The sequence below is a fragment of the Nocardioides sp. Soil777 genome (genome assembly GCF_001428425.1).
GTDB classification, from domain to species: Bacteria; Actinomycetota; Actinomycetes; order Propionibacteriales; family Nocardioidaceae; genus Nocardioides; species Nocardioides terrigena.
This window is the reverse complement of record NZ_LMSN01000021.1, coordinates 57,672-171,938: the sequence shown is the minus strand read 5'-3', so window position 1 is coordinate 171,938 and position 114,267 is coordinate 57,672. Positions and strand designations below refer to the sequence as shown.

The following is a 114,267-nucleotide window of genomic DNA, read 5'->3' as shown; positions in this document are numbered from 1 at the left end:
GCAGCCGGAAGCCGTGGTCGACGAGGTTGCGCTTGCGGGACATGTCGCCCTCGTACATCCCGCCGATCTGCGGCACGGCGACGTGCGACTCGTCGACGACGAGGACGTAGTCCTCCGCGAAGTAGTCGAGCAGGGTGTTGGGCGCCGAGCCCGGGGCGCGGCCGTCCATGTGCATCGAGTAGTTCTCGATGCCGGAGCAGGAGCCGACCTGCCGCATCATCTCGACGTCGTACGTCGTGCGCATCCGCAGCCTTTGCGCCTCGAGCAGCTTGCCCTGGCGCTCGAAGGTGGCGAGCTGGTCCTCGAGCTCGAGCTCGATGCCCTTGATCGCCCGCTCCATGCGCTCCGGGCCGGCGACGTAATGGGTCGCCGGGAAGACGTGGAGCTCCTGGTCCTCGGTGATGACCTCGCCGGTGACCGGGTGCAGCGTCATCAGCCGCTCGACCTCGTCGCCGAAGAACTCGATGCGCACCGCGAGCTCCTCGTAGACCGGGAAGATCTCGAGGGTGTCCCCGCGGACCCGGAAGGTGCCGCGGGTGAAGGACATGTCGTTGCGGGTGTACTGGATCTCGACGAGGCGTCGCAGGATCGAGTCACGGTCGTGCTCCTCGCCGACCCGCAGCCGCAGCATCCGGTCGACGTACTCCTGCGGGGTGCCGAGGCCGTAGATGCACGAGACGGTGCTGACCACGATGACGTCGCGCCGGGTCAGCAGGCTGTTGGTCGCGCTGTGCCGCAGCCGCTCGACCTCCTCGTTGATGGAGGAGTCCTTCTCGATGTAGGTGTCCGTCTGCGGGACGTAGGCCTCGGGCTGGTAGTAGTCGTAGTAGGAGACGAAGTACTCCACCGCGTTGTCGGGGAACAGCATCCGCAGCTCGTTGGCGAACTGTGCGGCGAGCGTCTTGTTGGGCTGGAGCACCAGCATCGGGCGCTGCAGCTGCTCGGCCACCCAGGCGACGGTGGCCGTCTTGCCGGTGCCCGTCGCGCCGAGCAGCACGATGTCCTGCTCACCACCCCGGATGCGCTCGGCGATCTCCTCGATGGCCGCCGGCTGGTCGCCCGACGGCGTGTAGTCGGAGACGACCTTGAAGGGGGCGACGCGGCGCTCGAGGTCTGTGACTGGACGCATGCGTCGAGCCTACGACCGACCACCGACAACGGCCTCGGCAGCGAGGGCCCTCCCTCACCCCTCCGGCGGGGTCCACAGCCAGGCGTCATGGAGCAGCGTCCCCTCCCGGGAACCGGACCACTCCTGCCCACCGAAGACGAAGAGGGAGGACCCCGCCGCCGTCGAGGCGTCGTCGTACACCTCCTCCCGGCCCGGTGGCGCCGGGACGGTCAGGTACTCACCCGAGGCGACGTCGTAGAGCCGCGCCCGCCCCTCGCTGCCCAGCGCCCCGACCGAGGGGAGCTCGTACGTCGAGTCGTTGCCGTCCACGACGCCGTAGAGGTCGACCCCGCCGTCGCCGTCCAGGACGGGCAGGTCGCTCCAGCGCCCCGTCGCAGGGTCGAGGAGCCACGCGGGCCGGTAGTGACCGTTGAGCAGGAGCCCGCCCCCCGCAGCCCACAGCTGGTAGCCGGGACCGGGCGCGTCCGTGAGCCGCGTCCACGTCCCCGTCGCCAGGTCGAGGCGGGCCAGCATCTTGGTGTCGGGCACCCCACCGTCGTCCAGGGCCGCCGCGGGTGATCCCGCGAGCACCAGGTCCTCCCCGACGGCCACGGCGAAGCGGTCGTAGACCTCGGGCAGCGGGTCGTCCGGCAGCCTCTCCCACGCCCCCGACCCGGGGTCGAAGACCAGGTCCGGCGACCGGCCCTGCTCGTCCGAGACACGGTGGACGACGATCCGGTCGCCGACGGGGACGAGCGCGAGGTACGACGTCCGCGTCCCGAGCACCCGACCGTGCTCGTGCCAGCGGTCGGCCGCCACGTCGTACTCGAGCAGCTCGGGTGGGCCGGCGCACCCCATGCCGGCGCGGCACCCGGACACGGTGAACAGGGAGCCGCCCAGGGCGACGGTCTGCCGGTGGTCCCCCACCAGGCCGAACGGCGCGGCGGCCATCGGCGACCACTCGTCGGTCCGGGTGTCGAGGACGGCACCGTCCGCGAGCATGGGCTCCTCGGGGAAGGGACAGTCCGCCATCGGAGGGCACAGCAGCTCCCACCCACCGACCACGACCACATTGCTCCCGACGCCCTCCACCACCGAACGGCTGCGGGGCGACAGCGGCGCATCGGGCAGACGCACCCATCCCTCACCGGCCGGGACCGAGCCGCCCGGCTCGGGCGCGTCGACGCGGTCGGTCCCGCAGGCGAGCAGGAGCGGGAGCAGCAACCCGAGGACGGAGACAGCGGGGCGACGGCGCACACCCGTCGGACGAGCGTGGTGGCCGCGGCGTTCCCCGGCGCCGGTCAGCGCACCCGGTCGAGCGTGACGACCCGGACTCCCCCGGCCAGGTCGACCTGGTCGACGGGGGTGAAGCGGGCGTGCGTCTCCGGGCCGGCGAGGAGCGGGATGCCCGCGCCGAGGACGGTCGGGTTGACCTTGAGCACGAGCCGGTCGATCTCGGGCAGGAGCGCGTGCGCCAGCGTGCCGCCGCCGACCAGCCAGATGTCGAGCCCCTCCTCCGCCTTGAGCTCTCGGACCCGGCCCACCGGATCCCCGGGGACGACCTCGACCGGGAGGTCGGTGCGACCGGCGAGCGAGCTCGACACGACCAGGTGGCGCAGGTGCGGGTACGCGTCGTCGAGACCGACAGCCAGACCGAGCTCGTACGACGCCCGTCCCTCCACCACCGTGTCGAAGTGCCGGCCCGGTCCCTCGATGCCCATCGCCGCGCGTGCGGGGCCGGGCAGGGTCTCGGGGTAGGTCGAGACGAGGTGCTCCACGAGGTCCGGCGTCACCGGGAAGGCGTCGCTCCCGCTGGGGTCACCACCCTCGGGGCCGGCGATGAAGCCGTCGAGCGTGACGGCGACGAGGTAGACGAGTCGGCGCATGGCGCCATGCTGCCAGCGCGGGTCGCGTCGACCGGACCGGCCCCCGCACACCGCTGGCCCGCCGTCGCTATCTTGTGCGTGTGACCGCCGCCCGTGTGCTGACCGTCGTCCGCCGGACGCTGCTGTCGGTCGTGGCCTTCCAGTTCCTCTTCGCCATCGCGCTCTCGCTCGTCGACTCCTACCGCCGCCGCGGCAAGAAGCCCAAGCCGTTCCCGGTCACCCCGCCGCAGAGCGTCGAGGTCGGCGACGGCACGCTCACGACGTACACCTTCGGTCAGGACCTGTACGACGACATGCTGGCCGCCATCGACGGCGCGCGGAAGCAGGTCCTCTTCGAGACCTACATCTGGAAGGGCGACGAGGTCGGCGAGCGCTTCAAGGCCGCGCTCATCGACGCCGCGGAGCGGGGGGTGGAGGTCTACTGCATCTACGACGGCTTCGCCAACCTCGTCGTCTCGCCGCGCTTCCTCAGCTTCCCGGCGTCGGTCAAGGTGCTGCGCTACCCGGTCTACTCGGCCGGCCTGAAGTTCTGGGACCTGCGCCGCTACGGCCGCGACCACCGCAAGATCCTGGTCGTGGACGAGGAGGTCGGCTTCGTCGGCGGCTACAACATCGGCACGGCCTACGCGACCGAGTGGCGCGACACCCACGTGCGGATCACCGGTCCCGGCGTGTGGGACCTCAAGCGCGCGTTCGCCGACTTCTGGAACCTCAACCGCCGCAAGCGCATCGGCCGCAGCGAGCGCCCCCTGCTCCTCGAGACGGCGTCGGTCTGGGAGCCGCGGATCCGCTTCGCGCGCAACGTGCCCCGGCTGTGGGTCTTCCCGATCCGGTCGATGTACCTCGACGCGATCAACCGGGCCACCCGCAACATCTGGATGACGCACGCCTACTTCATCCCCGACCAGGACTTCGTGGACGCCCTCAAGGACGCGTCGCGCCGCGGTGTCGACGTCCGGCTGCTGCTGCCGCTCAAGTCCAACCACATCGTGGCCGACTGGATCTCGCGCGGCTACTTCGGCCAGCTCCTGCACTCCGGCGTGCGGATCCTGCGCTTCCGCGACGCGATGGTGCACGCCAAGACCTCCACCATCGACGGCAACTGGTCCACCGTCGGCACCGCCAACGTCGACCGGCTCAGCCTCCAGGGCAACTACGAGATCAACGTCGAGGTGATCGACGAGGCGATGGCGGTGGTGCTCGAGGAGATCTTCCTGACCGACGAGTCCAACTCGCTGGAGCTGACGCTCGGCGAGTGGGAGGCGCGCGACCTGCACCGCAAGTTCACCGAGTTCGTCCTCGCGCCACTGCGTCCCCTGCTCTGAACCCCTGGCCCGTACGCCGCCCCGCGCGGCCGAGCAGCAGGATCCAGGCACCCGCCGCGCCGATCCCCCCGAGGACGAGGACGAAGACCACCGCGGGCCGACCCGACCAGTCCAGCGCGTCGCCGTACCGCAGCAGGGCGATCGCCTCGAGCACGACGAAGACGACACCCGTCTGCCCGAGCGGCTGCACCCGGTCCACGTCGTCGATGAGCCGGGCATGGGCGGCCGCCCAGCCGAGCCCGACGAGCCACGCCCCGACGGCACGGGCGGTCAGGTCGGTGAGCGGCCAGGGCCACCCCCCGGACGCCCACCCCGGCACGGCCAGCAGCGCCACGCCACCCAGGAGCAGGACGACGGCGAGCACGACCAGCAGCGCCCGCAGCCCGGCCGGGAGCGGCCGCAGCGCCGAGCGCGGCGCCGGGGTCCGTGAGGTCGCCTGGATGGCGAGCGCGACCAGCATCGCGACCGGCACGCCGGCGTAGATCGCCAGCCACCCCCAGGTGACGACCCGGGCGCTGACCGGGTGGCCGGGGCCGAGGTGGAACGCCTCGAGGTGGATCAGCGTCACCACCAGGGTCAGCGAGGTGAAGACCAGCACCGTCCACACGGTGAGGCGGGCCCGGCCCCAGCCGGGCGACCGGGCGCCGGCGACCTCCAGCACCGCGCTCGACCAGTAGGCCGCCCCGAGGAAGACGGCGGTCATCGGCACGTCGATCGTCCACGCGAACCAGTCGGCGGTGCGCAGCGGGAAGACGGTCAGCTGGAGGCCGGCGAGGAACACGAGTCCCGCTGCGACGACCAGGATCACCCGCATCGGGGTGACGACGGCGAGGTCGCGGCCGGTCATGCGGGGGTGCCTGCGACCGGGTGGGCAGCGAGGTAGCCGTGCAGCAGGGCGATCACGGTGGCGCCGTCCCCCACCGCGGTGGCGACCCGCTTGATGGACCCGGCGCGCACGTCACCGACGGCGAAGACTCCCGGCATGCTGGTCTCGAGCGGCAGCCGGGCCCGGCCCTGCGCCATCCCGGCCGCGTCCGCGGGGTCCGGACCGGTCCGCACGAAGCCGGCCTCGTCGCGCATCACCTCCGCGGGCAGCCACGCCGTGCGGGGCACCGAGCCGATCAGCACGAAGAGCCCGGCGGCGGGGACCTCCTCCGGCTCGCCGTCCCGGGGGTCGGCCCGGGTGTCGCCCACGGTCAGCCCCGCCAGGCAGCCGTCCGCCTCGCGCCCACCGACCACGGCCGCGTGGTAGCGGATCGCCACGTTGCGGGTGGCCTCGAGCTGGGCGATGAGGTAGTCGGACATGCTCGCCGCCAGCGACGGTCCCCGCACGAGCAGGGTCACCTGACGGGCGTAGCGCGCGAGGTGGAGCGCGGCCTGGCCGGCGGAGTTGCCGCCACCCACGACGTAGACCTCCTGCCCCGTCATCGAGGGGGCCTCGGCCACGGCCGCGCCGTAGAACACCCCGCGGCCGACGAGCGACTCGAGCTCGGGCACCTCGAGGCGGCGGTAGTCGACCCCGGTGGCGATGACCACGCTCCTGGCCCGCACCACGCTGCCGTCGGACATCGACACCGTGCGCACGTCCCCCTCGGCGCCCAGGCCCTGCACCTGGCGCATGAAGAAGTACTCCGTCCCGAAGGCCCACGCCTGCTGGAAGGAGCGGAAGGCGAGGTGGGCGCCGGACACCCCGCGCGAGAAGCCGGGATAGTTGCGGATCAGCGACGAGGTGCCGGCCTGGCCGCCGACCGCCTGCTGCTCGACCACGAGGGTCGAGAGCCCCTCCGACGAGGCGTAGACGGCCGCGGCGAGCCCGCTGGGACCGGCGCCCACGACCACGACGTCGTACACGTGGTCGGCCCGTGGCGGCCGCGTCAGGCCGAACGCGTCGGCGATCTCGAGGTCGGTGGGCGCCACCAGGGTCGTCGGCGGGGACGTGAAGGCGAGCACCACCACCGGCAGGGCCGGGTCCTCCAGCCCGAGGCTCTCCAGCATCCGTGCGGCCGCCTCCGTGCCGACCTGGTGGAAGCCCACCGGGATGTGGTTGCGGCCGAAGGTGTCGCGCAGCATGTGGGTGCGCTCGTCGCGCTCCTCGCCGATGAGGCGCACGGCCTCGAAGCCGATGCCCTGGGCCAGGTGCCAGTCGTCGAGGGCGTCCGTGAGTGCGCCGTGGAACTCCTCGTCGCGCGGCCGCTCGGGCCTGAGCACCAGGAGCTCGGCGTGTCCGTGGGCGATGGCCGCGAACACCGTCGAGGTGCTCTCGAAGTCACCCCACACCACGGCGATGACCCGCTTGGCGGACGGGTGCAGGCCGTAGGCACGCCGGAGGAAGTCGAGGCCGTCACGGTCCCCGGGCCCGTAGCAGCCGATGACCAGGGCGACCTGTCGTCCCCAGCGGCGCAGGCCCTCGAGGACGGCCCGGGCATGGGCGTAGTCGGCGCAGACGACCACCTCGTAGTCGGTGCCGTAGCGCCGGCGCAGCTCCGAGCCGATCACCGCGCGCGAGGCGGGGTCGGTGGTGGCCAGCAGCAGGACAGGCTCGACGTCGTCCACGGTGGCCCTCCCTCGGCGCCTCCAGTCGTGCGCTCGACGCTACTCGCGGGGCCGGGGCCGAGCGACCCCATTTCTGGTGGTCCGGGTGCACCCGGATCAGCGTGTGCGACGCCCGGTGCCGCGGGTCGGGAGATGGGTCGGCACGCTCATCCGCGGGCCCCTCCGTGGCCGTGTCCGGCCCCCGGCACACGCCAGGGCCGCGGCCCGCCCGCGCTGCGGCCGGTAGGGCTCGAGGGCCTCGGCCATCTCCTCGTCGGTGATGTCGTGGCCGAAGAGCGCCCAGCCGACGTGGTTGGCCAGGTGGTAGTCGCCGAAGCTGACGGCGTCGGGATCACCGAGGGCCCGCTGGCGCACCTCGGCGCTCGTCCACACGCCCAGCCCCGGCAGCGACCGCAGCCGGCGGTCGAATTCGTCGGTGCCCACGTCGACAAGCCGCTCCAGGGAGTCGGCGACCCGACAGGCGGTGACGAGGGCTCGGGACTGGAAGGGCTCCACCCCGAGCCGGAGCCACTCCCACGACGGGACCATCGCCAGGGTGGCGGGCGCGGGCTGGACGTGGAGCCGCAGCTCACCGACGACGTCCGCCGGCCCGGGCGCGGGATCACCGTGGTGGAGCACGAGCTGGCGGAAGGCCCCGAACGCCTGCTTGCCGGTGACCTTCTGCTCGAGGATCGAAGGGATCAGCGCCTCCATCACGCGCCGGCTGGCGCCGAGGCGCCAGTGCGGGCGCAGCCGCCAGCCCTCGGCGACCGCAGGGTGGCGGGGCTCGAAGCCGGTGGGGTCGTCGTCGGCGCCGAGCAGGGACGGCATCGTCTCCAGCACCCACGCCGCGCCCGGACCCCACGCGGTCCCGACCACGAGGCCGTCACCGGCGTCCTGCTCGACGCGGAGCGTCGCCGGCCCGTCCGGGGTGCGGGTGGCTCGCCAGACCCGGCCGCGGAGGTCGGTGCGCTGGGTCGGGTCGCCGGCCCCACGGCGCTGCTGGGCGAGCACCGCCGTCGCGGCGCACGGCCAGTCCGGCCGCCACTCCCGCGTCAGTGCCTCACCCACACCGCGACGGTAGACGACGGCACCGACTACGTTCCTGCCATGGGTGAATCCGACGCAGGCCGGACCGGGACCGGCGACGCTGCCAACCGGCGCGAGATCGAGCCGACCATCGAGCGCGACTTCAGCAGCCAGATGTCCTACGGCGACTACCTGCGCCTCGACCTGCTCCTCGCCGCCCAGCAACCGCAGAGCGACCCGCCGCAGCACGACGAGCTGCTCTTCATCGTCCAGCACCAGACCAGCGAGCTGTGGCTCAAGCTGATGGTCCACGAGCTGCGCTCGGCCCGCGACCTGCTCGGCACCGACGACCTCGCCCCGGCGCTCAAGCGGCTGGCGCGGGTCAAGCACATCCAGCGGGTGCTCACCGACCAGTGGGCGGTGCTCGCCACCCTGACACCCAGCGAGTACGCCGAGATCCGGCCCTTCCTGGCCACGTCGTCCGGCTTCCAGTCCGCGCAGTACCGCGAGGTCGAGTTCCTCCTCGGCAACAAGGACGCCGACATGGTGCGCGTCTTCGGCCACGACCGCGCGGCGTACGACGCCCTGTCGGCGCTGCTCGCCGAGCCGTCGCTGTACGACGAGTTCCTCCGCTACCTCGCCCGCCACGGGTACGCCGTCCCGGCCGACGTCCTCGACCGCGACGTCACCGTCGCGCACACCCTCTCCCCCGCGCTGGTGGACGTCTTCGCCACCGTGTACGCCGCGCCGGCCGAGCACTGGGGCGTCTACGAGACCTGCGAGGAGCTGGTCGACGTGGAGGACAACTTCCAGCAGTGGCGCTTCCGCCACCTCCAGGTCGTGCAGCGGACCATCGGCCACAAGGTCGGCACCGGGGGCTCGAGCGGCGTCGACTTCCTGCGCCGGGCGCTGGACCTGACGTTCTTCCCCGAGCTCTTCGCGGTCCGCACCCGCGTCGGGGAGTAGCTCAGCGGGTCCGCTCGATGGTGGTCACCACGGCGGTGACCGACGGCCGCCGCGGGGTCGAGGAGAAGCCGAAGCGGCACGGCGGGTCCACCGGCGCCAGCGCACCGAGGTCCTCGCCCCGCCACGTGCCCCGCAGCGACGTCACCGCACGCACCGACGTCGCGCCGTACCACTCGCGACGCTCCTGACCCGCCGTCCCGCGGGTGCGCACGCCGCGCAGGACGACCCGGGCGACGGGGTCGGTGAGCGTGCACCAGGCGGGCGAGGTGGCCACCCGACGGGGCACGAGACCCAGCAGCGTCCCCAGCAGGGTCGGCCCGCCGACCGTGAGGTCGAGGTCGAGCGGCCGGGAGGCGACGTGCCAGCCGTGTGCGGTGTCGGTGACCTCGACGGGCGCGAGGACGACCTCGTCGAAGGTGTACGTCGCGGCCACGAAGTCGCGCACCCGCTCGTCGGGGGCGACCAGCACCCGGTGACCGGTGGCGTCCTCGACCATCAGGTCGGCGAAGGCGCCCCACGGACCGTCGTCCCAGCGGCCGACCACGACGCGTACGCCGCTCGCGCTGCCGACGCCGGCGATCCGTCCGGCGAAGCGCTCGCGGACCCTCGACCGTCTGCCCCGCACCCCCGCATCGTGCCACCCGTCGGGTGAGGTGCGGTGTCGGTGGTGCGCGGCAGGATGGGCCCATGCTCCTCGCCGACCTCGTCGCCACCTCGCAGGCCGTCAGCGCCACGCGCTCCCGCAAGGCCAAGGCCGCGTCGCTGGCCGAGGCGCTGCGGCTGGCGGAGCCCGGCGAGCTCGAGACGGTGGTGTCCTACCTCGGCGGCACCCTGCGCCAGCGCCGCACCGGCCTGGGCTGGCGTGGGGTCAGCGACCTCCCAGCACCTGCCTCAGCGCCGACGCTGACGGTCAGCGAGGTCCACGAGGCGTTCGACGCGATCAGCGAGATCGCCGGCGCCGGCTCCCAGGCCGCCCGCAAGGCCGCCGTCGCCGACCTCTTCGGCCGGGCCACCGCCGACGAGCAGGCCTGGCTGCGCGGCCTCGTCACGGGCGAGGTGCGCCAGGGCGCCCTCGACGCCCAGGTCCAAGAGGCGGTCGCCGTCGTCGCCGAGGTCCCGCTGACGTCCGTACGCCGCGCCGCGATGCTCGCGGGCAGCACGCTCGCCGCCGCGGTCGCGGCCTTCGAGGGGGGTGAGGAGGCGCTGTCCGCCATCGGCCTCGAGGTCGGTCGCCCGGTGCTGCCGATGCTCGCCTCGAGCGCCCCCGACGTCACCGCCGCCCTCGACAAGATGGCCGGCGCCCCGGTCGCGATCGACGCCAAGCTCGACGGCATCCGGATCCAGGTGCACCGCGCCGGCGACGACGTCCTGGTGGTGACCCGCAGCCTGGACGACATCACCGGACGGCTCCCCGAGGTGGTCGAGATCGCCCGGTCGCTGCCCGCGCAGCACTTCGTGCTCGACGGCGAGGCGCTCCTGCTGGCCGACGACGGGCGCCCCCGCCCCTTCCAGGAGACGTCGTCACGCACCGCCCAGGCCGCGGGCGGCGGCGTGGTCGTGCCCTACTTCTTCGACGTCCTGCACGTCGACGGGCGCGACCTCCTCGACGAGCCCGGCCGCGAGCGGCTCGACGCCCTCGACGCCCTCGTCCCCGAGCAGCACCGCGTCGGCCGCCTGGTCACCGACGACCCCGCGGCCGCCCAGGAGTTCGTCGCCGCCACCCTCGCTGCCGGCCACGAGGGCGTCGTCGTCAAGGACCTCGACGCCCGCTACGAGGCCGGCCGGCGCGGCGCCGGGTGGATCAAGGTCAAGCCCGTGCACACCCTCGACCTGGTGGTGCTCGCCGTGGAGTGGGGCAGCGGCCGTCGCCAGGGCTGGCTGTCCAACATCCACCTCGGGGCCCGCGACCCCGAGGGCGGGTTCGTGATGCTCGGCAAGACCTTCAAGGGGATGACCGACGAGATGCTGGCCTGGCAGACCGAGCGCTTCACCGGGCTCGCCACGTCACCGACCGACCGCAGCGCGTACGTCGTCCACGTCCGCCCCGAGCAGGTGGTCGAGATCGCCTTCGACGGCCTCCTGCGCTCCACCCGCTATCCCGGTGGAGTCGCGCTGCGCTTCGCCCGGGTGCTGCGCTACCGCGACGACAAGCAGGCCCACGAGGCCGACACCATCGAGGACGTGCGGGCGCTCCTCTGACCCGGGGCACGCGGCGCCGTCACGCCCGGGCCGCCACCCACAGCTCCTCGGCCGGCCAGCGGGTCGCCCACTCCCGCGACACGATCTCGTAGAACGGGTGGTCGAGGCCGTCCGCCGGTGCGTACATCTCGTGCAGGGCCTCGATCACGAAGCCGGCGGCGCGCAGCTCGCGCACCCACTCCCCGTGCGAGGGATGGAACTCGAAGCCTCCTCCCGGCCACTGCACCCGGTGGGTCTCGCGCTGGCCGCGCAGCAGCCGGTCCCCCGCCACCCCGCCGTCCGCCGGGACGCACAGCGTCGAGAGGGTGCTGTTGGTCAGGAAGACCAGGCGCCCACCCGGCCGCAGGAGCCTCGCCGCCTCGGGCAGCCAGCGTGCGGGGTCGCACCAGGCGGCCGCCCCGTGCTCACTCACGACGAGGTCGAAGCGTCCGTCAGCCAGGGGCACTCGCTCGGCATCGCCCTGGACGAGGGGGAAGCCGGGACCGAGCCTCGTCTGGAGGCCACGCGCCGTGGCGAGCTGTTCGCCCGAGAGGTCCAGGGCGACCGGTCGCGCGCCCGCACGTGTCAGCCAGGCGGCGAAGTACGCCGTCCCGCACGCGAGGTCCAGGACGTCCAGGCCGCGCACGTCACCGAGGACCCGGAGCTCTCGTTCGGGTGCGGCGAACAGACCCCACACCACCTCCGGCCGGCGCCACATGCTCTCGGCCGCCCCGTCCGTGAAGCGCTCGTTCACGATCGCCCAGAGCTCACGGTTCCAGGCGATCTCGGCCGTGCGGTCCTCGGACACCTGCACAGTCTCCCCCGAAGGAGCGGCCACGGGCCCGGTGCCGCTCGAAGCATCGGCCCCGCGCCCCGCCGCGACGGCCGTCACAGCCGTGCAACTCCGGGTTGCACACGGCATACACTTCTCGCATGTCGACGAGTGAGCAGGCGCCTCGCGTGGACGGCCGGCGCTCGGCCGCCGCGGCCCGCCGCCGGCAGCGCGAGCGCGAGATCCTCGACGCCACCCGCCGGCTCTTCGACGAGCGCGGCGTGCGCGACGCCCAGATCGAGGACATCGCCCAGGCGGTCGGCATCAACCGGGCCATCGTCTACCGGCACTTCACCGGCAAGGAGGAGCTCTTCGCGCTCACCCTCACCGGTTACCTCGACGAGCTGCGCGACGCCCTCGCCGCCGGGGCCGACCAGCCCGGCGACCCGGCCACGCGCCTCACCGCCATCGTCACCGCGTTCGTCGACTACGGCCTGACCTACCCCGCGTTCGTCGACTGTGCGCAGACGCTGATGCGACGTACGGGCCCCGAGCTCCTCGACGAGATCAGCGAGAGCGCCCTCTTCCGCCTCGGGCGCAGCATCTCGGCCTGCCTGTCCGTGCTGTCCGGCGTCATCGACGACGGTGTCACCGCCGGCGACTTCGAGGTCGAGGACACCAACCTTCTCGCCAACCAGCTCTACGCCAGCGCGCTCGGCGGGCTCCAGCTCGCCCGCGTCGGCATCCTGGTCGGCGAGTCCGCCCCGGGCATGCCGACCGTCGGCGCGGTGTCGCCGGAGCAGGTGCGCGACTTCCTCGTCGCCACGGCCCTCTCGGTATCGACGCGCCGGTCCTGAACTTCCACGCACCAGCGTGGACATCCCGGCGGGATCGCCGATCCGGGCTGCACTTCCACGCACCTGCGTGAAAGTCCTCGCCGACGGTGAGCGCCGACCGCGGTCGTCAGAACAGGAAGTCGGCCGCGTGAAGCCCTGACGACTATGGATGGGCCGTCAACTCTTTCGGCGCAGCGGCGGTGCTCGGGACGGGCGCCAGCGCGGTTCTCGGGGCCGGGTCGGGTCCGAAGGGTGCTGTGAAGAGCCAGTCGAAACCTGTGCGACTGAGCACCCGCTCGATCCCGAGGCAGGTAGCGATGATGACGCAGGTGGCAGTGAGCGGATACACCGCCAGCGCCAGAACCGACACGACGCTCGTCCCCCCGAACCGCAGGGCCTCGATGAAGAAGGAATGCAGGACAGCCAGCACCGGGACGTGGAGGACGTAGATCGGCAGGGTGCGCCTCCCGAGGAACGAGCTGAGCCGAGCCACTGGGCGCCACTGAGCAAGCAGGCTGGAAAGCCTGACTGCGAGGGGTACGGCGAGCAGGCTGATGACGAACCTGCTCGGCCGACCGTCGGGCCCCAACACCATGGGAGCTGCCATCACCGCTGCCGCCGCACCCGCGACGAAAAGAGTCAGCCGCAAGCTGAGTCGGGACATGGCGCCGATCACCGACGGGAAGTGGGCGGCGAAGGCGAAGAAGAAGAAGTGCTGCAACAGCGACGCGGTGTTGACCGCGTCGATCCCCAGGCCCGGGGTCAGCAGGGTGAGGGCCGCCGCCAGGGCCACCACGACGCGGGGGTCGAGCCTCAACAGCAACCGCGCCACCAAGAAGTAGGCGACGAGGGCGTAGAGGTACCACAGCCCGGACGAGGCGACGACGAGGTTGGCGACGAGCTCTGCCCAGCCACGGGTCCGGTTCATCGGGAGCTCGTCGAAGACCAGGAAGGCGCCCATGTGGATGCCGAGCCAGAGCGCGTAGAGGTAGTAGATGTTCAGGACGCGCTTGCGCACCACCGCCCGCCAGGGTCGACGCAGTGCGGAGCCGGCGAAGAGGCCGGACACGACGAAGAACAGCGGCATCCGCACGGGCTTGAGCGCGTAGGTGAGCTCGAGCCAGACGGCTTCCATACCGAGCAACGGGGTCGGTGTGACGAAGCCGAGGTGCTTGACGACCGTGTGGTGCAGGACGACGAGGACGATGGACAGGGCCTTGGCCGTGTCCGCCCACGCAGATCGGTCACTGACGCCGGGCACGGGCGAGGTCGTGTGGTTCATGAGGTCTCCTGATCCGTGCTGGCCAGGAGCAGCAACGCGCAAGAACAAAGATATCTCGGGTGATGAGAGCTCTTCCGCGCTGCGAGTGAGACCTTCACTACTCCCGGACGTAGTCCGGGAGCGCGTATTCGGATGACCAGTGGATTCGTGCTCGGATCCGAGACTTCCTCGCGCAGATGGATCCGACGACTGGCTACATCGCTGACTGACAACTCCCGCATCTGCCGACATGAGCCGGCAGCTGACCCTGGCGCGCGTCGCCTGTCGTGCGTCCGCAGGGCTGCTTCCAGCAGTGCACGAGCCCATGGTGGCGGCGAGTCTCAGCTGAGCGCGTTGATGCGTGAGCCGATCGCGGCCCAAGACGGTGGCACGTCGAAGACCAGGAACTCCAGCGCTGGGTAGGGGTCATCCCCCCTGGGCGTCACCTCAACGCACAGTGCCACGCGGTCAGGATGCTCTCCTTCCTCCCGCTGCGCGTCAGAGCCCGAGGTCGTCCAGGGCGGTCATGACCGACCCGTGGTAGGTCGGGAAGGCGAAGTGCATCCGGCGTACGACGGACGGGGGCACCTTCGCGTGGATGGCCAGCGCGAGCATCGCGACCAGGTCTCCCCCGGTGCGGCCCATCGTGGTGGCCCCGACCAGCAGCCCGGTGCCGGCGTCGGCGACGAGCTTGATGTGGCCCTCGTTGCCCTCGCCGTCGAGCCAGCCGCGTGCCGACCCGCTGACGTCGGCGAAACCGGTGCGGACGTCGAGCCCCTGCTCGCGCGCCTGCTCCTCGGTCAGCCCGACGGAGCCGATCTCCGGGTCGGTGAAGGTCACCCGGCTCACCGCCCGGTAGTCGGCCACGGGGCCGTCCTCGCCGAGGATGTCGGCCTTGGCCACCTCGGCCTGGTAGGTGGAGACATGGGTGAAACGGCCGTGCCCGGTGATGTCGCCGATGGCCCACAGCTTGTCGCCGGCCCGCATCCGCTCGTCGGTCTCGACGGTCTTGGCGTCCGGGTCGAGGCCGACGTTCTCGAGGCCGACGTCGCGGATGTTGTTGCTGCGCCCGGCGGCGACGAGCAGCCGCTCGGCCTCGACCCGCAGGTCGCCGGCGGTGAGGACGAAGGTGCCGTCGTGCTCCACCCGGTCGACCTGGACGCCGGTGTGCACGGCGATGCCCTCCGCCTCGAAGAGCCGGGTGACGAGCTCGCTCGACTCGGGCTCCTCGACCGCGAGCAGCCGGTCGTCGGACTCGATCACGGTGACGGCGACCCCGAAGCGGGCGATCGCCTGTGCGAGCTCGCAGCCGATCGGGCCGCCGCCGAGGACGACCAGGCTGCGGGGCAGCTCGGTGACCTGCACGACGTCGCGGTTGGTCCAGTACGGCGTGTCCGCCAGGCCATCGATCGGCAGCACGAGGGGCTCGGTGCCGGTGTTGAGCACGACGCCCCGTGACGCCTCGTACTCCACCCCCTCGACCTCCACGACGCCCGGCGCGACGAGCCGGCCGTGGCCGCGGACGAGCCGGACCCCGGCCTCCTGGACGGCCTTGGCGTTGGCGTCGTCGGTCCACCCCTTGGTGGCCTCGTCGGTGATTCGTGCGGCCGGGCGCGACCAGTCGGGCTCCACCGTCGCCGGTCCGGCGAGGTGGTCGGCCCGGTGGACCATGGCGACGTGGTCGGCGGCCCGGATCATCAGCTTGCTGGGGGTGCACCCGTAGAACGGGCACTCGCCGCCCACCAGGTGCATCTCGACCCCGACGGTGTCGAGACCGGCCTCGGCCAGCTCGGTCGCGAGCTCCTGCCCGCCGGGACCGAGCCCGAGGACGACGACGTCACAGGCGATTCGCTCGCTCATCGGTCCGTCCCCGCTCAGCGCGACAGGTGCCGGGCGCGGGCGAAGCAGAACAGGCCGTAGCAGGCGATGCCGGCGGCGATCGCAAGGAGCAGGAACTGGCCGAACGGCTGCTCGAGGACCGTCTGCAGTGCCTGGTCGAGGCCGCCCGACTCCTTGGCCTTGTGCGTGATCGCGGCGTAGCAGAACAGGCCGCCGACGATCCCGATCGCGATGCCCTTGGCAATGTAGCCGACCTTGCCGAAGAGGACGATCGCCGATCCGTCGTTGCCGGACTGCCCTTGGGCAGTGAGGTGCTCGGTGAACTTCTCGGTCCACCCGCGGTAGACCAGCAGGCCACCGTAACCGGCGATCGCGAGCCCGACGGCCCCCACGATGAGCTGCCCGCCGGGCAGGTCCATCAGCTTGGCGGTGGTGGAGTCGGTGCCGCCGCTCGACCCGTCACCGACGGCGACCTTGACCGCCGTCCAGGCCAGCACGCCATACAGGATCGCCTTGCCGAGCGAGGTGAGGCGCTTGCGCCAGCGCTTCTTGTCGTCGGTCTCGTCCTGGTAGCCCATCGCGAACTCCAGGAGGCGCCAGACGACGAGCAGCATCATGCCGACGGCGATCATCCAGATCAGCACGCCGCCCATCGGCTGCTCGGCCAGCGCGTGCAGGGCGCCCGCGTTGGACGCGCTCTCGGACTTCTCCCCCAGTGCCAGCTGGGCGGCGAGCCAGCCCACCATCAGGTGGACGACGCCGTAGGCGACGAGCCCCGCCCGGATCGCCCAGTCCAGCCAATCGCTCTGATGTGCCTGCTGACCTGTGCGTTGTGCCTTGTCGGCGACCTCTCCCATGGACGCCACCCTAGGGCCCCACGGCGAGTCCCGCCTCACCCGCGTGAGGCAACAGATCCGACGCTCAGACCAGGTCGGCCTTGTCGCGCACGATGCTGCCGAGCAGGCCGTTGACGAAGCTCGGCGACTCGTCGGTCGACAGGTCGCGGACGAGGCTCATCGCCTCGGAGACCGCGACGCCGTCCGGGACGTCCTCGACGTACAGCAGCTCGTAGACGCCGAGGCGCAACACGTTGCGGTCGACCGCCGGCATCCGGGTCAGCGTCCAGCCCTGGGCGTAGGTGCCGAGGAGCTCGTCGATGCGGGCCTGGTGCTCGGCGACGCCGTGCACGAGGGTCGAGGTGTAGTCGTTGGTCGGGCCCTCGCCGGCGGCGATGATCCGCTCGAGGGCCTCGACGGGCTGCTCGCCGCGCATCTCGGCGGCGTACAGGACGTCCAGTGCGCGCTTGCGGGCCTTGCCGCGAGCCGACACGTCAGCCCTTCACACGGCCGAGGTAGGACGAGTCGCGGGTGTCGACCTTGACCTTCTCGCCGGCGGTGATGAAGAGCGGCACGTTGATCTGGTGGCCCGTCTCGAGCGTGGCGGGCTTGGTGCCACCGGTGGAGCGGTCGCCCTGGAGGCCCGGCTCGGTCTCGGCGATGAGGAGCTCGACGGAGGCGGGGAGCTCGATGAAGAGCACGCGGCCATCGTTGGTCGCCACGATGGCTTCCTGGTTCTCGAGCATGAAGTTCTTGGCGCTGCCGACGATCTCCGGCGCGACCTCGAGCTGGTCGTACGTCGAGGTGTCCATGAAGACGTACGACGTGCCGTCGTTGTAGAGGTACTGCATCGTCCGCTTGTCGACGTTGGCCGTCTCGACCTTGGTGCCGGCGTTGAAGGTCTTGTCGACCGTCTTGTTGGACTCGACGTTCTTGAGCTTGGTCCGCACGAAGGCCGGGCCCTTGCCGGGCTTGACGTGCTGGAACTCGATGACGGTCCAGAGCTGGCCCTCGATGTTGAGGACCATGCCGTTCTTGAGGTCGTTGGTGGTTGCCATGGCGCGCGGATCAGCCTCACTACAGTCGGTCGGGAGTCGCCCAACCCTAGCGTCCGACCCGTCGCACTCCGATTCGGTGTCGATGTAACACCAGCCACCGCCCGCGACGTGTACGAGGTGTCGGGCGGCCCCGGCCGCGACGCCACCGGACCCAGGAGTACTCGTGCGACCTCTCACCAGCAACACCAAGCTCGCGGCCATCGCCGTCGCCTCCCTGACCATCATCGGCGGCACGTACGCCGTCGGCGCGGCCGCCTCGGACGACGCGCCCCCGCCCGGCACCTCCCAGGTGCAGGACTCCTCCTCGGACGACGACGACGAGGAGACGTCCACCCCGACGCCCTCCCCGACGACCACATCGCCCACCGTGTCGCCCACCGCGACGGCGAGCCCGTCGGACGACGAGAGCGACGACGGCGACGACCGTGACGACCACGAGGCGGAGCACGACGACGACGCGTCCGGGACCCCGTCTCCCGTCCCGTCGACCACCACACCGTCGCCGACCTCTCCGACCGCGTCACCCACGGCCGACGACGACCGCGACGAGGACGAGGACGACGCTGCCGAGGACGCTGAGGAGGCGGCCGAGGAGGCCGCCGAGGAGGCGGAGGAAGCAGCCGAGGAGGCCGCCGAGGCGGCCGAGGAAGCAGCCGAGGAGGCCGCCGAGGCGGCCGAGGAAGCAGCCGAGGACGCTGAGGACGCCGCCGAGGACCGCGGGCACGACGACGCGGACGACGACTCCGACGACCACTCGGGCAGCCACGGCGGTGGCGACGACGACTCGGGCGACGACTCGGACGACCACGGCGACGACGACTGATCAGGCGTAGCGTCGGGACAGGGGCAGGACGACAGGGCGAGAAGCGCGTGATGGATGACGACCAGCAGGCAGGCGGCCTGCGTATCGAACCGGCACCGACCCCGGCGCCGGACGCCTTCATCGCGCTCCTCGCCGCCAACGCGGCCTCCTCACCGGTGCGCACGCCCACGCCGCGGTGGGCACCCTTCCTGGCGGCCGCCGCGTGCGCTGCCGTGATCGGGGCCGCCGCCGCGGTGGCAGGCAGCCAGGCCGACGACTCCGACGTCGGACCGACGCGGACGCCCGACGCCCCCACCACCGGGACCCCCGCGCCGCCCGACCCGGGGCCGAGCCGACCCCCGCAACGCGAGGACAGCACGGCGACCGACCCCCCGGCGACGTCGTCCGACGCGTCCCCAACCCCGCAGACGTCACCCGCATCGCCGGGCAGTCCGCAGGAGGAGGGAGCGGGTGCGTCGGGCTCACCCGTGCCCACCTCACCGGGACCCACGAGCCCGGCCCCGACCGCCTCCACCTCCGGCCCCGAGGACGATCCCGAGGACTCGGTGTCCGGCTCACCGAGCACCACCGCCACCACCTCGGGTTCCGACGACGAGTCCGACGAGCCCGACGAGTCGGAGGACTCAGGGGACTCAGGGGACTCAGGGGACTCAGGGGACTCAGGGGACTCGGAGGACGACAGCTCCGGACCCGGTGGGTCCTCGGCGACGTCCGAGCCGCGGGACGAGACCACCTCGGACCGGAGCCCGAGCACGGAGGACCCCGACGAGGTCGACGCGGACGAGGTCGAGGACGACGAGTAGGCCGTGACCACGACCGGACTCGTCGACCGCCTGCGGCACGGCGACCCCAGCGCCTGGCGCGAGGCCTACGAGGCCCATGCCGGGCGCCTGCTGGTGTGGTTGCGCACGCTGGCCCCCGCGGACGTGGCGGCCTCGGCCGAGGACCTCGCCTCGGAGACCTGGCTCACTGCGTCGACCAAGGTCGGTGAGTTCCGCGGCGGGGACGACGACTTCGCGGGCTGGCTGTTCGGCATCGGCCGGCTGCACGCGGTCAACGCCAGGCGGCGTACGACGCGGCGCAACACCCAACCGTCGGACGCCGTGCCCGACGTGCAGACACCGCCTGCCGACGAGATGGCCCTGCGTGTCGCCGCCGTGCGCCAGCTCATCGACCGGTTGCCGCCGCGGGAGCGCGAGGTCATCGGCTGCCTGGAGGTGGTGGGTCTCGACATCCGCACCACCGCGACTGCGCTCGGGCTGACCCACGCGGCCGTCCGGGTGGCGCGCCACCGCGGCCTGGCCCGTCTGCGGCGCGTGCCGAGCCTCACCGTCACCTCGTGAGGCGTGCCGGGCGCGGAGCCAGGAGTCGTCAGCGCAGGCCCCGGACGTAGGCCGACGCCCGCTGGAGCTCCCGGAGGCGCTGCTCCCAGGTGACGCCGACGACGGTGAGCAGCACCCCCACCAGGCCGATCAGCACCCACTGCGGGAGCACCTGGGCAAACGTGCCCTCGCGGAGGACGACGAGCGCCCCCGTCACGGCCCCGGCGGCCAGCGGGGCCGACCAGCGCTGGGACACGCCGACGGCGACCAGGACCAGGCAGGCCAGGCCCAGCAGGACGGCCCGGAGGTCGACCGGGTCGACGAGCACCAGGAGCAGGGTCGGGACCAGGCCGAGGGTGAGGCCGGGCCCGAGCGCCCGCACGCTGGAGTCGTCGCCCCGCCGCATGGACACGACGCCGACGACGAGCAGCACCAGCGCGAGCGGGAGCGTGTAGGCCTCCACGGTCCCCACCCCTACCTGCTGCAGCCGCACCCACTGCGCCAGCGTCAGGAGGCCCAGCCCGGCCCACGCGAGGCGTCGTCGGTCCGCATTGACCAGGGACGACACGGTCGCCACCACGCCCGCCACCGTGAGGTGGACGGCGAGCCACGTCTGGTCCACCGAGCCGGCCGGGCCCGCCGAGACCACCGGGGCGACCACGGCGCACACCGCGGCGACGGCGGAGGCCACCTCGCGCCCGACCCGGGGCACGAGCACGACCGCGACGCCCAGGACGAGCAGGACGAGCAGGGCACGGACCTCGACCGGGACACCAGCCAGGTGCCCGAGGGTCCAGAGCAGGCCGGCCCCGGTGAGCGGGGCCAGCGCGGCGCCGACGTCGCGCCAGGTGCGGGGCGGCACGACCTCGAGGGCCACCGCCGCCGCGGTCAGCACGGCGAGCGTCCCGGCGGTCACCCAGTCGCTCGCCAGCGCGGTGCCGAGGGCCAGCAGCAGCGTCACCGCGGCCAGGGCCAGCACCTCGACCCGCTCGAGGACCGCTCCCCCGACGGCGAGGGCACCTCCGACGAGGAGCAGGACGACCACGGCGACCAGGAGCGGGGCGGCGTACAGCGGGGGAACCAGCGCCAGGGCGACCAGCGCGAGCGCGGCCCCGGGGACCAGCGCTGACCCGGCAGGACGGCCGGCGCAGCGCAGGACGGTGGAGGCTGCCACCGCGATGCCCACGACACCGACGGGCAGCAGCAGCGGCCAGGACCACGGCACGTCGGGGGCGTCGAGACTGGTGAGGACGCCGACGCTCCACGGGTCGTGGAGGACCAGGACGGGCAGCGCCGCGCCCACCAGCAGCAGGACGCTCGCGGCGAGGCCGAGCGCCGCGACGACCGACGGGGCCGCGCAGACCCAGCGCCAGGCGCCGGTCAGACGGGCCGCGAGCACGGCGTACGCCGCGACGACGGCGAGCTCCACGAGTGCCACCCGGGTGGCCGACTCGTCGAACGCCACCACCGTGACGACCGTCGTGCCGAGCAGGGCCGCGACCGCCGCAGCCCCGACCCGCGCCTCGGTCGGCAGCCGTCGCGGCAGTGCCACGACGGCCGCCAGCGCGGTGGCGGCGAGGAGCGGCCAGACGGCCAGCTCTCCCCACACGCTGGCCACCGAGAGCTCGTCGAGGTGACCGACCCCGACGACCACCAGCGCCAACCACCAGCCGATCGCTCCGACGGCCGCCCCCAGCGCGAGGACGCGGAGCCCGAGGAGGTGCCCGAGCGCCGCGCCGGCGGCGCACACGAGCAACGCCCCCAGGACGCCGACCGCGTCCCCCCGCTCGATCGTCCCGGGCACGCCGAGCGAGGCGACCAGCGCGGCCACCACGCCGACCACCTGGGCGCTGACCAGCGCCCCCACCGGGGTGGTCACCGTCCAGCGCCCGACCGCTGCGGCGGCGCCGGCGACGACCAGTCCCGCCAGCACCACGAACGGCTCGTCACCGAGCGGACCCAGCCACCCGGCGCGCCACGCGCCGCCGAGATCGAGGGCCAGGAGGCCGAGCGCCACGCAGGCGAAGGCCTCGGACCCGGCGCGCAGGTCGCGAGCGGCTAGCCAGGCCATCAGCCCGGCGGCCACCGCGGTCAGGACCACCAGGACCGTGGTGCGACCGCCCACACCGAGCGCCGCCCACGCAACGGCGAGGAAGACCACCGCGGCCACCACCAGGCACAGCGCCCCCAGGCCGAGCAGGATCCGCGGCACCGACGCGGCACTGAGGCCGATCGGGGCGTACGACGGCGCGGACGCCGGGCGGGGTAGGACCGCCGCGTCGGTGGCCGCGTCGGTCGCCGCGTCGGGAGCATCAGGAGCTGCGGCCGGGGTCGGGACCTGGGCGTACATCGCGGCGACGAGGCCGTCGACGTGCAGGAGCGCCTCGTAGACCCGGCCGGGCGCCGGACCGGTCAGCGACAGCCCGCACGACCGGCACGACAGGGCGGGGAGGGTCAGCGGGGCACGGCATCCCGGGCAGGCACGCGGGTCGGCGTAGGTGAACATGCCTGATGGTCCACCCGGGAGGTCGTCGCGCCCATCACCCACGCTGCTCAGTCGCGCTGAGTACGAGGGCTCAGCGGTCCCCGCCGATGGCGACGAAGGCCGCGCGCAGGTGCTCCTCGGACGGGCCGGCGAGCACGCGGGGCACCGCAAGGTCGTCCAGCACGACGAAGCGCAGCTGGTTGCCGCGGGACTTCTTGTCGACCTTCATCGCCTCGTGCAGCTCCTCGAACGACGCCCCGGCATAGCCCGTGGGCAGGCCCACCCGGCCGAAGACGGCACGGTGCCGGTCCACGAGCGCCGGATCGAGGGAGCCGGCCAGCGCGGCCAGCTCGGCGACGTACACGGACCCGATGGCGACGGCCTCGCCGTGGCGGACGGCGTACCCGCTCGCGCGCTCGATCGCGTGCGCCAGCGTGTGGCCGTAGTTGAGGACCTCGCGGCCGGGGTGGCCCTCGCGGCCGCCGGTCTCGCGCAGGTCGTCGACGACGACGTCGATCTTGACCCGGATGGCGCGCTCGACGAGCTCGCGCAGCTCGGCGGAGCCCGCGGTGAGGTCGGCGGGATCGGTGCCCTCGACCAGCTCGAGGATCGCCGGGTCGGCGATGAAGCCGCACTTGACGACCTCACCGAGGCCGGACACGAGCTCCTCGCGCGGCAGCGACCGCAGCAGGGCGAGGTCGCACAGCACCCCGGCCGGCTCGTGGAAGGAGCCGACGAGGTTCTTGCCGGCACCAGTGTTGATGCCGGTCTTGCCCCCGACGGCCGCGTCGACCATCCCGAGGACGGTGGTGGGCACGTGCACCACCCGTACGCCGCGCAGCCAGGTCGCGGCCACGAAGCCGCCCAGGTCGGTGGTCGCGCCGCCGCCGAAGGTCACGACGGCGTCCGAGCGCGTGAAGCCCGCCTCCCCCAGCGCCTCCCAGCAGTCGGCGGCGACGGCAGCGGTCTTGGCGGCCTCGCCCTCGGGCAGGCCCAGCGCCAGCACGTCGTAGCGGTCGACGAGGGCGTCGACGACGGGCTGGACGAGCTCGCCCAGCGAGCCGGCGTACAGCACCGCGACCCGCTGCACGGACTCACCGAGGATGCCCGGGAGCCGGTCGGCCAGGTCGTGGCCGACGACGACGTCGTAGGGCGACGCGCCGCCGACGTGCAGGACGGTGTCGGTCACGTGAGCTGCTCCTGGATCTGGGTGGCGACCTCGGCAGGGGTGCGCTCGTCGGTGTCGACCACGAGCGTCGCCAGGCCCTCGTAGACGGGGGTGCGCTCGTCGAGCATGGTCTTGATGCGGGAGCGGACGTTGCCCAGCAGCAGCGGACGGCCGACGCCGAGGCCGACCCGCTTGACCGCCTCGGCGAGCCCGACGCGCAGGAACACCACCCGGTGGCCGGCGAGCAGGTCGCGGGTGCCGGGGTCGAGCACCGCTCCCCCGCCCAGCGCCAGGACGCCGTCGTGGGTGGCCAGCGCGTCGGCGACCGCGGTCGCCTCGAGCGCCCGGAAGTGCTCCTCGCCGGAGTCCACGAAGATGTCGGCGATGGTGCGGCCCTGGGAGGCCACGATGTCGGTGTCGGTGTCGCGGACCGGGAGGCCCCACGCCTCACCGAGGAGAGCAGCCACCGTGGACTTGCCGGCCCCCATCGGGCCGACGAGCACGACCCGGGGACCGGAGGATCGCTGGTTCATCGGGGTCCCCGCGGAAGCGCGAGTGCAGCGAGCGGTTTCGTGGGGTGACTCATCGGAACCTCAGGGTGTCCAGGTAGCTCTCGGCGTTGCGGCGCGTCTCGCGCACGGAGTCGCCGCCGAACTTCTCGATCACGGCGTCGGCGAGCACCAGGGCGACCATCGCCTCGGCGACGATCCCGGCGGCCGGGACGGCACACACGTCGGAGCGCTGGTGGTGGGCCACCGCCTCCTCGCCGGTCGCGACGTCGATGGTGCGCAGGGCGCGCGGCACGGTGGCGATGGGCTTCATCGCGGCGCGCACGCGCAGCACCTCGCCGGTGGTCATGCCTCCCTCGGTGCCTCCGGAGCGGCCGGTCGTGCGGCGCAGCCCGTCGGGCGTGGAGACGATCTCGTCGTGCGCCTCCGACCCCGGCGTGGCGGCCAGGCCGAAGCCGTCGCCGACCTCCACGCCCTTGATGGCCTGGATGCCCATGAGGGCGCCGGCCAGCCGGGCGTCGAGGCGACGGTCCCAGTGCACGTGCGAGCCCAGGCCCGGCGGCAGTCCGTGAACCACGACCTCGACGACACCGCCGAGCGTGTCGCCGTCCTTGTGGGCCTGGTCGATGCGGGCGACCATCGCGGCGCTGGCCTCTGGGTCGAGGCAGCGGACCGGGTCGGCGTCGAGGCGCCCCTGGTCGTCGGGGTCGGGGACGGACCCCGCCGGCGCGGCGACACCGCCGAGCTCGACGACGTGGCTCACGACCTCGGCACCGACCGCCTGGAAGAGGAAGTGCGTGGCGACCCGGCCCAGGGCGACCCGGGCGGCGGTCTCGCGGGCGGACGCTCGCTCGAGGATCGGGCGGGCCTCGTCGAAGTCGTACTTCTGCATGCCGACGAGGTCGGCGTGCCCGGGGCGCGGGCGGGTGAGCGCGGCGTTGCGGGCCAGCGCGTCGAGCTCCGCCGGGTCCACGGGGTCGGCCGACATGACCTTCTCCCACTTGGGCCACTCGGTGTTGCCGATCTGGATGGCGACGGGGCCGCCCTGGGTCTCGCCGTGGCGGACGCCCCCGATGACGGTCACCTCGTCGGCCTCGAACTTCATCCGGGCGCCGCGGCCGTAGCCGAGGCGACGCCGGGCGAGGGCGTCGGAGATGTCGTCGGAGGTGACACGGACGTGGGCGGGCAGGCCCTCGAGGATGGCGACCAGGGAGGGGCCGTGGGACTCGCCCGCAGTGAGCCAACGCAGCATGCCCGCAGTCTTTCACGCGCGCCCGCGGCACCGACGCCCGTCCTCGGGCGGCGAGATCAGCCCCAGAGGGCGCGGGACAGCGCGGGACCCCACACGAGCCCGACCAGGGCCCCCAGGGCCATGAAGGGACCGAACGGGAACGCCTGCTTGAGCAGCGAGCGGTCGCGGCGTACGACGGCCAGCAGCAGCCCCGGGACCGCGAAGGCCACGAACCCGACCCAGACCCCGATCGCCACGGTCCCCCAGCCGACCCAGCCCAGGACGAGACCCACCAGCGCCGCGAGCCGCACGTCGCCGAAGCCCATGCCGGCGGACCGGACGAACCACAACAGCCAGAAGAACGAGCGGACCGCCACCATCGCCACCAGCGCCCGCACCAGCGCGTCCCGCTCGTCGGTGGCGAACCCCACCGCGACGACCGCGACGGCCGCGAGGAGGGTGGCCGGCAGGACGACGAGGCGGGGCAGCAGGCGGGTGTGCCAGTCGATGTAGGACAGCGCCACGAGGACCGGGACCAGCGGCACCAGCCACACGAGCGGCCAGTCCCACCCGGTCGCTGCGCCGACGAGTGCCCCGGACACCAGCGAGACGAGGGCGGCGAGCGCCCCGAGACGCGGGCGGGCGGCGAGGTCGGCGTAGAGCGGCTTGGGCTCCTCGGCCGGACCAGCGACCTCGACGGAGGCGTGCTCGAGGGTGCCGTCCGCGGGTGGCTCCACCGGATCGTCCTTCGGCGCCGGCTCCGGCACGGCCGCGAGCAGCCGGGGCACGAGCAGGCCGAGCAGTCCGCACAGCACGCCGGCGACCACGGCAGCCAGCAGGGTGTCGCTCATGGGCGGGGGTCCCCTGCCGCCGAGCGGGCGGCCAGTGCCTGCTCACCCGCAGCGCGCATGGCGGCGAGCGGGGCCCGGTGGCCGGTGAAGAGCTCGAACTGGACGGCTGCCTGGTGCAGGAGCAGGTCCAGCCCGCTCACCAGCACGCGGTCGCCCGCCGACGCGGCCAGCGGCGTGGGCCACGGGTGGTAGAGCACCTCGAAGACCACCTCCGCGGCGCGGCACCGGGCGACCAGCCGGTGGTCCTGGGCCTCGGCCGGGATGGTGGAGGCGACGAGGTCGACCTCGAGCGGGGCGGGGTCGTCGAGGATGCCGACGACCACGTCCGGTCGCCCGGGATGCCCGTTGAGGGCCTCGCGGGTCTCGGCGGCCCGGGCCGGCTCGCGGACGACCAGCGCCAGCGACCGCACCCCCAGGTCGGCCAGGGCCAGCCCGACGGAGGTCGCGGTCGCTCCCCCGCCCAGGATCGCGGCGCTGGTGAGGTGGGCGCCGGTGCGCTCGCGGATGGCGGCGATCGCCCCCGGGACGTCGGTGTTGTCCCCGACCCGGCGGTCACCCTCGAGCAGGACGGTGTTGGCCGCCCCGGCGAGCCGGGCCCGCTCGGTGAGGTCGTCGACGACCCCGACCGCCTCCCGCTTGAGCGGCATGGTCAGCGACAACCCGCGCCACTCAGCACCGAGGCCGTCGAGGAAGTCCCGCAGCCCGCCGGGCCCGACCCGGTGGGCGTCGTACTCCCAGTCCAGGCCGAGCGCCGCGTAGCCCGCGCGGTGCAGGGTCGGCGACAACGAGTGGGCGATCGGGTCGCCGAGCACGCCGCAGCGACGACCCGTCGCCTCCGGACCGCCCGCCTCCGGACCACCCATCAGCAGGCGTCGGACGTCGTGCAGTACTCGGTGTACTCGTCCTTGTAGGTCAGGAACTCGTCGTACGTCTCGGCGAACTTGGTCTCGCCCGTCGCCAGGTCGACCGTCACGTAGTAGTACCAGTCGCCCTCCTCCGGGTTGGCCGCGGCGGCGATCGCCGCGTCACCGGGAGCCTCGATCGGCGTCGGGGGCAGGCCGGGCCGCGTGTAGGTGTTGTACGGCGTGTCCTGCTGGAGCTGCTCGGTGGTCAGCGCGACCCCCAGCTCCTGGTCGAGGCCGTAGTTGACGCTGGCGTCGATCTGCAGCAGGCCGTTGGTGCCGGCCTTGTCGCCGGGACCGTCGAGACGGTTGAAGATGACGCGCGAGATCTTGGGCATGTCGTCGCCGCGGCCCTCCGCCTCGACCAGCGAGGCGATGATCATCAGCTCGGCCGGGGTCTTGCCCAGCTCGGCCGCGGCCTCCTCCAGGCCGGCGTCCTCGGCCGCCTGGCGCCACCGGTCGACCATCGCGGTCAGCACGTCGCGGGGCTTGTCCTTCGGACCGATCTCGTACGTCGCGGGGAACAGGTAGCCCTCCGGGTTGCCCTCGGCGTAGTCGGGAAGCCCGATGTCCTGGCCCAGCGCCTTGCGCCACTTGGCGGCCCCGAAGTCGGTCTGCTCACCGAGCAGGGTGACTACGTCCTCCACCCGCATGCCCTCGGGCACGGTGACGACGCTCTTGACCTGGTTGGCGGGGTCGAGGAGCACCTCCAGCGCGTCGTCGGCCGCCATCTCCTTCTGCATCTCGTAGAAGCCCACCTGGATGCCGGCCGAGTCGGGCTCGGCGGCAGCGGCGTCGAGGAACGCCTGCACGGACGCGACGACGCCCTCCGCCTTGAGGTTGCGGCCCATCTGCGCGGTGGTGTCGCCCTCGCTCACCTCGAAGGTCACCGATCCCCGACCGGGACCGGAGAAGTCCTCGGCGGTGGTGAACTGGCTGGAGACCCACTCCACGCCCCGGGTGACGCCGAAGTAGAAGCCACCGACGAGGACCGCGAGCGCGACCAGCACCGCGAGGCACCCCGAGAAGCCCCGCTTCTTGCGGCGCCGCCCACCCTCGACGTACGCGTCCTCCTCGAAGTCGACGGCGTCGTCGGCCCTGTCGGTGGAGTCGTACTGCTGCTCGTCACTCATCGTTGACCTCGACGATCTCTCCTGGCGCGCTACCGCTCGCGCGCTCGGTGTCCAACGCGTGCTGGAGGATCAGGACGGCAGCCGCCTGGTCCACCACGGCACGCCGTGCTGCTCCCTTGCGACCCCGGTCGCGGAGCATGGACTCCGCGGACACCGTGGTCAAGCGCTCATCACACAGCCTGACGGGCACGGGGGCAATTTGGCGCGCCAGCCGCCCGGCGAAGTCCCGCACCTTGACGGCCGAGGGTCCCTCGCCGCCGGAGAGCGAGCGGGGCAGTCCGACGACCACCTCGACCGCCTCCGTCTCGGCGACGATCCGCCGCAGCCGGGCCACGTCGCCCTTGCCGCGGCGTACGGTCTCGACGGGCGTGGCCAGGAAGCCGGAGGGGTCGCTGCGCGCGACCCCGATCCGGGCGTCCCCGGGGTCGATGCCGACCCTCGTTCCGGTGCGCACGTCCGTCTCCCCGCGTCAGCCCTGGCCGGCCATCCGGGCGACCTCGCCCGGGACCAGGCCGAGGGCCTCGTCCAGGCGGGAGGCGTCCGAGCCGCCGCCCTGGGCGACGTCGGCCTTGCCACCGCCCCGGCCACCGATGAGGCCACCGACGGTGCGGACCAGCTCGTTGGCGCTCACGCCCCGCTCACGGCCGGCGTCGTTGACGGCGGCCACCAGCGCGACCTTGCCGTCCGCGACCCCCGCGACGACGACGGCGCCCGCGCGGTCGAGCTTGCTGCGCACGTCGAGGGCCAGCGTGCGGACGTCCCCGCCGCCGATCCCCTCGGCACGGTGCACGACCACGGCCACCCCGTCGACGTCGACGGCCTGGGCCGCCAGCTGCCCACCCCCGGCGAGCAGCTGGGAGGTGCGGGCGCGCTCCAGCTCCTTCTCGGCGGCGCGCAAGCGCTCGGTGAGGTCCTGGACGCGCCCGACGAGGTCGTCGGGCTGGGTCTTGAGCAGGCCGGTCAGCTGGGCCACCACGTCACGCTCGCGGGCGAGGTAGGCGAAGCCCTCGACGCCGGTCAGCGCCTCGATCCGGCGGTTGCCGGACCCGACGCTGGCCTCGCCCGTCACCACGACGGTGCCGATCTGCGACGAGTGGTCGACGTGGGTGCCACCGCAGAGCTCGCGCGACCAGGGGCCGCCGATCTCGACGACGCGCACCTGGGTGTTGTCGTAGGTCTCGCCGAAGAGCGCGATCGCGCCCCACTCCTTGGCCTGCTCGAGCGTCATGTACTGCCAGCCCACCGGCAGGTCGGCGCGCAGCGCCTGCTGCGAGACCTGCTCGATGTCGCGGACCTGCTCCGGGCTCAGCGCCTGGGTCCAGCCGAAGTCGAGGCGCAGGTAGCCGGGGCGGTTGTAGGAGCCGGACTGCAGCGCGGTGGGGCCGAGCACCTCGCGCAGCGCGGCGTGCACCACGTGCGTGCCGGAGTGCGCCTGGCGGGCGCCCGTGCGCCACTCCGGGTCGACGCGGGCGTGCAGCTGCGCGTCGGGGCGCAGCTCGCCCTCGAGGACACGCACCTGGTGGACGACCAGGCCCTTGATCGGACGCTGGACGTCGATGACCTCGAGGCGTCCCCCGTCGAAGTCGATGGTCCCGGCGTCGGCCACCTGGCCGCCGGACTCGGCGTAGAAGGGCGTGCGGTCGAGGACCAGCTCGCCGACCTCGCCCTGCGCCAGCGCCGGCACGGCGCCGGCGCCGCTGAGCACGGACAGGGCGCGGGACTCGGTCTCGAGGGTCTCGTAGGCCAGCCACTCGGTGGGACCGTGCGCGTCGAGGATCCCGCGGTAGAGCACCGTGTCGGTGTGCCCGCCCTTCTTGGCGCGGGCGTCGGCCTTGGCACGCTCGCGCTGCTCGGCCATCAGGCCGCGGAAGCCCGGCTCGTCGACGACCAGGCCCTGCTCGGCGGCCATCTCGAGGGTCAGGTCGATCGGGAAGCCGTAGGTGTCGTGGAGCGCGAAGGCGCGCTCGCCCGACAGGGTGCTGCCGCCCGCCTTCTTCACCTCCCCGGCCGAGAGGTCGAAGATCTGGGTGCCGGCCTGGAGCGTCTTGCGGAACGTCTCCTCCTCGCCGTACGCCACCCGCGCGATGCGGTCCCAGTCGCGGGTGAGGTCGGTGTAGGTCTCGGCCATCTTGTCGCGGCTGACCGGCATCAGCTCGGGCAGCGCCGGGTCGTCGTACCCCAGCAGGCGCATCGAGCGGACCGCGCGGCGCAGCAGGCGACGCAGGACGTAGCCACGACCCTCGTTGCCGGGGGTGACGCCGTCCCCGATGAGCATCATCGAGGAGCGGACGTGGTCGGCGACGACGCGGAACCGCACGTCGTCCTCGTGGTCGGCTCCGTAGCGTCGGCCGCTGAGCTCCATGGCGCGCTGGATGACCGGGAACATCACGTCGATCTCGTACATGTTCTCGACGCCCTGGGTCATGAAGGCGACGCGCTCCAGCCCCATGCCGGTGTCGATGTTCTTCTTGGGCAGCGAGCCCGCGATGTCGAAGTCGACCTTGCTCCGCACGGCCGAGAGCTCGTCCTGCATGAAGACGAGGTTCCAGAACTCCAGGTAGCGGTCCTCGGCACCGAAGTCACCGTCGGCGCCGTACGCCGGGCCACGGTCGATGAGGATCTCCGAGCACGGCCCCCCGGGGCCGGGCACGCCCATCGACCAGTAGTTCTCCGCCTTGCCCAGGCGCGCGATGCGGTCGTCGGGCAGGCCGGTGATCTTCTTCCACAGCTCGACGGCCTCGGGGTCGTCGACGTAGACGCTCGGGTAGAGCTTGTCCTCGGGGAACCCCCAGCCGCCGTCGGCCTGGGACTTGGTGCACAGCTCCCAGGCCAGCTCGATGGCGCGCTCCTTGAAGTAGTCGCCGAACGAGAAGTTGCCGCACATCTCGAAGAACGTGCCGTGCCTCGTCGTCTTGCCGACGTCCTCGATGTCGGGCGTCCGCACGCACTTCTGCACGCTGACGGCGCGGTCGTAGGGCGGCGTCTCCTGGCCCAGGAAGTAGGGCTTGAAGGGCACCATCCCCGCGTTGACGAACAGCAGGTTGGGGTCGTCCACCAGCAGGCTCGCCGACGGCACTGCCGTGTGACCGGCCGCCTCGAAGTGCGAGACGAAGCGGCGGCGGATCTCGGACGTGTCCATCAGGTGTCTTCCTCGGTGTCGGTGGTGCGGGTGCTGGTGGAGCGGGGCTGGGAGCCCAGCTCGGGGATGCCAGTGGGGACCATGCCGAGGCGCTCGCGCAACTCGGTTTCCTTCTCGGCCTGACCGGCGGCCACCTCGTCGCGGAACATCCGCGCGCCGACCGCGAGGCCGCTGAGGCGGTCGCGCAGGCCGTCGGCGGTGAGCGACTCGGCCACCCTGCGGGCGCGGGTCAGGGCGTAGGCACCTGCTCCCGCTCCGGCGACGAACCAGAACGTCCTGGCCATCAGGCAGCGTCCCCCTCGTCGCGCCGGTCGGCCATCTGCGCCCTCTCCCGGGCCTGCATGTCGCGCAGCGCCTCCTTGAGGTCGGCCCGTCGCTGCTTGCGGGAGCGCTTGACCTCCCGCTTCATCTCGAAGCGGATGCGGTTGCGCGCCTCGGGGGCCAGCGCCCGCCGCAGGCCGTGGGCGATGCCCGCGGCCCTGATCGCGCTCTCGCGGGCGACGATGTCTGCGAAGAGCGCACCGTCGATGCGACCCTGCACGGCGACCGACGGCTCGTCGTCCTCGACCCGGTCGATGCCGGTGATGACGTACGACGCGGGCTCGGCCGCGGCGGCGGGCTGCGGCGCCGTTACGTCGGCACGGGCCTCGACGGCCTGCACGAGTGCGGCCTCGAGGGTCGAGACGCGCGCGCCCAAGCGGCGTACGACGCGCGCGAGGGCAAGCACGCCGAGCAACAGGAGCAGCGCCAGGGCGCCTCCTGCTGCCAGCCAGATCTGCTCGGAGCTCACCGCACGACCCTATCGCCCGCGCACGAGGCGACGGATGCGCTCCCACCGCTCCTTGACCGCGGCCTCCGCGCCGAGGGCGGTCGGGCGGTAGTAGGTCGCGTTCTCGATGACGTCGGGGGCGTACTGCTGCTCGGCGACACCGAACGGCTCGTCGTGGGGGTAGACGTAGGTCTTGCCGTGGCCGATCTTCTTGGCGCCGGCGTAGTGGGCGTCGCGCAGGTGCGGGGGCACCTGGCCGATCTTGCCGGCGCGTACGTCGGCGCTGGCCGCGTCCACGGCGAGCGTGACGGCATTGGACTTGGGGGCCACGGCGAGCGCGATCGTCGCCTGGGCGAGGTTGAGCCTGGCCTCGGGCATCCCGATGAGCTGGACGGCCTGGGCGGCCGCCACCGCCGTCGTGAGCGCCGTCGGGTCGGCGAGCCCGATGTCCTCGCTCGCCGAGATGACCAGGCGTCGGGCGATGAAGCGCGGGTCCTCCCCGGCCTCCATCATCCGGGCGAGGTAGTGCAGGGCGGCGTCCGCGTCGGAGCCGCGGATCGACTTGATGAAGGCACTGATCACGTCGTAGTGCTGGTCACCCTGGCGGTCGTAGCGCACCGCCGCCTGGTCGACCGCGGTCTCGGCCGTCGACAGGTCGATGTGCGTGTCCGACGCGGCACCGGCGGCCGCCTCGAGGTAGGTGAGCACCCGGCGGGCGTCTCCCCCGGCGAGCCGGACGAGGTGCGCCCGGGCGTCGTCGTCGAGCGTGTAGGCGCCGTCCAGGCCGCGCTCGTCGGCCAGAGCGTGGTCGACCACCGCGGAGACGTCGTCGTCGGTGAGCGACTCGAGGCGCAGCAGCAGGCTGCGCGAGAGGAGCGGGGAGATGACGGAGAAGAAGGGGTTCTCGGTGGTCGCGGCAACCAGCGTCACCCAGCGGTTCTCCACCCCGGGCAGGAGCGCGTCCTGCTGGGCCTTGGTGAAGCGGTGCACCTCGTCGACGAAGAGCACCGTCTCCTGGCCGCCCCGGGCCAGCTCGGACCGGGCGGCGTCGATCGCGGCGCGGACCTCCTTGACGCCGGCCGCCACCGCGGAGACCTCGACGAAGCGCCGTTGCGTCTGCTGGCTGACGATGGAGGCGATGGTGGTCTTGCCGGTGCCGGGTGGGCCCCACAGCAGCAGCGACATCGACCGGTCGCCCTCGATGAGCTGGCGCAGCGGCGAGCCGGGGGCCCGCAGCTGCGACTGCCCGACGAGCTCGTCGAGGGTGCGCGGACGCATCCGCACCGCGAGCGGTGCGGACGAGTGCGTGTTGGCCGAGAGAGATCCCGTCCCCGGGGCCGGCCCGGCACCGGGCACGTCGAAGAGTCCGTCCACAGCGCGACCCTAATCCGCGTGGCGGACCACCCGCCCCGTCGACCCCCGACCCGGACGTACCCGATCGGGAGGAGGCACCGGACGTCACAAGGGGAATCCGGTCACGATTCGTTCACGACTTGGTCGTCGTTTCGGTGTCGGTCGGGTGCGGCGCGGCCTCTCGGCGGCTTAATGGAGGAGCAGCTACGACGCCTTCTCGGGAGACGCCCCACACCCTCTTCCAGGCCTTCTGTCGTAGGACCGCTCATGAATCGATCAATGCGCTGGCTCGCGCCCATCCCGCTCACCCTGGCCCTCGTCGTGGCCGGCTGCTCCTCCGGGGACGGTGACGATCCGCCGGACGACGGGCCGGCGGCCCAGTCCGCCGGTGGCGCCTTCAGCGCCTCGAGTGGCGAGCCCGAGGCGTTCGCCCCCACCAGCGACTGCTACTCCTCCGAGTGCGCCCAGATCATCAACCTGGTGTGGACGGGCCTGTTGAAGGTCGACCCGGAGACCTCCGAGCAGGAGCTGCAGGTGGCGGAGTCGATCGAGTCCGAGGACGGCCAGAACTGGACCATCAAGCTCAAGGACGGTTTCACCTTCCACAACGGCGAGCCGGTCGACGCCGCGTCCTTCGTCCGCTCGTGGAACTACACGGCCTACGGCCCCAATGCCACCCAGGTCGGCTTCTTCCTCGCCAACGTCGAGGGCTACGACGACCTCCAGGGCGAGAAGCCGAAGGCCACGGAGCTGTCCGGTTTGTCGGCCCCCGACGACAGCACCATCAAGATTGCGCTGACGAAGCCCTTCTCACAGCTGCCCCTCGTCCTCAGCTACACCCCACTGGCGGCACCGATGGCCCAGGCCTGCCTCGACGACATCAAGGCCTGCAACGAGGAGCCGATCGGCAACGGTCCCTACCAGTTCGCCGAGCCGTGGGCGCACAACGACTCGATCACGCTGACGAAGTTCGCCGACTACAGCGACGACGCGTCCGCCGGCCTCGCTGACGACATCACCTTCAAGATCTACGCCGACCTCAAGACCGCCTACCGCGACTTCCAGGCCGGCACCATCGACATCGTCACGCCGGACCCGTCGCAGACCCCGCAGGCCCGCACGGCCTACCCCGAGCAGATCCTCGAGGTCGACAGCGGCTCGTACGCCTACTTCGGCTTTCCTTTGTACGAGGAGGCGTTCCAGGACGTGCGCATCCGCCAGGCACTGTCGATGGCGATCGACCGTGAGGCGATCATCGCCCGGGTCCTCGACAACCGCTACACCCCGGCCATGGACGTGATCTCCCCCTTCGTCCCGGGCAGCCGCGACGACGCGTGCGACACCTGCGTCTACGACCCCGAGGAGGCCAAGCGGCTGTACGACGAGGCGGGGGGCATCCCGGGTGACAAGATCAACATCTGGTTCAACAACGACGGCGGCCACGAGGACTGGGTGCAGGCGATGGCCCAGGGCTGGCAGAACGACCTCGGGCTGGACTACGAGTTCAAGTCGCAGCCGTTCACGCCGTACCTCGGGGCTCTCGACACCCGGAGCACCGTGGACGGGCCGTATCGACTCAGCTGGGGCCCCGACTACCCCTCCCCGCAGAACTACCTCGACCCGGTCTACGGTTCCGGCAGCACCAACTACGGGGACTGGAGCGGTCCCGAGCACGACCAGTTCCTCGACCTGGTCGCCGAGGGCGATGCCGCGCCCACGGTCGAGGAGGGTCTCCCGTCCTACCAGGCGGCCGCGGACGTGGTGCTCGACAACCAGGTCGTCATCCCGCTGTGGTTCGGCAAGACGTTCATCGTCTTCAGCGAGAGGATCGAGAACCTCAAGTACAGCCCCACCGACGCGATGCTGCTCACCGAGGTGAGCGTCGCCGACTGATCGAGACGCCGGGTGCGGCCGGGTGGTCCCGTCCGCACCCGCGTCGCCCCGTGTCGGTCAGGTGCAGAGGAGGGATGACCATGGGTCCGTACGCCGTACGACGATTGCTCCAGTTCATCCCGGTGCTCATCGGCACCCTGTTCCTGCTCCACTACATGACCGTCCTCTCGTTCCAGATCAACGGCAACCCGATCCGGGCGATCTTCGGCGACCGGCAGCCACCGCCCGAGACGATCGAGGCCCTGACCCGGGCCTTCGGCCTGGACGACCCCTGCCTCGAGCAGCCGGGCAACCCGTGCATCGGGATGTTCGTCGACCGCATGGGCAACTACTTCCGCGGCGACTTCGGGGTCGACTTCAACCAGCAATCCGTCATCGACCTGGTCAAACGAGCCGCGCCCATCACCCTGCGGCTCGCGTTGATGGCAATCGTCTTCGAAGCCGTCGTCGGCATCCTCGCCGGGGTCCTCGCCGGCCTCCGCAAGGACCGCTTCGCCGACAACTTCGTCCGTGTCGCCAGCGTGCTGGCCATCTCGGTCCCGATCTTCGTCGTCGGCGTGCTGACCCAGATCACCTTCGGCCTCTACGTCGGCAACTGGGTGAGGGACCGCGGGGCACCCGACTGGGTGCAAGCGATCTTCTCCGTCTCCTACCAGTCCGACCATCCGTGGGCGAGCCTCGTCTTCCCCGCCATGGTCCTCGCCGCCACCACGCTCGGGATCGTGGCCCGGATGACCCGCACCGGGCTCATCGAGTCACTGCGGTCGGACTACGTCCGCAGCGCCAAGGCCAAGGGCCTCAAGCCCCGTCGCGTCGTCGGCATCCACGCCTTGCGCAACTGCCTGATCCCGGTCGTCACCCTGATCGGCATCGACATCGGCGGCCTGATGGGTGGCGCCCTCATCACCGAGGGCATCTACAACATCCCCGGCGTCGGTGGCCTGGTCTTCCAGTCCGTTCGCAACGGCGAGACCGCCATCATCGTGGCGGTGGTCCCCCTGCTCGTGCTGGTCTACCTGATGGCGTCCCTCATGGTCGACCTGCTGTACGCCGTCCTCGACCCCAGGATCCGCTATGAGTAGCACCAGACCCGTGAGCGATGCGCCGGGCGCCGTCCCACCCGCCTCGCCCGCGACCGGGCGGCCACCCTCGGGGAGCATCTGGAAGGACGCAGCCCGGGAGCTCGTGCGGAGCCCTGTCTTCATCACCTGCGCGCTGGTCGTGCTGGTCGTCGTGTCCTGGGCACTCTTCCCGACACTGTGGACCGACAAGGGCAAGCTCGAGTGCGACATCAACATCAACCGGACACCCCCCTCGTGGTTCCCCGGCACCCCGCCCCCGGGCTACGACGTGGACCTGGAGGGGTACCCGCTCGGCACGACGACGCTGGGGTGCGACATGTACTCCCAGCTCATCTGGGGTGCCCGCCCCTCCATCGTGGTCGGGGTCGTGGTGACGGCGCTGACGGCCCTGATCGGCACGGTCCTGGGACTAGCGGCCGGTTACTACGGCGGCCGGACGGACACGATCATCTCGCGGATCACCGACGTGTTCCTGGGGTTGCCGTTCCTGCTGGGTGCCGTCATCTTCCTGGCCTTGCTGAGGTCGCAGAGCATCTGGGCGGTGATCCTGGTGCTGGTCGTGCTGGGCTGGACCCAGATGACCCGCATCGTGCGCGGATCCGCGCTCGCCCTGCGCGACCAGGACTTCGTGGAGGCGGCAAGGGCGATGGGGGCGACGAACAGCCGCATCATCCGGCGACACGTCCTGCCCAACGCGCTGGCCCCGATCATCGTCCTGTGCACCATCTACGTCGGCGCCTACATCGCGGCCGAGGCCACCCTCACCTTCCTCGGGGTCGGGCTCAAGCCACCGGAGGTGTCCTGGGGCATCACCATCGCCCAGGGCCAGGACTTCGCCGTCGCCGGCTTCCCGCACCTCCTGGTCTTCCCGTGCATCGTGCTGACCGTGACGGTGCTCAGCTTCATCCTGATGGGCGACAAGCTGCGCGACGCCCTCGACCCGAAGGGGCGCTGATGTCCGGCTCCGACATCCTGCAGTCCGGTGACCGGGCGGGCGACCCGTCACCGGGCGGGACCATCACGTCGCTGCACTTCGACCCGACCGCTCCCCTCCTCGACGTCCAGGAGCTGCGCGTCGACTTCCACACCCACGAGGGAGTGGCGCACGCGGTCAACGGGGTGAGCTTCTCCCTCGAGGCCGGTCGGACCCTGGGGATCCTGGGCGAGTCGGGCTGCGGCAAGTCCGTGACCGCGCAGGCCATCATGGGCATCCTGGACACCCCTCCGGCCAAGGTCGTGGGCGGCAAGGTGCTCCTGTCGGGGGTCGACCTGCTGACCCTCAACGAGGACGACCGGCGCCGGGTCCGCGCCAACCGGATCGGCATGGTCTTCCAGGACGCACTGAGTGCGCTCAACCCCGTCTTCACGGTCGGCTGGCAGCTCGGCGAGCAGTTTCGCCAGCACCGGGGCCTCAAGCGCGCCGAGGCCCGGGTCGAGGCGATCCGCCTCCTGGACATGGTCGGCATCCCCGCCGCGGCGGAACGGGTCGACGACTTCCCGCACCAGTTCTCGGGCGGCATGCGGCAGCGGGTGATGATCGCCATGGCCCTCGCCCTCGACCCCGACGTGGTGATCGCCGACGAGCCCACGACGGCGCTCGACGTCACGGTCCAGGCGCAGATCATGAAGCTGCTGGCCGACCTGCAGGCGGAGCGCAACATGGGGCTGATCCTGATCACGCACGACATCGGGGTGGTCGCCGACGTCGCCGACGACATCTGCGTCATGTACGCCGGCCGCGAGGTGGAGAAGGCGGACGTGTACTCGATCTACGAGAGTCCGGCCCATCCGTACACGAAGGCGCTGCTGGAGTCGATCCCCCGGATCGACATGAAGGGCAAGCAGCTCGCGTCCATCCAAGGTCTGCCACCCAACCTGACCCGGATCCCTCCCGGTTGCGCCTTCCACCCCCGGTGCGGCTTCGCCCGGGGCCGGTGCCGTGAGGAGACGCCGCCGCTCTACACCGTGGCACCCGGACGGCTCAGCGCCTGCCACTTCTTCGAGGAGGTGCTCGACGCATGAGCGAGGTGGTCCTGGCCGCGACCGACATCCGCAAGTACTTCCCGATCACGGCCGGTGTGCTCAGGCGCACGGTGGGGCAGGTCCAGGCGGTCGACGGGGTGTCCCTGGAGCTCGTCCGGGGAGAGACGCTGGGGATCGTGGGCGAGTCGGGCTGCGGCAAGTCCACCCTGGCGCGGGTGCTGATGGGGCTGATCCCGGCGACCTCGGGCTCGGTCATGCTCGAGGGCGAGGAGCTGGTCGGAATGAAGCCGAAGCGGCTCCGCCAGGTCCGCCGCGACGTGCAGATCATCTTCCAGGACCCCTACAGCTCTCTGGACCCGCGCATGACCGTCGGCAACATCATCGGCGAGCCGTTCGAGATCCACTCCGAGGTCGCCCCCAAGGGTGACCGACGGCGCCAGGTCGAGGAGCTGCTCGAGGTCGTCGGGCTCAGCCCCGAGCACATCAACAGGTACCCGCACCAGTTCTCCGGGGGCCAGCGCCAACGGATCGGAATCGCGCGGGCCCTGGCCCTGCGCCCGAAGGTGATCATCTGCGACGAGCCCGTCTCCGCCCTGGACATCTCCGTCCAGGCCCAGGTGGTCAACCTGCTCGAGAGCCTGCAGGACGAGTTCGGGCTGTCCTACATCTTCGTCGCCCACGACCTCTCGGTGGTCAGGCACATCTCCGACCGGGTGGCGGTGATGTACCTCGGCAAGATGGTGGAGCTCGGCACCGAGGACCAGATCTACGAGCGACCCACGCACCCCTACACGCAGGCGCTGCTGTCCGCCGTACCCGTGCCGGATCCGAGGCTGCGCGGCCGCCGCGAGCAGATCGTGCTGACCGGCGACCTGCCCTCGGCCGCTGACCCGCCGTCCGGGTGCCGCTTCCGCACCCGTTGCTGGAAGGCCCAGGACATCTGCGCGGAGGAGGAACCGCCGCTCGAGATCCGCGCCGGCGGGGACCATCCCTCCGCCTGCCACTTCGCCGAGGTCAGGGTCGTCACGCACGCCACGCACTGACAACCCCGTCCGACCAGCGTCAGACCGCGCCGGCTCCCGAGGTCATCCGACGCGCCTTCACGTCGAACCACTCCTTGGCGTAGCCGGGACCGGTCGACACCTCCGTCGCCGCCGGACCGCTGGACGAGGGGCTGCCCTGGTCGTCGACGCCGAGCAGGCCCGCGGTGACCGGCGTGGCCGGGTGCTGGCCGAGCTCACCGGCGAAGTGGCAGGCCACCTTGTGGCGCGGACCGACCTGGAGCAGCGGCGGCTCGACCTTGGCGCAGATCTCCTGGGCCAGCGGGCACCGTGTGCGGAACCGGCAGCCGGAGGGCGGGTTGATCGGGCTGGGCACGTCGCCCTCGAGCCGGATGCGCTCGCGACGGCCACCGATGGCGGCCTGCTTGACGTCCGGGACCGCCGACAGCAGGGCCTGCGTGTAGGGGTGGTACGGCGCGGCGTAAAGCGTCTCGCGGTCGGCGATCTCGACGATCTTGCCGAGGTACATCACCGCCACCTCGGGGCAGAAGTGGCGAACCACCGCGAGGTCGTGGGCGATGAAGAGGAACGCGATGTCGAACTCCCGCTGCAGGTCCTGCAGGAGGTTGATGACCTGCGCCTGGATGGAGACGTCGAGCGCCGAGACCGGCTCGTCCGCCACGAGGAGCTTGGGGTTGAGCGTCAGCGCCCGGGCGATGCCGATGCGCTGGCGCTGTCCGCCGGAGAACTCGTTGGGGTAGCGGTTGTAGTGCTCGGGGTTGAGCCCGACGACCTCGAGGAGCTCCTGGACCCGGGGCAGGATCTTGTTCTTCGGCACGATGTTGTGGACCGCGAGCGGGGCCCCCACGATCGCGCCGACCGTGTGCCGCGGGTTGAGCGAGGTGTAGGGGTCCTGGAAGATCATCTGCACGTCGCGGCGCAGCGGCTTCATCGCCCGGTTGGAGAGCTTGGCGAGGTCCTGGCCCTCGAACATCATCGACCCCGCGGTCGGCGTGTAGAGGCGGGTGATGAGGCGGCCGGTCGTGGACTTGCCACACCCGGACTCCCCCACGAGGCCGAGCGAACCGCCCTTGGGCACCTGGAACGAGACGCCGTCGACCGCCTGCACGTGACCGATGGTGCGACGGACCAGGCCCGAGGACTTCACCGGGAAGTACATCTTCAGGTCCTCGACCTCGAGCACCGCGGGGGCGTCGGGGTCGAGCCTGCTGGCCACGTGACCCTCGAGAGCCCCCGGCACCGACACCTCGTGGTCGCCGTAGGCGTCGTGCGGCTCGGTGACCAGGTCGCGCTCGCCGGTCTCGGCGGCGTTGGCACCCACCTCGGTGGGCTCGATCTGGGATCGGACGTTGGGGTCCTGGGTCATCGGATCTCCTCGACCAGGTCGGGGGCGATCTCCGGGAGGATCTCGGTCCGGTAGATCAGCTCGGGGTTGGCGAGGTGGCAGCGCTTGACGTGGTCGACGCCGCTCGCCGGGGTCAGCTCGGGCAGCTGCGAGGAGCAGAGACCGCCGGGCACCTTGTCCGTGTGCGTGCAGCGCGGGTGGAAGGAGCAGCCGGACGGAGGGCTCAGCAGGCTCGGCGGGTTGCCCGGGATCGGGATCAGCCGGGCGTCGGTGCTGGCCGCCACGTCCGGGATGCTGGACAGCAAGCCCCACGTGTAGGGCATCTCCGGGCGGGTCAGGATCTGCTTGACCGTGCCGTACTCGACGGCGCGACCGGCGTACATCACCAGCACGTCGTCGGCGGTCTCGGCGATGACCCCGAGGTCGTGGGTGATGATGATGACCGCGGAGTTGAACTCGCGCTGCAGGTCCTGGAGCAGGTCGAGGATCTGCGCCTGCACGGTGACGTCGAGCGCCGTGGTGGGCTCGTCGGCGATGAGCAGGGACGGGTCGTTGACGAGGCCCATCGCGATCATCGCGCGCTGACGCATGCCGCCGGAGAACTGGTGCGGGAAGTCGTCCACGCGCCGGTCCGGCTGCGGGATACCGACGCGGTCGAGCATCTCGATCGCCTTGCGGCGCGCGTCGCGCTTGGAGGCGGTCCGGTGGTGCACCAGGTAGGCCTCCTCGAGCTGGCCACCGATCTTGTAGAACGGGTGCAGCGCCGCGAGGGCATCCTGGAAGATCATCGAGACGGTGTTGCCGCGCAAGCGCCGCATGCGGGACTCCGAGAGGCCCACCACCTCGGTGCCCGCCACCCGGATCGACCCGGTGATCTTGCTCGACTTGGCGTCGTGCAGGCCGAGGACCGCGAGGCTGGACACGGACTTGCCGGAGCCGGACTCGCCCACGATGCCGAGGGTCTTGCCCATCTCGACCGTGTAGCTCAGGTTCTTGACCGCGGTCACCGGCCCGTCCTGGGTCGGGAAGGTCACCGACAGGTCCTCGACCGCGAGGATCGGTCCGTCGGACTGGGGGCGCTTGGCCTGCCCAGCGTGGGTCTCGGAAGGGGTCGTGGTCACGAAAGCCTCACCCTCGGGTCGAGGACGCTGTAGATCACGTCGACGATCAGGTTGGAAACGATCAGGAGGACGGCGCTGAAGAGGGCGGTGGCGGCCACTACGGGCAGGTCCTTCTGCTGGACCGCCTGGAGGCTCCAGTAGCCGATGCCGTCGATGTCGAAGATACGTTCGGTGAAGATGGTGCCGGCCAGCAGGGTGCCGAAGTCGATGCCGAAGATCGTCACGACCGGCACCAGCGCCGCCCGGAGGCCGTGCTTGTAGACGACGGTCCGCGGAGGCAGGCCCTTGGCCTTGGCCGTGCGGATGTAGTCCTCGCTGAGCGCCTCGACCATGGCGCCTCGGGTGTAGCGGGTGTACTGCGTGCACCCGAAGATGCCCAGGGCCACCCAGGCCAGGAACATCCCTGCGAACCACTTGGCCGGATTGTCCGTGATCGGGAAGTAGCCGGTGTCGCTGACGTACGGCGCCTCCCACAGCACGGTGAGGTAGAGCCAGGTCAGCAGCGCGAAGAGGTAGTACGGGATGGAGCTGAGGAACAGGAAGCTCGAGACGAGGGCCTTGTCGGCGACGGTCCCGCGTCTGCGGGCTGCCGCGACGCCGATGGGAATGCCGAACAGGAGGTAGAGGAAGGCGCCGCCGACGGCCACCGACACGGTGGCGGGCAGGCGCGAGACGAGCTCCTCGGAGACCGGCTGCTTGGTCAGGTAGGAGACACCGAGGCACGGCGCGTCACACTCGTAGACCGTGGACGCGATCTGGATGTCACGGCCGACGAAGACACCCTTGGCCCACTTGAGGTACTCCTCGTGGACGGGGTTGTCGAAGCCGAGGGTCCGCTCGTAGATCTCGATGCGGTCACCGCAGCGGTTGCTGGTCTCGCGGTCGCAGATCGTCTGCGCCGGGCTCGACGGGCCGAACCAGAACAGCATGAAGATGGCGATCGACACCAGGGTGATGACGAGGGCACCTGAGATCAACCGCTTGACGAGATAGGCGAACATCTCAGCCTCTCCGGGGGTGGTGGAAGTGTGCGGGCTGACGAGTGGGGGCCCCAGGTCTGGGACCCCCACCCGTCAGTTGCTGCTATTGCTGAACGGTGCTGCTAGAACACAGGGTTCATCCGATGCTGCAGGAGCACAAGGCTCACTGCGTCACGTAGACGTCCTTGTAGTTCGGGGCGCCGAGGGCGCCGTCACCGGTCGGGTTGCCGATCTTGGTACCGAAGACGAACAGGTCGTTGCGGAACGCGGTGGGGATGATCGGGAAGTAGTCCGTCATGATCTCCTCGTCCAGCGCACCCCAGGCGTCGGCCTGGTCCTCGAGAGGCATGGTGGCGATGTCGTCCATCTTCTGGTCGATCTCGGGCTCCGAGAAGCCGGCGGTGTTGTAGACAGCGTCGGTCTTGAGGAGCGGCGGGATCATGGTCGAGCCGGCGGGCCAGTCCGAGCACCAGTTGACGCCACGCAGGTTGAGCTGCTTGTTCGTCTTGTTGTCGGGGTCGAGCCAGATGTCGTACGGCGAGACCTGGACCGGGATCGCCTTGACCTGGAAGCCGGCCTCCTCGAAGCCCTTGGTGAGCTGCTTCTGACCGGCGACGGCCAGCGGGTCGACCTCGTAGTAGACCATCGTGATCTGGTAGCCCTCTTCGCCTGCCTCGGCGAGGAGCTCCTTGGCCTTCTCCGGGTTGTAGGTGATCTGCTCACCGTCGACCTGGAAGTCCTTCTTGCCAGCCATGCCGGGGGGCATGACGGAGTTGGCCGGGATGCGGGTGACGCCGGGAACCTCGCCCGTCGCGAACCACATGTCCTCGTAGGGGTAGGCGTAGGCGAGGGCCTTGCGCACGTTGATGTCGGTGATCTTCGAGTAGTCAGGCGTCAGCGTGGAGACACACTGCGACGTCTGCTGCACGAGACGCTCGCCCAGGGCCTCGTTGGCCTCGGTGTACTTGTCCGAGCCGAGAGCGGTCGAGATCGCGGTCTGCGAGTCGGTGTTGTCCGACAGCATGATCTGGTCGACCTGCGCCTGGTCCTGGTTGAACTTGAAGACCCACTTGTCGACGTACTGGTGACGACCCGGGTCGGAGTTGGGGTCCCACTGCTCGTTCTTGACGAGGGTGAGCTCCTGGTTGGGCTGGAAGTCCTCGATCATGTAGGGACCGTTGGACAGCGGGTCCTGGCCGTAGTTCGGCGGCTTGGAGGCGTTGCCGAGCGGAGCCGGGCCCATCGCCATGAAGGCGCCCCAGTAGTCCATGTCCGGGAACGGGGTCTCCATCTTGATGGTGACGTCCTGGCCGGAGACGGTGATGGCGTCGTACTCCTCGCCCTTGGCGGTGTACGGGCCCTCGTAGTCAGCGCCACCGAGGAAGTAGTTCTTGGAGTACTCGGTGCCGGGACCCGACGGGAAGGTGTCGGAGTCGAGCGAGCGCTGGATGCCCCAGGCGACCTCCTCGGCGGTGACGGGCTTGCCGTCCTCCCACTTCGCGTCCTCGCGGATCGTGAAGGTCCACTCGGTGAAGTCGTCGTTGGGCGTGCCCAGGTCGGTCGCGAGGTCGGGGACCAGGACCGGCTGACCCTCCTCGTCACGCACGTACTGCGTGAGCGAGCGGTGGGTCAGCGCCTGCTGGATCGAGTTGCCGGTGACGGACCAGCCGTCGGTCGGGTCAAGCGAGTTGGGTCCGGGGTCGCCGGGCAGGTAGACCGTGACGGTCCCACCAGCGGTGGCACCCTCGATCTCCGCGGCGGGGCCCTGACGCTCAGCGTCCTTGCTCCCACCCTCCTGGGCACCGAACTCTCGGTCACTGCCCGAGCCAGAGGAGCTGCTGTCGTCGCCCCCGCCGCCACAGGCAGCAAGGGTGAGGAGCGCAGCGCCGGCAACGAGCGCGAGCGGCTTGTTCCGCTTCATGCTGTCCAGCCTTTCTTATCTGTGTTCGTGCCGGCGGCAGGTGCTGTCGGCAGCGTCTGCATCGGTGACCGGGTGGTCAGCGACGAGTCTTGGGGTCCAGGGCGTCGCGGATCGCGTCGCCGAGGAGGTTGAGCGAGAGCACGAGCAGCACGACGCCGATCAGGGGCTCCCAGAGGTAGAGGGGGTAGGCCTCGAAGTAGGTGATCGCGAAGCTGATCGTCAGCCCCCACGACGCACCGCTGGTCACGCCGATGCCGAGGAAGGCCAGGCCGGCCTCTGCGGCCACGAAGGCCGGGAGCATGAGGGAGACGCTGATGATGATCGGCGCGGCCAGGTTGGGCATGAGCTCCTTGAACAGGATGCGCCGGGTCGGCATGCCGAGCACCCGCGCCGCCTGCACGAACTCACGCTCGCGCAGCGACAGCACCTCGCCGCGGATCAGGCGGGCCATGCCCATCCAGCCGAACATCGCCAGCACGACCACGAGGCTGACCTTCTGGATGGTCGGGTAGTTGTCGCTGGAGTTGAACCGCTCGTTGAGGATCGGCGCGATGGTCAGCGCGGCGAGCAGGAACGGGACCGTGAGGAAGGTGTCGACGAAGAAGGACAGGACCCGGTCGACGACGCCGCCCAGGAAGCCGGCGAGCAGGCCGACGACGACACCGACGATGGAGGCGAAGAGCGTGGCGCCGAAGGCGATCATCAGCGAGGTCCGGGCGCCGTAGAGCCAGTAGGCCAGGTTGTCGTCGGCCGTGCGGGGCGCGATGCCGAACGGGTGGTCCATGGTGAAGCCACCGTTGGGCGGGCCGTACTCCGGCTTGGGCATGCCGCCGTTGAGCACGTCGAGGAACTGGCTGGGCGACTGGGTGTCCGTGTTGACCCCGAACAGGTCGCTGATCACACCGGCGAAGACGCCGATGAAGACGAAGAACAGGATGACGAAGGCGCAGGCCATCGCGATCTTGTCCTTCACGAGCCGGCCCAGGGCGATCCGCATCGGCGACTTGCCGGCGATCTCCTTCGAGGCCTTGCTGTTCGGGTCGAGCGTGGTCTCGTCGGTCAACGAGCCCAATGTCTCGGGTGCAGTCGGCTGCGACATGCTCTCCCTATCTGGCGGGGATGCTGGTCCGGGGGGATCAGTGCTTCGGGGTGGCGACCCGACTAGTCCATTCGGGCTGCGCCGAGACGGGACTCTATGTGACGCGTGCCGCACAGACGATCACTGACGCGTAACGATCCGGACACGACCACCGGGTCCGGACCGCCGCAGGATCGCCCCTCGATCAGCCCTGGGGCGACACATCCTCCGCAGGAGCGGCGTCCACACCGGCCTCCTTGCGCTGTGCGGGCGAGATCGGCGCAGGCGCCGCCGTGAGCGGGTCGTAGCCCCCTCCGGACTTGGGGAACGCGATGACGTCGCGGATCGAGTCGGTGCCGGCGAGCAGCGCGACGATGCGGTCCATGCCCACGGCGATACCACCGTGCGGCGGGGCGCCGAACTTGAAGGCGTCGAGCAGGAAGCCGAACTTCTCCTGCGCCTCGTCGGAGCTGAGGCCCATCACGGAGAAGACACGCTTCTGGATGTCACCGCGGTGGATACGGATGGATCCACCACCGAGCTCGTTGCCGTTGCAGACGATGTCGTAGGCATACGCCAGCGCGCTGCCGGGGTCGGTGTCGAACGTGTCGACGAACTCGGGCTTGGGGCTGGTGAAGGCGTGGTGCACGGCCGTCCAGGCGCCCGCACCGACGGCGACGTCACCGCTGGCCACCGCGTCCGAGCTCGGCTCGAAGAGCGGCGCGTCGACGACCCAGGTGAAGGCGAACACGGAGTCGTCGAGCATGTCGCCGCGACGCCCGATCTCGAGGCGGGCGGCCCCGAGCAGCGCACGGCTGCTCTTGACCGGGCCGGCCGCGAAGAAGATGCAGTCACCCGGCTGGGCGCCGACGTGGGCCGCCAGGCCCTCGCGCTCGGCGTCGGTGAGGTTCTTGGCGACCGGGCCGCCCAGCTCGCCGTCCTCGGAGATCGTGACGTAGGCCAGGCCCTTGGCCCCGCGCTGCTTGGCCCAGTCCTGCCACGCGTCGAACTGGCGTCGCGGCTGGCTCCCGCCGCCGGGCATCACGACGGCGCCGACGTAGTCAGCCTGGAAGACCCGGAAGGTGGTGTCGGCGAAGTACTCCGTGCACTCGACGAGCTCGAGGCCCATCCGGAGGTCGGGCTTGTCGGAGCCGAAGCGCGCCATGGCCTCGGCGTAGGTCATCCGCGGCAGCGGCCGCTCGATGGTGTGGCCGGCCTGCGCCCACATGGCCTCGAGGACGTCCTCCATCAGCGTGATGACGTCCTCCTGGTCCACGAAGCTCATCTCGATGTCGAGCTGGGTGAACTCGGGCTGGCGGTCGGCGCGGAAGTCCTCGTCGCGGTAGCACCGCGCGATCTGGTAGTAGCGCTCCATGCCGCCGACCATGAGCAGCTGCTTGAACAGCTGCGGGCTCTGCGGGAGGGCGTACCAGCTGCCGGGCGCCAGCCGCGCGGGGACCAGGAAGTCCCGGGCGCCCTCGGGCGTCGATCGCGTGAGGGTGGGTGTCTCGACCTCGACGAAGTCGCGGGCGTCCAGGACGTCGCGGGCCGCCTTGTTGACCTTGGAGCGCAGGCGCAGGGCCGCGTTGGGGCCGGAGCGGCGCAGGTCGAGGTAGCGGTGCTTGAGGCGGGCCTCCTCACCGACCTCACCGCCCTTGTGGCCGGACGCGTCGTCGATCGGGAAAGGCAGCGGGTCGGAGGCGGAGAGCACCTCGATGCCCTCGGCGCCGGGCAGGGCGACGACCTCGATCTCGCCGGTCGCGAGGTTGGGGTTCTCGTTGCCGGCCTTGCGGGCCACGACCTCGCCGGTGACCTTGAGGCAGTACTCGCTGCGCAGGCTGTGCGCGACCGCCTCGTCCCGCACCACGACCTGCACGACGCCGCTGGCCTCGCGGAGGTCCAGGAAGGCCACTCCCCCGTGGTCGCGACGCCGGGCCACCCACCCGGCAAGGGTGACGGTCTGGCCGACGTGCTCGGCGCGCAGGGCGCCGGCGTCATGGGTGCGGATCACGGGGTCTCCTCGGAGTTGTTGTCGGTGGTTGAGGTGCGAGCGGAGCGAGCCTCGAAACCCGGGGTGCTGATGCTCGGCCGGAGGTCTGCCTCCGGCGGGGCCCAGGTGGCGGGGTCGGCGTCGACCTGCTCCCCGGACCGGATGTCCTTGACCTGGTGGGTGCCGTCCGGCTGGACGAACCAGACGAACGGGATGCCGCGGCGCTCGGCGTACCGGATCTGCTTGCCGAACTTCGCGGCGTCGGGCGCGACCTCGCAGGGGACGTCGCGGCGGCGCAGGTCGGCGGCGACGGCGCTGCTGGTGGCGCGCGAGTCCTCGTCGACCACGGCGACCAGCACGGCGCTGGGCACGGACCGGGAGGCGGTCAGGCCGGTGCGGGCCACCAGGGGTACGACGACGCGGCTCACGCCCAGCGAGATGCCGACGCCCGGGTACGTCGTACGGCCGTCGCTGGCGAGCGCGTCGTAGCGTCCGCCCGAGCAGATCGAGCCCATCGACTCGTAGCCGTCCAGGCGCGTCTCGAAGACGGTGCCGGTGTAGTAGTCGAGGCCACGGGCGATGGACAGGTCGGCCGTCACGCGCACCCGGTCGGAGACCAGGTCGGCGCAGCCCCGGACCAGGGCGGCCAGCTCCTCCAGTCCCTCGTCCAGCAGCTCGTGCTCGACGCCGAGGGCGCGCACGGCGGCGACGAAGCCGTCGTCGTCGGAGCGGATGGTGGCCAGCTCGAGCACCCGGTCGGCGTTCTCCACCGACAGGCCGGCGTCCTGGAGCAGCAGGTCCCGGACCTTGTCGACGGGCAGCTTGTCGAGCTTGTCCACGAGACGCATCACCTCGTCGGTGCTGCCGTCGTCGGTGCGGATGCCGAGGCCGGCGTAGAAGCCCTGGATGAGCTTGCGGTTGTTGACCTGGAGGCGGAAGGCCGGGAGGAAGTCGAGGCGGGTCAGGGCGTCGACCATGACGCGGGTCACCTCGATGTCGTGGTGGAAGGCCAGCGTGTCGCGGCCCACGATGTCGATGTCGGCCTGGGTGAACTCCCGGAAGCGACCCTCCTGGGGCCGCTCACCGCGCCACGCCCGCTGGATCTGCCAGCGCCGGAACGGGAAGTCGAGCTTGCCGGCGTTCTCCAGGACGTAGCGCGCGAACGGGACCGTGAGGTCGAAGTGCAGGCCGAGCCCGGCGTGCCCCTCCGCCGACTCCTCGTGGAGACGGCGCAGGAGGTAGACCTCCTTGGAGGTGTCGCCCTTGCGGAGCAGCTGGTCGAGGGGCTCGACCGCGCGGGTCTCGATGCCCGCGAACCCGTGCAGCTCGAAGGTGTGGCGCAGCGTGTCGATGACCTGCTGCTCGACGACCCGCTGGGCAGGCAGCAGCTCGGGGAACCCGCTGAGGGGCGTGGGCTTGCTCATGATCTCTCTCGGCCTCGGGTGCTCTATTGGAACGAAGGACCTGTCTCGTCCCCGTGCTGGAGCTCGAGCAGGTAGGGGTTGGTCGCGCGCTCGCGACCGATGGACGTCTGCTCACCGTGACCGGGCAGCACCACGATGTCGTCGGCGAGCGGGAGCACCTTGTCGGTGAGGCTGCGCAGCATCGTGGCGTGGTCGCCGCCGGGCAGGTCGGTGCGGCCGATGGACCCCGCGAAGAGGAGGTCCCCGGAGAACATCAGGTCGCTGATGTCCTGCTCGCCGTACGGCGTCCGGAAGGTGACCGAGCCTTCGGTGTGGCCCGGGGTGTGGTCGACGACGAAGCGCAGGCCGGCGAGCTCGATCTCCTGGAGGTCGGAGAGCTCCCGGACGTCGTCCGGCTCGGCCCACTCGTAGCTGCCGCCGAGGAGCATCGCCGTCGTCTCGCGGCTCATCCCCGCCATCGGGTCGGAGAGCAGGTGCCGGTCGCGCGGGTGGATGTACGCCGTCGCGTCGTACGTGCCCGCCACGGGCGCCACGCACCACATGTGGTCGACGTGGCCGTGGGTCACCAGGACGGACACCGGCTTGAGCCGGTGCTCGCGGACGACCTCGTCGACACCGGCGGCGGCGTCCTTGCCGGGGTCGATCACGACGCACTCGTTGCCCGCTCCGGTGGCGACGACGTAACAGTTGGTGCCCCAGGGTCCAGCGGGGAAGCCGGCGATGAACACGGGGCAACAGTCCTCAGCAGTGGGCGGGTCGGGCACGACGAGGAGTCAGCCTACCGAGGCCCCTCGGGCACGTGACTACGATGGGCGACCATGAGCGCCGACAAGCAGTCCTCGCCGCCCGATTCCCCCTGGGGCCGGGTCACCGAGGACGGCACCGTATTCGTCCGGACCACCGATGGTGAACGCTCCGTGGGGCAGTACCCCGAGGGCTCCCCGGAGGAGGCGCTGAAGTTCTTCACCGACCGCTACGACGCGCTCGCCTTCGAGGTGCACCTGCTCGAGCAGCGCATCGGCGCCGGCAAGCTGAGCCCGGAGGAGGCCACCTCCACGGTCAAGGCGCTCCGCGAGCAGGTCGTCGAGGCCAACGCCGTCGGCGACCTGACCGCGCTGGCCGCCCGGCTCGACGCCACGGCACCCCTCATCGCCATCCAGCGCGACGCCCGCCGGGCCGAGAAGGCCCAGCGCAGCGCCGAGTCGCGGGCCGAGAAGGACAAGATCGTCGCCGAGGCCGAGAAGCTCGCCGAGGGCAACGACTGGCGCAACGGCGCCAACCGGCTGCGCGACCTGCTCGACCAGTGGAAGGCGCTCCCCCGCCTCGACCGGTCGACCGACGACACGCTGTGGCGGCGCTTCTCGTCGGCGCGGACGACGTACACCCGGCGCCGCAAGGCGCACTTCGCCGAGGAGCACGAGCGCCGCGACGGCGCCCGGGTCATCAAGGAGCGCCTGGCCACCGAGGCCGAGGCCCTCGCCACCTCGACCGAGTGGGGCCCGACCGCAGGTCGCTACCGCGACCTGATGCGCGAGTGGAAGGCCGCCGGCCCCGCCCCGCGCGACGTCGACGACCAGCTGTGGCAGCGGTTCCGCGGCGCACAGGACACCTTCTTCGGCAACCGCGACGCGGCCAACGCCGAGCTCGACAAGGAGTTCGCCGTCAACGCCGAGGTCAAGGAGGCCCTGCTCGTCGAGGCCGAGGCCCTCCTGCCCGTGACCGACCTCGAGGCCGCCAAGCGTGCCTTCCGCGACATCGCCGACAAGTGGGACGCCGCCGGCAAGGTCCCCCGCGACCGGATGAAGGACCTCGAGGGCCGCATCCGCAAGGTCGAGCAGGCCATCCGCTCGGTCGAGGACGACCAGTGGCGCAAGTCCGACCCGGAGAAGTCCGCCCGCGCCGACGACATGGTGTCCAAGCTCGAGGCCGGCATCGCCGACGCCCAGGCCAAGCTCGACAAGGCGCAGGCCTCCGGCGACGCCCGGCGCATCAAGGACCTCGAGGCGGACCTGGCCAACAAGCAGGCCTTCCTCGACATGGCGCGTCGCGCGTCCGCCGAGTTCGGCGGCTGACCCAGACGGTCCCCGAGGGTCGCACTCGGTGGTTGAGGTGCGAGCGCAGCGAGCCTCGAAACCACCTGGTCGTGAGGGTTCCGAGAGCCCTCGGTGGTTGAGGTGCGAGCGCAGCGAGCCTCGAAACCGCCGTCATCCACAGGCCGGAGTCCCTCGGCATGCTCTCCGGAGGCCGCGGGTAGGCGGCATGCCATGCCTTGGGTCTACATGCTCCGCTGCGCCGACGGCTCCTACTACGTGGGCAGCACCCGTGACCTTGAGCTTCGGGTCCACCAGCACAACACACCGGATCTTGGCGCCGCCTTCACGCGTGCGCGCCGTCCGGTCGAGCTCGTCTGGAGTGCGGAGACCGAGCACGTCGGTGAGGCATTCACCCTCGAGAAGCAGATCCAGGGCTGGAGCAGGCGCAAGCGACAGGCGCTGATCGCCGGGGAGTACGACGAGCTGGTTGCCGCCTCCCGTCGGCGGGGTGGGCGAGCGAGGGGAGGCTGATCGGGGGTTTCGAGGCTCGCTCCGCTCGCACCTCAACCACCGATCCGAGGCTCGCTCCGCTCGCACCTCAACCACCGATCCGAGGGCGGCCACGACGTCGGCCGACCCGGCACTGTCCGAGAGTCAGCTGGTGACCCGGTAGGCGTCGAAGACGCCGGGGACCGAGCGGACCGAGCGGAGCACGCTGTCGAGGTGCGAGGCGTCGGCCATCTCGAAGCTGAAGCGGCTCTTGGCCACCCGGTCGCGGGTGGTGGAGAGGGTCGCGCTGAGGATGTTCACGTGGGCGTCCGAGAGCACCATGGTGATGTCGGACAGCAGCCGGGCGCGGTCGAGGGCCTCCACCTGGATGTTGACCAGGAAGGTCGACTGCGACGTCGGCGCCCACTCCACCTCGAGGAGTCGCTCGGGCTGGGTCTCGAGGTTGCCGGCGTTGGTGCAGTCCTTGCGGTGCACGGACACGCCGCCGCCCTTGGTGACGAACCCGAGGACCGGGTCCGGGGGCACCGGGGTGCAGCACTTCGCGAGCTTGACCCACAGGTCCTCGACGCCCTTGACGATGACGCCCGCGTCGCTCGAGGTGGGCTTGGCCCGACCGCGGCGCCCGGTGATGGTGACGCCCTCGGCGAGGTCCTCCGCGGCCCCGTCATCACCGCCGTGCAGGTCGATGACCTTGCGTACGACGGCCTGGGCACTGAGGTTGCCCTCCCCCACCGCGGCGTACAGCGCGGACACGTCGGCGTGGTTGAAGTGCGACGCCACGAGCATGAGGGACTCGTGCGTCATGAGGCGCTTGAGGGGTAGGCCCTCCTTGCGCATCATCCGGCCGATCTGCTCCTTGCCGCGCTCGATCGCCTCCTCGCGCCGCTCCTTGGTGAACCACTGGCGGATCTTGGAGCGGGCCCGCGGTGACTTGACGAAGTTGAGCCAGTCGCGCGACGGTCCGGCGCCCGGCGACTTGGAGGTGAAGACCTCGACGACGTCACCGTTGTCGAGGGAGGACTCGAGGGGCACGAGACGACCATTGACCCGGGCGCCGATCGTGTGGTGGCCGACCTCGGTGTGGACGGCGTAGGCGAAGTCGACCGGGGTGGACCCGACGGGCAGCGGCATGACGTCGCCGCGCGGGGTGAAGACGTAGACCTGGGCGCGGTTCATCTCGAAGCGCAGCGACTCCAGGAACTCCCCCGGGTCCTCGACCTCGCTCTGCCAGTCCATGAGCTGGCGCAGCCACGACATGTCGTCGAGGTCGCCGGGCCGGTCGGTGTCGACCCCGGCCTTGCCGTCCTCCTTGTACTTCCAGTGCGCCGCGACGCCGTACTCCGCGCGACGGTGCATCGCGAAGGTGCGGATCTGGAGCTCGACCGGCTTGCCCTGCGGCCCGATGACCGTCGTGTGCAACGACTGGTACATGTTGAACTTCGGCATCGCGACGTAGTCCTTGAAGCGCCCCAGGACGGGGTTCCAGCGCGAGTGCAGCACGCCGAGGACGGAGTAGCAGTCGCGGTCGTCCTCGACGAGGATGCGGATGCCGACGAGGTCGTAGATGTCGGAGAACTCGCGACCGCCGACGATCATCTTCTGGTAGATCGAGTAGTAGTGCTTGGGCCGCCCGGTGACCTTGGCCTTGATCTTGGCGTCGCGCAGGTCCGCCTCGACCTTCTCGATCACCTCGGCGAGGAACTGGTCGCGCGACGGCGCACGCTCGGCGACGAGCCGCACGATCTCGTCGTACATCTTGGGGTGCAGCGTGGCGAAGGCGAGGTCCTCGAGCTCCCACTTGAGAGTGTTCATGCCGAGGCGGTGCGCGAGCGGTGCGTAGATGTCGAGGGTCTCGCGGGCCTTGCGCTCCTGCGTCTCGGCCTTGAGGTAGCGCAGCGTGCGCATGTTGTGGAGCCGGTCGGCGAGCTTGATGACGAGCACCCGGATGTCGCGCGACATCGCCACGATCATCTTGCGGATCGTCTCGGCCTGGGCCGAGTCGCCGTACTGGACCTTGTCGAGCTTGGTCACGCCGTCGACGAGGACCGCGACCTCGTCACCGAAGTCGGCGCGCAGCTGGTCGAGGGTGTACGGCGTGTCCTCGACCGTGTCGTGCAGCAGCGACGCCACCAGGGTCGGCTCGGTCATGCCGATGTCCGCGAGGATCGTCGTCACCGCGAGCGGGTGGGTGATGTAGGGGTCACCGCTCTTGCGCATCTGGGTGCCGTGCATCTGCTCGGCGATGCCGTAGGCACGCTCCAGCAGGGCCAGGTCGGCCTTGGGGTGGTTGGCGCGCACCGCGCGGAAGAGCGGCTCGAGGACCGGGTTGCCGGTGGGCGCCTTGGCCCCGATCCGGGCCAGCCGGGCACGCATGCTGCGGGCGGAGACGGGCACGTCGGCGGACCGCTCCCGCGGCACCGGTGTCGTGGTCTCCTCAGCCATTCACCCAGTCTAGTGACGACCCCGAGCGTCGGTGGGGCGGACTCCCGAGGTCAGCGCGAGGTCAGACCGTCATCAGGGCGCGCAGCGGCAGCCCGTCGACCGCGGCGCGGCCCGGGAGGAAGCTCAGCTCCATCAGGACGGCCACGCCGACGCACGTGCCGCCGCACCTCTCGACGAGCTCGCGGGTGGCCGCCACGGTGCCACCGGTGGCCAGCACGTCGTCGACGAGGAGGACCCGGTCACCGGGCGAGATGCCGTCACGGTGCACCTCGAGCGTCGCCTCGCCGTACTCCAGCGAGTAGGAGATCGAGTGCGTCGCACGCGGGAGCTTGCCGGCCTTGCGGACGGGGACGAAACCCGCACCGAGCTCGAGCGCGACCGGGGCGGCCAGGATGAAGCCGCGCGCCTCCATGCCCAGGACCTTGTCCACGACCGTGGCGCCCGAGGCGTCCCTGCCGGCCTGCGCCAGTGCACCCACGACCGACCCGAAGGCCACGTGGTCGGCCAGCAGCGGCGTGATGTCCTTGAAGACGACCCCCGCCTCCGGATAGTCGGGCACGTCGATGATCAGGCGGTCCAGGTGGGCCCTGGCCAGGTCCCCGGTGGGATCGCTGACGACCGGCCCGGACCGGGGCCGAGGGGCCACCTCAGGCCTCCGGGTCGGAGTGCGTCCCGGGCGTGCTCCCGGGCTCCTCCTCCTCGACGGGTACGACGGAGCCGATGGCCGGGCGGACGACCTCGACCACGACGCCCGGAGCGATCTCGACCTTGACGCGGTCGTCGACCACCGAGGTGATGGTGCCGAACATGCCGGAGGACAGCATCACGCGCTGGCCGGGCTCCAGGGAGGACTGGAGGCGGGCGAGCTCCTTCTGGCGGCGGGAGGCGGGTCGCACCACCATCAGCCAGAAGAGCAGGGCAATGGCCACCAGGGGCAGGAAGGAGACGAGCTCCGTCACGGTCGAGTACCTCGCGAGTCAGGGAGTGAGACGACGGTCCCCACGAGCCTCAGACGCGCTCGGGAGGGACCAACGGTGGAGTGTACGTGGCCGGCGCGAGCCGGGTCACACGTCGTCGAACAGCGAACCCTCGATGCCGGCCCCGGCGGGCATCGAGAGGCCGAGGTGGTGCCACGCGGCGCGGGTCGCGACCCGCCCACGGGGGGTGCGGGCGAGCAGCCCCGACCGCACGAGGAAGGGCTCGGCGACCTCCTCGACGGTCTCGCGCTCCTCCCCCACGGCGACGGCCAGGGTGGCGACCCCCACGGGCCCACCGCCGAAGCGGCGGCACAGCACGTCGAGGACCGCTCGGTCGAGGCGGTCGAGGCCGGACTCGTCCACCTCGTAGAGCTCGAGCGCGGAGCGGGACACGGGCAGCGTCACGATGCCGTCGGCGCGCACCTGGGCGAAGTCGCGGACGCGGCGAAGCAGCCGGTTGGCGATGCGGGGGGTGCCGCGCGACCGGGAGGCGATCTCGGAGGACCCCTCGGCTGTCAGCTCGACCCCGAGCAGGCCGGCGGAGCGGTGGACGATGAGGTCGAGCTCGTGCGGCTCGTAGAACTCGAGGTGGGCCGTGAAGCCGAAGCGGTCGCGCAGCGGACCGGGCAGCAGGCCGGCCCGGGTGGTGGCCCCGACCAGGGTGAAGGGCGGGATCTCCAGCGGGATCGCGGTGGCCCCGGGCCCCTTGCCGATGACGACGTCGACCCGGAAGTCCTCCATCGCCATGTAGAGCATCTCCTCGGCGGGACGCGACATCCGGTGGATCTCGTCGACGAAGAGGACGTCGCCCTCGTTGAGCCCGGACAGGATCGCGGCCAGGTCCCCGGCGTGGGTGATCGCCGGACCACTGGTGAGGCGCAGCGGGGAGGACATCTCCCCCGCGATGATCATCGCCAGCGTCGTCTTGCCCAGGCCGGGCGGACCGGACAGCAGCACGTGGTCGGGGGCCTTGCCACGCCGACGCGCGGCCTCGAGCACCAGGCCGAGCTGGTCGCGGACGCGGGTCTGGCCGACCACCTCGTCCAGGCTGCGGGGACGCAGGGCGGCCTCGACGGCACGCTCGTCGCCGTCGGCCTCCGCGTCGGTCAGCCTGCGGAAGTGCGCGGCCTCGGCCGGGGTCAGCTCGGCTCCGGCGAGGTCCAGGTCGCCGTCGTCCAGCCCCGTGTCGTCCCAGTCGATCGGCATCGGACGCGTCCCCTCAGGCCTTGCTCAGCGTGCGGAGCGCGGCGCGCAGCAGGGCGGGCACGTCCGGGGTCGGTCCGGCGTCGCCGGAGACGGCCTCGATGGCCTTGTCGGCCTCCTTGGCCGACCAGCCCAGGCCCACGAGCCCTTGCTGGACCTGGTCGCGCCACGGCGCCGCCGCGGCCGCGGGCGACGTACGGCTGCCGGAGCCGACCGGGGAGCCGATGCGGTCGCGGAGCTCGAGGATGATGCGCTGGGCGCCCTTCTGCCCGATGCCGGGCACCCGGGTGAGGGTCTTGACGTCCTCGGCCGCGACCGCGACCCGCAGGTCGTCGGGCGAGAGCACGGCGAGCATCGCCTGGGCGAGCTTGGGACCCACGCCCGATGCGGTCTGGACGAGCTCGAAGGCCTGCTTCTCGTCCTCGTCGAGGAAGCCGAACACGGTCAGCGAGTCCTCGCGGACCACCATGCTGGTGGGCAGCATCGCCTCGCGGCCGACGCGCAGGGTCGCGAGCGTGCCGGGCGTGCACATGAGCTCGAGCCCGACCCCGCCGACCTCGAGGACGGCGCTGGTGAGCGTGACGGCGGCGACCTCGCCCCGGACGAATGCGATCACTGCTTCCTCCCGGCCGCGGCCAGCGCGGCGTCGATGCGTGCCTGGGCGCTGCCGCGCCAGATGTGGGTGATGGCCAGGGCGAGGGCGTCGGCGGCGTCGGCCGGCCTGGGCGGCGCGTCGAGCCGCAGGATGCGCGTCACCATGGCGGTCACCTGGGCCTTGTCGGCGCGTCCGCTGCCGGACACGGCGGCCTTGACCTCGCTCGGGGTGTGCATGGCGACGGGGAGCCCGCGGCGGGCGGCGACCACGAGGGCGATGCCGCTGGCCTGGGCCGTGCCCATGATGGTGCTGGAGTCGGAGCGGGCGAAGATCCGCTCCACCGCCACGGCGTCCGGCTGGAACTCGTCGAGCCAGGCGTCGAGGCCCTTCTCGATCGTCACCAGACGCTCGGCGACCGGGATGCCGGCGCTGGTGCGGAGCACGTTGACGTCGACGAGGGTCAGCGGGCGTCCGAGCGAGCCCTCGACCACGCCGACGCCGCAGCGGGTGAGGCCGGGGTCGATGCCGAGCACGCGCATGGCACCACCCACCTCCTCACCGTCGTCAGGTCCGTCGTCCGAACATCTGTTCGCACGAGCACGCTAACAAGCGGCGCGGCGGAGTCGGCGTACGACACGCGCGGCGGACGGGTCCGTCAAGCGTCCTCGAGCTGGGCGAGCACCTCGTCGGGGACGTCGACGTTGGTGAAGACGTTCTGCACGTCGTCGAGGTCCTCGAGCGCGTCGACGAGGCGGAAGACCTTGCCGGCCGAGTCGCTGTCGGCGACCGGGATCTCCATGCTCGCCACGAACTCGACGTCGGCGGAGTCGTAGTCGATGCCGGCGGCCTGCAGGGCCGTGCGGACCTCGACGACGTCGGTGGCCTCGGACTGCACCTGGAACACCTCGTCGAGGTCGTTGACCTCCTCGGCGCCCGCGTCGAGCGTCGCCTCGAGGACGTCGTCCTCGGAGACCTCCCGGGTCTCCTGCGTCTTGGGCACCACGACGACGCCCTTGCGCGTGAAGAGCCTCGACACCGAGCCCGGGTCGGCCAGCGTGCCGCCGTTGCGGGTCACCGCGGTGCGGACCTCCATGGCCGCGCGGTTGCGGTTGTCGGTGAGGCACTCGACGAGCAGCGCGACGCCCTGCGGGCCGTAGACCTCGTACATGATCGTCTGGTAGTCGGCAGCGCCGGCCTCGGCCCCCGAGCCGCGCTTGACGGCGCGGTCGATGTTGTCGTTGGGGACCGAGCTCTTCTTCGCCTTCTGGATCGCGTCGAAGAGCGTCGGGTTGCCGGAGGGGTCACCGCCGCCCTGCTTGGCCGCCACCTCGATGTTCTTGATGAGCTTGGCGAACAGCTTGCCGCGCTTGGCGTCGATCGCGGCCTTCTTGTGCTTCGTGGTCGCCCACTTGGAGTGGCCAGACATGGGTCCCTCTTCTTCTCCGGTGCAGTACGGCGTGGTCCGCTCGGTCAGCCCCTGCGCACGAGGTCCACGAACATCTGGTGGATCCGGGTGTCCCCGCCGACCTCCGGATGGAAGGAGGTCGCCATCAGGTGACCCTGGCGAACGCCGACGATCCTACCGGCGGCCGGTCCTGCCGCGACGCGCGCCAGTGTCTCGACGCCCGGACCGACCTCCTCGACCCACGGGGCGCGGATGAAGACGGCGTGCACGGGGTCGTCGAGTCCCTCGACGTGGAGGTCCTCCTCGAAGGAGTCGACCTGTCGCCCGAAGGCGTTGCGTCGCACGGTGATGTCGAGGCCGCCGACCGTCTCCTGGCCGGGCGCACCGTCCTCGACCCGGTCGGCGAGCAGGATCATCCCGGCACAGGTACCGAAGGCCGGCAGCCCGTCCTTCACCCGCTCCCGCAGCGGCTCGAGCAGGTCGAAGATCCGGGCCAGCTTGACCATCGTGGTCGACTCACCGCCCGGCAGGACCAGGCCGTCGACGGCGGCGAGCTCGGCAGGGCGGCGTACGGCGATCGCGTCCACGCCGCAGGAGGCGAGGGCGCGCAGGTGCTCGCGCACGTCGCCCTGCAGCGCGAGGACGCCGATGGTCTGGGTCACGAGCGAGGATCCTACGGACTGCTCCGGCCGTATCCTCGGGCCCCATGAGGTCCCTCCGCACCGCGGCGCTCGCCACCCCGTTGCTGTCCGCGCTGCTCGTCCTCGGCGCGACGCCGGCCGGCACGGTGCCTGCCCCCGCGCCGCCCCCGCGGGCGACGATCGACGGCTGGCCCACCGCCAGCCCCGCGGCCCTCGGGCTGCGGCCCGCCCGTCTCGAGGCCCTGGCCGCCGAGGCGAAGCAGGCGGACTCGACCTGCTACGCCGTCGTCCGCAAGGGCCGCCTCGCCCGCGACTGGAACTGGGGCACGAGACGGACCACGCCGCGCGAGGTCTTCTCCGTCACCAAGTCCGTCACAAGCGCGCTCGTCGGCATCGCGGTCCGGGACGGGTCGCTGCGCCTCGGCGACCGCGTGTCGCGCTACGTCCCGCAGTGGCGCGGGACCCCCTCGGCCACCGTCACGGTGCGTCACCTGCTGTCCAACGACAGCGGTCGCTTCTGGTCCTTCGACTCCGACTACGGCGCCCTGGTGCAGGCCCGCAACCGCACGGCGTACGCCGTCGGGCTGACCCAACAGCACGCCCCGGGCAGCGCGTGGGCCTACAACAACGCGGCCATCCAGGTGCTCGACGCGGTGCTCCGACGGGCGACGGGCACGCCCGTCGACCGGTTCGCCGCGCGACGGCTGTTCGCGCCGCTGGGCATGACCCACACCCGGATGGTCCGCGACGCGAGCGGACGGTCGACCACCGTCTTCTTCGGCCTCCAGACCACCTGCCTGGACCTGGCCAGGTTCGGCACGCTCTACCTCGATCGAGGCATCGTGGACGGGAAGCGGATCGTCACCCGCGACTGGGTGCGGAAGTCGGTCGGCGCATCCTCGACCGTGCACAACGCGGCGTACGGCTTCCTGTGGTGGCTCAACCGTCCCGGCCCGCTCCGCGGCGCAACGGACGCGGTGGACGCGAACGGCCAGCCGCTCACCCCGGTCAGCGGCCAGCTCGCGCCGGGGGCACCGTCGTCGACGTACGCCGCGATCGGTCTCGGCGGCCAGGTGCTGCTGGTCGACCCGCGGTCCCGGACCGTGGTGGTGCGGCTGGGGCGGCCGGACCTGTCGGGCGGTGCGGGCTACGGCTTCGCGGACGCGGCCGAGGTGGTCACGACCGCGCTCCGCTGACGGAGGGGGTCAACCCACCGGGACGCAGGTTGCGCCGCTGCCGTTGCCGCTGAAGCGGTAGTGGGCGGACTCCGACTCGAGCCCGTTCGACAGCGCGACCACCCACACCTCCCCGACCGAGTTGTTGAAGTTGGCGTTCTGCGTGGTGGCCGCGCGCAAGGTCCCGGCGACCGTGGGCTCGGCCGTGGGGTTTGTGTGCCTGATCTGGAAGCTCTGAGGACTCGACGTCGACGTCCACGTGAGCCTGATCGAGTTACCCGTACGGGTGCACGAGGTGGGCACGGGCTTCTCGGGCACGGCTGGAGCCGCCACGGTGATCCTGCTGGTGCCCGCCACGCTGTCGGTCCAGAAGGCCGAGGTGCCCTCCGGCACGCGGGCCAGCCCGACTCCCACGCCCAGGACCACGACCAGCGCGCCGAGCACCGCGACCCGTTCCACCTTCTCCGGACGAGTCCCGGCGCGCAGCGACAGCACCACCAGCAGCACGGCCAGCACCAGGCCCGCGGCCAGTCCGCGGCCCGCGGGGCCCGTCAGTGCCGACAGGACCGCTCCCGCACGAGGCACCGAGACGAACACCCTGTCCACCGTGTCGACGCGGTAGGTCTCCGCGTCCGCGCTGAGGTTGGCGTCGCCCTTGAGCGTGAGCGCCCCGTCGTCGGCGATGCTGGCGACGCGGTGGGTGACCCGGGTCCCTGCGGCGTCCCGGACGGAGACGACGTCGCCCACCGTGAGGTCCTCCGCGTCCACGGTCCGGGCGAGCGCCAGGGAGCCGGTGGAGATCGCGGGGCTCATCGAGCCCGACTGGAACACCAGCGGTGTCACGCCCGTGACGGCGAAGAGCAGCGCCACCGCGAGCGACAGCGCACCGGCGACGGCGGCGACCGTCAGGGCGAGGCCGCCGAGCCGGCGGGGGTACGACGTCGTGGGCGTGGTGGGGAGCTCGATGGGAAGGCCGTACGTGGTCGCGGGGTCGACGGTGGAGGACGTGTCGGTCATGGCGTCTGGGGGTCCTTCTGAACCGCACGGAAGGTGACCGTGATCGTGGACGAGCCGCTCGCGGGAGCGGACGGGGCGAGGGTGGCCTGGATGCAGATCTTCTGGCTCGCCCCGGGGACGAGGGTGCGGGGCGTGCCGACGAGCACCCCGTTGAACGACGTGCCCGTCTGGATCCCGGTGCCGGCGCACGTGAGGCCGCCGCCCGTGGTGGTGGTCGCGCTGTCGGTCGTGACCTTGGCGGTCAGGGCGGCAGTGGAGCCGGACGGGGAGCCGTCCACGGCGGTCGCAGCGATCGTGTAGAGCATGGTCGCGTGGTCGGCGACGCTGGCGTTGCTGACCGTGAAGACGGCCGCCGTGCTGCTGCCGGGGACCATCGCGTCGACGCGGAGGCCGGCCTCGACCAGGGCGTCGCCGCCGTTGACCTTGAGGTCGAACGAGCCGGCGACGACGGGGCCGGGGGTGATCACGGCCCTCGACGACCAGTAGGCCATGGTGTTGACCCCGAGCGGCGCGACGAGGACGCCCAGTGCCAGGACGGCACGGAATCGCACCGACCGGATCGCACCGGGAACGTGCCGGGGACGGCTGGACTCAGGCAGTCGCATGACAGGTCCCTTCCTCGTCGTCCTCGCGGCGTCGCCCGGCGAGGACGAGTGCCAGGCCGGCGCCGACCAGCACGGCGGCTCCCAGCAGGGATGCCCGGACCTCGGGTGCTCCCGTCGCAGGCAGCACCCCGTCCGGCGTCGTCGACCCGCCGCCGGTCGTCGCGCCGCCGGTGGTGCCGCCGTCCTGGCGCACGGTGGCGTCGGTGAGGCGCAGCCGGAAGTCGAGCGGCAGGAGCAGGTGCTGCGTCTCGTTGCCGGCGTCGGCGAGCTCGAGCCGCACCTCGACGCGGGCGCTCCCGTCGACGGGCAGGCCCTCGGTCGAGAGGCGGTAGTCCGTGTCGAGGTCATGCACGGAGGTCCACGCCTGACCGTCGAGCCGCGCGTGGACGGTGACCAGGCCGCGATCGAACAGTCCGTCCGGGTCGTCGCTCAGGGTCGCCAGGGAGAAGTCTGCGGACGTCTCGCCGCCGTTGCGGACGTGGAACGCCACCACCCTGGTGTCCCCCGGCACCCAACGGACGCCGGTGTCGAGGACGCCTCCGCCGAGCGTGTGGGACCAGGAGCGGCCGTCGCGGCTCAGCTCGAGCTGCTGGTCGGAGGCCGCGGCCGGAGGAGACGTCGCCAGCAGGCCCAGCAGGCCGAGAAGCGTCGCCACGACGAGGCGCCTCACGCGGCACTCTCCGCGAGGGCTTGCTGCCGCCGTCGACGCGGCCGGGTGGAGGCGCTGACGAACTGGTAGCCGGCGTAGCCGAGGAGCAGGGCCGCCGCGACGTACACCGCGACCTGCCGCTCCTGCCCGCTCATGAGGAGGTTGACCCGACCCAGGTGGGGCACGGCGTACCAGCGCGCGCCCCGGACCTGGACCGGCCGGACCGTCTGGGCGTCCGGAGCGCTGTTGGCGTCGCCCTGGGTGGTGTAGCGGAGCTCGCCGCGGGCGTCGACCCCGATGCCGGTCACCCGGTGGGTGACCACGGTCGGCCTCCCCGACTCGAGCTGGTAGGTGATCACCGTCCCGACCGCGACGTCGGCGGGGTCGATCGGCCTGACGACGACCAGGGTGCCCGGAGGCATCCCGGGCTGCATCGAGCCGGTGAGGACCGTGTACGGCGTCGCACCACCGAGCCGTGGGATGACCACGGCGACGGCGAGGAGCGACACCATGGCCAGGATGACCAGCCAGGCGAACACCTGGCCGGCCCATCCCAGCACGGACCTCATCGGCTCGATCCCCCTCGGCCCGACCTCAGGCGTTCGGGTTGATCTGGACGAGGGAGACGGCGATGTCGTCGAGCGCCGCAGTGGATCCCTGCATGTTGTTGATGTTCTCCGCGGGCGAACCGGTCTCGGCGGTCCCGAACGGGAACGTCACCGTGATCTTCGCCGTGACCGTCTTGCCGTTGTCGGCCGCGGTCACGACCGCGGGGGACGTCATGTCGGCAGCGCCGAGCTTGTAGGCGACGGTGACGTCGGCCTCCACGTTGGCCCCGACGGCGGCGGTCTGCGGAGCGGTCAGGGTGGCCTTCAGGTTGTCACCCGCACCACGGACCACGAACGTGCAGCTCTTGGTGACGACGTCGCCGGGGACGAAGCGCACCACCGTGCCGGTGTTCGCGACGCTGCCCGCGTAGGTCCAGTCCGCGTCGCACGACGGGGTGTCGAGCGACAGGCTGCCGGCGGTGACGTCGCCGCCCTTGATGGTCTCGCTGTCGCTCCAGTAGGCCAGCGAGCCGGCGCCGCCGAGCAGGAGGACAGCAGCAGCGGAGGCCGCGAACGCGCCCTTGGTCGTCTTGTTCATGGAAGTTCCTTCGACTCGGATGAGGTCCAAGGGCCGAGAAGCGTGCCCCCGTCGGAGCCCCAGGTCCGGGCTCCCGACCGGAAGCCTGTGGTCCGCGGCCGAGCGCGTTGGCGCGGCTGTCATCCGGTGCACGGCTCGTGGAGCGCCTGTTCCCGGGCTGTGGTTCTCTCCCGCGAAGTGGTCTGGACCATGTGTCCGTCACGGGCATCTGCAAGGGGCGTCGCGGAGCTCCGCGTCGAGCGGGCACGGGTACGACGAAGCCCCGACGCCGAGGGGCGTCGGGGCTTCGTGGTGGATCGCGTCAGCCGGACGTCACCAACCGCGCTCGGAGAGCCGGTGCGGCTGGGGGATCTCGTCGACGTTGATGCCGACCATCGCCTCGCCGAGCCCGCGGCTCACCTTGGCGACCACGTCGGGGTCGTCGAAGAAGGTCGTGGCCTTGACGATCGCCTCGGCGCGCTGCGCCGGGTTGCCGGACTTGAAGATGCCCGAGCCGACGAAGACGCCCTCGGCACCGAGCTGCATCATCATCGCGGCGTCGGCCGGCGTGGCGATGCCACCGGCGGTGAAGAGCACGACGGGCAGCTTGCCGGCCCGGGCGACCTCCTTGACCAGGTCGTAGGGCGCCTGGAGCTCCTTGGCCGCGACGTACAGCTCGTCCTCGGACAGACCGTGCAGGCGACGCAGCTCGCCGCCGATGGTGCGCATGTGCATCACCGCGTTGGAGACGTCTCCGGTGCCGGCCTCGCCCTTGGAGCGGATCATCGCCGCACCCTCGGTGATGCGACGCAGCGCCTCGCCCAGGTTGGTGGCCCCGCACACGAAGGGGACGGTGAACTGCCACTTGTCGATGTGGTTGGTGTAGTCGGCCGGCGTCAGCACCTCGGACTCGTCGATGTAGTCGACGCCCAGCGACTGGAGGACCTGGGCCTCGGCGAAGTGGCCGATGCGGGCCTTGGCCATGACCGGGATGGAGACGGCCTCGATGATCGAGTCGATCATGTCGGGGTCGCTCATCCGGGACACGCCGCCCTGGGCGCGGATGTCGGCGGGGACCCGCTCGAGGGCCATCACGGCGACCGCGCCGGCGTCCTCGGCGATCGTGGCCTGCTCGGCGGTGACGACGTCCATGATGACGCCGCCCTTCAGCATCTCGGCCATCCCGCGCTTGACGCGCGAGGTGCCGGTGGTGGGGGTCTGCGGGGAGTCGGACATGGCCGAATCGTACGTCCGCGGCGGTCGTGTCCGTACGCCGGGACCGGGCCGTGGATGGGGCCGGGATCAGCCCCGCGAGGCCGCCCGGGCGAGGGCCTGGCGGCGGACGGTCCAGATGCGCTGGGCGACGGTCACCGTGGCCGCCACGGCCAGGATCCACAGGGCGGCCTCGAGCAGCCAGGGCAGGTCGAGGACGTCGGCGAAGAAGGCCGGGACGAGGAAGCCGACGAGCCGGTCCGGGCGCTCGGCGATGCCGACCTTGGCGTCGTAGCCGAGGTGGTCGGCCTTGGCCCGGGCGTACGACGTGACCGCGCCCATCACCAGCACCACCAGGCACAGGGCGACGTAGAGGCGGTCCTCCACCACCCAGGCGAAGTAGAGCGCGGCGCCGACGAAGAGCGCCCCGTCGGCGACCCGGTCCAGGGTGGAGTCGAGGAAGGCACCGAAGTCGTCGGTGCGGCCGGCCTTGCGGGCCATCGCACCGTCGATCAGGTCGCTGAAGACGAAGGCGGTGATGAAGAGGACGCCCTGCCAGACCATGCCCTGTGGGAAGAACCAGAGCGCCCCGAAGGCCAGGCCGGCAGTGCCGACCAGGGTCACCACGTCGGGGCTGATGCCGAGACGGATGAAGAGGTTGACGAAGGGCGCGAGCATGACGCCCTGCCAGAACTGCTTGAACCTGTCGAGCACGGCCGCAGGCTACTCCTGCTCGAGCCGGTCGCAGACCTCGGCCACCGCGCTCGGGACCCCGAGGACGTGCCACGACCGGCCTCCCGCCTCCACCACGCGGGACTCACCGCCCACCCCGCGGACGATCGCAGCGCCCGGGAGCCGGTCCCAGTCGGGGACCGAGTGCTGGAAGAGCACGTCGCACCGTCCCTCGGCGATCGCCATCGCGTCCAGCGTGCCGGATCCCATCATCCGCAGGGTCGCGACACCGGCGACGGCTCGGGCGAACGCGGCACCCACCTCGCCGTCGTAGAACGGCGGGTGGAGGTAGGTCGTGGCGCAGCACTCCGCGAGCGGACGGTCCTCGAGCGGCGCCATCGGCACCGCGTCGCGGGTGGGCGGCAGCCCCGGCCCCCCGACGTACGTCGCGTCCTGCTGCGGGTGGTGCACGGCACCGAGGACGACGTCGTCGCCGTCGACCAGCGCCAGCGCCGAGCACCACCAGTCGAGACCGCGGTGGAAGTTGTAGGTGCCGTCGACCGGGTCGATGACCCAGGTGCGGCCGCTCGTCCCGGTGTGGTCGGCGCCCTCCTCCCCCACGATCGCGTCGTCGGGACGCGCCTCCCGCAGTCGCTCGACGACCAGGCGCTCGGCCGCCCGGTCGGCGGCCGTCACGATGTCGGAGACGTGGGTCTTGGTCTCGGCGTCGAGGCCGTCGCGGCGCATCGCGGCGGCCAGCGACCCGGCCTCCCGGACGAGCTCGGCGGCCAGCTGGGCGTCATCCACGTCACGCACGCTACCGGGGCGGCGTACTGTGGCCGCACGGAGCCATCCAGGCTTCCAACCAGGGAGTCCCGATGGCCGACAAGTCGCCACGGCAGGGCATGTCCAAGAAGTCCGGCAAGTCCATCAAGGAGAAGCGGGCCGAGAAGCACGCCAAGGCATCGGGGGCCACCACGGCCGTCGAGGGTCTCACTCCCCACAAGAAGAAGTGAGCCTCCTGCACCTCGGCGTGGTCGGCACCTCCTCCAAGGAGAACGAGCACCGCCTCCCGCTGCACCCCGAGCACCTCTCCCGCCTCGACCCCGGCCTCGCTCGGCAGATCACCCTCGAGCACGGGTACGGCGCGCGCTTCGGCCGCACCGACGAGGAGCTCGGCGAGCACGTGGCCGGTTTCGCGACCCGCGAGGAGATCATCACCGGCTCCGACGTGGTGGTGCTGCCCAAGCCCCAGCACGAGGACGTGGCCGCGATGCACGCCGGCCAGGTCCTCTGGGGCTGGCCGCACTGCGTCCAGGACCCGGAGCTGACCCAGCTGGCCATCGACCGGGAGCTGACGCTGATCGCCTTCGAGGCGATGAACCACTGGACGGTGGACGGTCACGTCGGCCTGCACGTCTTCCACAAGAACAACGAGCTGGCCGGCTACTGCTCGGTGCTGCAGGCGATGGAGCTCGTCGGCGTCACCGGCGACTACGGTCGCCGGCTCAGCGCCGTGGTGATCGGCTTCGGCGCCACCGCCCGCGGGGCGGTGACGGCGCTGAACGCCCACGGTGTCAGCGAGGTCGCCGTGCTGACCAACCGGGGGGTCGCGGCCGTCGGGTCGCCCATCCACTCGGTGCGGATCCGCCAGTTCGACCACGACCCGGACGACTCGTCGGTGAGCCACGTGATCACCGACCGCGGTCGCGAGCCCCTGGCCGCCTACCTCGCCGAGAACGACATCGTCGTCAACTGCACGCTGCAGGACACCGCAGCACCGCTGACCTACCTGCGGACCGAGGACCTCGGCGCGTTCCGGCAGGGCAGCCTGATCGTGGACGTGTCCTGCGACGAGGGCATGGGCTTCTCGTGGGCCACCCCCACGACCTTCGACGAGCCGATGTTCACCGTGGCCGACCGCGTGCACTACTACGCCGTCGACCACAGCCCGTCGTACCTGTGGAACTCGGCGACGTGGGAGAACAGCGAGGCCCTGCTGCCCTTCCTGGAGACGGTGCTCTCGGGGCCCGACGCCTGGGACGGCAACGAGACCATCAGCCGGGCCATCGAGATCCGCGCCGGGCGGATCCAGAACCCCGCCATCCTGGCCTTCCAGGGGCGCGCGCCGGAGCACCCCCACCCCGTCGGCTAGACGCGGGGACCGGCGCCCACCCCTGCGACCTCAGACCAGCTCGGGCACCCGCAGGTGCGCGATGACCAGCTCGCACTCCGCGATGTCGGTGAAGGTGGTCGCCGACGTGGCGCTGCGCTCGTCGCGCATCCGCCTCGCCATCTCCCGGGAGCCCTCGAGGGCCTCTCGTGTCGCGAACCGCGCCGTGCCGCAGCACCGGCCGGAGGCCCGGTCCACGAAGAAGCTGGCACTGCAGAAGTCGTCGTCGGCCTCGAGCCGCACCAGGACCGTGTCCTTGAAGAAGTCGATCATCGACTCGAGGTCCGAGGGCTCGCACTGCATCCAGGTGACCCGGCACCAGGAACCCTCCTCGGTCTCGTGCTCGCGGTGCATGACCGCGATCTCCCACTGGTCGACGACCGCCTCCCCACCCATCATCCGACTCGCGCGGTCACGCAGCGGGACCACCTGTCCCTCGGTGGCCCGCATCTCGTCCTCCCCCGCCCAGGACGTCGTGGCTATGCAGCGTCCGGCGTCACGGTCGACGAGCAGGGAGATCCCCATGCACCCGCCCATCACCGTGATCGTGGGCATGACTTCCTCGCGCAGGAACGCGACACAGGCGTCGATCTGAGCGGCATCGCCGGTGATCGACGTCGAGCGTGCATACATCACTGTGCACCTCCGCACCCGGGGTGGCACCCCGGTGGCGCCACCGGTCCGTCCAGATTCCTCCTGTCCGCAGCCCGGGGCAAGGGGTGGCGGGCGGTCAGTCCTCGGACAGGTCGTGCCAGGCGTTCGCGAGCAGGTCGCGGGTGTCCTCCAGCAGCTGCGGCAGCGTCTTGGTCGCCCCGATCACCGTGATGAAGTTGGCGTCCCCCGACCAGCGCGGTACGACGTGCTGGTGCAGGTGGTCGGCCAGCGACCCGCCGGCCGGGCCACCGAGGTTGATCCCCACGTTGAACGCGTGCGGGGCGCTGACGCCGCGGATGGTGCGGATCGCCTGCTGGGTCATGGCCATCAGCTCCGCCGACTCCTCGGGCGTCAGGTCCTCGAGGTCGGCGACGTGCCGGTAGGGCAGCACCATCAGGTGCCCCGGGTTGTAGGGGTGCAGGTTGAGGACGGCGTACGTCGTCGCACCGCGCGCGACGACGAGGTTGTCCTCGTCGACACCCTGCGGGATGCGGCAGAAGGGACAGCCGTCTGCGGTCGTGTCCGACCGCACATAGGCCATCCGGTAGGGCGTCCACAGCCGCTCGAGCCCGTCCGGGGGCACCTCGACGGACGCCCCCTCACCGTTGTCGCCCATGCCGCGATCCTAGGGGGCCGGTAGGGTCCGGCCGTGACCCCGGTCCTTCGTCCCGCCACCGCAGATGATGCCGCCCGGGTCGCGGAGCTGTTCCACCGTGGCTGGCACGACGGCCACCGGGGCCACGTCCCCGACGGCCTGACCCGGCGGCGTACTCCCGAGGCCTTCCGCGAGCGCGTCGAGCTCCGGATCGCCGGCACCGACGACACGACCGTCGCCGAGGTCGACGGCGTCGTCGCCGGCTTCATCATGGTCGCGGGCGACGAGGTCGAGCAGGTCTACGTCGACAGGGCCTTCCGCGGATCCGGGGTGGCGGACCTCCTGCTCGCCGAGGCCGAGCGGCAGGTCGCCGGCGCGGGCCATCCGTCGGCCTGGCTCGCCGTCGTGGTGGGCAACGCCCGGGCGCGGGCGTTCTACGCCCGTCACGGCTGGCGCGACGAGGGCGACCTCGCCTATGACGTGGTCGCCCTCGGTGAGCACTTCACCTCGCCGTGCCGGCGCTACGTCAAGGACGTCGCACCCGGCTGACGCGTCTGGTCTCAGACCTGCTCGCGGGACGCCACGGCGGACGCGACCCGCTGGATGGCCTCCTCGAGGGGCACCCCGTTGTCCTGGCGCCCGTCGCGGTAGCGGAAGGAGACCGCGCCCTTCTCCACGTCGTCGTCACCGGCGATCATCATGAACGGCACCTTCTGCAGCTGCGCGTTGCGGATCTTCTTCTGCATCCGGTCGTCGGAGTCGTCGACCTCGACCCGCAGCCCGGCCACCTTCATCCGCCGCGCGACGTCGTACAGGTAGTCGTTGTGGCGCTCGGCGATCGGGATCGCCTGGACCTGGACGGGCGCGAGCCAGGGCGGGAAGGCGCCGGCGTAGTGCTCGACGAGGACGCCGATGAACCGCTCGATCGAGCCGAACTTGGCGGAGTGGATCATCACCGGCTGCTTGCGGGTGCCGTCGTTGGCGACGTACTCGAGGTTGAAGCGGTCAACCGCCGGCTGGTTGAAGTCGTACTGGATGGTCGACATCTGCCAGGTGCGACCGATCGCGTCCTTGGCCTGGACCGAGATCTTGGGGCCGTAGAACGCGGCACCGCCCGGGTCGGGGACCAGGTCCACGCCGAACTTGAGCGCGGCGGTCTCCAGGACGTCGGTGGCGGTCTGCCACTGCTCGTCGGAGCCGATGAACTTGTCGGGCTTGGAGTCGTCGCGGGTGGACAGCTCGAAGTAGTAGTCGTCGAGCCCGAAGTCCTTGAGCAGACCGGTCACGAAGGTGAGCAGGTGCTCGACCTCGGCCGGCGCCTGCTCGGGGGTGACGTAGGAGTGCGAGTCGTCCTGGGTCATCGCGCGGACCCGGGTCAGGCCGTGGACCACGCCGGACTTCTCGTAGCGGTAGACCGACCCGAACTCGAAGAACCGCAGCGGCAGCTCACGGTAGGAGCGCTGGCGCGAGCGGTAGATCAGGTTGTGCATCGGGCAGTTCATCGCCTTGAGGCGGTACTCCGCGTGCTCCATCTCCATCGGCGGGAACATGGTGTCCGCGTAGTAGGGCAGGTGCCCGGAGGTGTGGAACAGGCCGTCCTTGCTGATGTGCGGGGTGCCGACGTAGTCGAAGCCCTCCTCGAGGTGCCGACGGCGGACGTAGTCCTCCATCTCCCGCTTGATGACGCCACCGCGCGGGTGGAAGACCGCCATGCCGGAGCCGATCTCGTCCGGGAAGGAGTAGAGGTCGAGCTCGCGACCGAGCTTGCGGTGGTCTCGCCGCTCGGCCTCCTCGATCCGGTGGAGGTGCTCGTCGAGCGCCTCCTTGGACTCCCACGCGGTGCCGTAGATGCGCTGCAGCTGCTTGTTCTTCTCGTCGCCGCGCCAGTAGGCCGCCGCGCTGCGCATCAGCTTGAACGCCGGGATGCGCTTGGTGGTCGGCAGGTGGGGGCCCCGGCACAGGTCGGACCAGGCAGCCTGGCCGTCACGTCCGATGTTGTCGTAGATGGTGAGCTCGCCGGCCCCGACCTCGACGCTGGCGCCCTCGGTGTCGGCGGCCCCGGCACCACCCTTGAGCCCGATGAGCTCGATCTTGTAGGGCTCGTCCTGGAGCTCGGTCAGCGCATCGGCATCGGTGGTGACCCGGCGCTCGAAGCGCTGGTTGGCCTTGATGATCTTGCGCATCGCGGTCTCGATCTTGGCGAGGTCCTCCGGCACGAAGGGGGTCTCGACGTCGAAGTCGTAGTAGAAGCCGTTCTCCACCGGCGGGCCGATGCCGAGGCGGGCCTCGGGCCAGATCTGCTGCACGGCCTGGGCCAGGACGTGGGCGGTGGAGTGGCGCAGGATGTCGCGGCCGTCCTTGCTGGCCATCTCGACGCCCTCGACCTCGTCGCCGTCGCGCAGCTCGTGGGCCAGGTCGCGGAGCTCGCCCCCGACGCGGGCGGCGATGACGTCGGCGTCGTCCCGGAAGAGCTCCCAGGCCTTGGTGCCCGTCGTCAGGGTCTGCTCCTCACGCTGGCCAGCGTGGGTGCGGACGACCTTGATCTCGGACACGGGGTGCTCCTTCTGCATGCAGGTGGTGCGGACAGGGCGATGCTATCGGCCGGTCCGGGACCGGCTCGACCGCATTAAGGAGACGACGACCTGCTCCCCCGTCTGGACCCGCCAGAGGGCGGCGTACGCGCCGTCGCGCGCCACCAGCTCGTCGTGGGTGCCGGCCTCGATGACCCGCCCGGCGTCGAGCACCCAGATGCGGTGCGCATGCCGGACGGTGGAGAGTCGGTGAGCGACGACCAGTGCGGTGCAGCCGGCGGTCGCCTGCCGCAGGGACCGCTGGATGGCAGCCTCGGTCTCGTTGTCGACGGCGCTGGTGGCCTCGTCCAGCACGAGCACGGAGGGGTCACGCAGCAGCGCCCGCGCCAGGGCGAGCCGCTGGCGCTGGCCGCCGGAGAGGGTGACGCCCCGCTCCCCGACCCACGTGTCCAGGCCGTCGGGCAGCCGCTCGACGAAGTCGAGCGCGGCGGCCGCGTCGGCGGCGGCCCGGACCTGCTCCCGGGTCGCCTCCGGACGGCCGTAGGAGATGTTGTCGGCGATGGAGCCGGCGAACATGAAGACGTCCTGGGCGACGTAGCCCATCGAGCCGCGCAGCGAGTCCCAGTCGAGGTCGCGGACGTCCTGCCCGTCGAGCAGCACGCGCCCCGAGCGCGGGTCGTCGAAGCGGAGCACCAGGCGCAGCAGGGACGACTTGCCCGACCCGGTGGCGCCGACGATCGCGTGGGTCTCCCCCGCCGGGACGACCAGGTCGATGCCGTGGAGCACGTCGGGCCCCTCGCCGTACCCGGCCCGGACGCCCTGCAGCTCGATCCGGCCCGCCACCGGCCGCGCCAGCGCGGTGACCCCGGCCTTGACCGAGACCGGCTCCTCGAGCAGGCCGAGGATGCGCGCCGTCGACGCCCGCCCGCGCTGGTAGAGGTCCAGCACCTCGGCGACGTCGGTCAGCGGCCAGAGCAACCGCTGGGTCATGAAGACGAGCACGGAGTAGAGACCCACCTCGAGGTCGCCGCGCAGGGTGGCCCAGCCGCCGAGCAGCAGGGTGCAGGTGAAGCCGGCGAGGATCGCCATCCGCACGAGCGGCACGAAGGCGGCCGAGGAGCGGATCGCGGTCGTGTTGGCGTCGCGGTAGGCCTGGGACACGGCACGCACCCGGTCGCGCTCGCGGTCCTCGGCGGTGAACGCCTTGATCGTCGCGATGCCGGCCAGGTTGGCGCTGAGCGTGCCGGACAGGTCCGCCACGGCGCTGCGGACGTGGACGTAGAGGGGCTCGAGGCGGCGCTGGAAGACCAGCGACCCGGCGACGATGAGCGGGATCGGGAGGAAGGCCAGCACCAGCAGCTGGCCCGACGCGGCCGCGAAGACCCCACCGACGAGCAGCACGTTGAGCGTCGTCTGCAGGATCGCCGGGGCGCCGATGTCGAGGAACCGCTCGAGCTGGTTGACGTCGTCGTTGAGGGTGGCCAGCGTGGCGCCGGCGGGACGCGACTCGTGCCACCCGAGGTCGAGGTGCTGCACGTGGTCGTAGGCCTCGACCCGCAGGTCGTGCTCGACGCCCTGGGCGAGGCCTCGCCACAGCACGCTCGCGATGTAGTCGGAGACGGACTCGATGATCCACACCACGACATTGACGGCCGCGATCCAGCCCAGCTGGGCGTAACGGGACTCGACGCCGAGCAGCTCGCCCACGAACGACGCGTCACCGCGGACGACGACGTCGACGGCGGCCCCGATCAGCAGCTCGGGCATCACGTCGGCGACCTTGTTGACGGTCGACGCCACGACCGCTCCCACGAAGCGCCCCCGGTAGGCGCCGTACCGCTTCCACAGCGCGCGGAGGGGTCGGTCCGCGTCGTGGCTGGCTGCTGGGGACACGATTGCTCCGTTGCTGGGTCGTCAGGTCGAACGCTCGTAGGTTAGGTGCCCCTAACCCGACGCCGGGCATCGGCGCCGGTGCGGGGCTCGTCACCTCCCGGGGGCACCGCTAACCTGCGCCCATGTCCCGCATGGTGGTCCGTCCCCGTCTCGCCCGCACCGCCCTGCGACTCGTGCGCTGGCGCACCGAGGGGACGCTGCCGTCGCACGGCATCGTGGTGGGTGCCCCGCACACCTCCAACTGGGACTGGGTCTTCTCGCTGCTCCTGGCGTGGAGCCAGTGCCGGCACCCCCGGATCATGGTGAAGCAGGAGTTCTTCAAGGGGCCGCTCGCGCCGGTCATGCGGGCCACGGGAGCGGTCTCGATCGACCGCGCCAACCCGGCCGCGGACATCCGCGCACTGATCGACCGCATCGGGGAGTCCGACGAGTTCCTCCTCGCGATCGCCGCCGAGGGGACCCGCAGCAGGTCCGACCACTGGAAGTCCGGCTTCTACCGCCTCTCGCAGCAGACCGGGCTGCCGATCACGCTGGCGTTCATGGACGGCCCGACCCGCACGGTGGGCGTGGGACCGACCTTCACCCCGACCGGTGACCTGTCCGCCGACATGGACCTGGTGCGGGCGTTCTACGCCGACAAGCACGGCCTGCACCCGGAGAAGCGCACCGAGCCGCGGCTGCGCAACGAGGGCTGACGCGGCTCATGCCCCGCCGATGATGCGCTCCATCTCGGCGATGGAACGCTCCGTCTCCTCGTGGAGCACGGCGTGCCACCCGGCGGCTCGGGCCGCCTCGACGTTGACCTCGACGTCGTCGAGGAAGAGCACCTCGGCCGGTCGTACGCCGAGCCGCGCGGCCGCGAGCGCGTAGACCGCCGCGTCGGGCTTGGCCAGGCCGACCTCGTGGGAGTAGACGAGGTCGTCGACCATCCCCTCGAAGCCGTGGTGGCGCTCCCGCTCGCGCGCGCCCGGTCCCGAGTTGGACAGGATCGCGGTCAGCCGGGCCGGCCGCTGCCCCGCGAACCAGGCAACGAGCGGCTCGTCGGGCGTGCCGACGTACCAGCGCCAGAAGTCCTCGCCGAGGGCGTGCGCGCTGTCCTCGTCGAGCCCGAGGCGCACGCGCCAGTGCCCGAGGACCTCGGACCAGGTGACCTCACCGACCACCGGGTCGCCGTCGAGGCCCTCGAGCCGCTCGGCGAACCCCGCGTCGGTCAGCCCCAGTCGCGCCGGCCAGGGACCGGGGAACACCGAGTCGTCGATGACCTCGAGGACTCCCCCGATGTCGCACACCACTGCCTTGATGGTCATGCGTGCACCCTGACCCGGTCGAGGCGAGGGCAAACGTCGAGGCGGTTGCTCGTGGGCCGGGTGGGACGCCACCCCTTGTGTCATGCTGGGCGGAAAGGGCAGCACGCCGGGGGGCACTCTCCTCCGCGACCGCCCGGATCCGATCGCAGACCTGAGGGGACCCGGCATGGACTTCAACTCCGCCAACAAGTCGTGCTCCTTCTGCGGGTTCCAGGGGACGTCCGAGACGCGGTTCGCGGGCGGTCTCGGCGCCATGATGTGCGTCGACTGCCTCGAGTTCTACCACCACAAGTTCAGCTCGCCGGAGCGGCTGGAGACGATCTCGCGGCCCCCCTGGGACGAGATGTCCGACACCGAGATCCTCGCCAAGCTCCCCCTGATCGCCGACACCGCGACGCAGGTCAACGGCTTCCTCGGCGAGTGGGTGCAGATGGCGCGTGAGCGGCACCTCTCCTGGGCGGAGATCGGTCAGGCGCTCGGGGTGTCGCGCCAAGCCGCCTGGGAGCGCTTCGCCGGGAGCAAGACCCGCAAGAGCAACGCCTCCGCCTGACACACGGGCCGTCCGGCCGTCCGAGACGTGGGCTGTGGGTTGGGCTCACCCCCGTGCAGCCCAACCCACAGCTCGGCGGGGTAGTCCTTCACCCGCCTCGTCAAGACTACCCTGACGCACCGTCCGTGTCCCACAGGACGCGCACATCGTGCCCCTGGCCTCCCGGTCCAAGGGAAGCCCAAGCGGCCGCGAGTAGCGTCCCGAGAGTCCGGCGGCCGGTCTCGGAGCTCCAAGGCCCGGACCATCCGGGGCGCCTTCGTCCGGCCCCGTCTCGGCGTCCCGTGAGGTCGAGGAGGCATCGTGAGCCCGGAGGAACCGACTGCCCAGGTGTCTCGCCGACTCTTCCTGAGGACCGGGGCGCTGGGGACGGCCGGCCTCCTCGGAGTCTCCTCCCACGCCGCCTGGAGTCCCCTTCTGGCGCAGCGTGGACTCCTGACCCCCGACGGCGTCTTCTCCGCCGTCGGCACCGCACTGGCCGACGCAGTGTTCTACACCGAGCACTTCCCCATCAGTCCGCTGATCCTGCACCCGTTCCAGGACCAGCTGCCCGTGCCCCGCGCACTAACCCCGGTGGCCCTGTCGGACGTCAGGGGCTGGAGCCTCCCCCCGGGCCCGGGACTCGGTGAGCAGAGCTCGCTGCGCAACGAACGGCACCAGAAGTGGCCCTCCCAGGTGGGCTACCCGGACCCGATCGTCTACCACATCGAGCTGCTGGTGCGCCCGCACTCCTGGACCACGTCGAAGGTCCTCCCCATCGACGGCGAGGGCAGACCGACCGAGTCCTTCGACCGCGAGGGCCGCGTCTTCGCCCCCGGCACGGAGCGGACTCTCCCGCCGAGCACGATCTACGGGTTCAACGGCACCTTCCCGGGGCCGATGATCAACGCGGAGTACGGCAGGCCGGTCCTGGTCCGCTTCGTCAACCGGCTCGACGAGAACCCCTACGACCTCGACCGCCAGGACTTCGGGGCACCGGACTGGTCGTTCCTCACCCACCTGCACAACGGGCACACCGCGCCCGAGAGCGACGGCAACCCGCACTACGCGATGACGATGGGTCCCCGGAGGATGGGCTACCTGCCCGGCAGCTGGGTCGACAACCTCTACCTGAACTGGCCCGCCGGTGGGGACGAGCGGGAGAAGCAGAGCTTCTTCTGGTTCCACGACCACCGGATGGACCACACCGGGTCCAACGTCTACAAGGGCATGGTCGGGCTCTACCCGATCTACGACCCGTCCAACGGGACGGACATGGGCGACGAGCGGCGCGGGCTCCGGTTGCCCGGGGTCCGGACGGACCGTCCGGACGGGGCCTTCGACGTGGCCTACGACATCCCCCTGGCCCTGCACGACCTGCGCCTCGACGACGGCGTGACCCCGCACCACGACATCCACGACACCCAGGGCGACTTCCCGGGGACGGGCAACCCCGCCGAGCACCCGGAGTGGTGGGGCACGACGTTCTTCAAGCACTTCCCGAACCACGGGTTCGTCGGGGACGTCTTCGGCGTCAACGGTGTGGCCTACCCGGTGCTGCAGGTGAAGCGGCGCAAGTACCGCTTCCGGTTCCTGGACGCGTCCGTCGCCCGGATCTACGAGCTGGCCCTGATGAGCTCCACCCAGGGTCCACGCTCGGCGGCCTCCCTGGGGTACGTCGACGACGAGCTCCAGGGGCAGTACCGGATCCCTGACGGCCAGCAGTGCATGCGTTTCACGCAGATCGCCTCGGACGGCGGGCTGCTCCCCTTCCCGCTGGTGCGGGACAGCTTCGAGCTGTGGCCCGCCAAGCGTCGCGAGGTGGTCGTGGACTTCACGCGATATCTCGACGGGTCTCCCACCACGAAGGGGGACGTCGTCTACCTGACCAACGTGATGAAGATGCCCGACGGCCGGATGTGGGAGAGCTCCTCCCGCTCGTCACCCGACGCGGCGTACAAGGTCCCGATCCTGAAGTTCGTCATCGGCGACACGGCGCCGGACGACAGCCAGGTCCCGCGCGTGCTGCGTCCCCTGCCCCCGCTGCCCCCGCGCTGGAAGGACCTGATGCCGAACCGGCTGATCTTCGAGGTCAAGCGCGGCGCGCTGGGGGGAGAGACCGAGTGGCTGATCAACGGCGAGCCGTTCGAGCCGGACAGCGTCGCGCGGAGCCTGAGGAACCCGGCCGGCCGGAGGCCCCTCGCCGAGCAGCGCATGGGCAGCTTCAACCTCTGGGAGATCCGCAACGGGGGCGGCGGCTGGGTGCACCCGTTCCACCTGCACATGGAGGAGCACCGCACGGTGATGCGCAACGGCCGCGACGTGACCACCACCCCGCAGAGCGGTCACCCCGACGACGTCTCCCGCGAGGACCTCGCCTCCCTGGACCCGAACGGATCGGTCGTCGTGTACCGCGGGTTCCGCGACTTCGTGGGGCCCTACGTCGCCCACTGCCACAACCTGGCGCACGAGGACCACTCCATGATGTTCGGCTGGTCGATCACGCCATGACCTCCGTCGGCCGCCCGTCGCCGGCGGTGGTGCGGCCCGAGGTCGTGCAGCCGAGGGTGTACGACGGGACGCGAGATGTCGCGTGGCTCACCGTCCTCGGGCTGGCGGCCTCGATGGCGTTCGCGGACATGTTCTGGGTGGTGTCGCTGCGTCAGGTCGCCGGTGCCATCGAGCGCACCTCCGATCCGTTCACCGACTGGGTCCGCGAATCGACGCTGCTGCTCCCCACCTACGTCGCCGCGGTGCTCTGCGTCCGCGTCGTACGCCGTCGACGCGTCCCGACCGCTGCGGCCGACGGCCGGCCACGGGTCGCCACGGCACTCGTGCTCGTGGGCGTCGGCACTCTGGTCGGCGTGCTCGCGCTGGCCGCCAGCTCCCTCTACGACTACCGGCTGGAGCTGACGCTGCTGGGGCACACGTCTCACGGGAGCTGCGTCGTGGACTGCCTGGACTCGCAGCGCACGAGCACGGCCGTCCTGCAGCTGAAGTCGCTGGGTCTCGGCAGCGCGCTCATCCTGGCCACGAACCTGGTGGTCGTCGGCTGGGTCACCGCGCTCCTCGGCGGCCGACTTCGCCTCGACCGGTCCGGGCACCCACGACCTGGTCACCGCCTCAGCGGGGTCCACCGCCGGGACGGGGGGACGGCCGTGCTCGCCTCGGCACTCGTCGGGGCGGCGGTCCTGCATGCCGCGGTCGTTCCGGACCATGCGTCGGAGTGGCCGGTGGCGGGCGCGTTCTTCGTGGCGCTGGCGTGTGTCCAGGCGGGCACCGCGGCCGCCGTCGTGCACCACGGCGGCCCTGTCTCGTGGACGACGGCAGCGCTGGTGAGCGCCGTCCCCCTGGCGATCTGGCTGTGGTCCCGCACGGTCGGGATCCCCTCGGGACCGGACGCAGGCGCCGTCGAGTCCCTGGGTGTGGCCGACCTCGCGGCCGGGAGCCTCGAGCTCGCGACGCTGGTGCTCGTCGGGTCGTGGGCCTGGCACCGCCGCCACCCCCTCGCGGGCCGTCCCGTGCTCACGCTCGACGTCACCCTCATCGCCCTCGTCGCGCTCCTCGCCGTCACCGCGCTCGGCCTGGGCGGCAGCGGCCTCGACTGGCTCGACCTCACCAGCGGCACCGGCCACGTCCCCGGGTGAGGGCGTCACGCAGGAGCGGGCTCGTCACCCTGCGTCGTGGGCAGTCGCACGGTGAACGTGCTCCCCTGCCCCGGGCGCGAGTCGACCGTGACGCTGCCGTGGTGCCGCTCGGCGATGGCCCTGACGATCGAGAGCCCGAGGCCGGTCCCCGGCACGGCCTCCCGGACGGCTGACGGCGCCCGGTAGAAGCGGTCGAACAGGCGATCCACGTCCTTGGGAGCGATGCCGACGCCCGTGTCGCTGACGCTCACCGACACGGTCGCCCCCTCGTCCCGGACCCGGATGTCCACGCGACCTCCGGCGGGGGTGAACTTGAGGGCGTTCGACACGAGGTTCATCACCGCACGCTCCACCTGCTCGGCGTCGGCGTCGAGCTCGACCTGCTCACCCGGCGCATGGATCTCGACCTCGACGCCCGACCTGCCTCGGGCGACGTCCAGGGTGTGCAGCGCCTGCTCCACGACCTCGACCAGGTCCGTACGACGCACCCGCAGGTCGAAGGTGCCGTCCTCCACGCGCGAGAGGAGGAGCAGCTCCTCGAGCATCATGAGCAGCCGGCGGGCGTTGCGATCGGTGCGTTGCAGCGCGAGTCGCTGCGCGGGCGACGTGGCTCCGAGCGAGTCGTCCAGGAGCATCTCGAGGTTGCCGATGACACTCGTCATCGGGGTCCGGAGCTCATGGCTCACGGATGCGATGAAGTCGGTCTTGGCCCGGTCGAGCTCGACGAGGCGCTGCCCCGCGTCCCGCTCGCGGTCCAGGGCCGACCGCAGGACCTGCTCGGCCCGCCGGTTGCGGGTGACGTCCTCCGCGATGCCGAGCCACCCGATGCGCCGCCCCTCGGCGTCGTGGCGCGGGGACACGCGCAGCGAGACGATGAGCTCCTCCCCCGTGCGCGTCCGCCAGACCCAGTCACGACGGTCCGAAGCCGAGTCACCCTCGAGCGGCGCCACCAGCACGCGGAGGCCCGGCGCCATGCCGGCCTCCGACGCCCTGCGGTCGAGCTGGTCGGCGTCGTGCCACCAGGCCGGGGTCGCGTGGCCGACGACGTCCGCGGCCGTCCAGCCCAGCAGGTTCTCCGCGCCGGCGTTGAACGAGGTGACGTTGCCGACCGGGTCCGTGGTGATGATCGCGGTCTGGGTCGCGGCCTCCATGACCCCCTCGAGGGTCTCGGCGCTCGTGCGGGCTCGCGTGAGGGACGCGGCCAGCTCGTCGGTCAGCAGGGCGACAGGCAGGGAGACGAGCGCCGAGGCCACCAGCGCGGCCTGCAGCAGCGTCCCGACCGTCTCGGGCGGGTAGTCCAGGCTCGCCACGGCGTAGGGGAACGGACCCCGGCCGGCCGTGGTGAGCAGGGACATCGCGATCCCCGAGAGCAGGAGCTGCGCGGCCGCGATGCGGACCCCGAAGCGGGCGGCTCCCCACACCAGGACCGGCATGGGCGCGAAGGCCAGTGGCAGCTCACCCTTGGTGCCGAAGACGGCTCCGACCACGAGTGCCAGCACGACCGACTGGACCACGAGCTCCTGGCGAGACGCGTGCCCACGCGTGGGGAGGTGGGCCATGGTCATCGGGACGATGATCAAGATGGCGGCCGCGTGCGACGCGAAGACGGCCCGCATCGTCACGGAGGCCGACGGGTCGAGCCCGGCCACGGTCACGCCTGCCACGACAGCGGCGGCGCCGGCGCCGCAGGCGGCCGCCAGCACGAGTCGGCCGAGGTCGGGGAGGCGGGAGAAGCCCGGCGGAGTCGAGGCACCCCGGTAGAACGAGGCGACCACCACCACCTCGCACGCGTTGGCCACGCCGAAGCCCACCGCGGTCTCCCAGGGCCTGCCGCCCCAGATGTTGGCCAGGGTGGTCACCACCGCGATCCCGAGCACGGTCAGCGGCAGCCGGTCGCGACGCGTCCACAGCGCCAGCGCCACCGCGACGCCCGAGGCCGGCCACCACGCGGCGACGCTGCTCTGAGGAGGCGCGAGCCAGACCGACGCGGACGCCAGGAAGAAGACGACGACCAGGGCGGCCGCCCACCAGAGCACCCAGGCGTGGGGGGCGGTCGACCAGCCCCTCGCCCCGCCCTCCCGCAGCCGTCCCGGCGAGCTCACCGCGACGCCGCCGACCGGCCGGTCGGGGTGGGTGGCCTCATGGCGGCATCCTCGCAGAACGGGGCCCGGTCCGCGTCCGAGGACCGGGCCCCGTCCCCGGGGACAGCACGGCCGCCTCGAGAGGACCTACCGCCACCGCTCGCCCGCGGTCGGGGCCGATGGATACCGTGGCACCAGCGACCCGGCCGTCGAGCACGCCGGGCCGGTGGTCGCGAAGGAGATGTGCGATGACAGGTCACCAGGACGCCGGGGCGACGGGGGCACGCGTTCGTCACTACTACGACGCGAACACCTGGAAGTTCCTGGTCAGCGGAAACCAGCGCGCGATCCACCGTGAGCTCTGGGGGCCCGGCGTCACCTCGGCCGACGAGGCGGTGCACCACGCGCACACCCTGGTCCTCGACGAGCTGGGACCGGCGGACTCACGGGTGCTGGACCTCGGCTGCGGGGTGGGCACGACGGCCCTCCACCTGGCGCAACGCCGACCGGTCGAGGTCGTCGGTGTGTCCATCAGCCCCGCACAGGTCCGGCTGGCCCAGCGGTTCGCAGCACGCAACGAGCGGCTTCAGGGAAGCGTCCGGTTCCGGACCGCCGACTTCACCGACCTGCCGCACGAGCTCACGGGCTTCGACCTGGCCGTCGCCATCGAGTCGTTCGTCCACGCCGATCCGGCCGCAGCGTTCTTCCGCGAGGCCGCTCGGGCACTTCGACCGGGGGGAGCCCTCGTCGTCATCGACGACTTCCGCCTCTGTGCCCCCTCCGACCCACGACTCAGCGACGTCCGTGACGGCTGGCACATGGCGACGCTGCTCTCCGAGCCCGAGGCCGCCCGACTCGCCGCCGCAGCAGGGCTGGACCTGCAAGTGTCTCGGGACCTCTCGTCGCTGCAACGCCTGGGCCGGCCGCGCGACCGGCTCGTCCGTGCTGCCCAGCCGGTGCTCCGCCGGCTCAGGAGCCGTTCGGTGTGGGCACAGTCGATGGTGGGTGGGGACGCCCTTCAGCGGTGCCACCGGCAAGGACTCCTCGCCTACCGCCTGCTCCGGTTCGTCCGCGGGTCGTGACGATGAGCGGAAGTGCACGACTGGGGACTGCGGCGCGGCAGGCACTCCTTCGTGCGGTGATCCCCCTTCGGGCTGCGCCCGCCCAGGTGAGGACTCGCGCGGCGGTCGCCGCTCTCCCGCTCGCGCTCCTCGTGGGCGCGTGCGGGGGTGACGACCCCGCCGCGTCCCCGCGGTCGACGACGGTCGAGCGGACGGCGGCCACCGCGACGCCCCGACCCACGGTCAGCACGACTTCCGGGAAGGATGAGACCGTGCGCGACCCCACCCCCGACGCCGAGCAGCAGGCCGCCCTGGACGAGCGGCTGCGGGATGCCGCCTGGGACAACGACGTTGCCCTGGCCAGGCGACTCGTCGCGCAAGGTGCCGACGTCAACGCCAAGGACGACACCGAGCAGTCGGCCTACCTCATCGCGACCAGCGAGGGACACCTCGACCTGCTCCGCCTGACGCTGCAGAACGGCGCGAAGGTCGACGACAAGGACAGCTGGAACGGCACCGGCCTCATCCGCGCCGCCGAACGCGGACACGGGCTGGTCGTCGGCGAGCTGCTCCGGGCCGGCATCGACCGCGACCACGTCAACCGGATCGGCTACCAGGCCATCCACGAGGCGGTCTGGCTCGGCGAGGACACGCCGTCCTACGCCACCACCGTGCGGGTGCTGGCGGCGGCCGGCGTACAGCTCGACCTCACCTCGCCGTCCGCGGGACTGACCCCCCTGGAGATGGCCGTCGCACGGAGCCACCGCGGTCTGGAGCGCATCCTGCGGACGGTGACGACCGCCGATCGTCCCGACGCCCCGGACGCCGGGCTGCTGCGGGCGGCGGAGGCGGGTGACGCCGACGCCGTCGCCGTCGCGCTGCGGGCCGGCGCCGACATCGAGGCGCGCGACGAGCGCGATCGCACCGCCCTCCTCCTCGCCTCGACCTTCGACCGGGTGGCGGTGGCCGAGCTCCTCGTCGCGATGGGCGCAGATCCCGACGCGTTGGACGAGCGCCACCACACCCCCTGGCTCGTCACGGGCGTGACGGGGAGCGTGGCGATGCTCGAGGCACTCCTGCCGGCCGGCCCCGACCTGACGATCCGCAACCGCTTCGGCGGCCTGTCCCCGATCCCCGCCAGCGAACGCGGCCACGTCGACTACGTACGACGCGTGGTGAAGACCTCCGTGGACCTCGACCACGTGAACGATCTCGGCTGGACCGCCATGCTCGAAGCAGTCATCCTCGGCGACGGGGGACGCAGGCACCAGCAGATCGTGCGCATCCTCCTCGACGCCGGAGCCGACCCCACGATCTCCGACCGCGACGGCGTGACCCCCTTGCAGCACGCCCAGCGCCGCGACCATGACCGGCTCGCCTCCATCCTGCGCCGCCGCTCAGGCTGAGCCTGGCGTCGAGCTCGCCGACACCTCCCGACATCCAGCTCGGTCGGAGCGCCCGTCGCACCCGCCCCACAGCAAAAAACCGCCTCGACCTGCTGATCAGCAGGTCAGAGGCGGTTCATGGTTGGTGGGCGATACTGGGTTCGAACCAGTAATCTAGCTCTTTTCGGACATTGCCCCTGAGCAGCCAATTAGCCCTCTGACCTGCGGTTATCGCGTCCAGTGACGCGCGTTCTTGCTGGACCTCTTTGGACACGAATACCCTTCTGGTGGACACGTAGTGGACACGAGAAGGGGCACCGTCGCTGTGGCAAAGGCAGCAGAGCGCCGCAACTTCGGGCAGATCATCAAGCTGCCCAGCGGCCGGTATCGAGCGCGGTACGCGGACCCCGACGGGCATCGGACCGAGGCGGGCCACATCGTTCGTCACAATGCTCCGCACACCTTCACGAGCCGAGCCGACGCAGAGGCCTGGCTCGTGGACGAACGGCGACTGATCACGAGCGGCGACTGGATCTCCCCCGCCGCTCGTCTCAATCATCGCCGCGAGAAGGCTCCGACGATGGGCGAGTACGCGCCCCGATGGTTGGCCGCACGCAAGGTGAAGGGCAGGCCCCTGGCGGACCGGACCCGCGACCACTACCAAGAGCTCCTGGACCGCTTCATCCTTCCCACCTTCAACAACGTCGAGCTCAGGGCCATCACCCCCGAGGCCGTCGCCAACTGGTACGACACCGCTGCCGTCGGCACCCCCACCTACCAGGCCCACGCGTACTCACTCCTACGAGCGATCATGAGGACCGCCGCCGACCCGACCAAGAACAGCGGCCGACCGCTCGTCGCATTCAACCCGTGCGGCATCGCCGGTGGTGGCTCCTCGAGAAGCCAACGCAGGATTCGACCGGCCACAGCACAGGAAGTTGCGACCATCGTCGCGGCGATGCCCGAGCGCCATCAGCTCATGGTCCTGTTGGCCGACGGTTGTGCACTGCGTTTCGGGGAGCTCGCCGAGCTGCGGCGCTCCGACGTCGACACCACGAACGCCGTCATCCGCGTACGCCGAGGCGTCGTCCGCTCCAGGTCGGCAGGGGTCATCGCCAAAACCCCCAAGAGCGATGCCGGAATCCGCGACGTGCCCATCCCGCCGGACATCCTCGACGCCGTGCTTGACCACAAGGCACGTCATGCGGCTCCCGGGGCGAAGGGCCTCATGTTCCCCGGCCGCAGCGCTGAGCACCTCTCCCCCAGCGCGTTCTACGGCAAGGCCACGAAGAAGCGCCGCGGCAAGACCGACACGAAGGGTTGGGGCTGGTACGAAGCCCGCCGCCTCGCCGGACGAGAAGACCTCCGCTTCCACGACCTCAGGCACGGCGCCCTCACCGAGGCAGCCCGACACGGCGCCACCCTTGCCGAGCTCATGGCACTCGGTGGCCACTCGACCAGCCAAGCGGCCATGCGATATCAACAGGCCGCCTCGAGCCGCCTGGCCGAACTAGCGCGCAAACGTTCCGAAGCCCGCGGATGGACACCTAGCACGGAGCAGTCGTAGGCGAGGCACGCAACTCCGGTTAGTCGTCCCGCTTCGACGCTCCGAACAAACCGTCGAGCATCTGACTACGGATCAGGCGGTTGCGGATCAGAGCCCCCCTGTTGGAATCGCGACGACCTAATCACTACAGACGAGGGCCTCGGGACCGCACAACAATCGGGTGGAGAACCCGCTCTCACCTGCACAGATGCGGTCCGCCGACCTCCAAGGAGTCCGATCACTTCCGGCACGATCCGGCGAGATATCCGTTGCTTCGCCGGAGTATCCACGGAATTTCGTCAGGCGTCCTCCGCCGTTCGGCCGGTCCCAGGAATGGTCAGGAACCTGCGTTGATTCCTGTCACTCGAGTGCGTGAGTCGAACGGCCGATGTTCTGCTAGTCCCGACATGACGTTGCACCTTCGAGCCGATAGCCCCTGTCAGTGGACCGCAGCGGTGCGGCGGTAGCGACCCTGTGCGCAAGGTCATGGTGCCGCCGCCTTGGATCGTTCCAACAAACCCGGGAGGCTTGTCGTACCGACCCCCACAGATGACGGAGACCACCCATGTCCCCCACCGTAGTCGACCAGAAGCTCTCGTCCCTGGAGCACCGCTACGCCGAGTCCATCCACCGCGCCCTCGCGCAGGAGGACCACGCCACCGCCGCCCGCCTGGGTGCGTCGTACGACGCGAAGGCTCGTCGCCTGCAGGAGCTGCGCGACCCCGGCCTCAACCCGCTGCGCCGTATGGCCCTGCAGACCATGACGCGGATCGGCTGACCCACGCCACCCGCTGGGTCAGTCCAGCCACCGCACCTGGCGGGGTTTGGCCTCGTCGTACGCCGCCCTTCCGGACAGCGACGCCGGGACCCCGGTCTCCCACCACGAGCCGGCCTCGGTCCAGGTCGAGGGGTGGGTGCGACATACGACCACGACCGGGCGCTGCGAGTCCTTGGCCGCCTGTCGCGCACGCAGGTACGCCGCCCGGAGCTCGTCGATCCCGGCACCGGCCGGCACGTCCTCGACCAGGCAGCCCAGCGACCGGGCGTGGGCGGCGAAGTCGACCCGGACGCTGCCGTCCGCACCGGGGCCGCGCGAGTCCGCGAGCATGTTGTTGAACCCCTCGGCACCCTGATTGGTCTGCAGCCGGTGGATGACCGCGAAGCCGCCGTTGTCGCACAGGACCGCGACGTAGGGGTGCCCGGCGAAGGCCGCCGAGTAGAGCTCGGAGTTGAGCATCAGGTAGGAGCCGTCGCCGAACAGGGCGGTGACCACGCCGTCCGGGTGGGTCTGCGCGCGGGCCATCGAGGCGCCCCACGGGGCGACCACCTCGTAGCCCATGCAGGAGAAGCCGTACTCCAGGTCCATGGTGGCCCCTGAGGTGGCGCCGGCGTCGGGCTTCACGTCGCCGGTGCGCCAGCCGCCGTGCAGCTCCCCCGGCATCCCGCCGGACGCGGTGAGCACGTAGTCGTCGGGCGTGCTGGCGTCGCTGACCATGCCCACGACCTGCGCGTAGGTGAGCGCACCGTCGGGCGCGGTCCCGAGCCTCAGTCCGTCGACGTGCTCGTCCCAGCCCGCCTTCTCCTCCGCGGCGGTCGCCGACCAGTCGGTCGCGGCGACCCAGTCGTCCAGGGCACCCGAGAGCTCGGTCAGCGTCTCCTTGGCGTCCCCGACCACGGCGTGGGCGTTGCGCTTCACCGCATCGAAGCGTGCGGCGTTGACGGTGACGATCCGAACGTCCGGTGAGAAGGCGGTCCACGATGCCGTGGTGAAGTCCTGCAGCCGGGTGCCGACGGCGAGCACGACGTCGGCCGCGGCGGCGAGGTTGTTGGCCGAGGTGGCGCCGATGATGCCGAGCGCCCCGCCGTACAGACGGTGCTGGTGTGGGACGAGCGTCCGGCCCGCGACCGTCTCGACCACGGGCACGCCGTGTGTCTCGGCGAAGGCGAGCGCCTCGGCGGCGGCGCCGGAGTAGCGCACCCCTCCCCCGACGACGAGCAGGGGGCGCTCGGCCGTCCGGAGGATGTCGACCGCGGCTGCGAGCGCGTCGCGGTCGGCGCGCGGGCGGGGTACGGCGTGCAGTCGAGGCTCGAACATGCCGACAGGGAAGTCGTACTCCTCCACCTGGACGTCCTGCGGCAGCGCGAGCACGACTGGGCCGGCGTCGGCCGGGTCGGTGAGCACACGGGCCACTTGGGGCAGCGAGGCGAGCAGCTGCTCGGGGCGGGTGATCCGGTCGAAGTAGCGGGCCACCGGACGGAAGGCGTCGTTCACCGACGTGGTGGGGTCGCCGAAGTGCTCGACCTGCTGCAGCACCGGGTCGGGCGCGCGGCCGTGGAAGGTGTCCCCGGGGAGCAGCAGCACCGGGAGCCGGTTGGCGTGCGCGAGGCCCGCCGCGGTGACCATGTTGAGTGCCCCTGGTCCGACCGAGCTGGTCGCGGCCATCACCTGGCGGCGGTCGGTGGCACGGGCGTAGGCGACGGCGGCGAGCGCCATGCCCTGCTCGGTCTGGCCTCGCCAGGTGGGCAGCTCGTCGCGCACGTCGTGCAACGCGGTGCCGAGGCCGAGGACGTTGCCGTGCCCGAAGATCCCGAAGATTCCGGCGAAGAGCGGCACCTCGCTGCCGTCGAGCAGCTGTGAGCGCTGCGCGATCATCCAGCGGACCAGTGCCTGCGCGGTGGTGAGGCGAACGGTCGTCATGACGGGTCCTTCCTTGGGGTGATCCGGCCCGATGCCGAGGTGGCCGGACACCGGGGATCCTGCGCCATGTCGGCCCAGCTGTCCCGCACCCAGGCGTGGTCGGTGTCGTCGCAGAACGCCAGGGCTCGCTCCTCGGCGGGTCCGGCCATCACGTTGAGGTAGTACATGGGGTAGCCGGGCGCCGCGATGCACGGCCCGTGATAGCCGTGAGGCACGAGCACGACGTCGTGGTCGCGCACCTCGATCAGCTCGTCGAGTGCCGCGAGCCCAGCGTCCTCGTGCTCGGCACCGGTGTAGGTACGGTGGTAGCCGAAGCCGACCCGGGACGGGGTCACCTGGTCGGCTCCGGCGATCCGGTAGTAGTAGATCTCCTCGTTGACCACGGGGCAGGGAGCGCTCGCGTCGTGCTTGTGCGGCGGGTAGCTCGACCAGTTGCCGGGGGGCGTGATCAGCTCGCAGCAGACCAGCTTGTCGGCGTGGTCCCAGACCCCGGGCACGCCGAAGTTGGTCACCTGACGGGTCGCGTTGCCGGCGCCGCGCACCTCGACCGGCACGTCGGCCGCAGGACCGTACGCCGGCGGCAGCACCTTGGTGCAGCGTGCCGTGGGCAGGGCGACCTCGGCCCCGTCGTCGCTGGTGAGGTGCACGACGCTGTCGCGACCGACGTACGCGAAGTCGGTGACCGCGTCGAAGACCGAGGTCCGGCCGGTCAGCGTGTAAGAGCCGAGGGGAACTCCGTCCCCATCGAGGACGTCGACCGTGACCGCGCCGCCGGACAGGGGCAGTACGAACGCCTCGGAGCCCCCCGTCCGCACGGTGCGCAGCACGCCGGGCGCGAGGCGAAGCACCGCGATCCCGGTCCACGTCCAGCCGGCGTCCTCGGGGGTGAGGTCGACGACGGTGTCGTCGTCGTCCTCACCGAGCCAGGAGCGGTGCAGGCTCACTGCGGCGCCTCGCCGTGGGCGACGCGCAGTACGGTCGCGGCGGCGGCGACCGCGGAGCGCACGTCGCCGTCGGGCGGGTAGAGCAGGGCCCGGCCCACCACGAGTCCGCGCACGGTGGGCTGCTTGAGGGCCCGGCCCCACGACTCGAGATCCTTGTCCGGTTCCGGGCTGGGCACTCCCCCGAGCACGACGCACGGCAGGGTCGTGGCGTTGAACACGGCCTCCGGGTCGTCGCACGACGGCATCTTCAGCCAGGTGTGTGCACTGGTGGTGCCCAGCGCACTGGCGATGGTGATGGCCCGGGCCAGGGCTGGCGTGTCCTTGAGCAGGCGCAGCGAACCGTCGTCGGACCGGTGGTAGGGCAGCGGCTCGACCATCGCGACGAGCCCGAGGGCGGCGAGCTCGCCCACCGCGAGCGCACATCCCTCGAGGGTGCCGGCTGTGGAGGGGTCGCGGTCGTCGATCCGCAGCAGCATCTTGCCGCCCTCGAGGCCGCACGCCGCGATGCTCGCGGCGTCGTAGCCGGTGAACCGGTCGTCCATCGTCCAGGTGGCGCCGTCCAGCCCACCGCGGTTCATCGAGCCGATGACCACCTTGCCCTCAAGGGCGCCGAGTAGTAGCAGCTCCTCGACGATGTCGGGACTGCCGAGGACGCCGTCGACGTCGGGGTGCTCCAGCGCCTCGACGAGGCGGGCGAGCAGTGACCGCCGGTCGGCCATGGCCATGGCGTCGCCGCCGGACGCGAGCGCGCCACGGGCGGGGTGGTCGGCGGCGACGAGGAAGATGGTGCCCCGCTCCGAGAGGAGGCCGGTGGGGCGACGCCGCGCGGCGTACGCCTTGGACACCGCACGGGGGTCGGTGGCCCTGGTCGTGAGCAGGCCCTCCCACTGGGCGTCGCTGAGGTACGGAACACGGATGTCTGCGGTGGCGGTCATGCGGAGGCTCCTCGGGTGGCGACGAGAGCATCGAGCTCCGCCGCGGTGGGCATGGCGTCTGCGCAGGCGAGGCGGGAGGCGACGACGGCTCCCGCAGCGTTGGCGTACTCGGCGATCCGGACGGGTTCCCAGCCGGACAGGAGACCGTGCACCAGCGCGCCGCCGAAGGCGTCGCCGGCACCGAGGCCGCACACGACCTCGACAGGGTGGGGCGGCACGACGCGTCGGTCGTCCTGGGTGGCGACGAGCACGCCCTCGCCACCCATCTTGACCAGCGCCAGCTCGACCCCACGGTCGAGGAGACGAGTGGCAGCCTCGTGCGGATCGGCGGTGCCGACGGCGACCTCCACCTCGGCACGGTTGCCGACCACGACGGTCGCCGAGTCGAGCATCTGGTCGTACTCCTCCCGCGCATCCTCCGGGGAGGGCCAGAACATCGCCCGCCAGTCGAGGTCGAGACAGGTCCACCGACCGGAGCCGGCGGCTGGGCGGCCACGGTGCTCGAGCATGTCGAACTGGGTGCTCCGCGCGGGTTCGACGCTGACCCCGGTGCCGGTCACCCACAGGATCGCGACGTCGCGGACGAGGTCCCAGGGGACGTCGTCGGCCGTGAGGGTGAGGTCCGGCGCGACGGGCATCCGGTAGAAGAGCAGCGGCGGGTCCTCGGGCGGGTCGAGCTCGCAGAACACCACAGGCGTCAGCAGGTGCTCGGCGGTGCCGACGTACGACGCGTCCACGCCGAAGCCGGCGAGCGCCTCGCGCACGTAGTCGCCGAAGCCGTCCGGCCCGACCTTGGTGAGCACGGCCGTGTGGTGGCCGAGTCGGGCGGCGCCGACCGCGACGTTGGTGGCGGTCCCGCCGAGGAACTTGCGGAACGTGGTCACGTCCTTGAGGGGACCGGTCTGCTCGGGGTAGAGGTCCACGCCCACGCGGCCCACCGTGAGCAGGTCGAGGCCGGACACGGTGCTCACCACGACCCCACGTGCTTCTCGATCGTCTCGCGCATGAACAGGCTGGACTCGCGGGCGCGGTCCTCCCAGGCGAAGACGCAGGACGTCATGACGTTGTCCTCACCCTCGCCGAAGCCGAGCCGGCCGAGCGTCTCGAAGAACAGGTCCCAGTCCACCTCGCCCTGCCCGATGTCGAGGTGCTGGTGCACCCGCACGGTGTTGCCGGGCGGGTTGGTGATGTAGCGCAGCCCGGACGAACCGGTGTGGTCGAACGAGTCCGCCAGGTGCAGCTGGGTCATGAGCGGTCCTGCGTGCTCCATGATCTCGACCATGTTGCCGCCCATGTGGAAGGTGTGCGGCGCGCAGTAGAGGAACGAGACCAGGGGTGAGTTGATGCCGCGGATCATGTCGACGGCGACGAGTCCGTCCTCGACGAAGTCGTCCGGGTGGGGCTCCAGCCGGAGCTGGACGCCCTCCCGCTCGAAGACAGGGAGCAGCTCCTCCATCGACTTCCAGAACATCGCCTCGCTGAGGCTGGACTGCTCGGGGCGGCCGTTGAACTCGGAGTTCATGATCTGGCAGTCCAGGTCGACCGTCATCTGGATGGCGCGCTTCCAGTAGCGGACCGCGGCCTGTCGCTCGTCCTCGTCGGGGCCGGACCAGCGGTAGAGGGGCAGGTGTGCGGCGACCTTCACGCCGGCGGCGTCCAGGGCGTTCTTGAAGGCCTTGACCGTGCCGTCGTCGGCGCGCGGGTGCAGGAAGAAGGGCGTGAAGTCCTCACGGGGTGAGAGCTCGATGTACTCGAAGCCCAGCTCCGCGACGAGCGCCGGCAGCTCCAGCAACGGAGTGCTCCGGAACATGTACGGGTCGATCGCGATCTTCATCAGGTGCCTCTCGGTGTCTCGGGTCGGGGCAGGTCAGCTGTAGAGCGCGGGCTTGTCGCCGAGCTCGATCTCGACGCGCTCGCCGCTGTAGAGCGCCTTGACCCCCGCGTCGCACACGACCTGGGCGGCGTAGCCGTCCCACGCGCTCGGGCCACTGGCGCCCTCACCCGAGGCCAGGGCGTGGATCCACTCCTGGAACTCGACGTCGTAGGCGGCGATGAAGCGCTCACGCCAGTCCTCGGGCACGGCTACGCCCACCCGGCTGGCGCTGCGCAGGATCACGTGTCCGCGGTCGGCGAGGGCCGCAGTGCCGTCCTCGCCGACGACCTCGCCCCGGATGTCGTAGCCGTACTTGATGTTGACGGAGGTCTCGACGTTGACCAGGACCCCGGACTCCGTCTCCAGGATCATGAGCAGCGGGTCCTGGAGGTCGCCGCCGTGGCGGTTCGGCTTGGCGGCGATGACGCGGATAGCCGCGAACTCCTCCCCCAGCAGCCAGCGGCTTACGTCGAAGTCGTGCACCGCGGTGTCGACGATCGCCATGTCCCGGGTGTACGTGTCCGGGACCGAGGGGTTGCGGTGACCGGAGTAGTACATCAGCGGCGCACCGACCTCACCCGAGTCGATGACGGCCTTGAGGGACCGGTAGGCAGCGTCGTACCGACGCATGAAGCCGACCTGCACGAGCCGTCGACCGAACGCCACCTCGGCGTCGATGATGTTGCGACAGGCCTCGGGCGTCGTGGCCAGGGGCTTCTCGCAGAAGACGGGCTTGCCCGCTGCGATGGCTGCCAGCACGTAGGTCTCGTGGGTGGGGCCCCAGGAACACACCAGCACCGCGTCGACGTCGTCGGCGGCGATGAGGTCCTCGCCGGTGGCGTGCACCGAGGCGTTCTTGAGCCTCGACGCCACCTCCTCGGCCACCTCGCGGTTGGCGTCGGTGACACCCGTGACCTCCGCGCCGGACAGCACCTCGGTGAGGCGCCTGATGTGGTCCTGGCCGATCATGCCGGTGCCGATCACTCCGACTCGCAGCGTCATGTCAATCCTTCTCTCTCTGGTCTGGGTGGTCAGTAGGGCCAGCGCCGGACGGGGCCGAGGCCGCACCCGACGTAGTAGCCCGCGGTGCGGGCGCCGATCGGCAGCGGGACGTCGGGGGTGACGGGGTAGAGGTCCTGCTCGATCACGGCGAAGATCTCGCGGTCGAGCGTCCCGAGGGCGTCGAGGAGCGGTGGCATGTCCGGCTCGCCGTACGGCGGCTCGCACATCACGCCGAGCTTGACCGCCTCGGAGAGCGGCATCTGCTCCGCGAGCGCGCGGGCCCGGACGACCGGGTCGACGGACTTGAGGTGCACGTAGGTCACCCGGTCGGGGAAACGCTCGACGATCTCGATGTTGTCGCCCTCGCAGTAGGCGATGTGCCCCGTGTCGAGGCACAGGTTGACCAGGGTCGGGTCGGTGTCGCTCAGGAAGCGCTCGATGCGCTGCTGGGTGTCGACGTGGGTGTCGACGTGCGGGTGGAACACGAGCTTGACGCCGTGCTCCTCGTAGATGATCTTCGCGAGCTGGTCGGTGCCGGTGACGAGGTTCTTCCACTGCTCAGGGTCGATGTCCCCGGCCTCGGTGGCTTCCCCGGTGCGCATGTCGGTGTACTGCTCCGGGAGGTGCACGAGGTACTCCGCGCCGACGGCCGCGAGCAGCCTGGCCTCGCGACCGAAGTCGACGATCGCCTTGTCGAGCGCCTCCGCCCCCTGGTGCAAGCCGGCGAAGACCGTGCCGCCGCAGACCGTCAGTCCCCGCTGGTCGAGCTCGTCCTTGAGCTGCTCGGGGTCCTGGGGCATGAAGCCCTGGGGGCCGAGCTCTGTGTATACGTAGCCGACCCGGGCGATCTCGTCGAGGTAGACGTCCCACGTCACCTGGTGGGGGTCACTGGCGAACCAGACGCCCCAGGAGTCGGGGGCGGTGCCGAGGCGGAGCTGGGAAAGGTCACTCATGACGGTGTCTCCGTGGTCACTTGGAAGTCGGGAAGTGGAAGCTGGCGTCGCTGGCGTGGCTGGCCCGCGGCCAGCGCGCGGTGACCACCTTGGCCCGGGTGTAGAAGCCCACTCCCTCGGGACCGTGGACGTGCTTGTCGCCGAAGAGTGAGTCCTTCCAGCCGCCGAAGGAGTAGAAGGCCATCGGGACCGGGACGGGCACGTTGATCCCGATCATCCCCACGTGCACCCCGCGCTGGAAGCGACGGGCCGACTCACCACTGGAGGTGAAGATCGCCGTGCCGTTCCCGTAGGGGTTGGCGTTGATGAGCGCGATGGCCTCGTCCACGTCGTCGACCCGGACGACCGAGATGACGGGACCGAAGATCTCCTCACGGTAGACGTCCATGTCAGTGGTGACGTGGTCGATCACGGTGGGTCCGACGAAGAAGCCGTCCTCGTGGCCGGGGACCTCGTAGCCGCGTCCGTCGACCGTAATCGACGCGCCCTGGGTCTCCCCCGTGTCGATCAGCCCGACGATGCGCTGCTGCGCCTCGCGGGTAACGACCGGGCCCATCTCGCTGCTGGAGTCACGACCAGAGCCGACCTTGACGGCTCGAGCGCGCTGGTTGACCGCCTCGACGATGCGGTCGGCAGCACTTCCGACGGCCACGGCCGCGGAGATGGCCATGCACCGCTCGCCGGCGGAGCCGAAGGCTGCGGCGGCGAGGTGGTCCGCCGCGAAGTCGACGTCGGCGTCAGGAAGGATGATGGCGTGGTTCTTGGCACCCCCCAGGGCCTGGACCCGCTTGCCGCTGGCGGTGCCCCGCTCGTGGATGTAGCGGGCGATCGGGGTCGAGCCCACGAAGGACACGGCCGCGACGTCGGGTGAGTCGAGGATCGTGTCCACGGCCAGCTTGTCCCCGTGGACCACGTTGAACACGCCGTCGGGCAGGCCTGCCTCCTGCCAGAGCTCGGCGATCCGGATCGAGGCGGAGGGGTCGCGCTCGCTCGGCTTGAGGACGAACGTGTTGCCGCACGCGATCGCGACGGGAAACATCCACATCGGCACCATGGCCGGGAAGTTGAAGGGGGTGATGCCGGCGACGACACCGAGGGGCTCGCGGAACGAGAAGGTGTCGACGTCGGTCGACACCTGGTCGGAGTAGTCGCCCTTGAGCAGGGAGGGGATCCCGCAGGCGAACTCGACGACCTCGAGCCCGCGCTGAACCTCCCCGAGGGCGTCCGAGAGGACCTTGCCGTGCTCGTCGGTGATCAGCTCGGCGATCTCGTCGGCCCGGGCGTTGACCAGCTCGCGGAAGGCGAAGAGCACCTTGGTGCGCTTGCTGATGGAGGTCTGCGACCACTCGACGTACGCGTCCTTGGCGGCGGTGATGGCCGACTCGACGTCGGTCACGGAGCCAAGCACCACCTCGGCCTGCTGCGCGCCCGTGGCCGGGTTGAAAACGGGGGCGGTGCGGTCGGAGCTCCCGGGGGTGCTCTTGCCAGCGATCCAGTGCTCGATGGTCTTCACGTGGTTCCTCGTGTCTCTCGCATGTGTGTGTTCTCCGAAACGTGCGTGCCGGGACCGGGCCCCTCGACGGCGGCCGAGGGGCCAGGGTCCGTCTAGGCGAGCGCCTTGCCTGCTCGGAAGCGCCGGACGCCCTCGGCTCCCTCGACGACGGCCGCGGTGAGCTCCTCGACGCTGGTGTCCTCGCGGCGTACCTCGAGGATCTTCTTGCCGTGGTTCATGACGATGTGCCGGTCACAGACCTTGAACGCGTGGTGCAGGTTGTGGGTGACCAGCACGGAGCTGACACCTTCGGCCTTGAGCGCGAGCAGGTAGTTGAGCAGCGCCTCGGTGGCGCGGACTGCGAGCGCACTGGTCGGCTCGTCCAGGATGAGCAGGGAGCGCTTGAAGTGCACGGCACGCGCAATGGCGACGGCCTGTGCCTGGCCCCCCGAGAGTGAACCCACGAGCTGCTTGGCGGACTTGATGCCCTCGATGGACACCACGCTGTCGAGGATCTCGGTGGTGATGGCGTCCATCTGCTTGATCTTCATGAAGCCGAACCTGTTGGCGATCTCGCGGCCGGCGAAGATGTTGCGGGTGATCGACATCGTGGGCACGAGTGCAGAGTCCTGGAAGATCGTCTCCACACCCAGGGTCTCGGTCACGGGCCGGTTGACCTTCTCGATGTGCTGGCCGTCCCAGAAGTAGTCGCCACTGCTCATCGGGACGACACCCGACATGATCTTGACCAGCGTGGACTTGCCGGCGCCGTTGTCCCCGAGCAGGCCGACGACCTCGCCCTTGCCGATCGAGAACGACACGTCCTTGAGCACCGTGTTGGGCCCGTAGTTCTTCGTCACCTTCTCGAGGCGCAACAGCTCCTCGGTCGGGGGCGCCTCGCTGGCCGAGACTTGATCCTGCTCGATGATCGTCATGTCGCCTTGCCCTCCATGAACTTGTTGAAGACCGCGGCGACGACGATCGCCAGGCCCAGGAACAGCTGGACGTAGAAGCCGGGCGCCTTGCCCAGGATCAGGCCGTTGCGGATCGTCTCGATGAGCGCGGCGCCGATGATCATTCCGAAGACCGAGCCGCGACCACCGGTGAGAGAACATCCCCCCACCACTGCCGCGGCCACGGCCAGCAGCGTGTAGTCGGCGGTGGTGCCCGGCTGCATGCCCGAGCTGCGGGCCACCAGGAGGGCCGCAGCGATGCCCACCATGAGGCCCAGGAAGGCGAACGCCTGCAGACGCACCACGCGCGGCTTGATGGAGACAGCCGCTGCGGCGGCGGCGTTGCCGCCGACGGCGTACACCCTGTTGCCGATGCGGTGGCGGTGCAGCAGTCCCCAGCCGACGATGCCGAGGACGACCATCCAGACGAACTGCGAGCGGAAGTAGCCGTAGTCGCCGGCGAACACGTTGATGAAGTTCTCGGAGCGGACGCCCGGGTCGAAGGTCGCGGGGCTGAGCCCGTTGACGTAGATGCTCGCGCCGGTCCAGAAGAAGCTCATGCCCAGGGTCGCGATGAAGGAGGGGATCTTGCTGTAGACGACGATGAGCCCGTTGACCAGCATGACCGCAATGCCGACACCGATCGTGATCGCGAAGGCCGACGGCCACCCCATCGAGTTGCTCGTCTTGACGAAGACCACGCCACACAGCCCGATCACCGCGCCGACGGAGAGGTCGAACTCGCCGGCGATCATCAGCACGCCGACGCCGATCGCCAAGATGGCGAGGACGGGGATGGCCTGGGACAGGGTCCCGGAGAGGTTGTTGGAGTCCAGGAACGGGAAACCCGTCGGGTTGGCGACGGCGTAGACCACGAACGCGAGAAGGATGGCCCCGTAGACCAGGCTGATCTCCAGCGCGCCGCGACCGCGCATGTAGTAGATGTTGTCCTTGAGCTTGCCCATGGTCGTGGTGGGCTGGCTGTCCGCCAGCCGGCGCCGCGTGGGCGACTGCTCCTCGAGAGCGAGGGACAACGCTTCGGAGGACGTGCCCCCAGCGCTGCTGCTCGCTTCCTCGGGTGTCTTGATCGTCATGGTTCCTCTTCCTCGTCCGGAGGTGGTGCCTCTGGCTGGCTTCTGGTGGGGGTACGACCGGGCCGGGTGCCCAGCCCGGTCGTACCCGGGGTGTCCTCAGCGGACGTGCTTCACCAGCGCACGCCCTGCAGGCCCTCGTCCTCGAGCACCGACACGTTGGTCTCGTCGATGAGCGCGTTGCCGCCGGAGTTGATGTCGGCGGGGCTGAGGCCGAAGTCCAGGAACAGCACGCCCTGCATCACGGTCTGGTAGCCCTGGATGTAGCCCTGCTGGTCGGCGGTCGCGATGATGCGGCCGCTCTTGATGCCGTCGATCACCTGAGGGGACGTGTCGAACCCGATGATCGGCACCTCGACGCCGGCGGCGTCCTCGGCGGCGACCGCGTTGCGGTGCGGGGTGCCGCCCAGCGGGACGATCGCCTTGACGTCCTTGTTGGCCGTCAGGTAGCTCTGCATCGAGTTGAGCGCCTCGCCGTCCTCGCCCGAGGTACGCAGGTAGTCACACTCCACGCCGACGGCCTTGAGGGCCTCCTCGACGCCGCCGCCGCGCTGGATGGCGTACTGCTGGTCGGGCTCCTCGGCCGGGCACATGACCTTGTCGCCCTCGGCCAGGTCGACCTCCTCCATCAGCCGCTCACCGACGAACTGGCCGACCTGGAAGAAGTCCTGGCCGACGAACGCCTTGACGCACCCGTTGTCCGCGGCCTCTGCCGAGGCGGGCACGTTGAACCCGAAGACGGCGATGCCGGCGTCGGACGCCTCACACGCGGCGCCCTCCCAGGCCGGGTCGTTGAAGGGCACGAAGATGGCGGCCGGCTCGGTCGCGATGGCCGAGTTGATGAGGTCGGTCATCTTGGCCGGGTCGGTGCCGTCGGTCGTCTGGTGGGTCATCTCGAGACCACCGAGCTCCGCCGCGTCCTTGGCGCCGGTGAGGATCTGGTTCCAGAAGGCGTCCGAGGCCGGGTCGTAGTAGGTCAGGAAGTAGACGTCGCGGTTCTCGGCGATGCTGCCGAACCCGTCCTCGAGGCCGCCGGCACTGCCGCCGCCGCCGGAGGAGTCGTCGGCACCCGAGCACGCGGTCGCCAGCATCAGGACGGATGCAGCACCAACGGTGAGCGCCGTGCGGCGCCACCGACGGCTGGTGGAAGTTGTCAGGTGTGACACAGGAATGCTCCCTTTGTTGGGCCCGGCCGGGAGTGGCACTGCCGATCCGAGACGACCTGGGGCTGAAGGTTGGGGGCCGTGTGGCGCCCGTCACAGGATCATGACTCTCACGCTCAGGGCCTGTCAATACTTTGTTCTAACATTCTGTTGTTTGCTCTCACTGGACGCTCAGCAGATCGTCCGCCCGCGACAGCCGCGTAGCCGCCCCTCGTCCGTACGACCGGCCGCCGAGCGCGACAAAGTGCACGGGGAGGATCATTGACCTACAGATAGTTCGTAATGACATACTGACTAAGTGCCCCATCAAGGTCAGGACGTGCAGACGGTCATCGACGCTTTCGTCATCGACCGCAGCAGCCCGGTGCCCCTCTACTACCAGGTGTCCCAGCACCTTGAGCGAGCCATCGAGTCGGGCGAGATCCCCAACGGGAGCCACTTCGAGAACGAGATCCAGCTCGCCGAGAGCCTGGGCCTCTCACGCCCGACGATGCGCCGCGCCATGCAGCACCTGGTCGACAAGGGCCTCATCGTGAGGCGCCGTGGCATCGGGACCCGCGTCGTGCAGCCCAAGGTGCGCCGACCGATGGAGCTCACCAGCCTGTACGACGACCTGGCCGGGTCCGGCCAGTCGCCCACCACCCGGGTCTTAGACGTGGAGACCGTCACCACCGACGACGCCATCGCGCTCCGTCTCGGCAGCCCCGTCGGGATCCCGGTGCTGAAGATTGTGAGGCTCCGTAGCGCCGGCGAGACCCCCATCGCCAAGATGACCAACTACCTCCCCGAGAGCGTGGGTGCCTTCGAGGGCCCCGAGCTCGAGACCCACGGGCTCTACGAGCTGATGCGAGGCAGGGGGATCCAGTTGCACTCCGCCACGCAGTTCGTCGGCGCGCGCAATGCCACGGCCGCGGAGGCCCGCCTCCTGGACGAGTCACGCAGCGCTGCACTGCTGACGATGCAGCGGGTCACCTACGACGACCATGGCGCGATCGTGGAGTATGGCGACCACATCTACGCGGCGAGCCGCTACAGCTTCGAGACCCACCTCCTCAAGCCCTGACGCTCCACCTCATCAGGTCGCAGGCTCGATCGGCACGGTCCGACCCTCGAGGGCGCTGGCCCGGGCCGCGTCCAGCACCGCCAGCGTCCGGACCCCCTCGGCGGCGGGCACTGGCTCGGGTGCGTCCCCGCGGACGGCGGCCGCGAACTGGGTGTAGAAGTCGTGGTAGCGACCCTGCTCCGAGGGCACCCGCTCCTCCCCCGCTTTGATGGCCAGGGTCCCCCAGTGGGCGGGGGCGTCACGACCCCAGCCCTCGAGGTCCCCGGCCGGCCGCGCTCCGCCGAGGACTGCGCCCGCCTGCACGTCGGTGCTGTGCACCCGGTAGCTGCCGGCGCTCCCGTAGGCCCGCAGCTCGCGTTGGTGGAGACGGTTGAGCTTGCTGGACTCCACGAAGGAGCGGACGCCACTGCTGTGGAGCAGGTCGATTACGAAGCCGGCGTCGGTCCGCCCTTCGGGGAGGTCGACCCAGTCCAGGTGAGCGGTCACCGACTCGACCGGACCGAGCAGCCAGAGCAGCTGATCCACGAGGTGGCTGCCCAGGTCGCGCAGCAGTCCCCCGTCGGGTCCTGGTTCGAGGAGGTGGGGCTGGTCCAGGTCGAAGCGGGAGTGCACCCGCCACAGCTCACCAAGGCGACCGCTGGCAAGGACCGCAGCCAACGTCCGGAGGTCGGCGTCCCACCGCCGGTTGTGGAACACGTCGAGGACGACACCCGCGTCCACCGCGGCCCTCACCAGCTCGCGCGCCGCTTCCGCTGACGGTGCGAAGGGCTTGTCCGCCACGACGTGCACCCCAGCGGCAACCGCCTCCAGCACGAGCGCGCGTCGGGTCTCGGGCGGCGTGGTGATGGTCACCGCGTCCACCCCCGAGGCGAGCAGGTCCGTCAGGGAGTCGTACGCCGGCACGCCGGGCCAGTCCTGCGCCGCCAGGTCGCGACGGTGCGGGGACCGGGTGACGATGCCCGCCAGCTCCACCCCCTCTGCGGCCTCGACGAACGGCGCGTGGAAGAAGCGTCCTCCGACGCCGTACCCGACGAGGCCCAGCCGCAACGGCGACGTCACGGCAGGTCACCCTCGAGGAACTGCGCCCGACCGAGCCCGAAGGACCAGTCCGCTCGTTCGTTGGCGACCACCGAGATGACCAGGTCAGTCGGCGCGACACCGCAGTCCTGCTCGAGGCGACGGGCGAGCTCGGCGTACGCCGCCTGCTTCTGCCTGTCGGAGCGTCCCTGCTGGAAGATCTGGACGACCATCACACCCTCCGTGCGCTCGAAGCCGAGGCCCGTGTCCTCGGCGATGACGTGGCCAACGGGGTGCTCGGTGACTATCTGGTAGCGGTCGCGCGGTGGGGCCGCGAAGACCTCGAGCATCACCTCTTGGACGACGTCGGCGATACGGCGGACCTCGGTAGCACTTCGGCCCTCTTGCAGGTCGATCCGGACGAGTGGCATGGGCTGTCTCCTGTGGGTTGTGTTAGATCAGCAGGGCACCGGCGGCGACGACAGTGAGGCCGACGGTCAGTTCCTCGAAGCGCCTTCGGGGGATCCGGTGGGCCACCAGGGCCCCGAGGGCGGCCCCGACGACCAGCGCGGGCACGAGCGCGAGGTCCATCAGCAGCATCGACCGGTCGAGGAGGTCGAGTCCCGCACTGAAGGGCAACTTGGCGAGGTTGACGATGAAGAAGAACCAGGCGCCGGTGCCAAGCAGCGCAAGCACGGGCAGGCCGGCCATCAGGAGGTAGAGCATCATCACGGGGCCTGCTGCGTTGGCGGTCATGGTCGCGAAGCCCGCCACCACGCCTACGGCGAGCGGCGCCGACGTACGGACCACTCCCCGCCAGCGGACCGGGATGCTCGCCATGCCAGCCCCGCGGGTGCGCACGGACACCTGGACCACCACCATCGCGAGCAGGACGAGCCCGATGGCCCGCTGCATGAGTGCCTCGTCGGCGCGGGCCACGAACCACGCTCCGAGGCACAACCCCGGGACGACCGCCGGGAGCAGGCGCAGCAGGTGTGCCCACTCGACGTGGCGGCGGTAGAGCCCGACCGCGATCACGTCCCCGACGAGCAGGAGCGCCAGCACGGCACCCGTCGACTCGCGCGCGGGCAGGACCAGGGCGAAGAGGGCGACCGACACGGCGCCGAGGCCACCGACAGCCGTCTTGGCGAAGCCCACCATCGCTGCCGCCGTCGCGAGCGCGACCCAGTCCGCGACACCCAGCTCCGGCATCGTGCTGCTCAGGCGGGGGCGTCGACCTGAGCGGCCTTCCTGAGGACGTCGGCGGCGACCTGGAGACCCTCGATGCGTCCGAGGGAAGTGTCCTCGTGCTCGATGTTGATCGCCATGTCGGGGTCGACCTCGCGCAGGGCGGCAACGAACCCGGTCCAGAAGGCGACGTCGTGACCCCGGCCCAGCGCCACGAAGTCCCAGGCAGCATCGGCGGGCCACTCATTGACCCACTCGTGACCACCGAGATTGACCCGGTCCTCGTCCGGGGACAGGCGCCGGAACCGCTCGTCGAGCACGCCGTACACCTGCGCGTGCTCGGTGTTGATGCGCACGTCCTTGGCGGCCGCGTGGACCACCAGCGGGCCGAGGTAGCGCACCGCGGCGATGGGATCCATGCCTTGCCAGAACAGGTGGCTGGGGTCCATCTCGGCTCCCACGTGGGTGGCGCCGACCCTCTCGACGAGTCGCTTGAGCGTCGGTGGGTTGAAGACCAGGTTCTGGGGGTGCATCTCGATCGCGACCGTGACGCCGTGGTCGGCCGCCAGGGCGTCGATCTCGCGCCAGAACGGCACCCCAACCTCGTCCCACTGGTAGTCGAGGACGTCGAGCGAGCCCGAGTTCCAGGCGTTGACGATCCAGTTGGGCACGGTCGCGCCGGGCTCACCGCCGGGGAGACCCGACATCGTCACGACGCGCGTCTGTCCGAGCGCGCCCGCCGCCCTGATCGCCCGGCGGAGGTCGTCGGCGTGCTTGGGGCCGATGGCGGGATGCGGGTGCAACGGGTTGCCGTTGGCGTTGAGGCCGGCGAGCGTGATGCCCTTCTCGTCGAAGAGGCCGAGGTAGTCGTCACGAGCGGACTGGCTCACCAGGATGTCGTCGATCGGGATGTGGATGGGCGGCAGGAAGCCACCGGCGTTGATCTCAGCGGCGTCCAGGCCGAGGCCCGCGATGACGTCGAGCGCGTCGGGCAGCGGTCGGTCGTGGAGGATGGCGGTGTAGACGCCGAGCTTCATGAGGGAGCCTTTCGGTGGGTGGGTGATGGTCCCTGCGGCGGTGCCTTGGGAGTGGATCAGCGGTGCGGCGGCTGGCCACTGGAGGCACGCAGCCCCCCGTCCACGGGGACCACTGCCCCGGTGACGAAACGGGCGTCCTGACCGGCCAGGAAGGCGATCACGTCGGCCACCTCGCTGGGCTCCGCGCTGCGGCCCATCGGGATCCGCCGGTGGAACTCCTCCACGTCGGAATCGGGGATGTCGGTCACGGCATCGGTCGCGGTCAGGGACGGAGCCACGGCGTTGACCCTGACGCCCTGGGGCGCCAGCTCGACGGCCAGGGACCGGGTGAGGTTGACGACGGCCCCCTTGGCGGCGTTGTAGGCCGTCATCCCCGGGTCACCGCCCAGGCCCGCCACGGAAGCGACGTTGACGATGCTCCCCCGCGACTCCAGCAGGTCGGGCAGCGCGGCCTGGCTGACGAGGACGATCGACTCGACGTCCGCGGCCATGACCTCGCGCCACAGCTTCAGCGTGACCTGCGCGAGGGCAGCCGTGCGGGAGATGCCGGCGTTGTTCACCAGCACATCGAGGCGACCGAAGGTATCGCGCGTGATGGCGATCATGGCCGCCACGGCGTTCACGTCGGTGACGTCGCACGCGACGACCACGGATTCCGTGCCGCCCAGCAGTGCGGCTGTTTCCGCCAGAGCGGTCTCCCGTCGACCGGCCAGCACGAGCCGGTACCCGTCCACCGCCAGTCGGCAGGCCGTGGCCCGCCCGATGCCCGAGCCCGCTCCGGTGACCAGGGCGACCGGCCGGCCTTCCGGGGTCATCGGCGGACGACCGGTCGGACGAGCAGGGAGAGCCGCCCAGCCGGGGTGTCGGTCATCGTGGGTCCTTCCCCTGTCGCGGTCTGCCGCCGCGGCAGCCGGCCCCAGCGAACTGCGTGGTGGTCCGTCATGTCAAGACTTTGTTCTAACATTCTGTGGAAGTGGTCACATCGGGATCGGCCTCGGCGAGGTCGACGATCCGGCGCAGGGCGACGGCGACGTCGTTCAACATCTCCTCGCACTCGTCGACGGCGGCTCGCATCCACCAGAACCCGTGAATGGTCCCCGGGTAGTGGTGGTGAGCGACTGGAACGCCGTCGGCCCGCAGCCGCTCGGCGTACGCGATGCCCTCGTCACGTAGGACGTCGAAGCCGGCGGTGACCACCACGGCTGGAGGCAGGCCGACGAGCGACGGCGCCCGGAGCGGGCTGACCAGGGGGTCGTCGCGAGTGGACGCCTCGGGCGCGTACTGACGCCAGGACCACGCCATGTCGAGGGTGGTGAGGCCATAGCCGTCGGCGCACTCGTGCGCGGAGGGCGTGTCCAAGGACCAGTCGACCGCCGGGTAGATGAGGACCTGCACAGCCGGCACTGGACGCCCGTCGTCCCGCGCCTTGAGGCACACGGCAGCGGCAAGATTGCCTCCAGCGCTGTCCCCCACCACTCCGACGCGGGCGGGGTTGATCCCGAGCTCGGTGGCGTGCTCGACCGTCCACCTGAAGCCTGCGTGGCAGTCATCGAGGGGCACGGGGAAGGGATGCTCCGGCGCCTTCTGGTAGTTCACGGCCACCACGACGCAACCCGTCGCCGCGGCCAACGCGCGGAACGGACGGTCCACGAGGTCGATGTTGCCCACGATCCAGCACCCTCCGTGGAACGCCACCAGCGCCGGCAGGGCTCCCCCGACGTCCGGCCGGTAGATCCGGACGGGGAGCTCGGCGGTGGGTCCTGCGATGAACCGGTCCTCGACCGCGGCGAGGGGCTCGCGTGCCCCCATGTAGGGCACCCACTCGTACTGGGCCGCCCGGGACTCGGCCACGGTCGCCTCGTGCATGGGGCGGCCGCCGGCCCGGGCCCGCTCGTCAAGGACGGCACGAGCCTGCGCATTGGGGACTGGATCGGAGCTGACGGTCACTGGTAGAAGTTCCTGGGCCACCCGTGCTCCTCCAAGGCTGCCAGTAGGTCGTCCGGGAACGGCTCCCCGTCGGAGTAGGCGATGTTCATGTCGACCTCCGCCGGAGTGAGCATCCCGGGGATGACGGTGGACACCTCCGGCGAGGACAACGCGTATCGCATGGCCGCCTCGGCCAAGGAGGGGTAGTAGGGCGCGCACAGCTCCTTCAGCGCACGGACACGACGCAGGGTCTCGGCGAAACGGTCCCCGCGGAACAACCAGGCGGGGACGGAGTCCTCGGGCCATCCGGCGTAGGTGTCCTCCGTCCAGTGACCGATCAGGGAGCCGGAGTCGAAGGGCACCCGGGCAATGAATCCCGAGCCACCCTCCCGGCCCGCCGGGAAGAGCTCGTCGCGGGGGCGCTGCTCGAACATGTTGAACACCACCTGGAGCGAGTCCACGAGTCCGAAGCGCGCCAGGTCGACCCCGTCCTCGGGGCGATAGTCACGGACGGAGACGCCGATCCGATCGATCTTGCCCTCCTGCCGCAGGGCACCGAGTACCTCGAGCCAGTCGAGCTGGGTGATGCCCTGGGGGAACCAACCGTGCAGCTGGAACAGGTCGATCCGGTCCACACCGAGGCGCTTCAGGGACTGCTCGACGTTCTGCCGGACGTACCACTCGGGGTAGCGCCCGCGCATCTGCGGGTCGTCCTCGTCGGGGGTCGGCCACTGCACCGGTCGGACCTTCGTCGCGACGTAGATCGTGTCACCGTCCCAGCGCCGCAGGGCCTCACCGATGACCTCCTCGCTGTGCCCGTCTCCGTAGAACTCGGCCGTGTCCACGAAGTTCACACCGTGGGCGAACGCGTGCAGCAGGGTGGCGATCGATGCCTCGTCGTCCACCTCGCCCCACTGCCCGCCCAGCTGCCACCCGCCGAAGGCGATCTCGCTCACCTTCCATCCCGTGCGGCCGAAGTCTCGGTACTTCATGCTGTCTCGATTCCTGGTGGTCTGCTGGTCTGGGTGGTGGTGGCGTCAGAGGTCGAGCACGAGTCGCGGGGTGCAGGATCGGGAGACGCAGATCATCATGCAGAGCCCTGCGTCCCGGTCGTCCTCGTCGAGGACGGAGTCGCGGTGGTCCGGGATCCCCTCGAGGACCGGCACCTCGCACGTGCCGCACGTCCCCTCCTCGCACGAGGACCGCACGCCCACACCCGCCTGGTCGATCGCCGCGAGGATCGACTGCTCGGGCGGGACCGTGAGCGTGATGCCGCTGCGCTCCAGGTGCACCTCGAAGGGAGCCTTGAGGACCGGCTCCGTGAGGGGCTTGGCCACGAAGCGCTCCATGTGGAGCGAGCGCTTGGGCCAGGCCTGGCAGGCGTTCTCCACGGCGTTGAGGAGGGGCTCGGGCCCGCAACAGAACACCTTCGTGTCCTCGAGCGGGACACCCAGGAGGCCCTGCAGGTCGAGCAGTCCCACCTCGTCCTGCGGGAGGACCGCGACCTTGTCGCCGTACGCCGCGAGCTCGTCGAGGAAGGCCATCGAGCTGCGCGTGCGACCGCCGTACGCCAGCTGCCACTCGGCGCCGGCCTGCTCCGCAGCGCGGATCATCGGCAGGATCGGGGTGATCCCGATGCCGCCGGCGATGAACACGTAGCGGGGAGAGGCGACGAGCGGGAAGTTGTTGCGCGGGCCGCGGACCCTGACCTCGTCACCGACGGCCAGACGGTCGTGCACGTGGAGCGAGCCCCCGCTGCCCGCCGCGTCCCGCAGGATGCCGAGTCGCCATACGCTGGTATCGGCCGGGTCACCGGAGAGGGAGTACTGGCGCGTGGCAACTCCGGAGATGATGAGGTCGATGTGCGATCCGGGCTCCCACCGCGGCAGCGCCTTGCCGTCCGAGGCACGCAGCGTCAGGGCGACGACGCCGTCGGAGACGACCTCCTTCGACTCGACCCGGACGTCGGTCTCCAGCTCGCGCGTGGCGAGCGTGACCCGAGTACTGAGGTGCTGCACCTCCTCCAGGTGCGCGGTCGACGCGTGCGGCTTGGTGGTGCGCTGCACCTCGCCCTCCGGTACGAAACTGATCGGCAGGCTGGAGAATCCCCGGACCATCTGCTTGACCCAGCGCTCCGGGCTCCCCACCACCCGCACCTCGACCCCGTCCAGCAGCGCGATCAGCTCCTCGACGACGACCTGGGTGACCAGTCGGGCCAGGGGTGCGCCCATGCAGGCATGGATGCCTTCGCCGAAGCTCAGGATCCGGTGCTCGGGTGCGATCGTGCGGTCGATGTCGAACCGGTCCGGGTTCTCGTAGACCGACGCGTCACGGTTCGCGGACCCGAGCAGCACCATCACCCGGGAGTCCTCCGGGATGGTGACGCCGCCGATGGTGACGGCCGACGTCGTCTGCCGGCACAGGTTGGTGCCGGGGGTGTCGAAGCGCAGGGCCTCCTCGACGAACGCCTTCACCTTTGCCGGGTTCGCCCGCAGGTGCTGCTGCATCGCGGGAAGCTTGTCGAGGAGAGCGACACAGTTGGTGATCAGGGCGGCGGGCGCGTCAGTGGAGGCCGAGAGCACCAGGTGGGCCAGGCCGGCCTGCTCTGCCTCGTCGAGGACTTCGCGTTCTCCGGCGACCAGGATCTGGCTGATGACGTCCGGGCCGGGTTCGGCACCGGCTGCGAGCTCGGCGCGACGTACCGCCAGCACCTCGTGGATGTGCGCCTCCGCCTCGCGGTTCGAGACCGCGGCGTCGTCGGGCAACCCGAACTGTCCGACGGTCCTGGCCATCGACCGGAGCAGGTGCTCCTGCCAGAAGGCACTGTCCGACACCGGCGCACCGATGAAGCGCAGGCCCGCGTCGAAGACCACCGGGAGTGCTACCTCGACGGCGAGGTCACCGCCGCCGCGGGCCCGGAGTCCCTGCAGCAGCTCTCGGGCCAGCTCGCGGATCTGCGGCTCCAGCGCGAGGATGCCCCGGCCTGCGAACGACGGCTGGACGACCTGACGGATCACGGAGTGGTGCGGCTCATCGAGGGCGATCAGGTTGCCCGGTCCGTAGGAGTCGTGGGTGCCGTCCATGTCGTTGCCCAGCGCGTTGACGAAGTGCTGGTGATCGGCCAGGCACTGCTTGACCTCCGCATATCGCGAGAGGACCCACAGGTCGCGCCGGGGGTTGTAGTAGACCGGCGCCTGCTCGCGCAGCTGGGCGTAGACCTCGTACGGGTGGTCGTACGACGCGTAGGACAGCGGGTCGTAGTAGACGCCCAGACCACCTCGGGCCTCGGCGGGCACGGCTGTGGACCGGGCCGTGCTGGGCTGGGCAGCCGCTGGCTGGGTGTCCGTCGACATCAGGGGACTCACTTCCTGTCCGGCCGCACTAGCACGTGCTAGTGACGAAGAACACCATCGTCAGCCCGAGGGCCAGACTTTGTCAAGACATTTGACGAGGGGCTGCCGTGCTCGACCGCACCACCAGGCTGACTGCGGTGACGGACTCCCGCGGACTGCTCGCGGGGTCACGCACCCTGCGCAACGCCGCCTCGACCGCCCGATGTCCCAGATCCGCGGGATCCTGGCGCACGGTGGTCAGGTCGACCGCGGCAAGGCCGGCGAAGCGGCTGTCATCGAATCCAGTCACCGACACGTCCTCGGGCACCGAGACACCTGCACGCGCCAGCGCGAGCAGCATCCCGACGGCCGCCTGGTCGTTGCCCATCACCACGGCCGTCGGCAGCGTTCTCCGACCGAGAAGCTGCCCGGCTGCCTTCGCACCGCATTCCTCGGTGTAGTCCCCCGCCAGCTCGATGACGTCCGGGTGCAGGGACGCCTCCTCCACCGATCGGAGGTAACCCGCCAGCCGGAGGGAGGCCGGGGGCATCGAGGAGCCGTGGACGTAGGTGACGCGGTCGTGCCCGAGCTCGACGAGGTGGCGCACGCACAGGGCGATCCCGTCGTCCCCCGCCGAACGGACGACGTCATGGGTCCGGTTACGACGCCCCGCGCCCACCGCGACCACGGGCACGTTGGCCCGCCGCGCCAGAGTCCGGAGCCCGACGGCGTCGAGCTCGGACCCGATGACAATGAGGGCGGCGCAGCGGTACCCAAGGAGCTCCTCCACGGCCTGCATGCTGTCGCGGGTGGCCGTCGTGGCGCTCAGGACCACCTGGAGACCGTGCACCGCCGCGGCCGGGTAGATGGCCTGGACGATGTCGGGCTCCGTTGCGTGCGCGGGCGCGAAGACCACCCCAAGCTGCTTGCTGGCCGACTGTCGAAGCGTCCGAGCACCGACGTGCGGGCTGTACCCCAGTTCCTTCGCGGTCTCCTTCACCCGCCGGCGCGTCTCGGCGCTGGCTCCCGGCTGGTCCCGCAGCACCAGAGACACCAGCTGCCTCGAGATACCCAGGTGCGCTGCTATATCGCCCATGGTGGGCTGGCGTCCCGCTAGGGAACGGCAGTCCTGTCGTGCGTCTTCCGGCACGGATCTTCTCCTCCGCAGACGGCACTCAACTGGATGTGTGGATGCTACCGGGACTCTCCGGGAGACGGCAGAGCGTACTTCCACACGCCCCCAACATCCGAGAGAAACAGGGCGACACCCGCCGACTTACACACGGTCCGGATTGGCGGCGACGATGGGCGGACGCCCTACGCCTCCAAAGATTCAACGGGCATGCGTTCAGTGGTCACGACGCTGCGTTCGGTCCACGTGCGGTCGCGCATCAGTCGCGTCAGGGTGACCGAGTCGAGCGAATCGGTGGAAGGCACCGACCGGCGACGGTCCGCGACAGCCAGCAGTTCGGTGGCCATCGCCCCGAGGTCGTGCAGGTTCTGATGCGTGTGCGCACGCTGGCCCAAGTCGACCTGGGCTATCGCGTCGACCCCGTGTCGAGATTCGGTGTCGAGGAGTGACGCCAGCTCCACGCCGTACCCCACCGGCACGGGCAAGGACGCGAACAGGGAACGTCGGATGGCCCACTCTCCCGCCAGCGGCTGCACCACGGCCGACAACGAGGGCCGGTGAACTGAAAGCCACGGGCGCGCCACGAGTTCCGTGACCCGTCCACCCTCGGACGAGACGCCCGTCCCCATGTCCAGGACCCGATCGTAGAAACCCTTGACCAGCAATGTCTCCGGGTCGCTGAGCAGCGGGCCGACGAGACCTGTGACGAAATGCGTGCCCCAGCCAGTGAGATCGGCATCTACGAACACGAGGAGATCGGAGGTGGTGACAAGCTGCGCCTTCCACAGAGCCTCGCCCTTGCCCGACCGCACTCCCAGGTCCGGCCTGACGTCAGCCACGGACCAGACCGTCGCGCCGGCGGCAGCCGCCTCCACCGCCGTGGCGTCCGATGACAATGAGTCCATGACGACCAGCTCGTCGACGAGGTCTGCGAGGTCGCTGGCGATCTCGCGGACGACCCCACCCACGGTCGCCTCTTCATCGCGTGCCGGGATCACCACGGCTACCGTGGCGTCGCCCTTGAGCGACCGCACCCGCTCCAGCGGCCAATCCCCCGACGATGAGGTCTGCCGCTGGTACCACGCTTGTGCGGCCCGGTTCATGAGACGGGTTCGTGCCTGATCTCATCCGGGAGGAGGTAGTCCGGCGACAGCTCGCGCATGCCGGCGAGCGTCTCGACGGTGGCGATCACGTCCCTGGCCGCGGCCACGTCATGGACGCGCACGATGTTGCCGGGCGTCGACGCGAAGTAGGCGATCGCCGCATGGGTCGCGGCGTCGCGCCCGCGCGGGGACCGTCCGGTGACCGCACCGAGGAAGTCCTTGCGTGACAAGGCGAGCAGCACGGGGCGGCCCAGCTCGCGGAGCTCGTGGATGCGGCGCAACACCGCCACGGTCTGGTGGGGCGTCTTGGTGAAGTCGGGGCCTGGATCGACGATCACTGCTTCCTCGGGGAGGCCGAGCGCCGTAGCGGCAGCCATCCTGTCGCGCAGGAACCATGCGACCTCAGCTCCCACGTCGTCGTAGAGCCCCTGCTCCTGGAGGCGGACCTTGGGCCGTGCCGCTGTGTGCATGATGACGAGGGCAGCGTCGTGCTTCAGGCACGAGCTCACCACCTCGGGGTAGAGAAGACCGCTCACGTCGTTGAGGATCGACGCCCCCGCCGCCAGGGACGCGCCGACCACAGCCGGCTTGTAGGTGTCGACGCTGATCGTCACGTGGGGGTACGACGAGTGCAGCCACTCGATGATCGGCACCACCCGTTCGATCTCGCGGTCGGCATCGAGCTCTGGCTGGTTGGTGATCGCCGACTGGCCACCGACGTCGATGATGTCCGCGCCCGCGTCGACGAGCGATGCGGCGAGCTCGAGCTGCTGCTCGAGCGTGCTGAACCTCCCGCTGTCGGAGAACGACTCCGGGCTTGCGTTGACCACACCCATCACCAGCGTCGTGTCGACGACAAGTCGCTTCCCGCCGACAAGCAGTGTCGGAGCGGCTACCGCGCCGGGACGGGCCGAGCCCACGCCGCTTGGCGCCATGTCTCGGAGCATCACACAGCCTCCATCGAGATGCCGCAGACCTTCGTGTCCAGGTACTCCAGCAGTCCCTCACGCGCCCCCTCGCGACCGAGACCACTCTGTTTCACACCACCGAAAGGCACAGCCGCGGAGGTCGGGTTGATGTCGTTGATCCCGATCATCCCGAAGTCGAGTGCCTCTGCCGTCCTCAGGGCACGACCGAGGTTCTGCGTGTATACGTAGGCCGCGAGCCCGTAGGTCGTGTCGTTGGCCATGGCGACCACGTCGTCCGCATCGTCGAACTCGATCACGGGGACGATCGGTCCGAACGTCTCCTCGCGATAGATCAGCATGTCCGGGCCCACACCGGTGAGTACCGTCGGCGCCCAAAAATACCCGTCGTCGTATTCCTCGCCCTTGAGCCTCTTCCCACCGACCGCGCAGATGGCGCCCTTGGCGACCGCATCGTCGACGTGCCGTTGCATCTTGTCGATCGCGGCCAGATCGATGAGCGGTCCGATGCTCACGCCGTCGCTCAACCCGTGCCCGCTCTTCATGCGCCCCATGCGCTCAACCAGGACCTCGGTGAATTCTCGCGCGATCGAGCGGTGCACGAAGACACGGTTCTCACAGATGCACGCCTGGCCGGAGTTCAGCGACTTCAGGGCGGCGGCACCCTTGGCGGCGCGCACCGGGTCCGCGTCGTCGAACACGATGAAGGGGGCGTGGCCGCCCAGCTCCATCGACACTCGCTTCATGCCGTGTGCCGCACGGGAGGCGATGATCCGGCCCACCTCCGTCGACCCCGTGAAGCTCACCTTGCGGACAACCTCGTTGGTGACCAGCTCGTCTCCCACCTCGACCGGATCCGACGACGGCACCAGGTTCACCACACCGGACGGAACTCCAGCATCATCGAGCACGCGAATCGTCTCGATCGCACACAGGGGAGTCTGCTCGGCCGGCTTCACGACGATCGTGCATCCTGCCGCCAGCGCCGGAGCGATCTTGCGCGTGAGCATGGAGATCGGGTAGTTCCACGGAGTGATCGCCGACGCGACACCCACCGGCTGGCGCATCACGAGGAACCGCTGGTCCGCCCGCGCCGACGGGATGGTCTCGCCGTAGACGCGCTTGGCCTCCTCAGCGAACCAGAGCAGGAAGTCCGCGGCGTATCGCACCTCGGTGCGCGCCATGCGCAGCGGCTTTCCCTGTTCCCGGCTCATCAGCTTCGCGAGTTCCTCCTGCCGCTCGAGCATGAGCTCCCAGGCCCGGTACAGGACCGCCGATCGCTCGTGGCCAGTCTTGCGCGACCACTCCCCGAAGGCCGCTTGCGCCGCTTCAAGGGCGCGCACGGCGTCCGCGCGCCCCGCATCGGCCACGACGCCGAGGACCTCGCCGGTCGCGGGGTCCGTTGACGAGAAGGTGTGGCCTGATTGGGCGGGCATCCATGAACCATTGATGAAGAGCATCGTCGCATCGTCCTACCGCGGAGATAATCAGTAACAGGAGCCTATAGAACTAACTATTGGTCCCCCTCACCGTACACTTGGGACAGCGCCGTCGACGGGCTCAGTCCACAATCCGACGTATAAGCACAATCAGGTGTATTATCAAGAGATTACCTCGAGAGGGACGGGTCCACATGAGCGGGATGATGGCGATGGAACGAGTTCGCGTGCCGAAGACCGCTGAGGTCGTCGCACAGGCCATTCGGATGCAGATCGTCCGCGGGGACATCTCCGAAGGCGACCCCCTGCCCAGCGAGGCAACCCTCATGGAGCAGTTCGGCGTATCGCGTCCGTCGCTGCGTGAGGCCTTCCGGATCCTCGAGTCCGAGAAGCTGATCGTCGTACGACGCGGCTCACGGGGCGGCGCCCGGGCAATGAAGCCCGATGTCACCGTCGCAGCCCGCTACCTCGGGCTCCTCATGCAGTTCGACGGTGTCCTCCTCAGCGACGTCTTCGAGGCACGAGCGCTCATCGAGCCACTCGCCCTTCGCCTGCTGGCACAGGACAAGAACCGCGCCTCATCGGCCAAGAAGCTGCTGGCCACCATCGACCAGATCACACCCGAGCTGACGGATCCACGAGTGCGCGCCGAGATCTGGATGAGCTTCTTCGTCCAGCTTTTCGAGCTGGCTGGGAACCGCACTCTATCGTTGCTGTACGGCACCCTCACCGAGGTCATCCGTGAGGAGCTCGAGGACTCCATGCAGGACCTCTCAAGCAACCCCGACGACGATTCAGCGTCCAGAGCCGTCCGCAAGGTGATGGCCATGGTGGTCGACGGCAAGGGCGATGAAGCCGCCAACTTCTGGATGGGCCAGATGTTCATGCTGCAGGAGAAGGTCGCCCGTCTCCACCGCCGCAAGACGCTCGTCGACTCTGCCTCCAATCGGCCGTGACGACCGCGACCGGGCACGGGGCTGTCCAGCCGTCCCTCGGTGGCCTGGTTTACCTGCTCGACCTCGAACAAGTTGACGCACTGGTCTTTCGGGGACCGCCTCCCAACGACGTGAAGCGGCAGGTCTTCGGCGGTCAGGTCATCGCCCAGTCCCTGATGGCGGCCTCCCGCACCGTCGAGGCAGGGCGGGCAGTGCACTCCCTTCACTCCTACTTCCTCCTGTCCGGTGACCCGACGCTGCCCATCGTCTTCCTGGTCGAGCGAGTGCGTGACGGTCGCAGCTACACCACCCGCAAGGTGGTGGCCAGGCAGAACGGCCGCGACATCTTCATCCTCACGGCTTCGTTCCACGTGTCCGAGGAGGGCGTCGAGCACCGACCACCGAGCCCGATCGGACAGGTCCCGCACGCCGAGGATCTCGAGCCAACCCGATTCCAGCCTGGCTTCCTGCATCCGATCGACATGCGCCCCGTCCCGGCCGGAGCCGCACCGGGGACGACCGGCCGACCCGTTCGACACGTCTGGGCCAGAGCCGACTCCGCGCTGCCCGAAGACCCCATCATCCACACGGGATCGGTTGCCTACGCCTCCGACCTGACCATGCTCGTCACTGCGCTCGTGCCGCACGCGCTCGTGGCCGGCTCCCCCGACGTGATGATGGCCAGCCTGGACCACTCCATGTGGTTCCACCGTCCCTTCCGGGGCGATGAGTGGCTGCTTCACGAGACAGAGAGCCCCATCGCTCACGGCGGTCGCGCCCTGACCCGCGGCGAGATCTACGACCAGGCCGGCCACCTTGTCGCCTCGATCGCCCAGGAGGGCGTCCTGAGACGACGCCGAAGCTCCTGACCGTCGCCTTCAGAGATCACACGGCGCGTCTCGGGCACCGGTTCGGCGGCGCGTCCTCGACACGCCGCCCAGCCCAGCCATCGGGGCGAAGGGTCAGGTTGACACCGTGTCGGCGCCGGCGAGGTCTCGTTCGTCCGTGGAGGCGACGGGTCTCCACGTGGTCACGAGGAGTCCGAGCGTCCCCACCAGCGCGACCGACAACGCAACGGCGCCACCGGTCCATCCAGCCACTACGATGTCGAGGGCGTCGTCCAGAGAGACCGCGCCCGGCCCGGTGATCGCCACGGCCAGGGCGACGACGGCGAGGACCAGGACGTACTCGTAGCCGTCCTTGAAGACGAAGAAGCCGTTCTGTCGGTGGGCGAGAACCCCGGCCACTGACATCA

The 114,267-nt window shown here is 70.9% G+C and carries 108 protein-coding genes (2 of these 108 running past the window's edge); 29 read left to right on the top strand and 79 right to left on the bottom strand.

What is annotated here, in order from left to right:
* The 3 genes from uvrB to ASG88_RS22190 all read right to left on the bottom strand — a co-directional run.
* Positions 1-1,129, bottom strand: partial view of an excinuclease ABC subunit UvrB gene (gene uvrB, locus ASG88_RS22200; RefSeq protein WP_056889636.1) — the 5' portion only. It extends 998 nt beyond the left edge of the window; only the first 1,129 of its 2,127 coding nucleotides appear in the window; its start codon is at positions 1,127-1,129; its stop codon lies beyond the left edge, outside the window.
* A 54-nt stretch (positions 1,130-1,183) separates the two neighbouring features.
* Complete coding sequence (locus ASG88_RS22195; RefSeq protein WP_157559901.1) at positions 1,184-2,332, bottom strand: hypothetical protein; 1,149 nt, start codon at positions 2,330-2,332, stop codon at positions 1,184-1,186.
* Between the two features lie 77 nt (positions 2,333-2,409).
* Entirely contained in the window at positions 2,410-2,994 is a 585-nt protein-coding gene (locus ASG88_RS22190) for a dihydrofolate reductase family protein (RefSeq protein WP_056889634.1), read from the bottom strand.
* An 80-nt stretch (positions 2,995-3,074) separates the two neighbouring features.
* Between ASG88_RS22190 and ASG88_RS22185 the strand changes: the two genes are divergently transcribed.
* Complete coding sequence (locus ASG88_RS22185; protein ID WP_056889633.1) at positions 3,075-4,319, top strand: phospholipase D-like domain-containing protein; 1,245 nt, start codon at positions 3,075-3,077, stop codon at positions 4,317-4,319.
* Here ASG88_RS22185 and ASG88_RS22180 read toward each other — a convergent pair.
* The 3 genes from ASG88_RS22180 to ASG88_RS22170 form a co-directional block, all read right to left on the bottom strand.
* A complete protein-coding gene (locus ASG88_RS22180; protein ID WP_056889632.1) occupies positions 4,279-5,166 on the bottom strand; it encodes a hypothetical protein in 888 nt (295 codons plus the stop codon). The genes ASG88_RS22185 and ASG88_RS22180 overlap by 41 nt on opposite strands.
* Positions 5,163-6,872: an FAD-dependent oxidoreductase gene (locus tag ASG88_RS22175; RefSeq protein WP_056889631.1), complete on the bottom strand. Its 1,710-nt coding sequence runs from the start codon at positions 6,870-6,872 to the stop codon at positions 5,163-5,165. The genes ASG88_RS22180 and ASG88_RS22175 overlap by 4 nt, the downstream gene beginning before the upstream one ends.
* A gap of 96 nt (positions 6,873-6,968) precedes the next feature.
* On the bottom strand, positions 6,969-7,922 hold the full coding sequence (locus tag ASG88_RS22170) for a DNA-3-methyladenine glycosylase family protein (protein WP_056889630.1): 954 nt from the start codon (positions 7,920-7,922) through the stop codon (positions 6,969-6,971).
* A gap of 39 nt (positions 7,923-7,961) precedes the next feature.
* Between ASG88_RS22170 and ASG88_RS22165 the strand changes: the two genes are divergently transcribed.
* Positions 7,962-8,846, top strand: a complete 885-nt coding sequence (locus ASG88_RS22165; RefSeq protein WP_056889629.1) for a tryptophan 2,3-dioxygenase — start codon at positions 7,962-7,964, stop codon at positions 8,844-8,846.
* Position 8,847: 1 nt separating this feature from the next.
* Here the strand turns inward: ASG88_RS22165 and ASG88_RS22160 are convergent, their stop codons facing one another.
* The gene (locus tag ASG88_RS22160; RefSeq protein WP_056889628.1) at positions 8,848-9,471 is read right to left on the bottom strand and encodes a hypothetical protein; all 624 of its coding nucleotides are present in this window, start codon (positions 9,469-9,471) and stop codon (positions 8,848-8,850) included.
* Positions 9,472-9,533: 62 nt separating this feature from the next.
* Here ASG88_RS22160 and ASG88_RS22155 point away from each other — a divergent pair, with 62 nt between their 5' ends.
* The gene (locus tag ASG88_RS22155) at positions 9,534-11,045 is read left to right on the top strand and encodes an ATP-dependent DNA ligase (protein ID WP_056889627.1); all 1,512 of its coding nucleotides are present in this window, start codon (positions 9,534-9,536) and stop codon (positions 11,043-11,045) included.
* A gap of 19 nt (positions 11,046-11,064) precedes the next feature.
* Here ASG88_RS22155 and ASG88_RS22150 read toward each other — a convergent pair whose 3' ends face one another.
* Positions 11,065-11,832 (bottom strand): class I SAM-dependent methyltransferase, encoded by a 768-nt coding sequence (locus ASG88_RS22150; protein ID WP_056889676.1) that lies wholly within the window; start codon positions 11,830-11,832, stop codon positions 11,065-11,067.
* A 125-nt stretch (positions 11,833-11,957) separates the two neighbouring features.
* Between ASG88_RS22150 and ASG88_RS22145 the strand changes: the two genes are divergently transcribed.
* Positions 11,958-12,653, top strand: coding sequence for a TetR/AcrR family transcriptional regulator (locus ASG88_RS22145; RefSeq protein WP_056889626.1), 696 nt, complete (start codon positions 11,958-11,960; stop codon positions 12,651-12,653).
* A gap of 142 nt (positions 12,654-12,795) precedes the next feature.
* On the opposite strand, the gene ASG88_RS22140 is transcribed toward ASG88_RS22145, so the two are convergent.
* The 5 genes from ASG88_RS22140 to efp all read right to left on the bottom strand — a co-directional run bounded on the left by ASG88_RS22140 (position 12,796) and on the right by efp (position 17,626).
* The gene (locus ASG88_RS22140; protein WP_056889625.1) at positions 12,796-13,914 is read right to left on the bottom strand and encodes an acyltransferase family protein; all 1,119 of its coding nucleotides are present in this window, start codon (positions 13,912-13,914) and stop codon (positions 12,796-12,798) included.
* Between the two features lie 477 nt (positions 13,915-14,391).
* The gene (locus ASG88_RS22135) at positions 14,392-15,753 is read right to left on the bottom strand and encodes a dihydrolipoyl dehydrogenase family protein (protein WP_056889624.1); all 1,362 of its coding nucleotides are present in this window, start codon (positions 15,751-15,753) and stop codon (positions 14,392-14,394) included.
* Positions 15,754-15,767: 14 nt separating this feature from the next.
* Positions 15,768-16,589 (bottom strand): DUF1206 domain-containing protein, encoded by an 822-nt coding sequence (locus ASG88_RS22130; RefSeq protein ID WP_056889623.1) that lies wholly within the window; start codon positions 16,587-16,589, stop codon positions 15,768-15,770.
* A 64-nt stretch (positions 16,590-16,653) separates the two neighbouring features.
* Positions 16,654-17,061, bottom strand: a complete 408-nt coding sequence (nusB, locus tag ASG88_RS22125) for a transcription antitermination factor NusB (RefSeq protein WP_056889622.1) — start codon at positions 17,059-17,061, stop codon at positions 16,654-16,656.
* A gap of 1 nt (position 17,062) precedes the next feature.
* On the bottom strand, positions 17,063-17,626 hold the full coding sequence (efp, locus tag ASG88_RS22120) for an elongation factor P (protein ID WP_056889621.1): 564 nt from the start codon (positions 17,624-17,626) through the stop codon (positions 17,063-17,065).
* 163 nt (positions 17,627-17,789) lie between these two features.
* Here efp and ASG88_RS22115 point away from each other — a divergent pair, with 163 nt between their 5' ends.
* Genes ASG88_RS22115 through ASG88_RS22105 form a run of 3 tightly spaced genes read left to right on the top strand, consistent with a single transcriptional unit; the run spans position 17,790 to position 19,792 of the window.
* The gene (locus ASG88_RS22115) at positions 17,790-18,449 is read left to right on the top strand and encodes a hypothetical protein (RefSeq protein WP_056889620.1); all 660 of its coding nucleotides are present in this window, start codon (positions 17,790-17,792) and stop codon (positions 18,447-18,449) included.
* A gap of 50 nt (positions 18,450-18,499) precedes the next feature.
* A complete protein-coding gene (locus ASG88_RS22110; protein WP_056889619.1) occupies positions 18,500-19,252 on the top strand; it encodes a hypothetical protein in 753 nt (250 codons plus the stop codon).
* Positions 19,253-19,255: 3 nt separating this feature from the next.
* Positions 19,256-19,792, top strand: a complete 537-nt coding sequence (locus ASG88_RS22105; protein WP_056889618.1) for an RNA polymerase sigma factor — start codon at positions 19,256-19,258, stop codon at positions 19,790-19,792.
* Positions 19,793-19,820: 28 nt separating this feature from the next.
* Here the strand turns inward: ASG88_RS22105 and ASG88_RS22100 are convergent, their stop codons facing one another.
* The 12 genes from ASG88_RS22100 to ASG88_RS22045 all read right to left on the bottom strand — a co-directional run bounded on the left by ASG88_RS22100 (position 19,821) and on the right by ASG88_RS22045 (position 33,332).
* The gene (locus ASG88_RS22100; protein WP_056889617.1) at positions 19,821-22,277 is read right to left on the bottom strand and encodes an SCO7613 C-terminal domain-containing membrane protein; all 2,457 of its coding nucleotides are present in this window, start codon (positions 22,275-22,277) and stop codon (positions 19,821-19,823) included.
* Positions 22,278-22,347: 70 nt separating this feature from the next.
* Positions 22,348-23,445 (bottom strand): 3-dehydroquinate synthase, encoded by a 1,098-nt coding sequence (gene aroB / locus ASG88_RS22095; protein ID WP_056889616.1) that lies wholly within the window; start codon positions 23,443-23,445, stop codon positions 22,348-22,350.
* Complete coding sequence (locus tag ASG88_RS22090; RefSeq protein ID WP_235534966.1) at positions 23,442-23,957, bottom strand: shikimate kinase; 516 nt, start codon at positions 23,955-23,957, stop codon at positions 23,442-23,444. Before ASG88_RS22090 ends, aroB begins: the two co-directional genes overlap by 4 nt.
* Positions 23,958-24,006: 49 nt before the next feature.
* Positions 24,007-25,185: a chorismate synthase gene (gene aroC / locus ASG88_RS22085; protein WP_056889615.1), complete on the bottom strand. Its 1,179-nt coding sequence runs from the start codon at positions 25,183-25,185 to the stop codon at positions 24,007-24,009.
* A 56-nt stretch (positions 25,186-25,241) separates the two neighbouring features.
* Positions 25,242-26,015 (bottom strand): prepilin peptidase, encoded by a 774-nt coding sequence (locus ASG88_RS22080; protein WP_056889614.1) that lies wholly within the window; start codon positions 26,013-26,015, stop codon positions 25,242-25,244.
* Positions 26,012-26,878 carry a shikimate dehydrogenase gene (locus tag ASG88_RS22075; protein ID WP_056889613.1) on the bottom strand — a complete coding sequence of 289 codons (867 nt, stop codon included), beginning with the start codon at positions 26,876-26,878 and terminating at the stop codon, positions 26,012-26,014. The genes ASG88_RS22080 and ASG88_RS22075 overlap by 4 nt, the downstream gene beginning before the upstream one ends.
* Entirely contained in the window at positions 26,878-28,050 is a 1,173-nt protein-coding gene (gene mltG, locus ASG88_RS22070; protein ID WP_056889612.1) for an endolytic transglycosylase MltG, read from the bottom strand. Before mltG ends, ASG88_RS22075 begins: the two co-directional genes overlap by 1 nt.
* The gene (gene ruvX / locus ASG88_RS22065) at positions 28,043-28,504 is read right to left on the bottom strand and encodes a Holliday junction resolvase RuvX (protein ID WP_056889611.1); all 462 of its coding nucleotides are present in this window, start codon (positions 28,502-28,504) and stop codon (positions 28,043-28,045) included. Before ruvX ends, mltG begins: the two co-directional genes overlap by 8 nt.
* A 15-nt stretch (positions 28,505-28,519) precedes the next feature.
* Entirely contained in the window at positions 28,520-31,189 is a 2,670-nt protein-coding gene (alaS, locus tag ASG88_RS22060) for an alanine--tRNA ligase (RefSeq protein WP_056889610.1), read from the bottom strand.
* Positions 31,189-31,473, bottom strand: a complete 285-nt coding sequence (locus ASG88_RS22055) for a DUF6167 family protein (RefSeq protein WP_056889609.1) — start codon at positions 31,471-31,473, stop codon at positions 31,189-31,191. Before ASG88_RS22055 ends, alaS begins: the two co-directional genes overlap by 1 nt.
* Positions 31,473-31,979 (bottom strand): hypothetical protein, encoded by a 507-nt coding sequence (locus ASG88_RS22050; RefSeq protein WP_056889608.1) that lies wholly within the window; start codon positions 31,977-31,979, stop codon positions 31,473-31,475. Before ASG88_RS22050 ends, ASG88_RS22055 begins: the two co-directional genes overlap by 1 nt.
* A gap of 9 nt (positions 31,980-31,988) precedes the next feature.
* The gene (locus tag ASG88_RS22045; protein WP_056889607.1) at positions 31,989-33,332 is read right to left on the bottom strand and encodes a replication-associated recombination protein A; all 1,344 of its coding nucleotides are present in this window, start codon (positions 33,330-33,332) and stop codon (positions 31,989-31,991) included.
* Positions 33,333-33,578: 246 nt separating this feature from the next.
* On the opposite strand from ASG88_RS22045, the gene ASG88_RS22040 reads away from it, so the two are divergent.
* From ASG88_RS22040 to ASG88_RS22020, 5 genes are all read left to right on the top strand, one after another.
* On the top strand, positions 33,579-35,204 hold the full coding sequence (locus ASG88_RS22040; protein WP_162259890.1) for a peptide ABC transporter substrate-binding protein: 1,626 nt from the start codon (positions 33,579-33,581) through the stop codon (positions 35,202-35,204).
* An 80-nt stretch (positions 35,205-35,284) separates the two neighbouring features.
* The gene (locus tag ASG88_RS22035; protein WP_056889674.1) at positions 35,285-36,286 is read left to right on the top strand and encodes an ABC transporter permease; all 1,002 of its coding nucleotides are present in this window, start codon (positions 35,285-35,287) and stop codon (positions 36,284-36,286) included.
* Positions 36,279-37,241 carry an ABC transporter permease gene (locus ASG88_RS22030; protein ID WP_056889605.1) on the top strand — a complete coding sequence of 321 codons (963 nt, stop codon included), beginning with the start codon at positions 36,279-36,281 and terminating at the stop codon, positions 37,239-37,241. Before ASG88_RS22035 ends, ASG88_RS22030 begins: the two co-directional genes overlap by 8 nt.
* A complete protein-coding gene (locus tag ASG88_RS22025; protein ID WP_082600912.1) occupies positions 37,241-38,308 on the top strand; it encodes an ABC transporter ATP-binding protein in 1,068 nt (355 codons plus the stop codon). Before ASG88_RS22030 ends, ASG88_RS22025 begins: the two co-directional genes overlap by 1 nt.
* A complete protein-coding gene (locus ASG88_RS22020; protein ID WP_056889604.1) occupies positions 38,305-39,312 on the top strand; it encodes an ABC transporter ATP-binding protein in 1,008 nt (335 codons plus the stop codon). The genes ASG88_RS22025 and ASG88_RS22020 overlap by 4 nt, the downstream gene beginning before the upstream one ends.
* Before the next feature lie 19 nt (positions 39,313-39,331).
* On the opposite strand, the gene ASG88_RS22015 is transcribed toward ASG88_RS22020, so the two are convergent.
* The 8 genes from ASG88_RS22015 to ASG88_RS21980 all read right to left on the bottom strand — a co-directional run bounded on the left by ASG88_RS22015 (position 39,332) and on the right by ASG88_RS21980 (position 49,878).
* Positions 39,332-40,450, bottom strand: a complete 1,119-nt coding sequence (locus ASG88_RS22015; protein WP_235534973.1) for an ABC transporter ATP-binding protein — start codon at positions 40,448-40,450, stop codon at positions 39,332-39,334.
* A gap of 203 nt (positions 40,451-40,653) precedes the next feature.
* On the bottom strand, positions 40,654-41,757 hold the full coding sequence (locus tag ASG88_RS22010) for an ABC transporter ATP-binding protein (protein ID WP_056889603.1): 1,104 nt from the start codon (positions 41,755-41,757) through the stop codon (positions 40,654-40,656).
* Positions 41,754-42,758, bottom strand: a complete 1,005-nt coding sequence (locus ASG88_RS22005) for an ABC transporter permease (protein WP_056889602.1) — start codon at positions 42,756-42,758, stop codon at positions 41,754-41,756. The genes ASG88_RS22010 and ASG88_RS22005 overlap by 4 nt, the downstream gene beginning before the upstream one ends.
* Positions 42,759-42,900: 142 nt before the next feature.
* The gene (locus ASG88_RS22000; RefSeq protein WP_056889601.1) at positions 42,901-44,658 is read right to left on the bottom strand and encodes an ABC transporter substrate-binding protein; all 1,758 of its coding nucleotides are present in this window, start codon (positions 44,656-44,658) and stop codon (positions 42,901-42,903) included.
* A 76-nt stretch (positions 44,659-44,734) separates the two neighbouring features.
* Complete coding sequence (locus tag ASG88_RS21995) at positions 44,735-45,721, bottom strand: ABC transporter permease (protein ID WP_235534965.1); 987 nt, start codon at positions 45,719-45,721, stop codon at positions 44,735-44,737.
* 220 nt (positions 45,722-45,941) lie between these two features.
* On the bottom strand, positions 45,942-47,747 hold the full coding sequence (aspS, locus tag ASG88_RS21990) for an aspartate--tRNA ligase (protein WP_056889599.1): 1,806 nt from the start codon (positions 47,745-47,747) through the stop codon (positions 45,942-45,944).
* Positions 47,744-49,150, bottom strand: a complete 1,407-nt coding sequence (gene hisS, locus ASG88_RS21985; protein ID WP_082600910.1) for a histidine--tRNA ligase — start codon at positions 49,148-49,150, stop codon at positions 47,744-47,746. Before hisS ends, aspS begins: the two co-directional genes overlap by 4 nt.
* Positions 49,151-49,173: 23 nt before the next feature.
* Positions 49,174-49,878, bottom strand: coding sequence for an MBL fold metallo-hydrolase (locus tag ASG88_RS21980; RefSeq protein ID WP_056889598.1), 705 nt, complete (start codon positions 49,876-49,878; stop codon positions 49,174-49,176).
* 90 nt (positions 49,879-49,968) lie between these two features.
* On the opposite strand from ASG88_RS21980, the gene ASG88_RS21975 reads away from it, so the two are divergent.
* Both ASG88_RS21975 and ASG88_RS21970 read left to right on the top strand, forming a co-directional pair.
* Positions 49,969-51,222: a DUF349 domain-containing protein gene (locus ASG88_RS21975; RefSeq protein WP_056889597.1), complete on the top strand. Its 1,254-nt coding sequence runs from the start codon at positions 49,969-49,971 to the stop codon at positions 51,220-51,222.
* Positions 51,223-51,414: 192 nt separating this feature from the next.
* On the top strand, positions 51,415-51,714 hold the full coding sequence (locus ASG88_RS21970) for a GIY-YIG nuclease family protein (RefSeq protein WP_056889596.1): 300 nt from the start codon (positions 51,415-51,417) through the stop codon (positions 51,712-51,714).
* Positions 51,715-51,837: 123 nt separating this feature from the next.
* Here the strand turns inward: ASG88_RS21970 and ASG88_RS21965 are convergent, their stop codons facing one another.
* The 8 genes from ASG88_RS21965 to pdxT form a co-directional block, all read right to left on the bottom strand.
* Positions 51,838-54,066 (bottom strand): RelA/SpoT family protein, encoded by a 2,229-nt coding sequence (locus ASG88_RS21965; RefSeq protein ID WP_056889671.1) that lies wholly within the window; start codon positions 54,064-54,066, stop codon positions 51,838-51,840.
* Between the two features lie 130 nt (positions 54,067-54,196).
* The gene (locus ASG88_RS21960) at positions 54,197-54,730 is read right to left on the bottom strand and encodes an adenine phosphoribosyltransferase (RefSeq protein WP_056889670.1); all 534 of its coding nucleotides are present in this window, start codon (positions 54,728-54,730) and stop codon (positions 54,197-54,199) included.
* A gap of 52 nt (positions 54,731-54,782) precedes the next feature.
* On the bottom strand, positions 54,783-55,094 hold the full coding sequence (yajC, locus tag ASG88_RS21955) for a preprotein translocase subunit YajC (protein ID WP_082600908.1): 312 nt from the start codon (positions 55,092-55,094) through the stop codon (positions 54,783-54,785).
* A 105-nt stretch (positions 55,095-55,199) separates the two neighbouring features.
* Positions 55,200-56,318, bottom strand: coding sequence for a Holliday junction branch migration DNA helicase RuvB (ruvB, locus tag ASG88_RS21950; protein WP_157559899.1), 1,119 nt, complete (start codon positions 56,316-56,318; stop codon positions 55,200-55,202).
* Positions 56,319-56,331: 13 nt separating this feature from the next.
* Positions 56,332-56,931: a Holliday junction branch migration protein RuvA gene (gene ruvA, locus ASG88_RS21945; protein WP_056889595.1), complete on the bottom strand. Its 600-nt coding sequence runs from the start codon at positions 56,929-56,931 to the stop codon at positions 56,332-56,334.
* The gene (gene ruvC, locus ASG88_RS21940; protein WP_056889594.1) at positions 56,928-57,449 is read right to left on the bottom strand and encodes a crossover junction endodeoxyribonuclease RuvC; all 522 of its coding nucleotides are present in this window, start codon (positions 57,447-57,449) and stop codon (positions 56,928-56,930) included. The genes ruvA and ruvC overlap by 4 nt, the downstream gene beginning before the upstream one ends.
* Positions 57,450-57,565: 116 nt before the next feature.
* Complete coding sequence (locus ASG88_RS21935; RefSeq protein WP_056889593.1) at positions 57,566-58,336, bottom strand: YebC/PmpR family DNA-binding transcriptional regulator; 771 nt, start codon at positions 58,334-58,336, stop codon at positions 57,566-57,568.
* Between the two features lie 44 nt (positions 58,337-58,380).
* Complete coding sequence (gene pdxT / locus ASG88_RS21930) at positions 58,381-58,977, bottom strand: pyridoxal 5'-phosphate synthase glutaminase subunit PdxT (RefSeq protein WP_056889592.1); 597 nt, start codon at positions 58,975-58,977, stop codon at positions 58,381-58,383.
* 44 nt (positions 58,978-59,021) lie between these two features.
* Here pdxT and ASG88_RS21925 point away from each other — a divergent pair, with 44 nt between their 5' ends.
* Positions 59,022-60,152, top strand: a complete 1,131-nt coding sequence (locus ASG88_RS21925; RefSeq protein WP_056889591.1) for a serine hydrolase domain-containing protein — start codon at positions 59,022-59,024, stop codon at positions 60,150-60,152.
* A 9-nt stretch (positions 60,153-60,161) separates the two neighbouring features.
* Here the strand turns inward: ASG88_RS21925 and ASG88_RS21920 are convergent, their stop codons facing one another.
* The 8 genes from ASG88_RS21920 to ASG88_RS21885 form a co-directional block, all read right to left on the bottom strand.
* A complete protein-coding gene (locus tag ASG88_RS21920) occupies positions 60,162-61,148 on the bottom strand; it encodes a signal peptidase I (protein WP_056889590.1) in 987 nt (328 codons plus the stop codon).
* Complete coding sequence (locus ASG88_RS23405; RefSeq protein WP_162259889.1) at positions 61,145-61,699, bottom strand: SipW-dependent-type signal peptide-containing protein; 555 nt, start codon at positions 61,697-61,699, stop codon at positions 61,145-61,147. The genes ASG88_RS21920 and ASG88_RS23405 overlap by 4 nt, the downstream gene beginning before the upstream one ends.
* A gap of 40 nt (positions 61,700-61,739) precedes the next feature.
* Entirely contained in the window at positions 61,740-62,423 is a 684-nt protein-coding gene (locus tag ASG88_RS23400; RefSeq protein ID WP_056889588.1) for a hypothetical protein, read from the bottom strand.
* On the bottom strand, positions 62,420-62,971 hold the full coding sequence (locus ASG88_RS21905) for a signal peptidase I (RefSeq protein ID WP_056889587.1): 552 nt from the start codon (positions 62,969-62,971) through the stop codon (positions 62,420-62,422). The genes ASG88_RS23400 and ASG88_RS21905 overlap by 4 nt, the downstream gene beginning before the upstream one ends.
* Before the next feature lie 25 nt (positions 62,972-62,996).
* Positions 62,997-63,548, bottom strand: a complete 552-nt coding sequence (locus ASG88_RS21900) for an alternate-type signal peptide domain-containing protein (RefSeq protein ID WP_056889586.1) — start codon at positions 63,546-63,548, stop codon at positions 62,997-62,999.
* A 312-nt stretch (positions 63,549-63,860) separates the two neighbouring features.
* Positions 63,861-64,763: a pyridoxal 5'-phosphate synthase lyase subunit PdxS gene (gene pdxS / locus ASG88_RS21895; RefSeq protein WP_056889585.1), complete on the bottom strand. Its 903-nt coding sequence runs from the start codon at positions 64,761-64,763 to the stop codon at positions 63,861-63,863.
* Between the two features lie 66 nt (positions 64,764-64,829).
* The gene (gene pgsA / locus ASG88_RS21890) at positions 64,830-65,453 is read right to left on the bottom strand and encodes a phosphatidylinositol phosphate synthase (RefSeq protein ID WP_056889584.1); all 624 of its coding nucleotides are present in this window, start codon (positions 65,451-65,453) and stop codon (positions 64,830-64,832) included.
* A 9-nt stretch (positions 65,454-65,462) separates the two neighbouring features.
* Positions 65,463-66,218 (bottom strand): inositol monophosphatase family protein, encoded by a 756-nt coding sequence (locus tag ASG88_RS21885; protein WP_056889583.1) that lies wholly within the window; start codon positions 66,216-66,218, stop codon positions 65,463-65,465.
* Between the two features lie 71 nt (positions 66,219-66,289).
* Between ASG88_RS21885 and ASG88_RS23670 the strand changes: the two genes are divergently transcribed.
* Complete coding sequence (locus ASG88_RS23670; RefSeq protein WP_200956553.1) at positions 66,290-66,427, top strand: hypothetical protein; 138 nt, start codon at positions 66,290-66,292, stop codon at positions 66,425-66,427.
* A complete protein-coding gene (locus ASG88_RS21880; protein ID WP_056889582.1) occupies positions 66,424-67,566 on the top strand; it encodes a N(5)-(carboxyethyl)ornithine synthase in 1,143 nt (380 codons plus the stop codon). The genes ASG88_RS23670 and ASG88_RS21880 overlap by 4 nt, the downstream gene beginning before the upstream one ends.
* A gap of 30 nt (positions 67,567-67,596) precedes the next feature.
* Here ASG88_RS21880 and ASG88_RS21875 read toward each other — a convergent pair whose 3' ends face one another.
* Both ASG88_RS21875 and ASG88_RS21870 read right to left on the bottom strand, forming a co-directional pair.
* Complete coding sequence (locus tag ASG88_RS21875) at positions 67,597-68,217, bottom strand: hypothetical protein (RefSeq protein ID WP_056889581.1); 621 nt, start codon at positions 68,215-68,217, stop codon at positions 67,597-67,599.
* Between the two features lie 97 nt (positions 68,218-68,314).
* Positions 68,315-68,854 carry an HIT family protein gene (locus ASG88_RS21870; protein WP_056889580.1) on the bottom strand — a complete coding sequence of 180 codons (540 nt, stop codon included), beginning with the start codon at positions 68,852-68,854 and terminating at the stop codon, positions 68,315-68,317.
* Positions 68,855-68,887: 33 nt separating this feature from the next.
* On the opposite strand from ASG88_RS21870, the gene ASG88_RS21865 reads away from it, so the two are divergent.
* Positions 68,888-69,382 (top strand): GNAT family N-acetyltransferase, encoded by a 495-nt coding sequence (locus tag ASG88_RS21865; RefSeq protein ID WP_056889579.1) that lies wholly within the window; start codon positions 68,888-68,890, stop codon positions 69,380-69,382.
* Positions 69,383-69,393: 11 nt separating this feature from the next.
* Here ASG88_RS21865 and thrS read toward each other — a convergent pair whose 3' ends face one another.
* Complete coding sequence (gene thrS, locus ASG88_RS21860; protein WP_414858651.1) at positions 69,394-71,403, bottom strand: threonine--tRNA ligase; 2,010 nt, start codon at positions 71,401-71,403, stop codon at positions 69,394-69,396.
* Positions 71,404-71,427: 24 nt separating this feature from the next.
* Positions 71,428-73,257: an ABC transporter ATP-binding protein gene (locus ASG88_RS21855; protein ID WP_235534964.1), complete on the bottom strand. Its 1,830-nt coding sequence runs from the start codon at positions 73,255-73,257 to the stop codon at positions 71,428-71,430.
* A gap of 122 nt (positions 73,258-73,379) precedes the next feature.
* On the opposite strand from ASG88_RS21855, the gene ASG88_RS21850 reads away from it, so the two are divergent.
* Positions 73,380-73,952, top strand: coding sequence for a 1-acyl-sn-glycerol-3-phosphate acyltransferase (locus ASG88_RS21850; protein WP_056889576.1), 573 nt, complete (start codon positions 73,380-73,382; stop codon positions 73,950-73,952).
* 6 nt (positions 73,953-73,958) lie between these two features.
* Here ASG88_RS21850 and ASG88_RS21845 read toward each other — a convergent pair whose 3' ends face one another.
* Positions 73,959-74,564, bottom strand: coding sequence for an HAD-IA family hydrolase (locus ASG88_RS21845; protein WP_056889575.1), 606 nt, complete (start codon positions 74,562-74,564; stop codon positions 73,959-73,961).
* Positions 74,565-74,730: 166 nt separating this feature from the next.
* Between ASG88_RS21845 and ASG88_RS21840 the strand changes: the two genes are divergently transcribed.
* The 3 genes from ASG88_RS21840 (at position 74,731) to ASG88_RS21830 (ending at position 78,737) form a co-directional block, all read left to right on the top strand.
* Entirely contained in the window at positions 74,731-75,114 is a 384-nt protein-coding gene (locus ASG88_RS21840; protein ID WP_056889574.1) for an AsnC family protein, read from the top strand.
* A gap of 300 nt (positions 75,115-75,414) precedes the next feature.
* Positions 75,415-77,601 carry a multicopper oxidase family protein gene (locus tag ASG88_RS21835; protein WP_200956552.1) on the top strand — a complete coding sequence of 729 codons (2,187 nt, stop codon included), beginning with the start codon at positions 75,415-75,417 and terminating at the stop codon, positions 77,599-77,601.
* Positions 77,598-78,737 carry a hypothetical protein gene (locus ASG88_RS21830; RefSeq protein ID WP_056889572.1) on the top strand — a complete coding sequence of 380 codons (1,140 nt, stop codon included), beginning with the start codon at positions 77,598-77,600 and terminating at the stop codon, positions 78,735-78,737. The genes ASG88_RS21835 and ASG88_RS21830 overlap by 4 nt, the downstream gene beginning before the upstream one ends.
* A gap of 5 nt (positions 78,738-78,742) precedes the next feature.
* On the opposite strand, the gene ASG88_RS21825 is transcribed toward ASG88_RS21830, so the two are convergent.
* On the bottom strand, positions 78,743-80,839 hold the full coding sequence (locus ASG88_RS21825; protein ID WP_082600904.1) for an ATP-binding protein: 2,097 nt from the start codon (positions 80,837-80,839) through the stop codon (positions 78,743-78,745).
* 227 nt (positions 80,840-81,066) lie between these two features.
* Between ASG88_RS21825 and ASG88_RS21820 the strand changes: the two genes are divergently transcribed.
* The 4 genes from ASG88_RS21820 to ASG88_RS21805 all read left to right on the top strand — a co-directional run bounded on the left by ASG88_RS21820 (position 81,067) and on the right by ASG88_RS21805 (position 85,588).
* Positions 81,067-81,900, top strand: a complete 834-nt coding sequence (locus ASG88_RS21820; protein ID WP_056889570.1) for an SAM-dependent methyltransferase — start codon at positions 81,067-81,069, stop codon at positions 81,898-81,900.
* 251 nt (positions 81,901-82,151) lie between these two features.
* A complete protein-coding gene (locus ASG88_RS21815) occupies positions 82,152-83,285 on the top strand; it encodes an ankyrin repeat domain-containing protein (protein WP_056889569.1) in 1,134 nt (377 codons plus the stop codon).
* A 232-nt stretch (positions 83,286-83,517) separates the two neighbouring features.
* Positions 83,518-84,831, top strand: coding sequence for a tyrosine-type recombinase/integrase (locus tag ASG88_RS21810; protein WP_200956551.1), 1,314 nt, complete (start codon positions 83,518-83,520; stop codon positions 84,829-84,831).
* A gap of 544 nt (positions 84,832-85,375) precedes the next feature.
* Positions 85,376-85,588 (top strand): hypothetical protein, encoded by a 213-nt coding sequence (locus ASG88_RS21805; RefSeq protein ID WP_056889567.1) that lies wholly within the window; start codon positions 85,376-85,378, stop codon positions 85,586-85,588.
* A gap of 18 nt (positions 85,589-85,606) precedes the next feature.
* On the opposite strand, the gene iolD is transcribed toward ASG88_RS21805, so the two are convergent.
* From iolD to ASG88_RS21750, 11 genes are all read right to left on the bottom strand, one after another.
* Positions 85,607-87,508 (bottom strand): 3D-(3,5/4)-trihydroxycyclohexane-1,2-dione acylhydrolase (decyclizing), encoded by a 1,902-nt coding sequence (gene iolD / locus ASG88_RS21800; RefSeq protein ID WP_056889566.1) that lies wholly within the window; start codon positions 87,506-87,508, stop codon positions 85,607-85,609.
* Complete coding sequence (gene iolB, locus ASG88_RS21795; RefSeq protein WP_056889565.1) at positions 87,505-88,452, bottom strand: 5-deoxy-glucuronate isomerase; 948 nt, start codon at positions 88,450-88,452, stop codon at positions 87,505-87,507. The genes iolD and iolB overlap by 4 nt, the downstream gene beginning before the upstream one ends.
* Positions 88,449-89,387: a hypothetical protein gene (locus ASG88_RS21790; protein ID WP_056889564.1), complete on the bottom strand. Its 939-nt coding sequence runs from the start codon at positions 89,385-89,387 to the stop codon at positions 88,449-88,451. Before ASG88_RS21790 ends, iolB begins: the two co-directional genes overlap by 4 nt.
* Positions 89,384-90,361 carry a 5-dehydro-2-deoxygluconokinase gene (gene iolC, locus ASG88_RS21785; protein WP_200956550.1) on the bottom strand — a complete coding sequence of 326 codons (978 nt, stop codon included), beginning with the start codon at positions 90,359-90,361 and terminating at the stop codon, positions 89,384-89,386. The genes ASG88_RS21790 and iolC overlap by 4 nt, the downstream gene beginning before the upstream one ends.
* Positions 90,355-91,221 carry a sugar phosphate isomerase/epimerase family protein gene (locus ASG88_RS21780; protein WP_056889563.1) on the bottom strand — a complete coding sequence of 289 codons (867 nt, stop codon included), beginning with the start codon at positions 91,219-91,221 and terminating at the stop codon, positions 90,355-90,357. The genes iolC and ASG88_RS21780 overlap by 7 nt, the downstream gene beginning before the upstream one ends.
* 33 nt (positions 91,222-91,254) lie before the next feature.
* On the bottom strand, positions 91,255-92,262 hold the full coding sequence (locus ASG88_RS21775) for a Gfo/Idh/MocA family oxidoreductase (RefSeq protein WP_056889562.1): 1,008 nt from the start codon (positions 92,260-92,262) through the stop codon (positions 91,255-91,257).
* A 29-nt stretch (positions 92,263-92,291) separates the two neighbouring features.
* Positions 92,292-93,215 (bottom strand): TIM barrel protein, encoded by a 924-nt coding sequence (locus ASG88_RS21770; protein ID WP_056889561.1) that lies wholly within the window; start codon positions 93,213-93,215, stop codon positions 92,292-92,294.
* Between the two features lie 16 nt (positions 93,216-93,231).
* The gene (locus tag ASG88_RS21765) at positions 93,232-94,728 is read right to left on the bottom strand and encodes a CoA-acylating methylmalonate-semialdehyde dehydrogenase (RefSeq protein WP_056889560.1); all 1,497 of its coding nucleotides are present in this window, start codon (positions 94,726-94,728) and stop codon (positions 93,232-93,234) included.
* 92 nt (positions 94,729-94,820) lie between these two features.
* The gene (locus tag ASG88_RS21760) at positions 94,821-95,642 is read right to left on the bottom strand and encodes an ATP-binding cassette domain-containing protein (protein WP_056889559.1); all 822 of its coding nucleotides are present in this window, start codon (positions 95,640-95,642) and stop codon (positions 94,821-94,823) included.
* Complete coding sequence (locus tag ASG88_RS21755; RefSeq protein ID WP_082600901.1) at positions 95,639-96,754, bottom strand: ABC transporter permease; 1,116 nt, start codon at positions 96,752-96,754, stop codon at positions 95,639-95,641. The genes ASG88_RS21760 and ASG88_RS21755 overlap by 4 nt, the downstream gene beginning before the upstream one ends.
* A 110-nt stretch (positions 96,755-96,864) precedes the next feature.
* Complete coding sequence (locus ASG88_RS21750; protein WP_056889557.1) at positions 96,865-97,842, bottom strand: substrate-binding domain-containing protein; 978 nt, start codon at positions 97,840-97,842, stop codon at positions 96,865-96,867.
* Positions 97,843-98,212: 370 nt separating this feature from the next.
* Here ASG88_RS21750 and ASG88_RS21745 point away from each other — a divergent pair, with 370 nt between their 5' ends.
* A complete protein-coding gene (locus tag ASG88_RS21745; protein WP_056889556.1) occupies positions 98,213-98,977 on the top strand; it encodes a GntR family transcriptional regulator in 765 nt (254 codons plus the stop codon).
* Positions 98,978-98,989: 12 nt separating this feature from the next.
* On the opposite strand, the gene ASG88_RS21740 is transcribed toward ASG88_RS21745, so the two are convergent.
* From ASG88_RS21740 to ASG88_RS21685, 12 genes are all read right to left on the bottom strand, one after another.
* A complete protein-coding gene (locus ASG88_RS21740) occupies positions 98,990-100,036 on the bottom strand; it encodes a Gfo/Idh/MocA family protein (RefSeq protein WP_200956549.1) in 1,047 nt (348 codons plus the stop codon).
* A complete protein-coding gene (locus ASG88_RS21735; protein ID WP_056889555.1) occupies positions 100,033-100,425 on the bottom strand; it encodes a tautomerase family protein in 393 nt (130 codons plus the stop codon). Before ASG88_RS21735 ends, ASG88_RS21740 begins: the two co-directional genes overlap by 4 nt.
* A gap of 22 nt (positions 100,426-100,447) precedes the next feature.
* Entirely contained in the window at positions 100,448-101,206 is a 759-nt protein-coding gene (locus ASG88_RS21730) for a sulfite exporter TauE/SafE family protein (RefSeq protein ID WP_056889554.1), read from the bottom strand.
* A gap of 8 nt (positions 101,207-101,214) precedes the next feature.
* Complete coding sequence (locus ASG88_RS21725) at positions 101,215-102,219, bottom strand: sugar phosphate isomerase/epimerase family protein (protein WP_056889553.1); 1,005 nt, start codon at positions 102,217-102,219, stop codon at positions 101,215-101,217.
* A 56-nt stretch (positions 102,220-102,275) separates the two neighbouring features.
* Positions 102,276-103,034, bottom strand: coding sequence for an SDR family NAD(P)-dependent oxidoreductase (locus ASG88_RS21720; RefSeq protein WP_056889552.1), 759 nt, complete (start codon positions 103,032-103,034; stop codon positions 102,276-102,278).
* Between the two features lie 142 nt (positions 103,035-103,176).
* Positions 103,177-104,070 carry an alpha/beta hydrolase gene (locus ASG88_RS21715; RefSeq protein ID WP_162259888.1) on the bottom strand — a complete coding sequence of 298 codons (894 nt, stop codon included), beginning with the start codon at positions 104,068-104,070 and terminating at the stop codon, positions 103,177-103,179.
* A 92-nt stretch (positions 104,071-104,162) separates the two neighbouring features.
* Positions 104,163-105,137, bottom strand: a complete 975-nt coding sequence (locus ASG88_RS21710; protein ID WP_056889550.1) for an aldo/keto reductase — start codon at positions 105,135-105,137, stop codon at positions 104,163-104,165.
* 45 nt (positions 105,138-105,182) lie between these two features.
* Positions 105,183-107,498: a cytochrome P450 gene (locus ASG88_RS22820; protein ID WP_082600899.1), complete on the bottom strand. Its 2,316-nt coding sequence runs from the start codon at positions 107,496-107,498 to the stop codon at positions 105,183-105,185.
* Between the two features lie 82 nt (positions 107,499-107,580).
* Positions 107,581-108,627 (bottom strand): LacI family DNA-binding transcriptional regulator, encoded by a 1,047-nt coding sequence (locus ASG88_RS21700; protein ID WP_235534963.1) that lies wholly within the window; start codon positions 108,625-108,627, stop codon positions 107,581-107,583.
* 167 nt (positions 108,628-108,794) lie between these two features.
* The gene (locus tag ASG88_RS21695) at positions 108,795-109,712 is read right to left on the bottom strand and encodes a glucosyl-3-phosphoglycerate synthase (protein WP_056889548.1); all 918 of its coding nucleotides are present in this window, start codon (positions 109,710-109,712) and stop codon (positions 108,795-108,797) included.
* Positions 109,709-110,647, bottom strand: a complete 939-nt coding sequence (gene folP, locus ASG88_RS21690; protein ID WP_056889664.1) for a dihydropteroate synthase — start codon at positions 110,645-110,647, stop codon at positions 109,709-109,711. The genes ASG88_RS21695 and folP overlap by 4 nt, the downstream gene beginning before the upstream one ends.
* Positions 110,648-110,658: 11 nt before the next feature.
* Positions 110,659-112,098, bottom strand: coding sequence for an NAD-dependent succinate-semialdehyde dehydrogenase (locus ASG88_RS21685; protein ID WP_056889547.1), 1,440 nt, complete (start codon positions 112,096-112,098; stop codon positions 110,659-110,661).
* 206 nt (positions 112,099-112,304) lie between these two features.
* Between ASG88_RS21685 and ASG88_RS21680 the strand changes: the two genes are divergently transcribed.
* Together ASG88_RS21680 and ASG88_RS21675 are read left to right on the top strand one after the other, a co-directional pair.
* A complete protein-coding gene (locus ASG88_RS21680; RefSeq protein ID WP_056889546.1) occupies positions 112,305-113,033 on the top strand; it encodes a FadR/GntR family transcriptional regulator in 729 nt (242 codons plus the stop codon).
* On the top strand, positions 113,030-113,881 hold the full coding sequence (locus tag ASG88_RS21675; protein ID WP_082600895.1) for an acyl-CoA thioesterase: 852 nt from the start codon (positions 113,030-113,032) through the stop codon (positions 113,879-113,881). The genes ASG88_RS21680 and ASG88_RS21675 overlap by 4 nt, the downstream gene beginning before the upstream one ends.
* Before the next feature lie 93 nt (positions 113,882-113,974).
* Here the strand turns inward: ASG88_RS21675 and ASG88_RS21670 are convergent, their stop codons facing one another.
* On the bottom strand, positions 113,975-114,267 hold the 3' portion of the coding sequence (locus ASG88_RS21670) for a DoxX family protein (protein WP_056889545.1). Its footprint extends 244 nt past the window's final position; 293 of the gene's 537 nt are visible here — the last part of the coding sequence; its start codon lies off the right edge, out of view — the gene reads right to left on this strand; its stop codon occupies positions 113,975-113,977.

Bases quoted from the DNA above. Each gene is read 5' to 3' on its own strand.
- ASG88_RS22190 (WP_056889634.1), bottom strand. From the start codon at position 2,994: ATGCGCCGACTCGTCTACCTCGTCGCCGTCACGCTCGACGGCTTCATC.
- ASG88_RS22180 (WP_056889632.1), bottom strand. From the start codon at position 5,166: ATGACCGGCCGCGACCTCGCCGTCGTCACCCCGATGCGGGTGATCCTG.
- ASG88_RS22165 (WP_056889629.1), top strand. From the start codon at position 7,962: ATGGGTGAATCCGACGCAGGCCGGACCGGGACCGGCGACGCTGCCAAC.
- ASG88_RS22155 (WP_056889627.1), top strand. From the start codon at position 9,534: ATGCTCCTCGCCGACCTCGTCGCCACCTCGCAGGCCGTCAGCGCCACG.
- ASG88_RS22145 (WP_056889626.1), top strand. From the start codon at position 11,958: ATGTCGACGAGTGAGCAGGCGCCTCGCGTGGACGGCCGGCGCTCGGCC.
- ASG88_RS22140 (WP_056889625.1), bottom strand. From the start codon at position 13,914: ATGAACCACACGACCTCGCCCGTGCCCGGCGTCAGTGACCGATCTGCG.
- ASG88_RS22135 (WP_056889624.1), bottom strand. From the start codon at position 15,753: ATGAGCGAGCGAATCGCCTGTGACGTCGTCGTCCTCGGGCTCGGTCCC.
- ASG88_RS22130 (WP_056889623.1), bottom strand. From the start codon at position 16,589: ATGGGAGAGGTCGCCGACAAGGCACAACGCACAGGTCAGCAGGCACAT.
- efp (WP_056889621.1), bottom strand. From the start codon at position 17,626: ATGGCAACCACCAACGACCTCAAGAACGGCATGGTCCTCAACATCGAG.
- ASG88_RS22110 (WP_056889619.1), top strand. From the start codon at position 18,500: ATGGATGACGACCAGCAGGCAGGCGGCCTGCGTATCGAACCGGCACCG.
- ASG88_RS22100 (WP_056889617.1), bottom strand. From the start codon at position 22,277: ATGTTCACCTACGCCGACCCGCGTGCCTGCCCGGGATGCCGTGCCCCG.
- ASG88_RS22090 (WP_235534966.1), bottom strand. From the start codon at position 23,957: ATGAACCAGCGATCCTCCGGTCCCCGGGTCGTGCTCGTCGGCCCGATG.
- aroC (WP_056889615.1), bottom strand. From the start codon at position 25,185: ATGCTGCGTTGGCTCACTGCGGGCGAGTCCCACGGCCCCTCCCTGGTC.
- ASG88_RS22080 (WP_056889614.1), bottom strand. From the start codon at position 26,015: ATGAGCGACACCCTGCTGGCTGCCGTGGTCGCCGGCGTGCTGTGCGGA.
- ASG88_RS22075 (WP_056889613.1), bottom strand. From the start codon at position 26,878: ATGGGTGGTCCGGAGGCGGGCGGTCCGGAGGCGACGGGTCGTCGCTGC.
- mltG (WP_056889612.1), bottom strand. From the start codon at position 28,050: ATGAGTGACGAGCAGCAGTACGACTCCACCGACAGGGCCGACGACGCC.
- alaS (WP_056889610.1), bottom strand. From the start codon at position 31,189: ATGGACACGTCCGAGATCCGCCGCCGCTTCGTCTCGCACTTCGAGGCG.
- ASG88_RS22055 (WP_056889609.1), bottom strand. From the start codon at position 31,473: ATGGCCAGGACGTTCTGGTTCGTCGCCGGAGCGGGAGCAGGTGCCTAC.
- ASG88_RS22040 (WP_162259890.1), top strand. From the start codon at position 33,579: ATGAATCGATCAATGCGCTGGCTCGCGCCCATCCCGCTCACCCTGGCC.
- ASG88_RS22035 (WP_056889674.1), top strand. From the start codon at position 35,285: ATGGGTCCGTACGCCGTACGACGATTGCTCCAGTTCATCCCGGTGCTC.
- ASG88_RS22030 (WP_056889605.1), top strand. From the start codon at position 36,279: ATGAGTAGCACCAGACCCGTGAGCGATGCGCCGGGCGCCGTCCCACCC.
- ASG88_RS22025 (WP_082600912.1), top strand. From the start codon at position 37,241: ATGTCCGGCTCCGACATCCTGCAGTCCGGTGACCGGGCGGGCGACCCG.
- ASG88_RS22020 (WP_056889604.1), top strand. From the start codon at position 38,305: ATGAGCGAGGTGGTCCTGGCCGCGACCGACATCCGCAAGTACTTCCCG.
- ASG88_RS22015 (WP_235534973.1), bottom strand. From the start codon at position 40,450: ATGTACTTCCCGGTGAAGTCCTCGGGCCTGGTCCGTCGCACCATCGGT.
- ASG88_RS22005 (WP_056889602.1), bottom strand. From the start codon at position 42,758: ATGTTCGCCTATCTCGTCAAGCGGTTGATCTCAGGTGCCCTCGTCATC.
- ASG88_RS22000 (WP_056889601.1), bottom strand. From the start codon at position 44,658: ATGAAGCGGAACAAGCCGCTCGCGCTCGTTGCCGGCGCTGCGCTCCTC.
- hisS (WP_082600910.1), bottom strand. From the start codon at position 49,150: ATGAGCAAGCCCACGCCCCTCAGCGGGTTCCCCGAGCTGCTGCCTGCC.
- ASG88_RS21975 (WP_056889597.1), top strand. From the start codon at position 49,969: ATGAGCGCCGACAAGCAGTCCTCGCCGCCCGATTCCCCCTGGGGCCGG.
- ASG88_RS21970 (WP_056889596.1), top strand. From the start codon at position 51,415: ATGCCTTGGGTCTACATGCTCCGCTGCGCCGACGGCTCCTACTACGTG.
- ASG88_RS21965 (WP_056889671.1), bottom strand. From the start codon at position 54,066: ATGCGTGCCCGGCTGGCCCGGATCGGGGCCAAGGCGCCCACCGGCAAC.
- ruvB (WP_157559899.1), bottom strand. From the start codon at position 56,318: ATGCCGATCGACTGGGACGACACGGGGCTGGACGACGGCGACCTGGAC.
- ruvC (WP_056889594.1), bottom strand. From the start codon at position 57,449: ATGCGCGTGCTCGGCATCGACCCCGGCCTCACCCGCTGCGGCGTCGGC.
- ASG88_RS21935 (WP_056889593.1), bottom strand. From the start codon at position 58,336: ATGTCTGGCCACTCCAAGTGGGCGACCACGAAGCACAAGAAGGCCGCG.
- ASG88_RS21925 (WP_056889591.1), top strand. From the start codon at position 59,022: ATGAGGTCCCTCCGCACCGCGGCGCTCGCCACCCCGTTGCTGTCCGCG.
- ASG88_RS21920 (WP_056889590.1), bottom strand. From the start codon at position 61,148: ATGACCGACACGTCCTCCACCGTCGACCCCGCGACCACGTACGGCCTT.
- ASG88_RS21905 (WP_056889587.1), bottom strand. From the start codon at position 62,971: ATGAGGTCCGTGCTGGGATGGGCCGGCCAGGTGTTCGCCTGGCTGGTC.
- ASG88_RS21900 (WP_056889586.1), bottom strand. From the start codon at position 63,548: ATGAACAAGACGACCAAGGGCGCGTTCGCGGCCTCCGCTGCTGCTGTC.
- pdxS (WP_056889585.1), bottom strand. From the start codon at position 64,763: ATGTCCGACTCCCCGCAGACCCCCACCACCGGCACCTCGCGCGTCAAG.
- ASG88_RS23670 (WP_200956553.1), top strand. From the start codon at position 66,290: ATGGCCGACAAGTCGCCACGGCAGGGCATGTCCAAGAAGTCCGGCAAG.
- ASG88_RS21875 (WP_056889581.1), bottom strand. From the start codon at position 68,217: ATGTATGCACGCTCGACGTCGATCACCGGCGATGCCGCTCAGATCGAC.
- ASG88_RS21870 (WP_056889580.1), bottom strand. From the start codon at position 68,854: ATGGGCGACAACGGTGAGGGGGCGTCCGTCGAGGTGCCCCCGGACGGG.
- thrS (WP_414858651.1), bottom strand. From the start codon at position 71,403: ATGCAGAAGGAGCACCCCGTGTCCGAGATCAAGGTCGTCCGCACCCAC.
- ASG88_RS21850 (WP_056889576.1), top strand. From the start codon at position 73,380: ATGTCCCGCATGGTGGTCCGTCCCCGTCTCGCCCGCACCGCCCTGCGA.
- ASG88_RS21845 (WP_056889575.1), bottom strand. From the start codon at position 74,564: ATGACCATCAAGGCAGTGGTGTGCGACATCGGGGGAGTCCTCGAGGTC.
- ASG88_RS21840 (WP_056889574.1), top strand. From the start codon at position 74,731: ATGGACTTCAACTCCGCCAACAAGTCGTGCTCCTTCTGCGGGTTCCAG.
- ASG88_RS21830 (WP_056889572.1), top strand. From the start codon at position 77,598: ATGACCTCCGTCGGCCGCCCGTCGCCGGCGGTGGTGCGGCCCGAGGTC.
- ASG88_RS21820 (WP_056889570.1), top strand. From the start codon at position 81,067: ATGACAGGTCACCAGGACGCCGGGGCGACGGGGGCACGCGTTCGTCAC.
- ASG88_RS21805 (WP_056889567.1), top strand. From the start codon at position 85,376: ATGTCCCCCACCGTAGTCGACCAGAAGCTCTCGTCCCTGGAGCACCGC.
- iolD (WP_056889566.1), bottom strand. From the start codon at position 87,508: ATGACGACCGTTCGCCTCACCACCGCGCAGGCACTGGTCCGCTGGATG.
- ASG88_RS21790 (WP_056889564.1), bottom strand. From the start codon at position 89,387: ATGACCGCCACCGCAGACATCCGTGTTCCGTACCTCAGCGACGCCCAG.
- ASG88_RS21780 (WP_056889563.1), bottom strand. From the start codon at position 91,221: ATGAAGATCGCGATCGACCCGTACATGTTCCGGAGCACTCCGTTGCTG.
- ASG88_RS21775 (WP_056889562.1), bottom strand. From the start codon at position 92,262: ATGACGCTGCGAGTCGGAGTGATCGGCACCGGCATGATCGGCCAGGAC.
- ASG88_RS21770 (WP_056889561.1), bottom strand. From the start codon at position 93,215: ATGAGTGACCTTTCCCAGCTCCGCCTCGGCACCGCCCCCGACTCCTGG.
- ASG88_RS21760 (WP_056889559.1), bottom strand. From the start codon at position 95,642: ATGACGATCATCGAGCAGGATCAAGTCTCGGCCAGCGAGGCGCCCCCG.
- ASG88_RS21755 (WP_082600901.1), bottom strand. From the start codon at position 96,754: ATGACGATCAAGACACCCGAGGAAGCGAGCAGCAGCGCTGGGGGCACG.
- ASG88_RS21750 (WP_056889557.1), bottom strand. From the start codon at position 97,842: ATGCTGGCGACCGCGTGCTCGGGTGCCGACGACTCCTCCGGCGGCGGC.
- ASG88_RS21735 (WP_056889555.1), bottom strand. From the start codon at position 100,425: ATGCCACTCGTCCGGATCGACCTGCAAGAGGGCCGAAGTGCTACCGAG.
- ASG88_RS21730 (WP_056889554.1), bottom strand. From the start codon at position 101,206: ATGCCGGAGCTGGGTGTCGCGGACTGGGTCGCGCTCGCGACGGCGGCA.
- ASG88_RS21725 (WP_056889553.1), bottom strand. From the start codon at position 102,219: ATGAAGCTCGGCGTCTACACCGCCATCCTCCACGACCGACCGCTGCCC.
- ASG88_RS21720 (WP_056889552.1), bottom strand. From the start codon at position 103,034: ATGACCCCGGAAGGCCGGCCGGTCGCCCTGGTCACCGGAGCGGGCTCG.
- ASG88_RS21710 (WP_056889550.1), bottom strand. From the start codon at position 105,137: ATGAAGTACCGAGACTTCGGCCGCACGGGATGGAAGGTGAGCGAGATC.
- ASG88_RS22820 (WP_082600899.1), bottom strand. From the start codon at position 107,498: ATGTCGACGGACACCCAGCCAGCGGCTGCCCAGCCCAGCACGGCCCGG.
- ASG88_RS21695 (WP_056889548.1), bottom strand. From the start codon at position 109,712: ATGAACCGGGCCGCACAAGCGTGGTACCAGCGGCAGACCTCATCGTCG.
- folP (WP_056889664.1), bottom strand. From the start codon at position 110,647: ATGGCGCCAAGCGGCGTGGGCTCGGCCCGTCCCGGCGCGGTAGCCGCT.
- ASG88_RS21685 (WP_056889547.1), bottom strand. From the start codon at position 112,098: ATGCTCTTCATCAATGGTTCATGGATGCCCGCCCAATCAGGCCACACC.